79 protein-coding genes and 2 pseudogenes are annotated in these 82,123 nt (G+C 64.7%); 47 read left to right on the plus strand and 34 right to left on the minus strand.

The features are described 5' to 3' along the window. Positions 1-159 precede the first annotated feature (159 nt). The 3 genes from purL (at position 160) to FAS41_RS19190 (ending at position 4,898) form a co-directional block, all read left to right on the plus strand. The gene (gene purL, locus FAS41_RS19180) at positions 160-4,056 is read left to right on the plus strand and encodes a phosphoribosylformylglycinamidine synthase (protein WP_138525033.1); all 3,897 of its coding nucleotides are present in this window, start codon (positions 160-162) and stop codon (positions 4,054-4,056) included. A gap of 80 nt (positions 4,057-4,136) precedes the next feature. Next, positions 4,137-4,397, plus strand: a complete 261-nt coding sequence (locus FAS41_RS19185; RefSeq protein ID WP_138525036.1) for a CDGSH iron-sulfur domain-containing protein — start codon at positions 4,137-4,139, stop codon at positions 4,395-4,397. A 183-nt stretch (positions 4,398-4,580) separates the two neighbouring features. After that, entirely contained in the window at positions 4,581-4,898 is a 318-nt protein-coding gene (locus FAS41_RS19190) for a YqfO family protein (protein WP_017522254.1), read from the plus strand. A 49-nt stretch (positions 4,899-4,947) separates the two neighbouring features. Here the strand turns inward: FAS41_RS19190 and FAS41_RS19195 are convergent, their stop codons facing one another. Together FAS41_RS19195 and FAS41_RS19200 are read right to left on the minus strand one after the other, a co-directional pair. Further along, positions 4,948-5,448 (minus strand): L,D-transpeptidase family protein, encoded by a 501-nt coding sequence (locus tag FAS41_RS19195; RefSeq protein WP_138525038.1) that lies wholly within the window; start codon positions 5,446-5,448, stop codon positions 4,948-4,950. Positions 5,449-5,501: 53 nt separating this feature from the next. Next, positions 5,502-6,053 (minus strand): NUDIX hydrolase, encoded by a 552-nt coding sequence (locus FAS41_RS19200; protein WP_138525041.1) that lies wholly within the window; start codon positions 6,051-6,053, stop codon positions 5,502-5,504. 135 nt (positions 6,054-6,188) lie between these two features. Here FAS41_RS19200 and FAS41_RS19205 point away from each other — a divergent pair, with 135 nt between their 5' ends. The 5 genes from FAS41_RS19205 to FAS41_RS19225 are packed head-to-tail and all read left to right on the plus strand — an operon-like array spanning position 6,189 to position 9,516. Beyond that, positions 6,189-6,785, plus strand: a complete 597-nt coding sequence (locus FAS41_RS19205; protein ID WP_017522246.1) for a CoA pyrophosphatase — start codon at positions 6,189-6,191, stop codon at positions 6,783-6,785. A 41-nt stretch (positions 6,786-6,826) separates the two neighbouring features. Then, positions 6,827-7,354 (plus strand): gamma carbonic anhydrase family protein, encoded by a 528-nt coding sequence (locus tag FAS41_RS19210; protein ID WP_138525043.1) that lies wholly within the window; start codon positions 6,827-6,829, stop codon positions 7,352-7,354. Continuing rightward, on the plus strand, positions 7,351-7,539 hold the full coding sequence (locus FAS41_RS19215) for a DUF1289 domain-containing protein (protein WP_138525045.1): 189 nt from the start codon (positions 7,351-7,353) through the stop codon (positions 7,537-7,539). The genes FAS41_RS19210 and FAS41_RS19215 overlap by 4 nt, the downstream gene beginning before the upstream one ends. Positions 7,540-7,576: 37 nt before the next feature. After that, positions 7,577-8,758 (plus strand): formate-dependent phosphoribosylglycinamide formyltransferase, encoded by a 1,182-nt coding sequence (gene purT, locus FAS41_RS19220; protein WP_138525047.1) that lies wholly within the window; start codon positions 7,577-7,579, stop codon positions 8,756-8,758. Beyond that, positions 8,755-9,516 (plus strand): SGNH/GDSL hydrolase family protein, encoded by a 762-nt coding sequence (locus tag FAS41_RS19225; RefSeq protein WP_171049517.1) that lies wholly within the window; start codon positions 8,755-8,757, stop codon positions 9,514-9,516. The genes purT and FAS41_RS19225 overlap by 4 nt, the downstream gene beginning before the upstream one ends. Positions 9,517-9,582: 66 nt before the next feature. Here the strand turns inward: FAS41_RS19225 and FAS41_RS19230 are convergent, their stop codons facing one another. The 3 genes from FAS41_RS19230 to FAS41_RS19240 all read right to left on the minus strand — a co-directional run bounded on the left by FAS41_RS19230 (position 9,583) and on the right by FAS41_RS19240 (position 13,320). Further along, entirely contained in the window at positions 9,583-10,896 is a 1,314-nt protein-coding gene (locus tag FAS41_RS19230; protein ID WP_138525049.1) for an MFS transporter, read from the minus strand. A 285-nt stretch (positions 10,897-11,181) separates the two neighbouring features. Beyond that, positions 11,182-12,477 carry an HlyC/CorC family transporter gene (locus FAS41_RS19235; protein WP_138525051.1) on the minus strand — a complete coding sequence of 432 codons (1,296 nt, stop codon included), beginning with the start codon at positions 12,475-12,477 and terminating at the stop codon, positions 11,182-11,184. Positions 12,478-12,519: 42 nt separating this feature from the next. Then, a complete protein-coding gene (locus tag FAS41_RS19240) occupies positions 12,520-13,320 on the minus strand; it encodes a cytochrome C assembly family protein (protein ID WP_138525053.1) in 801 nt (266 codons plus the stop codon). 220 nt (positions 13,321-13,540) lie between these two features. On the opposite strand from FAS41_RS19240, the gene ffh reads away from it, so the two are divergent. From ffh to FAS41_RS19270, 6 genes are all read left to right on the plus strand, one after another. Then, positions 13,541-14,914 carry a signal recognition particle protein gene (ffh, locus tag FAS41_RS19245; protein ID WP_138525055.1) on the plus strand — a complete coding sequence of 458 codons (1,374 nt, stop codon included), beginning with the start codon at positions 13,541-13,543 and terminating at the stop codon, positions 14,912-14,914. 144 nt (positions 14,915-15,058) lie between these two features. Further along, on the plus strand, positions 15,059-15,307 hold the full coding sequence (gene rpsP / locus FAS41_RS19250) for a 30S ribosomal protein S16 (protein ID WP_081515913.1): 249 nt from the start codon (positions 15,059-15,061) through the stop codon (positions 15,305-15,307). A 5-nt stretch (positions 15,308-15,312) separates the two neighbouring features. Next, positions 15,313-15,849: a ribosome maturation factor RimM gene (gene rimM, locus FAS41_RS19255; protein WP_045210464.1), complete on the plus strand. Its 537-nt coding sequence runs from the start codon at positions 15,313-15,315 to the stop codon at positions 15,847-15,849. 3 nt (positions 15,850-15,852) lie between these two features. After that, entirely contained in the window at positions 15,853-16,596 is a 744-nt protein-coding gene (gene trmD / locus FAS41_RS19260; RefSeq protein WP_024766884.1) for a tRNA (guanosine(37)-N1)-methyltransferase TrmD, read from the plus strand. A gap of 43 nt (positions 16,597-16,639) precedes the next feature. Further along, positions 16,640-16,990, plus strand: a complete 351-nt coding sequence (gene rplS / locus FAS41_RS19265; protein ID WP_017522234.1) for a 50S ribosomal protein L19 — start codon at positions 16,640-16,642, stop codon at positions 16,988-16,990. Positions 16,991-17,150: 160 nt separating this feature from the next. Continuing rightward, complete coding sequence (locus FAS41_RS19270) at positions 17,151-17,564, plus strand: acyl-CoA thioesterase (protein WP_026079396.1); 414 nt, start codon at positions 17,151-17,153, stop codon at positions 17,562-17,564. 66 nt (positions 17,565-17,630) lie between these two features. On the opposite strand, the gene FAS41_RS19275 is transcribed toward FAS41_RS19270, so the two are convergent. Continuing rightward, positions 17,631-18,308: a cyclic di-GMP-binding domain-containing protein, MshE-related gene (locus FAS41_RS19275; RefSeq protein ID WP_045210461.1), complete on the minus strand. Its 678-nt coding sequence runs from the start codon at positions 18,306-18,308 to the stop codon at positions 17,631-17,633. A 98-nt stretch (positions 18,309-18,406) separates the two neighbouring features. Next, the gene (locus tag FAS41_RS19280; RefSeq protein WP_138525057.1) at positions 18,407-20,251 is read right to left on the minus strand and encodes a cation:proton antiporter; all 1,845 of its coding nucleotides are present in this window, start codon (positions 20,249-20,251) and stop codon (positions 18,407-18,409) included. 88 nt (positions 20,252-20,339) lie between these two features. Here FAS41_RS19280 and xerD point away from each other — a divergent pair, with 88 nt between their 5' ends. From xerD to FAS41_RS19305, 5 genes are all read left to right on the plus strand, one after another. Further along, on the plus strand, positions 20,340-21,236 hold the full coding sequence (xerD, locus tag FAS41_RS19285) for a site-specific tyrosine recombinase XerD (RefSeq protein ID WP_138525059.1): 897 nt from the start codon (positions 20,340-20,342) through the stop codon (positions 21,234-21,236). Positions 21,237-21,485: 249 nt separating this feature from the next. Next, positions 21,486-22,214: a thioredoxin fold domain-containing protein gene (locus FAS41_RS19290; RefSeq protein WP_138525061.1), complete on the plus strand. Its 729-nt coding sequence runs from the start codon at positions 21,486-21,488 to the stop codon at positions 22,212-22,214. 174 nt (positions 22,215-22,388) lie between these two features. Next, a complete protein-coding gene (locus FAS41_RS19295; RefSeq protein ID WP_138525062.1) occupies positions 22,389-23,693 on the plus strand; it encodes a homoserine dehydrogenase in 1,305 nt (434 codons plus the stop codon). Between the two features lie 51 nt (positions 23,694-23,744). Further along, a complete protein-coding gene (gene thrC, locus FAS41_RS19300; protein WP_138525064.1) occupies positions 23,745-25,154 on the plus strand; it encodes a threonine synthase in 1,410 nt (469 codons plus the stop codon). 169 nt (positions 25,155-25,323) lie between these two features. After that, complete coding sequence (locus FAS41_RS19305) at positions 25,324-25,605, plus strand: DUF3509 domain-containing protein (RefSeq protein ID WP_017522226.1); 282 nt, start codon at positions 25,324-25,326, stop codon at positions 25,603-25,605. Positions 25,606-25,658: 53 nt separating this feature from the next. Here the strand turns inward: FAS41_RS19305 and FAS41_RS19310 are convergent, their stop codons facing one another. The 6 genes from FAS41_RS19310 to FAS41_RS19335 form a co-directional block, all read right to left on the minus strand. Further along, positions 25,659-25,991, minus strand: coding sequence for a sigma-70 family RNA polymerase sigma factor (locus FAS41_RS19310; protein ID WP_138525065.1), 333 nt, complete (start codon positions 25,989-25,991; stop codon positions 25,659-25,661). Positions 25,992-26,245: 254 nt separating this feature from the next. Continuing rightward, positions 26,246-26,947 (minus strand): ABC transporter ATP-binding protein, encoded by a 702-nt coding sequence (locus tag FAS41_RS19315; protein WP_024766892.1) that lies wholly within the window; start codon positions 26,945-26,947, stop codon positions 26,246-26,248. A gap of 3 nt (positions 26,948-26,950) precedes the next feature. After that, positions 26,951-27,718, minus strand: a complete 768-nt coding sequence (livG, locus tag FAS41_RS19320) for a high-affinity branched-chain amino acid ABC transporter ATP-binding protein LivG (protein ID WP_045210453.1) — start codon at positions 27,716-27,718, stop codon at positions 26,951-26,953. Continuing rightward, on the minus strand, positions 27,715-28,971 hold the full coding sequence (locus tag FAS41_RS19325) for a high-affinity branched-chain amino acid ABC transporter permease LivM (protein WP_138525066.1): 1,257 nt from the start codon (positions 28,969-28,971) through the stop codon (positions 27,715-27,717). The genes livG and FAS41_RS19325 overlap by 4 nt, the downstream gene beginning before the upstream one ends. Next, positions 28,968-29,891: a high-affinity branched-chain amino acid ABC transporter permease LivH gene (gene livH, locus FAS41_RS19330; protein WP_138525067.1), complete on the minus strand. Its 924-nt coding sequence runs from the start codon at positions 29,889-29,891 to the stop codon at positions 28,968-28,970. The genes FAS41_RS19325 and livH overlap by 4 nt, the downstream gene beginning before the upstream one ends. A gap of 117 nt (positions 29,892-30,008) precedes the next feature. Then, positions 30,009-31,130: a branched-chain amino acid ABC transporter substrate-binding protein gene (locus FAS41_RS19335; protein WP_045210450.1), complete on the minus strand. Its 1,122-nt coding sequence runs from the start codon at positions 31,128-31,130 to the stop codon at positions 30,009-30,011. Positions 31,131-31,438: 308 nt separating this feature from the next. Here FAS41_RS19335 and FAS41_RS19340 point away from each other — a divergent pair, with 308 nt between their 5' ends. Both FAS41_RS19340 and FAS41_RS19345 read left to right on the plus strand, forming a co-directional pair. Beyond that, positions 31,439-31,756 carry a DUF2288 domain-containing protein gene (locus tag FAS41_RS19340; protein ID WP_081515892.1) on the plus strand — a complete coding sequence of 106 codons (318 nt, stop codon included), beginning with the start codon at positions 31,439-31,441 and terminating at the stop codon, positions 31,754-31,756. Between the two features lie 66 nt (positions 31,757-31,822). Then, complete coding sequence (locus tag FAS41_RS19345; protein WP_024766898.1) at positions 31,823-32,188, plus strand: DUF5064 family protein; 366 nt, start codon at positions 31,823-31,825, stop codon at positions 32,186-32,188. Positions 32,189-32,365: 177 nt separating this feature from the next. Here the strand turns inward: FAS41_RS19345 and phnE are convergent, their stop codons facing one another. Genes phnE through FAS41_RS19365 form a run of 4 tightly spaced genes read right to left on the minus strand, consistent with a single transcriptional unit; the run spans position 32,366 to position 35,629 of the window. Then, entirely contained in the window at positions 32,366-33,136 is a 771-nt protein-coding gene (phnE, locus tag FAS41_RS19350) for a phosphonate ABC transporter, permease protein PhnE (RefSeq protein WP_138525068.1), read from the minus strand. Further along, on the minus strand, positions 33,133-33,975 hold the full coding sequence (locus tag FAS41_RS19355; RefSeq protein WP_138525069.1) for a PhnE/PtxC family ABC transporter permease: 843 nt from the start codon (positions 33,973-33,975) through the stop codon (positions 33,133-33,135). The genes phnE and FAS41_RS19355 overlap by 4 nt, the downstream gene beginning before the upstream one ends. Then, positions 33,969-34,775, minus strand: coding sequence for a phosphonate ABC transporter ATP-binding protein (locus FAS41_RS19360; RefSeq protein ID WP_138525070.1), 807 nt, complete (start codon positions 34,773-34,775; stop codon positions 33,969-33,971). The genes FAS41_RS19355 and FAS41_RS19360 overlap by 7 nt, the downstream gene beginning before the upstream one ends. Then, positions 34,772-35,629: a putative selenate ABC transporter substrate-binding protein gene (locus tag FAS41_RS19365; RefSeq protein WP_054907404.1), complete on the minus strand. Its 858-nt coding sequence runs from the start codon at positions 35,627-35,629 to the stop codon at positions 34,772-34,774. Before FAS41_RS19365 ends, FAS41_RS19360 begins: the two co-directional genes overlap by 4 nt. A gap of 167 nt (positions 35,630-35,796) precedes the next feature. On the opposite strand from FAS41_RS19365, the gene FAS41_RS19370 reads away from it, so the two are divergent. After that, on the plus strand, positions 35,797-36,696 hold the full coding sequence (locus FAS41_RS19370; RefSeq protein ID WP_138525071.1) for an NAD(P)-dependent oxidoreductase: 900 nt from the start codon (positions 35,797-35,799) through the stop codon (positions 36,694-36,696). Then, on the plus strand, positions 36,693-37,484 hold the full coding sequence (locus tag FAS41_RS19375; RefSeq protein ID WP_138525072.1) for a hydroxypyruvate isomerase family protein: 792 nt from the start codon (positions 36,693-36,695) through the stop codon (positions 37,482-37,484). The genes FAS41_RS19370 and FAS41_RS19375 overlap by 4 nt, the downstream gene beginning before the upstream one ends. Positions 37,485-37,488: 4 nt before the next feature. Here FAS41_RS19375 and FAS41_RS19380 read toward each other — a convergent pair whose 3' ends face one another. Further along, on the minus strand, positions 37,489-39,651 hold the full coding sequence (locus FAS41_RS19380) for a putative bifunctional diguanylate cyclase/phosphodiesterase (protein WP_138525073.1): 2,163 nt from the start codon (positions 39,649-39,651) through the stop codon (positions 37,489-37,491). Positions 39,652-39,946: 295 nt separating this feature from the next. Here FAS41_RS19380 and FAS41_RS19385 point away from each other — a divergent pair, with 295 nt between their 5' ends. Further along, positions 39,947-41,605, plus strand: a complete 1,659-nt coding sequence (locus tag FAS41_RS19385; protein WP_138525074.1) for a phosphoethanolamine transferase — start codon at positions 39,947-39,949, stop codon at positions 41,603-41,605. A gap of 80 nt (positions 41,606-41,685) precedes the next feature. Here the strand turns inward: FAS41_RS19385 and FAS41_RS19390 are convergent, their stop codons facing one another. Together FAS41_RS19390 and rapA are read right to left on the minus strand one after the other, a co-directional pair. Next, entirely contained in the window at positions 41,686-42,138 is a 453-nt protein-coding gene (locus FAS41_RS19390; RefSeq protein WP_138525075.1) for a universal stress protein, read from the minus strand. Positions 42,139-42,353: 215 nt separating this feature from the next. Further along, positions 42,354-45,206 (minus strand): RNA polymerase-associated protein RapA, encoded by a 2,853-nt coding sequence (gene rapA, locus FAS41_RS19395; protein WP_171049518.1) that lies wholly within the window; start codon positions 45,204-45,206, stop codon positions 42,354-42,356. A 226-nt stretch (positions 45,207-45,432) separates the two neighbouring features. Between rapA and FAS41_RS19400 the strand changes: the two genes are divergently transcribed. From FAS41_RS19400 to FAS41_RS19420, 7 genes are all read left to right on the plus strand, one after another. After that, complete coding sequence (locus FAS41_RS19400) at positions 45,433-45,738, plus strand: aspartate-semialdehyde dehydrogenase (RefSeq protein WP_138525077.1); 306 nt, start codon at positions 45,433-45,435, stop codon at positions 45,736-45,738. A gap of 48 nt (positions 45,739-45,786) precedes the next feature. Beyond that, complete coding sequence (locus FAS41_RS19405; protein WP_138525078.1) at positions 45,787-46,386, plus strand: alpha-ketoglutarate-dependent dioxygenase AlkB family protein; 600 nt, start codon at positions 45,787-45,789, stop codon at positions 46,384-46,386. Continuing rightward, positions 46,383-46,544, plus strand: coding sequence for a hypothetical protein (locus FAS41_RS30875; protein ID WP_171049519.1), 162 nt, complete (start codon positions 46,383-46,385; stop codon positions 46,542-46,544). The genes FAS41_RS19405 and FAS41_RS30875 overlap by 4 nt, the downstream gene beginning before the upstream one ends. A 203-nt stretch (positions 46,545-46,747) precedes the next feature. Continuing rightward, positions 46,748-46,858: a cytochrome c oxidase subunit CcoM gene (gene ccoM, locus FAS41_RS31330; RefSeq protein WP_024764625.1), complete on the plus strand. Its 111-nt coding sequence runs from the start codon at positions 46,748-46,750 to the stop codon at positions 46,856-46,858. A gap of 182 nt (positions 46,859-47,040) precedes the next feature. Continuing rightward, positions 47,041-49,029 (plus strand): FUSC family protein, encoded by a 1,989-nt coding sequence (locus FAS41_RS19410; RefSeq protein ID WP_138525079.1) that lies wholly within the window; start codon positions 47,041-47,043, stop codon positions 49,027-49,029. Further along, positions 49,016-49,225: a DUF1656 domain-containing protein gene (locus FAS41_RS19415; protein WP_138525080.1), complete on the plus strand. Its 210-nt coding sequence runs from the start codon at positions 49,016-49,018 to the stop codon at positions 49,223-49,225. Before FAS41_RS19410 ends, FAS41_RS19415 begins: the two co-directional genes overlap by 14 nt. A gap of 13 nt (positions 49,226-49,238) precedes the next feature. Next, positions 49,239-50,096 (plus strand): efflux RND transporter periplasmic adaptor subunit, encoded by an 858-nt coding sequence (locus FAS41_RS19420; protein WP_138525081.1) that lies wholly within the window; start codon positions 49,239-49,241, stop codon positions 50,094-50,096. Here FAS41_RS19420 and FAS41_RS19425 read toward each other — a convergent pair. The 3 genes from FAS41_RS19425 to FAS41_RS19435 form a co-directional block, all read right to left on the minus strand. Continuing rightward, entirely contained in the window at positions 50,077-51,255 is a 1,179-nt protein-coding gene (locus FAS41_RS19425) for an MFS transporter (protein ID WP_138525082.1), read from the minus strand. The genes FAS41_RS19420 and FAS41_RS19425 overlap by 20 nt on opposite strands. 142 nt (positions 51,256-51,397) lie before the next feature. Then, a complete protein-coding gene (locus FAS41_RS19430; RefSeq protein ID WP_138525083.1) occupies positions 51,398-51,868 on the minus strand; it encodes a MaoC family dehydratase in 471 nt (156 codons plus the stop codon). Next, positions 51,865-52,818 carry an alpha/beta hydrolase gene (locus tag FAS41_RS19435; protein WP_138525084.1) on the minus strand — a complete coding sequence of 318 codons (954 nt, stop codon included), beginning with the start codon at positions 52,816-52,818 and terminating at the stop codon, positions 51,865-51,867. The genes FAS41_RS19430 and FAS41_RS19435 overlap by 4 nt, the downstream gene beginning before the upstream one ends. A gap of 306 nt (positions 52,819-53,124) precedes the next feature. On the opposite strand from FAS41_RS19435, the gene fadD2 reads away from it, so the two are divergent. Further along, entirely contained in the window at positions 53,125-54,813 is a 1,689-nt protein-coding gene (gene fadD2 / locus FAS41_RS19440; protein ID WP_138525085.1) for a long-chain-fatty-acid--CoA ligase FadD2, read from the plus strand. A 79-nt stretch (positions 54,814-54,892) separates the two neighbouring features. Here the strand turns inward: fadD2 and FAS41_RS19445 are convergent, their stop codons facing one another. Continuing rightward, on the minus strand, positions 54,893-55,129 hold the full coding sequence (locus FAS41_RS19445) for an HP1242/YdcH family protein (protein ID WP_017522197.1): 237 nt from the start codon (positions 55,127-55,129) through the stop codon (positions 54,893-54,895). Positions 55,130-55,576: 447 nt separating this feature from the next. On the opposite strand from FAS41_RS19445, the gene fadD1 reads away from it, so the two are divergent. From fadD1 to FAS41_RS19470, 6 genes and pseudogenes are all read left to right on the plus strand, one after another. Next, positions 55,577-57,262 (plus strand): long-chain-fatty-acid--CoA ligase FadD1, encoded by a 1,686-nt coding sequence (gene fadD1 / locus FAS41_RS19450; RefSeq protein WP_138525086.1) that lies wholly within the window; start codon positions 55,577-55,579, stop codon positions 57,260-57,262. Between the two features lie 160 nt (positions 57,263-57,422). Continuing rightward, positions 57,423-58,175: pseudogene (locus FAS41_RS31475) on the plus strand (cache domain-containing protein); the annotation flags it as partial. Between the two features lie 258 nt (positions 58,176-58,433). Beyond that, a pseudogene (locus FAS41_RS31480) lies at positions 58,434-59,033 on the plus strand (methyl-accepting chemotaxis protein); the annotation flags it as partial. A gap of 164 nt (positions 59,034-59,197) precedes the next feature. Beyond that, positions 59,198-63,286 (plus strand): ATP-dependent RNA helicase HrpA, encoded by a 4,089-nt coding sequence (gene hrpA, locus FAS41_RS19460; protein WP_138525088.1) that lies wholly within the window; start codon positions 59,198-59,200, stop codon positions 63,284-63,286. 30 nt (positions 63,287-63,316) lie between these two features. Next, entirely contained in the window at positions 63,317-63,910 is a 594-nt protein-coding gene (pnuC, locus tag FAS41_RS19465) for a nicotinamide riboside transporter PnuC (RefSeq protein WP_138525089.1), read from the plus strand. Then, positions 63,910-64,935 (plus strand): AAA family ATPase, encoded by a 1,026-nt coding sequence (locus FAS41_RS19470; protein ID WP_138525090.1) that lies wholly within the window; start codon positions 63,910-63,912, stop codon positions 64,933-64,935. The genes pnuC and FAS41_RS19470 overlap by 1 nt, the downstream gene beginning before the upstream one ends. On the opposite strand, the gene FAS41_RS19475 is transcribed toward FAS41_RS19470, so the two are convergent. Continuing rightward, positions 64,932-65,636 carry a glutathione binding-like protein gene (locus FAS41_RS19475; RefSeq protein WP_138525091.1) on the minus strand — a complete coding sequence of 235 codons (705 nt, stop codon included), beginning with the start codon at positions 65,634-65,636 and terminating at the stop codon, positions 64,932-64,934. The genes FAS41_RS19470 and FAS41_RS19475 overlap by 4 nt on opposite strands. A gap of 134 nt (positions 65,637-65,770) precedes the next feature. Between FAS41_RS19475 and FAS41_RS19480 the strand changes: the two genes are divergently transcribed. Continuing rightward, on the plus strand, positions 65,771-66,208 hold the full coding sequence (locus FAS41_RS19480) for an HIT family protein (RefSeq protein ID WP_045210424.1): 438 nt from the start codon (positions 65,771-65,773) through the stop codon (positions 66,206-66,208). 19 nt (positions 66,209-66,227) lie between these two features. Here FAS41_RS19480 and FAS41_RS19485 read toward each other — a convergent pair whose 3' ends face one another. Continuing rightward, positions 66,228-66,647 (minus strand): 3-isopropylmalate dehydratase, encoded by a 420-nt coding sequence (locus FAS41_RS19485; RefSeq protein WP_138525092.1) that lies wholly within the window; start codon positions 66,645-66,647, stop codon positions 66,228-66,230. Between the two features lie 175 nt (positions 66,648-66,822). Here FAS41_RS19485 and FAS41_RS19490 point away from each other — a divergent pair, with 175 nt between their 5' ends. Next, positions 66,823-67,887, plus strand: a complete 1,065-nt coding sequence (locus FAS41_RS19490; RefSeq protein ID WP_138525093.1) for a GGDEF domain-containing protein — start codon at positions 66,823-66,825, stop codon at positions 67,885-67,887. Here FAS41_RS19490 and FAS41_RS19495 read toward each other — a convergent pair. Beyond that, a complete protein-coding gene (locus FAS41_RS19495; protein ID WP_138525094.1) occupies positions 67,869-68,912 on the minus strand; it encodes an acyltransferase family protein in 1,044 nt (347 codons plus the stop codon). The two genes, FAS41_RS19490 and FAS41_RS19495, sit on opposite strands and share 19 nt — an antisense overlap. Before the next feature lie 88 nt (positions 68,913-69,000). Beyond that, a complete protein-coding gene (locus FAS41_RS19500) occupies positions 69,001-70,185 on the minus strand; it encodes an MFS transporter (RefSeq protein ID WP_138525095.1) in 1,185 nt (394 codons plus the stop codon). 103 nt (positions 70,186-70,288) lie between these two features. Between FAS41_RS19500 and FAS41_RS19505 the strand changes: the two genes are divergently transcribed. Then, positions 70,289-71,191 carry a LysR family transcriptional regulator gene (locus tag FAS41_RS19505; protein WP_138525096.1) on the plus strand — a complete coding sequence of 301 codons (903 nt, stop codon included), beginning with the start codon at positions 70,289-70,291 and terminating at the stop codon, positions 71,189-71,191. Position 71,192: 1 nt separating this feature from the next. Here FAS41_RS19505 and FAS41_RS19510 read toward each other — a convergent pair whose 3' ends face one another. Next, a complete protein-coding gene (locus FAS41_RS19510; protein ID WP_138525097.1) occupies positions 71,193-71,705 on the minus strand; it encodes an ankyrin repeat domain-containing protein in 513 nt (170 codons plus the stop codon). A gap of 424 nt (positions 71,706-72,129) precedes the next feature. On the opposite strand from FAS41_RS19510, the gene FAS41_RS19515 reads away from it, so the two are divergent. Genes FAS41_RS19515 through FAS41_RS19525 form a run of 3 tightly spaced genes read left to right on the plus strand, consistent with a single transcriptional unit; the run spans position 72,130 to position 74,095 of the window. Next, positions 72,130-73,251, plus strand: coding sequence for a beta-ketoacyl-ACP synthase III (locus FAS41_RS19515; protein ID WP_138525098.1), 1,122 nt, complete (start codon positions 72,130-72,132; stop codon positions 73,249-73,251). Continuing rightward, complete coding sequence (locus FAS41_RS19520; protein WP_138525099.1) at positions 73,251-73,862, plus strand: RNA polymerase sigma factor; 612 nt, start codon at positions 73,251-73,253, stop codon at positions 73,860-73,862. Before FAS41_RS19515 ends, FAS41_RS19520 begins: the two co-directional genes overlap by 1 nt. After that, positions 73,856-74,095: an anti-sigma factor family protein gene (locus FAS41_RS19525; RefSeq protein ID WP_138525100.1), complete on the plus strand. Its 240-nt coding sequence runs from the start codon at positions 73,856-73,858 to the stop codon at positions 74,093-74,095. The genes FAS41_RS19520 and FAS41_RS19525 overlap by 7 nt, the downstream gene beginning before the upstream one ends. A gap of 215 nt (positions 74,096-74,310) precedes the next feature. On the opposite strand, the gene FAS41_RS19530 is transcribed toward FAS41_RS19525, so the two are convergent. Continuing rightward, positions 74,311-75,225: a DedA family protein/thiosulfate sulfurtransferase GlpE gene (locus tag FAS41_RS19530; RefSeq protein ID WP_138525101.1), complete on the minus strand. Its 915-nt coding sequence runs from the start codon at positions 75,223-75,225 to the stop codon at positions 74,311-74,313. A gap of 301 nt (positions 75,226-75,526) precedes the next feature. Between FAS41_RS19530 and FAS41_RS19535 the strand changes: the two genes are divergently transcribed. Next, complete coding sequence (locus FAS41_RS19535; RefSeq protein ID WP_138525102.1) at positions 75,527-76,843, plus strand: OprO/OprP family phosphate-selective porin; 1,317 nt, start codon at positions 75,527-75,529, stop codon at positions 76,841-76,843. Positions 76,844-76,947: 104 nt separating this feature from the next. On the opposite strand, the gene FAS41_RS19540 is transcribed toward FAS41_RS19535, so the two are convergent. Next, complete coding sequence (locus tag FAS41_RS19540; protein ID WP_138525103.1) at positions 76,948-77,412, minus strand: GNAT family N-acetyltransferase; 465 nt, start codon at positions 77,410-77,412, stop codon at positions 76,948-76,950. A gap of 145 nt (positions 77,413-77,557) precedes the next feature. Between FAS41_RS19540 and FAS41_RS19545 the strand changes: the two genes are divergently transcribed. Together FAS41_RS19545 and FAS41_RS19550 are read left to right on the plus strand one after the other, a co-directional pair. Beyond that, positions 77,558-78,697: an acyl-CoA dehydrogenase family protein gene (locus tag FAS41_RS19545; protein ID WP_138525104.1), complete on the plus strand. Its 1,140-nt coding sequence runs from the start codon at positions 77,558-77,560 to the stop codon at positions 78,695-78,697. A 42-nt stretch (positions 78,698-78,739) separates the two neighbouring features. Continuing rightward, complete coding sequence (locus FAS41_RS19550) at positions 78,740-79,921, plus strand: CaiB/BaiF CoA transferase family protein (RefSeq protein ID WP_138525105.1); 1,182 nt, start codon at positions 78,740-78,742, stop codon at positions 79,919-79,921. A gap of 6 nt (positions 79,922-79,927) precedes the next feature. Here FAS41_RS19550 and FAS41_RS19555 read toward each other — a convergent pair whose 3' ends face one another. From FAS41_RS19555 to FAS41_RS19565, 3 genes are all read right to left on the minus strand, one after another. Next, on the minus strand, positions 79,928-80,425 hold the full coding sequence (locus FAS41_RS19555) for a SprT family zinc-dependent metalloprotease (RefSeq protein ID WP_138525106.1): 498 nt from the start codon (positions 80,423-80,425) through the stop codon (positions 79,928-79,930). Positions 80,426-80,592: 167 nt separating this feature from the next. After that, a complete protein-coding gene (locus FAS41_RS19560; RefSeq protein WP_024764594.1) occupies positions 80,593-81,189 on the minus strand; it encodes a Yip1 family protein in 597 nt (198 codons plus the stop codon). Positions 81,190-81,349: 160 nt separating this feature from the next. After that, on the minus strand, positions 81,350-81,946 hold the full coding sequence (locus FAS41_RS19565) for a DNA-J related domain-containing protein (protein WP_138525107.1): 597 nt from the start codon (positions 81,944-81,946) through the stop codon (positions 81,350-81,352). Between the last annotated feature and the right edge of the window lie 177 nt (positions 81,947-82,123).

Raw genomic sequence — 82,123 nt, forward strand, 5'->3', positions numbered from 1 at the left:
GAAGGCCTTCGAAGATGAAAGGCAGTTTCCGCCGGAGGGACGGTAAGGAAGGTGCTTGAAAGCTGCCGCCGCGCAGCGCTTTACGGTAGAATGCACGGCCTCTGTGGGCCGGCCCGTCCGGCCCCACACACTTCCCCGTCTCCAGAGGCTGTTCCGACAATGCTGATCCTGCGCGGTGCTCCCGCCCTTTCCGCTTTCCGCCACGGCAAACTGCTCGACCTGCTGACCCAGCATGTACCCGCCGTCACTGGGCTGTATGCCGAGTTTGCGCACTTCGCCGAGGTCACCGGAGCCCTCAACGCCGAGGAAGAACAAGTCCTGGCGCGCCTGCTGAAATACGGTCCGAGCGTTCCCGTGCAGGAGCCCGCCGGCCGCCTGTTCCTGGTTCTGCCGCGCTTCGGCACCATCTCGCCCTGGTCGAGCAAGGCTTCTGACATCGCCCGCAACTGCGGCCTGGCAAAGATCGAGCGTCTCGAGCGCGGCATCGCCTACTACGTCACCGGCGAGCTGAGCGAGGCCGACGTGCAAGCCGTCGCCGCCCGTCTGCACGACCGCATGACCCAGCTGGTCCTGAACCAGCTCGAGGAAGCTTCGGCCCTGTTCAGCCACGCCCAGCCCAAGCCGCTGACCGTGGTCGACATCCTTGCCGGCGGTCGCGCCGCGCTGGAGAAGGCCAACCTCGAACTGGGCCTGGCCCTGGCCGAAGACGAGATCGACTACCTGGTGAAAAGCTTCGTCGAGATGGGGCGCAACCCGCACGACGTCGAGCTGATGATGTTCGCCCAGGCCAACTCCGAACACTGCCGCCACAAGATTTTCAACGCCAGTTGGGACATCGACGGCCAGGCTCAGGACAAGAGCCTGTTCGGCATGATCAAGAACACGTATGAAATGCACCGTGAAGGCGTGCTGTCCGCTTACAAGGACAACGCCGCGGTCATGAAGGGCTACGTCGCCGGTCGCTTCTACCCGAACGCCGAGACTCGCCAGTACGGCGCCAGCGAAGAGCCGGTGCACATCCTGATGAAGGTGGAGACCCACAACCACCCGACCGCTATCGCCCCCTTCCCCGGCGCCTCCACTGGCTCCGGTGGCGAGATCCGCGACGAAGGCGCAACCGGTCGTGGCGCCAAGCCCAAAGCCGGCCTGGTTGGCTTCACCGTCTCCAACCTGAACATCCCCGGTTTCGAGCAGCCCTGGGAAGTGCCCTACGGCAAGCCCGAGCGCATCGTTACCCCGCTGGACATCATGATCGAAGGCCCGCTGGGCGGCGCCGCGTTCAACAACGAATTCGGCCGTCCGAACCTGGCCGGCTACTTCCGTACCTTCGAGCAGGCCATCGCCACCCCGCGCGGTGAGGAAGTTCGTGGCTACCACAAGCCGATCATGATTGCCGGTGGCATGGGCAATATCCGCGAAGACCACGTGCAGAAGGGCGAGATCTCGGTCGGCGCCAAGCTGATCGTGCTCGGCGGCCCGGCCATGCTGATCGGCCTGGGCGGCGGCGCCGCTTCCTCCATGGCCACCGGCGCTTCCGCCGCTGACCTGGACTTCGCCTCGGTGCAGCGCGAGAACCCGGAAATGGAACGCCGTTGCCAGGAGGTCATCGACCGCTGCTGGCAGATGGGCGAGAACAACCCGATCAAGTTCATCCACGACGTGGGTGCGGGCGGCATCTCCAACGCCCTGCCGGAACTGATCAACGACGGCGGCCGTGGCGGCCGCTTCGAACTGCGCAACGTACCCAACGACGAGCCGGGCATGAGCCCGCTGGAAATCTGGTGCAACGAGTCGCAGGAACGCTACGTGATGTCGGTCGACGCCGCCGACTTCGAGACCTTCAAGGCCATCTGCGAGCGCGAGCGCTGCCCGTTCGCCGTGGTCGGCGAGGCCACCGAAGAGAAGCAGCTGACCGTCGCCGACAGTCACTTCGGCAACAAGCCGGTGGACATGCCGCTCGAGGTACTGCTCGGCAAGCCGCCGCGCATGCACCGTTCGGTCACCCGCGAGGCCGAGCTGGGCGATGACTTCGCCGCCGCCGGCCTGGACCTTGCCGAGTCCACCGAGCGCGTGCTGCGTCACCCGGCCGTGGCCAGCAAGAACTTCCTGATCACCATCGGTGACCGCACCATCACCGGCCTGGTTGCTCGCGACCAGCTGGTCGGCCCGTGGCAGGTTCCGGTGGCCGATTGCGCCGTCACCGCCACCAGCTTCGACGTCTACACCGGTGAAGCCATGGCCATGGGTGAGCGTACCCCGCTGGCCGTGATCGACGCCCCGGCTTCCGGCCGCATGGCGATCGGCGAGACCATCACCAACCTGGCCGCCGCGAGCATCGACAAGATCTCCGAGATCAAGCTCTCCGCCAACTGGATGGCTGCTGCCGGCCACCCGGGCGAGGACGCGCGCCTGTACGACACCGTCAAGGCTGTCGGCATGGAGCTGTGTCCGGCGCTGGGCATCACCATTCCGGTGGGCAAGGACTCCATGTCCATGAAGACCCGCTGGCAGGATGGCGACGCCGAGAAGAGCGTTACCTCGCCGATGTCGCTGATCATCTCCGGCTTCGCTCCGGTCAATGACGTGCGCAAGACCCTGACGCCGCAGCTGCGCCTGGACAAGGGCGAGACCGACCTGATCGTCATCGACCTCGGCCGTGGCAAGAACCGCATGGGCGGCTCCATCCTCGCCCAGGTCAACGGCCAGATCGGCCGCGCCGCTCCGGACGTTGACGATGCCGAAGACCTGAAAGCCTTCTTCGCCGTGATCCAGGGCCTGAACGCCGACGGCCACCTGCTGGCCTACCACGACCGTTCCGACGGCGGCCTGATGGCCACCGTGGTGGAAATGGCCTTCGCCGGTCATTGCGGTCTGGACCTGAATCTCGACGCGCTGGCCGACAGCCGTGACGAGCTAACTGCTGCCCTGTTCAACGAAGAGCTTGGCGCTGTGATTCAGGTTCGCTCCGCTGCTACCCCGGAAGTGCTGGCGCAGTTCAGCGCCGCCGGCCTGGAAGACTGCGTTGCGGTCATCGGCCAGCCGGTCAACGGCGCCGAGATCGACCTGGCCTTCAATGGCGAGCGTGTCTTCAGTGCTCAGCGCCGCAACCTGCAGCGCATCTGGAGCGAGACCAGCTACCGCATCCAGCGCATGCGCGATAATGCCGACTGCGCGGACCAGGAATTCGACGGCCTGCTGGAAGAAGACAACCCCGGCCTGTCGGTGAAACTGAGCTTCGACGTCAACGACAACATCGCCGCGCCCTACATCAAGAAGGGCGTGCGCCCGCAGATCGCCATCCTGCGCGAGCAGGGTGTGAACGGTCAGGTGGAAATGGCTGCGGCCTTCGACCGCGCCGGCTTCGCCGCCGTCGACGTGCATATGAGCGATATCCTCTCCGGCCGCATCAGCCTGGAGCAGTTCAAGGGCCTCGTGGCCTGCGGCGGCTTCTCCTACGGTGACGTGCTGGGCGCCGGCGAAGGCTGGGCCAAGTCGATCCTGTTCAACGCCCGTGCCCGCGACGGTTTCCAGGCCTTCTTTGAGCGCAAGGACAGCTTTGCCCTCGGCGTGTGCAACGGTTGCCAGATGATGTCCAACCTGCACGAGCTGATCCCCGGCACCGAATTCTGGCCGCACTTCGTGCGCAACCGCTCCGAGCAGTTCGAAGCGCGCGTGGCGATGGTCCAGGTGCAGGAGTCGCAGTCGATCTTCCTGCAGGGCATGGCCGGCTCGCGCCTGCCAATCGCCATCGCCCACGGCGAAGGCCATGCGGAGTTCGAGAGCGAGGAGGCTCTGCTGGAAGCTGATCTGTCCGGCACCGTGGCCCTGCGTTTCGTCGACAACCTGGGCAAGGTCACCGAGAGCTACCCGGCCAACCCGAACGGTTCGCCGCGCGGCATCACTGGCCTGACCAGCCGTGACGGCCGCGTGACCATCATGATGCCGCACCCGGAGCGCGTGTTCCGTGCCGTGCAGAACTCCTGGCGTCCGGACGAGTGGGAAGAGGACGGCGGCTGGATGCGCATGTTCCGCAACGCCCGCGTCTGGGTCGGCTGAGTCCGGTCTGATGCGATACGGGAAAGGGGAAAGCTTCGGCTTTCCCCTTTTTCTTTGTGCAGCCGCTGGAGGAGTGAGTCTTGGCTGACGAGGAGCCGCTTCCGGAAGTCCGGGCGGTGGAGGCGGGGCAGGTCCTGCGCCTGTGCTGCTGCGGGCAGTGCGCCAGCCTGCCGGATGCTGGGGCGGCCTGTACCGCCCCGTTGGAACTGAGCGTTGGGCGCGAGCGACATCTGTTGCTCTGCCGCTGCGGGCTGTCGGCGAGGCTGCCGTTCTGCGACGGCTCCCACGCACCTGCGGTGCCAGGCCTGAAAGAGCGCTGGCGACGCTTCACCGGCCGCTGAGCTCGAAGTACGTCACAGATTTTGTACAAAGTGCCTCACAAGCGAACAAGCCCGGAACCGGACGGTCGAACTTCCACGACGACCTGCAAGTCACAAGAGGCAAAGTGCCACTATTTGTGGCAGCATTTGTCACCCGTGGCGCTCTTTGTCACGGCTGTGTCCCTGTTTCGATCGGAGTCTCCGATGTACAAACTGTGTTTCTACGTTCCGGAAAGCCATCTGGAACCGGTCAAGAAAGCGGTGTTCGCCGCCGGTGCAGGACGCATCGGTGCCTATGACAGTTGCTGCTGGCAGGCGCTCGGACAGGGACAGTTCCGCCCTCTGCAGGGCAGCAATCCGTTCATCGGCCAGGCCGGCAGTGTCGAGCAGGTCGCCGAGTGGAAGGTGGAGATGGTGGTGGCCGACGAGTTGATCCATGACTCGGTCAAGGCCCTCAAGCAGGCCCACCCCTACGAGACGCCGGCCTTCGAGGTCTGGCGGCTGTCGGACATGGTGTTCTGAGCAGATGTGAAAAAGGCGCCCCCGAGGCGCCTTTTTTCTTTCCGCTCGCTCAGGGGCGGATTTCGATCAGCGTGCCGTCCTTGACCAGGCTCCAGACCTCGCGCATGTCGGCGTTGGTCATGGCGATGCAGCCATTCGTCCAATCCAGGGTCGAGAAGTACCACTCGGGGTACTCGTCATCCATCGGCGTGCCGTGGATCATGATCATGCCGCCGGGCGACAGGCTCTTTTCCCGCGCCTTGGCGACATCGCGGGCGTTGGGGTAGGAGATGTGAATGGAAAGATTGTACTTGTCGCTGGTCTTGCGCCAGTCGACCCAGTAGAAGCCTTCCGGCGTGCGGTTGTCGCCCTCGGCCAGCTTCGGGCCCTGCGGGCGTTTACCCAGGGACACTCGGTAGCTCTTGAGAACCTTGCCGTTGCTCATGAGGCTCAGCTTGCGCTCGGACTTGAGCACGAGAATCTTGTCGATACGACCGTCGAGCGTGGGCATCGCGTTGGCATGCGAGAACGCTGCGAAGGTCAGACAAAGTACGGCAATCAACCAGCGCATCGAGTGGTGTTCCCCGGTAGTTCCTAAAGCCTTAGAGGCGGTATATGAGCTTATTAGTTCTTTTTCTGTGCAAGCATTGGGAGAATCCCTTCGTTTCGTATCGGGAAGTTCTGAACGATCCGATCCGACAGGAAATATTCTAAGGTACGGCCCACGGTGGGGAAAGCCAGCTCGCCCCACGGAATGTCGGATTCTTCGAAGAGTTGTACTTCCAGGCTTTCCTCTCCGGCTGAAAAGTCCAGATCGGCCAGTTGGGCGCGGAAGAAGATATAAACCTGGCTGATATGCGGTAGATCAAAGACCGTATAAAGCTGCAGGCCCTGGACACGGGCATTGGCCTCTTCGAGGGTCTCGCGGGCCGCTGCCTGCTCCAGGGTTTCGCCGTTTTCCATGAACCCCGCTGGCAGGGTCCAGAACCCCTGGCGCGGCTGAATGGCGCGGCGGCAAAGAAGAATGCGCCCCTCCCAGACCGGCAGGCAGCCGGCGACGATGCGCGGGTTCTGGTAATGCACGGTCTGGCACTGGTCGCAGACGAAGCGCGGGCGGTTGTCGCCGCTGGGGATGCGCAGGCTCACGCTGGCGCCGCACTGGCTGCAGAATTTCATGCCGCTTCCTTGTTATTGAATGGCGCAATCTTGCGCGTTGCACAGTGCGCCCAGCAAGGGGCGGGGGTTGGGCAGGGGCGTCTTTCATGCCATGATCCTTCAATTAGAAGAATCGGCCCCCGCAGGATGTTCGGCATGCTGGACCAGCTGCGCCAACGCATACAGACGCACACGCCAAGCGACCTTGAAACGGACCACAGCTTCCCGGAAGCGGCGGTCCTGCTCCCCATCACTCCCCAGGAAGAGCTCGTGCTCACCCTGCGCGCGACCGGGCTTTCGACCCATAGCGGCGAAGTCGCCTTCCCCGGTGGGCGCCGCGACCCGGAGGATGTGGACCTGATCCATACCGCCCTGCGCGAGGCCCAGGAGGAGATCGCCCTGCCACCGGGGCTGGTGGAGGTCGTCGGGCCGCTGAGCACCCTGGTCTCGCGGCACGGTATCCTGGTCAAGCCATTCGTCGGCTTTGTCCCCGATTTCGTGGAATACCGCCCCAACGACGGCGAGATCGACGCCGTGTTCAAGGTACCGCTGGAGTTCTTCCGCGGCGACCCGCGGGAAACCACCCACCGCATCGATTATTTCGGCCGCAGCTGGTACGTCCCGAGCTACCTGTTCGAGGGCTACAAGATCTGGGGCCTGTCCGCGATCATGCTGGTCGAGTTGCTGAACCTGCTATACGACGCCCGCATCGACCTGCACCAGCCGCCGTCGAAGTTCATCAAGCTGAGCTGAGACCCGATAATAAAGAGCGGCCCCCGCCTGAGGAGAAACCCATGAAGTACCGCCTGGGCTCGTCCCGAGTCGAAACCCATCCGGAAAGCTGGATCGCCCCCAACGCCACGGTGGTCGGCAAGGTGCGCCTCGACGCCGGCGCCAGCGTGTGGTTCAACGCCGTGCTGCGCGGCGACAACGAGCTGATCCACATCGGCGAGCACAGCAACGTGCAGGACGGCACCGTCATGCATACCGACATGGGCTTCCCGCTGACCCTGGGCAAGGGCGTCACCATCGGCCATAACGCCATGCTGCATGGCTGCCAGGTGGGCGACTACAGCCTCGTCGGCATCAATGCGGTCATCCTCAACGGCGCGAAGATCGGCAAGTACTGCATCATCGGCGCCAACGCGCTGATCCCCGAAGGTAAGGAAATCCCCGACGGTTCCCTGGTCATGGGCTCCCCCGGCAAGGTAGTGCGCGAGCTGACCGAGCCGCAGAAGAAGATGCTCGAAGCCAGCGCCGCCCACTATGTGCATAACGCCCAGCGTTATGCCCGCGACCTGGCCGAGCAGGAAGAAGAATGAGTCAGGAACGCCCCGTGGCCTCGCCCTGCGTGTACGTCTGCACGCTGGACGATGCCGACATCTGCCTGGGTTGCCAGCGCAGCGCTGCCGAAATCACCCGTTGGGGCCTCATGGACAACGCCGAGCGCCGTGACGTGCTCGCCCGTTGCGAAGAGCGTGCCCGCGAACAGGGTGTGCTGATCTAGCGCGCCATCGATTTTTCTTTTCCCGAGGTTTCCCGCAATGCCCCGTATTGGAACTCCCCTGTCGCCGAGCGCGACCCGTGTACTGCTCTGTGGCTCCGGCGAGCTGGGCAAGGAAGTGGCGATCGAACTGCAGCGCCTGGGTTGTGAAGTCATCGCCGTCGACCGCTATGCGAACGCACCGGCCATGCAGGTCGCGCACCGCAGCCACGTGATCAGCATGCTCGACGGTGTCGCCCTGCGCGCGGTGATCGAGCAGGAGAAGCCGCACTACATCGTGCCGGAGATCGAGGCCATCGCCACCGCGACCCTGGTCGAACTGGAGAACGAAGGCTACACCGTCATCCCCACAGCCCGTGCCGCTCAGCTGACCATGAACCGCGAGGGCATCCGCCGCCTGGCCGCCGAAGAGCTGGGCCTGCCGACCTCGCCCTATCACTTCGCCGACACCTACGAGGACTATGCCGCTGGCGTCGCCGCCGTGGGCTATCCGTGCGTGGTGAAGCCGATCATGAGTTCCTCGGGCAAGGGCCAGAGCGTGCTCAAGTCCGACGCCGATCTGAAGACCGCCTGGGACTATGCCCAGGAAGGTGGTCGTGCCGGCAAGGGCCGGGTCATCGTCGAAGGCTTCATCGATTTCGACTACGAGATCACTCTGCTGACCGTGCGCCACATTGGCGGCACCACCTTCTGTGCACCCATCGGCCACCGCCAGGTGAAAGGCGACTATCACGAGTCCTGGCAGCCCCAGGCGATGAGCCCGAAGGCGCTGGCGGAATCCGAACGCGTGGCCAAGGCGGTCACCGAAGCGCTGGGCGGCCGCGGCCTGTTCGGCGTGGAGCTGTTCGTGAAGGGCGACGAAGTGTGGTTCAGCGAAGTGTCGCCGCGCCCGCACGACACCGGCCTGGTCACCCTGATTTCCCAGGACCTCTCCGAATTCGCCCTGCACGCCCGCGCCATCCTCGGCCTGCCGATCCCGGTGATTCGCCAGCTGGGCGATTCCGCTTCGGCGGTGATCCTGGTGGAAGGCAAGTCGCAGCAGGTTTCCTTCGGCAACCTCGGTGCCGCCCTGAGCGAGCCGGACACCGCGCTGCGCCTGTTCGGCAAGCCGGAAGTGGACGGCCAGCGCCGCATGGGCGTCGCCCTCGCGCGCGACGAGTCGATCGACGCCGCCCGTGCCAAGGCCACCCGTTCGGCCCAGGCGGTCAAAGTCGAGCTGTGAGCCGCTGGGCGGGGCTGATGTGGTGGGCGGCGGCGTTGCCGCTGCTGCCGCTGGCCCTGCCCATGGCCGTGCGCACCCGGCGCACGGCCTTGCGCCTGGCGCCCGCTGCGGGCGTGTGCGAAGGCATCGCAGGGGGCGAGCTTGCCGGCGAACCCTTTCGGTTGTTACTGCTGGGTGAATCCACCGTTGCCGGTGTTGGCGCGTCCTGCCTGGACTTCGCGTTGGCCGGTCGGCTGGCTTCGGCGCTCTCTGGTCGTCTCCAGCGCCCCGTCGCCTGGCGGGCGGTGGGGGAGAATGGCATTACCGCAGGCGAAGCCTGCGAACGCCTGCTGCCGCGGGTAGCCGGACAGGATTACCACCTCGTGGCGCTGGTCTTCGGCGTCAACGACACCACGCATTTCAGCTCCAGCCAGCGCTGGCTGGGGGCTCTCGCTCAACTGATCGGGCATTTCCGTCGCCGTGGTACGCGGGTGGTTTGCACGGCGGTACCGCCATTGCAACACTTCACGGCCTTGCCCTGGTTATTGCGCCAGTTGCTGGGCTGGCGCGCGACGCTGCTGGATCGCCAGCTCAGTGTTCTGGCGCTGGCGCAGGGAGCGGGTTATTGCGGGGTGAGCCTGGAGATGCAGCCGCAGTTCCTCGCCATCGACGGCTATCACCCATCGGCGCTGGGCTATCAGGTGTGGGGCGAGCACCTGGCGCAGTGGCTTGAGCCCGATGGTAGGAGCGAGCTTGCTCGCGAACCTGCCGCACACTGAGACAGACGGTGCAGTGCGTTCGCGAGCAAGGGCTAGGCGCCCCTCTCGGTCCTGCAGGGGGCGCATTTATCGGATGGCGTTCAGGTCATCATCACGCGTCTCACGCAGGCACAGCACGGCGAGCAGGCTCAGCGCCGCCGCAACCGACACGTAACCGCCCACCCAGCTCAACCCACCCATGCCCACCAGCTTCTGCGCGATGTACGGCGCCACCGAGGCGCCGAGGATGCCGCCCAGGTTGTAGGCCGCCGAAGCGCCGGTGTAGCGCACGTGGGTGGGGAAGAGTTCCGGCAGCAGTGCGCCCATGGGGGCGAAGGTCACGCCCATGAGGAACAGTTCCAGCGACAGGAACACTGCCACTTCCACCGACGAACCCTGGCTGAGCAGCGGCTCCATGGCGAAGCCGGAGGCGATGGCAGCGAGGGTTCCGACGATCAGCACCGGCCTGCGCCCGAAGCGGTCGCTCAGCCAGGCAGAGACCGGCGTGGCGGCGGCCATGAAGAGCACGGCAATGCACAGCAGGCCGAGGAAGTCCTCGCGGCTGTAGCCCAGGGTGCTGACGCCGTAACTCAGCGAGAACACCGTGGAGATATAGAAGAGGGCGTAGCACACCACCATCGCCAGGGCGCCCAGCAGGGTTGGCCGCCAGTGCTTGGCGAACAGCTCGGCAATCGGCAGGCTGGCGCGCTCGTGGCGCTCCATGGCCTTGGCGAACACCGGGGTTTCCACCAGTTTCAGGCGCACGTACAGGCCGACGATGACCAGCACGGCACTGAGCACGAACGGGATACGCCAGCCCCAGGCGCGGAACTGCTCTTCGCTGAGGAACATGGCCAGGCAGAGGAACAGGCCGTTGGCAGCGAGGAAGCCGATCGATGGGCCCATCTGCGGGAACATGCCGAACCAGGCGCGGCGGCCCTTAGGCGCGTTCTCCGTGGCCAGCAGCGCGGCGCCGCCCCATTCGCCACCCAGTCCAAGGCCCTGGCCGAAGCGCAGCACGCAGAGCAGGATCGGTGCCCAGGCGCCAATGCTGTCATAGCCCGGCAGCAGGCCGATCAGGGTAGTGGAGATACCCATCAGCAGCAGCGAGGCCACCAGGGTCGATTTGCGCCCGATGCGGTCGCCGAAGTGGCCGAACAGCGCCGAGCCCAGCGGGCGGGCAAGGAAGGCGATGCCGAAGGTGATGAAGGCGCTGAGCGCCTGGGCGGTGCCGGAGGTCTGCGGGAAGAACACCGGACCGATCACCAGCGCGGCGGCAGTAGCGTAGACGTAGAAGTCGTAGAACTCGATGGCGGTGCCGATGAAGCTGGCCACCGCGACGCGGGTGGTGGAGTTGGTCTGTTCGGCCGGTTGTGTGGCTTCGAGGGTAGCGCTGGTCATACGGGGGATATCCCTGGCAGTCAGGCGCGGCGACGACTCTGGCGGTCGTGTCCGGCGTTGCTTGAGGCATCGCCATGGCGCGAGTGCGAGCGCGGCCCGGGATCGGGGCAGGGGGGCGCGACTCGCGGTGGGTCAGGGCGAGGCCGGCTGCTTCGCAAGGCAACGACGCAGGGTCGAGGCTCGGCGGGGCGTGCGATTGACTGGCCGGCGCGGCGTCGAGGGTAACGACGGGCACAGGCGGGAGGCTGGGTAAGCCGTCCGGATTATAGGGGCGGGTGGGGCAGCTCAGGCAAGTTCGTCGGTGTAGGGTGCTTCCCTGGGCGGCGCGCCGGGCAGCCAGGCGCGCACGCTTTTCACCCGGTTTTCGCCGGACTGGAGGATTTCCAGGCGGTAGCGGCCGATCTTCAGGCACACCGCGCAATCGGGTATCTGCTCCAGCGCTTCGGTGACCAGGCCGTTGAGGGTCTTGGGACCATCGCTGGGCAGTTGCCAGCCCAGGGCGCGGTTGACGTCGCGCAGGTTGGCCGAGCCCTCGATGACGTAAGTGCCGTCGGCCTGGGGGTGGATGTCCGGGTTGCGCAGGGTGTTCTGGTTGCTGAACTCGCCGACGATCTCTTCGAGGATGTCTTCCAGGGTGATGATGCCGATCACTTCGCCGTATTCGTCGACGACGATGCCGATGCGGCGCTTCTGCTTCTGGAAGTTGATCAGCTGGGTCGACAGCGGCGTGCTCTCAGGCACGAAGTAGGGCTCCAGGCACGCGGCCTTGAGGCTTTCCTTGGTCAGCTGGTTGTGGGTCAGCAGACGGGCGATCTGGCGCATGTGCACCACGCCCTCGACCTGGTTGATGTCGTTGCGGAACACCGGCAGGCGGGTATGGGTGGTATTGCGCAGCTGGCCGATGATGGTTTCCAGTTCGTCGTCCAGGTCGATGCCCTGGACTTCGTTGCGCGGCACCATCAGGTCGTTCACCGTGATCTTTTCCAGGTCGAGGATGCTCAGCAGCATGTCCTGGCGGTTGTGGGTGAGCTTCTCGCTGGAGTCGGTGACCACGCTGCGCAGCTCGTCGTTACTCAACGGCTTGTTGCCGCGCTGGGTTGGGTCGAGGCCGCCCATGCGCAGCAGGAGGTTGCTGATGCCGGTCATCAGCCAGAGCAGCGGGCTGAACAGCTTCTGCATCCAGATCAGCGGCAGGCTGGCGGGGAAGGCCACGCGCTCGGGGCGCAGGGCAGCGTAGGTCTTGGGGGTGATTTCGCCGAAGATCAGCAGGATCAGCGTCAGCGCGATGGTCGCGATGGCCACGCCGGCTTCGCCCCACAGGCGCAGGGCCAGCAGGGTCGCCAGGGACGAGGCGATGACGTTGACGAAGTTGTTGCCGATCAGGATGGTGCCGAGCAAGCGGTCGGTGCGCAGCAGCAGCCAACTGGTACGCCGTGCGCCGCGGTTGCCCTTCTTGGACAGGTGGCGCAGGCGGTAGCGGTCGAGGCTGAGCATGCCGGTCTCGACGCTGGAGAAGAACGCCGAGCAGAGAATCAGGAAGACGAGCAGGCCGATCAGATAGCCGGGGTGGATCTCTTCCATGCGCGCATATCCTTCAGCGGCGCTCGGGCGCCGCCGTTAGCGTCAGATGTGCAGGATGAATTCCTTGACCAGCTTGCTGCCGAAGTAGGCCAGCATCAGCAGGCAGAAACCCGCAAGGGTCCAGCGGATCGCCTTGTGGCCACGCCAGCCGAGCTGGTGGCGGCCCCACAGCAGCACGCCGAACACCACCCAGGCGAAGCAGGAGAGGATGGTCTTGTGCGCCAGGTGCTGGGCGAACAGGTTGTCGACGAACAGCCAGCCGGAGATCAGCGACAGCGAAAGCAGCGACCAGCCGCCCCAGAGGAAACCGAACAGCAGGCTTTCCATGGTCTGCAGCGGCGGGAAGTTGCGGATCAGGCCCGACGGGTGCTTGTGCTTGAGCTGGTGATCCTGCACCAGCAGGAGCAGCGCCTGGACCACGGCGATGGTCAGCAGGCCGTAGGCCAGGATCGACAGCAGGATGTGCGCGAGGATACCCGGCTGCTCATTGATCGGCTCGATGGTGCCGTGGGGCATCAGCAGCGCCAGCAGGGTGGTCAGTGCGCCGAGCGGATAAAGGAAGAGCAGCAGGTTCTGCACCGGTATGCGCAGGCAGGCCAGCAGGGTCAGGCCGGTGACCGCGGCGGAGATCAGGCTGGCGGCGTTGAAGAAGTCCAGCGCCAGGCCCGCAGGCGTCAGCAGCTCCTGGCTCAGGCTGTAGGCCTGGCAGAGCAGGGCGACCAGGCCCGCCAGGAGGAGCAGCGGTTTGTGCGGCGGGGTGCGGCGGGCCAGGCTTGTGCCCTGGTAGGCAGTGGTGCCGATATAAAGGACGGCGGCGATCAGGCTGGGCAGCAGAGGTTGCATAAGTCCTTGGAACAGTCCTTCGACGGGGGACCCGAAAGGTGGTGAGTTTGGCACAGATCGCCCGCGCCTAGAAAGCGGCTGAGAACAGTTCGCTTCTGGCCTGCGAAGCGGTCCGTCACATCAGGATCATCGGCGGTGTTGGCGTTGGCCGCACTTCGTTATAATCGGCGGCTTGCTGACAAGCCAAACCCAGGCCCGACCGGGCTGATTAGGAACGCGCATGTTCGAAAACCTTACAGATCGCCTCTCGCAAACGCTGCGCCACGTCACCGGCAAGGCCAAGCTGACCGAGGACAACATCAAGGACACGCTCCGCGAAGTGCGGATGGCCCTGCTGGAAGCCGACGTGGCCCTGCCGGTGGTCAAGGACTTCGTCGCCAAGATCAAGGATCGCGCGGTCGGCACCGAGGTTTCCAAGAGCCTGACCCCGGGTCAGGCCTTCGTGAAGATCGTCCAGGCCGAACTGGTCGAGCTGATGGGCGCGGCCAACGAGGATCTCGATCTGAACGCCGCTCCGCCGGCGGTCATCCTGATGGCCGGCCTGCAGGGCGCGGGCAAGACCACCACCGCCGGCAAGCTGGCGCGCTTCCTTAAAGAGCGCAAGAAGAAGTCCGTGCTGCTGGTGTCCGCCGACGTCTATCGCCCGGCGGCGATCAAGCAGCTGGAAACCCTGGCCAACGACCTGGACGTGACCTTCTTCCCGTCCGATACCAGCCAGAAGCCGGTGGCCATCGCTGAAGCGGCGATTCGCGAAGCCAAGCTGAAGTTCATTGACGTGGTGATCGTCGACACCGCCGGCCGTCTGCACATCGACGCCGACATGATGGACGAGATCAAGCAGGTCCACGCGGCGATCAAGCCGGTGGAAACCCTGTTCGTGGTCGATGCCATGACCGGCCAGGATGCCGCCAATACGGCCAAGGCCTTCAATGATGCGCTGCCGCTGACCGGCGTGGTGCTGACCAAGGTCGACGGCGACGCTCGTGGCGGTGCCGCGCTGTCCGTGCGTGCCATCACCGGCAAGCCGATCAAGTTCCTCGGCATGGGCGAGAAGAGCGAAGCGCTCGATCCGTTCCACCCCGACCGTGTGGCTTCGCGCATCCTCGGCATGGGTGACGTGCTCAGCCTGATCGAGCAGGCCGAGCAGAACATGGACCGCGAGAAGGCCGAGAAGCTCGCGAAGAAGATCAAGAAGGGCAAGGGCTTCGACCTGGAAGACTTCCGCGATCAGCTGCAACAGATGAAGAACATGGGCGGCCTGGGCAGCCTCATGGACAAGCTGCCGATGCTTGGTGGCGTCAACCTGTCGCAGATGGGCAACGCGCAGAACGCGGCGGAGAAGCAGTTCAAGCAGATGGAGGCGATCATCAACTCCATGACCCCCGCCGAGCGCCGTGACCCGGAAGTGATCAGCGGCTCGCGCAAGCGCCGCATCGCCATGGGCTCGGGTACCCAGGTGCAGGACGTTGGTCGCCTCATCAAGCAGCACAAGCAGATGCAGAAGATGATGAAGAAGGTCACCGCCAAGGGCGGCATGGCCAAGATGATGCGCGGCATGGGGAGCATGTTCCCCGGCGGCATGCCCAAGATGTGAGGCCAGACGGCTCGCCGCCTGGCGGGCCGGACGCGCTGCGGCTTGCGGCGCGGGGCTTTAGCTCATAGAATATGCGGCCTTTCGGGCTATGTGCCCGAGGGCTGCATTTCTTTTTTGCAAGCAAACCATAGGAACAACGTACGCATGGTAACCATTCGTCTGGCTCGTGGCGGCTCCAAGAAGCGCCCGTTCTATCACCTGACCGTGACCAACAGCCGCAACGCTCGTGACGGCCGTTTCGTCGAGCGCGTCGGCTTCTTCAACCCCGTCGCCACTGGCGCTGAGCTCAAGTTCTCGGTCAACCAGGAGCGTCTGAACTACTGGCTGAGCCAAGGCGCTCAACCGTCTGAGCGTGTTGCTCAGCTGATCAAGGAAGCCGCCAAGGCTGCCTGAGATCGATGAACACGAATCCTGCTCCCGCCGAGGAGATGGTTGTTCTCGGCAAGATCGTATCGGTGCACGGTATTCGTGGTGAGGTGAAGGTGTATTCCTTTACCGATCCGTTGGACAACCTGCTGGACTATCGCCGCTGGACGCTCAAGCGTGGCAACGAGGTTCGACAGGCTGAACTGGTACAAGGTCGTGTGCAGGGCAATGTCCTGGTCGCGAAGCTGAAGGGACTGGATGATCGCGAGATCGCCCGCACCTTCGCTGAATTCGAAATCCTGGTCCCGCGCAGCGAGCTGCCGGTGCTTGACGATGGCGAGTTCTACTGGAGCCAGTTGGAAGGTCTCAAGGTGATCGACCAGAACGGGCAACTGTTCGGGATTCTCGACCACATGCTGGAGACCGGCGCCAACGATGTGATGGTAGTCAAGCCCTGCGCAGGCAGCCTGGACGACCGTGAACGCCTGCTCCCGTATACGGATCAGTGTGTGCAATCGGTAGACCTGGAAGCCGGCGAGATGCGGGTGGACTGGGACGCGGACTTCTAACCCATGTGGATTGGAGTCATTAGCATCTTTCCGGAGATGTTTCGCGCCATCAGTGACTATGGCATCACGAGTCGCGCGGTCAAGCAGGAGCTGATCCAGCTTCAGTGCTTCAACCCGCGAAGCAACACCGAGGACCGTCACCAGACGGTGGACGACCGGCCTTTCGGCGGTGGTCCCGGCATGGTGATGAAAATCAAGCCGCTCGAAGGCGCACTGGGCGATGCCCGGCAAGCTGCAGGCGGACCGGTGAAGGTGATCTACCTCTCACCGCAAGGTCGCAAGCTGACGCAGGCGGCCGTGAAAGAACTGGCGAATGAGGAACGTTTGATCCTGATCGCCGGGCGTTACGAAGGCATCGACGAGCGCTTCATTGAAGAGCATGTCGATGAGGAATGGTCAGTTGGCGATTATGTCCTGTCCGGGGGTGAGCTTCCGGCCATGGTGCTGATTGACGCGGTCACGCGGTTGTTGCCCGGTGCACTGGGCCACGTGGACTCCGCCGAGGAGGACTCCTTCACGGATGGCCTGCTCGACTGTCCGCACTACACCCGACCTGAGGTGTACGCAGACAAACGTGTTCCTGAGGTGCTGCTCAGCGGCAACCACGAACACATCCGGCGCTGGCGTTTGCAGCAGTCCTTAGGCAGGACCTGGGAACGACGTGCCGATCTTCTGGATTGCCGCTCGCTTTCTGGAGAAGAGAAAAAGCTGCTGGAGGAATACATCCGCCAGCGGAACGATAGTTAACGTATCGATGGCGAGCGCCGAGCGCTTGTCTTAGGAGCACGAAATGACCAACAAGATCATTCAGCAGATCGAAGCTGAACAGATGAGCAAAGAGATTCCGGCGTTCGCCCCCGGCGACACCGTAATCGTCCAGGTTAAAGTGAAGGAAGGCGACCGTCAGCGTCTGCAGGCCTTCGAAGGCGTTGTCATCGGCAAGCGTAACCGCGGCCTGAACAGTGCTTTCACCGTTCGCAAGATCTCCAACGGCGTAGGCGTAGAGCGTACCTTCCAGACCTACAGCCCGCTGGTTGACAGCATCAGCGTCAAGCGTCGCGGCGACGTGCGCAAGGCCAAGCTGTACTACCTCCGCGAACTGTCCGGCAAGGCAGCTCGTATCAAGGAAAAACTGGCCTAATCCGCCGGTTGTTCCCGAAAAAAGCAGCCCATGGGCTGCTTTTTTCTTGCCTGGCGTTTTTTGACCGTTGGTCCGGCGCCTTTATCTGCCCCGGCAGCGCATTAGAAGTACAACACCCGCAGCACCGGCAGCCACCCTCATTGCATCAGGTAGCAGTGGCATGAGCCCCAGAGAGCAGGAAATCCTCCGCCGCACGGAGCTTTCCGAAACCCGCGTGACCAAGGCGATCTTTCCGCCGACCACCAATCATCACAACACCCTGTTCGGCGGTACCGCGCTGGCCTGGATGGACGAAGTTTCGTTCATCGCCGCGACGCGATTCTGCCGTCTGCCGCTGGTGACCGTGTCCACCGACCGCATCGACTTCAAGCACCCGATTCCCGCGGGTTCCATCGTCGAGCTGATCGGCCGGGTGGTGAAGGTCGGCAACACCAGCCTCAAGGTCGAGGTGGAAGTGTTCGTCGAGAGCATGTCTGCCGACGGCCGAGAGAAGGCCATCCACGGGCTGTTCAGCTTCGTCGCCATCGATGACGAGAAGCGCCCTGTGCCGGTCCTGCCCGGCTTCGAGGCCTGAAACGCAAGAAGGCGCCCGTGGGCGCCTTCTTGCTTCATGCCTGTCTGCTTTCTGTAGGAGAACGCCTCAATGGCGCAGGCTGATCTTCAGCGACGCCTGGGACAGGTCGATGTTCTGCAGGCTGAGGCTGCCCATGCTCTGTGTCTTGGGCGCTCCGGCGACGCGAATGTTGTCGAAGCGTACCTCGCCGATGGAGCTGGGCAGGCGCACGTTGATCGAGCCATCCGGGTTCAGGGACGAGGAGGCGTGCGCGGTGTCGTACTGCACGTCATGCAGCGAGGTCTCGGCATCGAGGCTGTCGACCACCGGCATCACCAGTCGCGACAGTTGCTTGATGGCGCCAACGCCATCGCCGCTCTCGGCGCTGACCAGCAGGCTCTGCAGGGTGTCATCGAAACCCTGGGCGCTGACGTCGCTCATCTCGCGGTCGCTCAGCGGCTTCAAACCCTTTGGCGCTTCGTGGCGGGTGATGCTCGTCGGCGCCTGGCGCTGCACGTCGGCGCTGGCCAGTTGGAACGGGCTGAGCAGGGCGGCGACCAGTGTTGCCGCGAGGCGCAGGTTGTTCTGCTTCTTCAGCGCGCGGCCGAGTTGGCGCTCGCTGATCCAGCCCTGCTGGATCAGGGTTTCGCCCAGACGCAGTCCGTTGGTGAGCTGGAGCTGGATGGCCTTGTCCAGCTGGTGGGAAGTGATCAGGCCCTTGCTGACAAGGATCTGGCCGAGGCGGGAGTTCTGTTGACTAGGCATGGCGTGGGCTTCGTGGGGCGCAATGATGGCGTGATGCAATCATTGTCTTTCAGACACATTCTGTCACCAGTCTTAAGATAGGCAGACATGGCCGGTCGTCAGGTTGTTGCGGCCCGCGCCGTTTCGTTCGTACTCGCCGCGTTTGCCGGGGCTTCCTCGATGAGCGAAATCACCGTCCAGCCCGTGTCAGGCGCCAGTGGGCGTTCGGGGGTCGCGACACGCAGGCGGCCGTTCGGGTCCTTGGCGAACAGCAGTAGCGCTCGGCCTTCGTGCAGGGCCTGGTAGTCCTCCCAACCGAAGTTCTCGCTGAGCAGTGTCGAGCGGATCTCAGCGCCGCGTGCGATCAGCCCGGCCATCTGCGGATAGGTGATCGGCGACTGGCCCAGCGGGCGGCCGCGATGACGGTCGCTGACCCGATGCTTCTCGCTGCGGCGGCTGTCCTGGCTGCTGGGCAGGATGAAGCGCTGGCGGGGATTGAACTCGTGGCGGAAGCTCATGCACATCAGTGCGTTCAGTTCGGCGTTGGGCGACAGGGCCAGCAGGCGTCCCAGGCCGATCAGATCCAGGTGCGCCTCGGCGTGCTGTGAGGCCGGGTTGCCGAAGTAGGTGGGCAGATTGTCCATGCGCGCGGCGCGGGTGTTCTCCCAGCTCGAATCGGTGAGCAATACCTCCACTCCGGCGTTCTGCAGGCCGGTGCCGATGGCGCGGGCTACCGGGTTGGCGCCGATGATCAGGAAGCCGGTAGGTACCGGCTCGGCCACCTTCAGCAGGCGCGCCAGCGGCCGCGCCGTGGCGCTCTGCAGGATCACGGTGCCGATGATTACCAGGAAGGTCAGTGGCACGAGTACGCCGGCCTGGGCATGGCCGGCTTCCTGCAGGCGGATGGCGAAGATCGCCGAGACCGCCGCGGCAACGATGCCCCGTGGCGCGATCCAGCTCAGCAGCGCCCGTTCGCGCCAGTTGAGCGAGGAGCCGGCGGTGGCAATCGCGACGTTCAGTGGCCGCGCGACGAACTGGATCAGTGCCAATACCAGCAGGGCGATCGGCCCCAGGCCGAGCAGGGCCGGTAAGTCCAGGCGCGCGGCAAGCAGCACGAACAGGCCGGAAATCAGCAGGACGCTGAGGTTCTCCTTGAAGTGCAGGATGTGCCGCACATCGACGCCCTGCATATTGGCCATGCGCAGGCCCATCACCGTGACGGCGAGCAGGCCTGACTCGGACATCACGGTGTTGGATAGCACGAATACGCCGAGGACAACCGACAGGGAGGCCAGGTTGTGCAGGTAGTCCGGCAGCCAGTGGCGGCGCAGCGCGACCCCCAGCGCCTGGCCGCCGACCAGGCCGAAGAGGGTGCCGCAGCCGATTACGCTGATGAAGGTCAGCAGGCTGTCCGTCCAGCCCGAGCCTGCGTCGCTGGCGGCGATGAAGGTGTAGACCACCACGGCGAGGATGGCGCCGATGGGGTCGATGACGATGCCTTCCCAGCGCAGGATGTTGGCGATGGTGGCGTTGGGGCGTACCACGCGCAGCATCGGCACGATCACCGTGGGGCCGGTGACCAGGGTCAGGGTGCCGAACAGCAGCGCCATTTCCCAGGTGAAGTCCAGCAGGTAGTGGGTCGCCAGGGCGATCACACCCCAGGTGACCAGGGCGCCAATGGTCACCATGCGGCGTACCACGGTGCCGATTTCCTTCCACTCGTCCAGGTGCAGCGTCAGGCTGCCCTCGAACAGCACCAGTGCCACCGCCAGGGAGACCACGGGGAACAGCAGTGGGCCGAACAGGGCTTCGGGTGACAGTACGTGCAGGACCGGGCCGACCAGGATGCCGCTCAACAGCAGGAAGAGAATCGCCGGCAGACGCAGGCGCCAGGCCAGCCATTGGCTGAGGAGCGCGGCGAGGCCGATACCGGCGAAGGCGTAGTAGGTACTGTGTTCGTCCATGGACCGTCCGGAGGTTGTGCAGGAGTGGTGAGGGGATGGTGTCTATGAAAGACTACCGGCGACACATTGTCCTTTGCCATGGCTACAGATGACTCCGGTTCCGCATTTCCTGATCGATCGCTTTCTCGATGCCCTCTGGTTGGAAAAGGGGCTTTCCGACAATACGCGCAGTGCCTATGGCAGCGATCTCGCCCTGTTCAACGGCTGGCTGGACCCACGCGGCGTGGCGCTGGAGGCGGCAGGTCGCGATGTGATTCTCGACCACCTCGCCTGGCGCCTGGGCGAAGGCTACAAGGCCCGCTCCACGGCGCGATTCCTTTCCGGACTGCGGGGCTTCTACCGCTACTGTCTGCGCGAAGGCCTGATTGCCGAAGACCCGACCTTGCTGGTGGAGTTGCCGCAATTGGGCAAGCCGCTGCCCAAGTCGCTTTCCGAGTCGGATGTGGAAGCGCTGTTGGCGGCGCCAGAAACGGATGATCCGCTTGGCCTGCGTGACCGCACCATGCTGGAGGTGCTCTATGCCTGCGGGTTGCGCGTGAGCGAGCTGGTCGGCCTGACCCTGGAGCAGGTGAACCTGCGTCAGGGCGTGGTGCGCGTGCTCGGCAAGGGCAGCAAGGAGCGCCTGGTGCCGCTGGGCGAGGAGGCGATCCGCTGGATCGAGCGCTACGTGCACGAGGCGCGGGGCGACTTGCTGGCTGGCCGCCCCAGTGACGTACTGTTCCCCAGTCTGCGTGGCGAGCAGATGACCCGCCAGACCTTCTGGCACCGCATCAAGCTTCATGCGAAGGTCGCCGGCATCGGCAAGAGCCTGTCGCCGCACACTTTGCGCCACGCCTTCGCCACCCATCTGCTCAACCACGGCGCTGACCTGCGCGTGGTGCAGATGCTGCTTGGGCACAGCGATCTCTCTACCACGCAGATCTACACGCATATCGCCCGTGCCCGCCTGCAGGACCTGCATGCCCAGCACCACCCGCGTGGGTGAGCTTCGCTGCGCCGCTAGACATCCTTCGAATTGTGCGGCTTCACGCCAGTGTTCAGCGTGATCTTGTAGGAGCGAGCTTGCTCGCGAACCGGCTTGGGCGATGAGGCATCAAGCGCTTCGCGAGCAAGCTCGCTCCTACAGCAAAGCCACAGACGCAGGAAAATACCTGGAAGCTTCCGGCTACAGCCTTTGGCTCCGTCTTGCCGGCCCGGTGTGGTAGTCTTCGCCGACTGACATCAGGAGTTTTCCATGCGTTTGTCTCGACTTCTGGCTGGTATGGCCCTTGGCCTCGCCAGCACCTTCGCCCTGGCTGCCGAGCCGGACCAGGCGATCCGCACCACCCTGCAGTCCCTGCAGCCTGACCTGCCCATCGAGAACATCTCAAAGGGTCCCTTGGAAGGCATCTACCAGGTGCAGCTCAAGGGCGGTCGCATCCTCTACGCCAGCGCTGACGGCCAGTTCGTCGTGCAGGGCAACATCTATCAGGTAAAAGACGGCAAGCCGACCAACCTGACCGAGAAGGCCGAGAGCGCCGGCGTGGCCAAGACCATCAATGCCATTCCCGCCAAGGATATGGTGGTGTTCCCGGCCAAGGGCGAGACCAAGGCGCACATCACCGTCTTCACCGACACCACTTGCCCCTATTGCCAGAAAATGCACGCTGAAGTGCCGGAGCTGCAGAAGCGCGGCATCGAAGTGCGCTACCTGGCCTTCCCGCGCCAGGGCCCGAACTCGCCGGGCGACCAGCAGCTGCAGGCCGTGTGGTGCTCCAAGGACCGCCAGGCGGCGATGACCGACATGTTCCATGAGAAGGAAGTGAAGGCCGCCAAGTGCGAGAACCCGGTGGATGCGCAGTTCGCCCTGGGCCAGATGGTCGGTGTGCAAGGCACCCCGGCAGTGATCCTCGCCGACGGCACCATGCTGCCGGGCTACCAGCCAGCCGGCCAGATCGCCAAGCTGGCGCTGGAAGCCAAGTAAGCCGCGGCTTGCGCTCTGATTGACTAATGCGGAACCGCTTCGTAATGTTCGGTTCCTTTTGACTAGGGAACAGGCAGTCCGCCTGTTCTGACATGGTGCCTGCCCCCATGCCCGCTTCGTTGCGGGCATCGGCGTCTCAGGCGCCCCGATGCTGTAATCATGGGGAGTTTCAGCGTGAATCCGGTGAAAGTGGGAATCTGTGGGTTGGGGACCGTCGGTGGCGGTACCTTCAATGTACTCAAACGCAACGCCGAGGAGATTGCCCGCCGTGCCGGGCGTGGTATCGAGGTTGCGCAGATTGCCGCCCGTCGCCCCAATCCGAAGTGTGAAACCGGCAGTACCCCCATTACTGCCGACATCTTCGACGTGGCGAACAACCCGGAAATCGACGTGGTCATCGAACTGATCGGCGGCTACACCCTGGCCCACGAACTGGTGCTCAAGGCCATCGAAAACGGCAAGCACGTGGTCACCGCCAACAAGGCGCTGATCGCCGTGCACGGCAACGAGATCTTCGCCAAGGCCCGCGAGAAGGGCGTCATCGTCGCCTTCGAAGCCGCCGTGGCCGGTGGCATCCCGGTGATCAAGGCGATCCGCGAGGGCCTGGCTGCCAACCGCATCAACTGGCTGGCCGGCATCATCAACGGCACCGGCAACTTCATCCTCACTGAAATGCGTGAGAAGGGCCGTGCCTTCGCCGACGTGCTCAAGGAAGCCCAGGCGCTGGGTTATGCCGAGGCCGATCCGACCTTCGACGTTGAAGGCATCGACGCCGCGCACAAACTGACTATCCTGGCGTCCATTGCCTTTGGCATCCCGCTGCAGTTCGACAAGGCCTACACCGAAGGCATCACCCAGCTGACCACTGCGGACGTGAACTACGCCGAGGCGCTGGGCTACCGCATCAAGCACCTGGGCGTCGCCCGCCGTACCGACAAGGGTATCGAGCTGCGCGTCCACCCAACCCTGATCCCGGCCGACCGCCTGATCGCCAATGTGAACGGCGTGATGAACGCGGTCATGGTCAACGGCGATGCCGCCGGTTCCACGCTGTTCTACGGCGCTGGCGCTGGCATGGAGCCCACCGCTTCCTCGGTGGTCGCCGACCTGGTGGACGTGGTTCGCGCCACGACTGCCGATCCGGAGAACCGCGTGCCGCACCTGGCCTTCCAGCCGGACTCGCTCTCCGACCACCCGATCCTGCCGATCGACGCCTGCGAAAGCGCCTACTACCTGCGCATCCAGGCCAAGGACCACCCGGGCGTACTGGCCCAGGTGGCGACCATCCTCTCCGAGCGCGGCATCAACATCGAATCGATCATGCAGATGGAAGTCGAAGAGCATGACGGTCTGGTGCCGATGATTCTGGTTACCCACCGCGTGCTCGAGTCCCGCATCATCGAAGCCATCGCCGCGCTGGAAGCGCTGGATGACGTCGTCGGCAATGTCGTACGCATCCGCGTCGAACAACTGAACTGAATCGAACGCGGCGGCGCCTGCGCGCCGCCGCCAACCCGAAGGTTTCACACCATGCGTTACATCAGTACCCGCGGCCAGGCGCCCGCGCTGAACTTCGAAGACGTGTTGCTGGCTGGCCTGGCCAGTGACGGCGGCCTCTACGTGCCGGAAAACCTGCCGCGCTTCACCGTCGAGGAGATCGCCTCCTGGGCCGGCCTGCCTTACCACGAGCTGGCCTTCCGCGTGATGCGCCCGTTCGTCGCCGGCAGCATCTCCGACGCCGACTTCAAGAAGATCCTCGAGGAGACCTACGGTGTCTTCGCCCACAACGCCGTGGCGCCGCTGCGTCAGCTCAACGGCAATGAGTGGGTGCTGGAGCTGTTCCACGGCCCGACCCTGGCCTTCAAGGACTTCGCCCTGCAACTGCTCGGCCGCCTGCTCGACCACGTGCTGACCAAGCGCGGCGAGCGCGTGGTGATCATGGGCGCCACCTCCGGCGACACCGGTTCGGCCGCCATCGAAGGCTGCAAGGCCTGCGAGAACGTCGACATCTTCATCATGCACCCGCACAACCGTGTGTCCGAGGTGCAGCGCCGTCAGATGACCACCATCCTCGGCGAGAACATCCACAACATCGCCATCGAAGGCAACTTCGACGACTGCCAGGAGATGGTCAAGGCCAGCTTCGCTGACCAGGGCTTCCTGAAGGGTACTCGCCTGGTGGCGGTGAACTCGATCAACTGGGCGCGGATCATGGCCCAGATCGTCTACTACTTCCACGCCGCCCTGCAGCTCGGCGCACCGGCCCGTTCCGTGGCCTTCTCGGTGCCCACCGGCAACTTCGGCGACATCTTCGCCGGCTACCTGGCGCGCAACATGGGTCTGCCGGTCAGCCAACTGATCGTCGCAACCAACCGCAACGACATCCTGCACCGCTTCATGTCCGGCAATCGCTACGACAAGGACACCCTGCACGCATCGCTGTCGCCGTCCATGGACATCATGGTTTCGTCCAACTTCGAGCGCCTGCTGTTCGACCTGCATGGCCGCAACGGCAAGGCCGTCGCCGAGCTGATGGACAACTTCAAGGCCACCGGCAAGCTGGCTGTCGAGGATGACCGCTGGACCGAAGCCCGCCGCCTGTTCGATTCCCTGGCGGTGAGCGACGAGGAAACCTGCGAGACCATCGCTCAGGTCTTCGCCGAGTCGGGCGAGCTGCTGGACCCGCACACCGCCATCGGCGTGCGCGCCGCTCGCGAGTGCCGCCGCAGCCTGTCCGTGCCCATGGTCACCCTGGGTACTGCGCATCCGGTCAAGTTCCCGGAAGCCGTGGAGAAGGCGGGTATCGAGGCCGTTCCGGCACTGCCGGCGCACCTGACCGACCTGTTCCAGCGTGAAGAGCGTTGCACGGTGCTGCCCAACGAACTGGCCAAGGTCCAGGCCTTCGTCAGCGCCCACGGCAACCGCGGCAAACCGCTCTAAGGCGCGCTCAGCTGTCCGAACAAGCCCGCCTCTTGGCGGGCTTTTTCATGCCCGAGATTCAGGGGTGTGAAACATCGCGTCATGACCAACGGTACTGAAACCGGCGAACTTTATCGCCGATCGTGCGGTCTTTTCCCTGTGTTTTTCATTTCGCAACAAGGAGATACGCATGGACCGGCTGAGCGCCCTGCTGACCGAGACCTTCGCTCCCTACGCTCCCTCCCTGGGCCCGGCACGCCCCGACGGTGGCCGTATTCTGACCCTCACCAACGACGATGGAGATGTGGTGCTGCGGCGCGTCATCGAAGGCCAGCACCTGGCTGACCATGGGCAGAGCGAGGAGGCGGTGCAGACCATCCGCCGCGACCTGCTGATCTCCGAAGGCCGCATGGAGGACGATGTCGTTTCCCAGTTGCGCCAGCGTGCTCAGGTGCTGAGCTACGGCACCTGATCGACCTTGCAAGGAAAGCGCCGCCCAATGGGCGGCGTTTTCGTTTCCGGGCTCTACAACTTGCCCAGGTACTTCAGGCGCGAGCGGATGCCGCCGGTGGAGCGGCCGTGTTCGCGGGCAATGGCGGTGATGGACTCGCCGGCCACGAAGCGTTGCAACAGTGCCTGTTCCTCTTCCGGCTGCCAGGGTTTGCCCGCCTGTTGAGGCGGCGTACGAGGCTTGGGAGCGGGCGTTTCGAGGGCGCGGATGGCATGGAAGAGGGCGCGGATGACTTCCGGTGTCTGGCAGGGATCATCGACGGCCAGTGGCGCGTCGTGGCGTGGATCGATGCCTTGGGCGAGCTTGCGCAGCACGGTGAGGGAATCGGCGAAGTGATCGGCGTTCATGTTGGCTCTCCCTTTGGATGTCCGCCGATGCTTGGTGAGCGTTGTTGCGCTGTCTATCGGCTGAATCGGGAGAGGCGGAAGAAACGGCGGAGGAGGGCTGGCTGATTGTAGGAGCGAGCTTGCTCGCGAATGGATTTCCCTTCAGCGCCGCCGTTGGAGGTGGTTCGTGAGCAAGCTCGCTCCTACAAACGGCATGCTTGTCCGTGCCCAAGAAAAACGGCCCCGAAGGGCCGTTTCTCATCGCAGCGAAAGGATCAGCCGCCAAGGTATGCGTCGCGCACCTTGGGGTTCACCAGCAGGTTGGCGCCGGTGTCCTGCATGACGATGCGACCGTTCTCCAGTACATAGCCGCGGTCGGCGAGCTTGAGCGCCTGGTTGGCGTTCTGCTCGACGAGGAAGACGGTCACGCCTTCCTGCCGCAGTTGTTCGACGATGTCGAAGATCTGCTGGATGATGATCGGCGCCAGCCCCAGCGACGGCTCGTCGAGCAGCAGCAGCTTGGGCTTGCTCATCAGCGCCCGGCCGATGGCGAGCATCTGCTGTTCGCCGCCGGACATGGTGCCGCCGCGCTGGTTGAAGCGTTCCTTCAGGCGCGGGAAGAGCGCCAGGACCTTGTCCATCTGTTCCTGGTAGTCACCCTTGCTGGTGAAGAAGCCGCCCATGGCGAGGTTCTCCTCCACGGTCAGGCGGGCGAACACGCGGCGGCCTTCGGGCACGACGGCGATGCTCTTGCGCATGATCACGGAGGATTCCTTGCCGACCAGTTCTTCACCCATGTAGGTGATGCTGCCGGAGGAGGCGCGCGGCGAGCCGCACAGGGTCATCAGCAGGGTCGACTTGCCGGCGCCGTTGGCGCCGATCAGGGTGACGATTTCGCCCTGCTGCACTTCCATGCTGACGTCGTGCAACGCCTGGATCTTGCCGTAGAAGGTGGAAACCTTGTCGAACTTCAACATGACTCAGGACTCCCCCAGATAGGCTTTGATCACATCCGGGTTGCCGCGGATTTCCTCCGGGGTGCCATCCGCGAGGGGGGTACCCTGGTTGATCACGTAGATGTGGTCGGAAATGCTCATCACCAGCTTCATGTCGTGCTCGATGAGCAGGACGGTGACGCCGTGCTCGGAGCGCAGCATGGCGATCAGCGCCTTGAGGTCCTCGGTTTCCCGTGGGTTCAGGCCGGCCGCCGGCTCGTCCAGCATCAGCAGCTGCGGACGGGTCATCATGCAGCGGGCGATCTCCAGGCGGCGCTGCTGGCCGTAGGCGAGGGTGCCTGCCGGGCGGTTGGCGATGTCCTTGAGGTTGACGATTTCCAGCCAGTGCGAGGCGTAGTCCAGGGCCTCGGCTTCCGCGCGACGGAAGGACGGGGTCTTGAGCAGACCGGCGAGGAAGTTGGTGTTGATGTGCCGGTGTTGGGCCACCAGCAGGTTCTCCACCGCGGTCATCTCCTTGAACAGGCGCACGTTCTGGAAGGTCCGCACTACGCCCTTGTGGGCGATCTTGTGGCCCGGGAGGCCCTGGATGGGCTCGCCGCGCAGGAGGATCTCGCCGCCGGTGGGCGCGTAGAAGCCGGTCAGGCAGTTGAACACGGTGGTCTTGCCGGCGCCGTTCGGGCCGATCATCGAGATCACCTGTTTTTCCTGGACCTTCAGCGCCACGTTGTTGACGGCCAGCAACCCGCCGAAGCGCATGGTGAGGCCGGCTACTTCAAGAATCGGTCGGCTCATTTTCGCAACTCCAGGTGCGGGCGCTGCATGGGCAGGAGCCCCTGCGGACGCCAGATCATCATCAGCACCATGAGGGCGCCGAACATCAGCATGCGGTACTCGCTGAACTCACGCATCAGTTCGGGCAGCAGGATCATCACCACGGCCGCCAGGATGACGCCGAGCTGGGAACCCATGCCACCCAGCACCACGATGGCGAGGATGATGGCCGATTCGATGAAGGTGAACGACTCCGGCGTGACCAGGCCCTGGCGCGCGGCGAAGAAGCTGCCGGCGAACCCGGCGAAGCAGGCACCGAGGGTGAAGGCGGAGAGCTTGATCAGCGTCGGGTTAAGACCCAGCGCGCGGCAGGCGATCTCGTCTTCGCGCAGGGCTTCCCAGGCGCGGCCCAGGGGCATGCGCAGCAGACGGTTGATCACGAACAGCACCAGCAGGACCAGCAGTAGCGCAACCAGATAGAGGAAGACGACCTTGTAGTTCGAGTTGTAGGCGATGCCGAAGAACTCGTGGAAGGTCTGCATGCCCTCGGGGGCGCGGCGCTCGAAGGTCAGGCCGAACAAGGTCGGCTTGTCGATGTTGCTGATGCCGTTGGGGCCGCCGGTGAGCTCGGTCATGTTGCGCAGCAGGATGCGGATGATCTCGCCGAAGCCCAGGGTCACGATGGCGAGGTAGTCCCCGCGCAACCTCAACACCGGGAAGCCGAGGATGAAGCCGAAGAACGCGGCCATCAGGCCGGCGATCGGCAGGCACACCCAGAAGCCCAGGCCGTAGTAGTGCGACAGCAGCGCATAGCTGTAGGCGCCCACGGCGTAGAAGCCCACGTAGCCGAGGTCGAGCAGGCCAGCCAGGCCCACCACGATGTTCAGGCCCAGGCCCAGCAGCACGTAGATCAGGATCAGGGTGGCGATGTCCACCGCGCCGCGCGAGCCGAAGAACGGCCAGGCGAGGGCGACGACGATCAGGCCCATGATGATCTTGCGCTGCACGGAGGCATGGGTCAGGCGTTCGGCCAACTTGGTGTGCGGATGCGACAAGGCTTGCTTAACGCTGCCGCCGAAGGCGAAGCGGTCACGCACCAGTTGCCAGACGAACATCAGCACGGCGCAGGCGGCGATGGTCCACAGGCGCGCGGGGCTGACGTTCTCCAGTTGCAGGCCGATGCCGATCACGCTGAGCTTCACGCCCAGCACCGGATAGGCGACGGCCATCACCAGCAGGGCGCTGAAGAATGCGGTCTTGAGTTTCTGGCTCATACCTTTTCCACCTCCGGGCGACCGAGCAGGCCAGTGGGGCGGAAGAGCAGGACGAGTACCAGCAGGGTGAAGGCCACCACGTCCTTGTACTGGTCACCGAACACGTCGGCGCCGAAGGCTTCGGCAACACCCAGCACCAGCCCGCCGAGCATGGCGCCCGGAATGCTGCCGATGCCGCCCAGCACCGCGGCGGTGAACGCCTTGATGCCGGCGAGGAAGCCGATGTGCGGGTTGATCACGCCGTATTGCAGGCCCAGCAGCACCGCGGCCACGGCGGCCAGGGTGGCGCCGATGACGAAGGTCAGGGCGATGATGTTGTTGGTGTTGATGCCCAGCAGGTTGGCCATCTTCAGATCCTCCGCACAGGCGCGGCAGGCGCGGCCCAGGCGGGAGCGGGAAATGAACATGGACAGGCCGTACATGGTCAGCAGGGTGACGATGAAGATCAGCACCTGCATGTACGAGATAGTCACGCCGGTCATCTCGTCCGCGCCGATGATGAAGTTGCCCGGCAGCAGGTTGGGGATTGCCTTGTCCTTGGAATCCTGGGCCAGCAGGACCTCGTTCTGCAGGAAGATCGACATGCCGATCGCGGAGATCAGCGGAATCAGCCGGTTGCTTCCACGCAGGGGCCGATAGGCGATCCGTTCGATGCTGTAGCCGTAGGCGCTGGTGACGATGACCGCCGCGGCGAAGGTGCAGATGATAACGACAGGGAGACTAACGATCCCCATCATGGCCAGCCCCGTGATCACGATGAAGGCCACGTACGAGCCAATCATGTACACCTCGCCATGGGCGAAGTTGATCATGCCGATGATGCCGTAGACCATGGTGTAGCCGATGGCGATCAGGGCATAGGTGCTGCCGACGGTGAGGCCGTTGATCAGCTGTTGCAGGTAGTGATAGAGCTCAGGCATTACCTAACTCCTCGGGCGTCGCGTGAAGCGGCGCTTGTGGCGCGACGGACCCCCGGAATACTCGGATAAACAAAGCCCACTGCTGTGGGCAGTGGGCTTTGTGTGGCGGCGGGTGGCTTACTTGGCTTCGGTCTTGGTGCCGTCCTTGTGCCACTGGTAGACCACGAAGTTGAAGTTCTTCAGGTCGCCCTTCTCGTCGAAGGCCAGGTCACCGGTCGGGGTCGCGAAGGTGTTGGAGCGCAGCGCGGCGGCTACCTTGTCGGTGTCCTCGCTGCCGGCTTTCTTGATGCCTTCGGCGATAACCTGGACGGCGGCGTAGGCCGGGAACACGAACGGACCGCTCGGGTCTTCGTTCTTGGCCTTGAAGGCGTCAACCAGAGCCTGGTTCTTCGGATCCTGGTCGAAGGACTTCGGCAGGGTCACGTACAGGCCTTCGGAAGCCGGGCCGGCGATGGCGGAGATCTCTTTGTTACCCACGCCTTCCGGGCCCATGAAGCCGACTTTCAGGCCTTTCTCGGAAGCCTGGCGCAGGATCAGGCCCAGCTCCGGGTGGTAGCCGCCGTAGTAGACGAAGTCGACCTTGGCCTGCTTGAGCTTGGCGATCATCGCGGAGAAGTCCTTGTCGCCGGCGTTGATGCCTTCGAACAGGGCGACCTTGATGCCAGCGTCTTCCAGGGTTTTCTTCACGGCAGTGGCGATGCCTTCGCCGTACTGCTGCTTGTCGTGGATCACGGCCACGGTCTTGGGCTTGATGTGCTCGGCGATGAACTTGCCGGCGGTCGGGCCCTGCAGGCTGTCCAGACCGATGGTGCGGAAGATCAGCTTGTAGCCACGGGAGGTGATGTCCGGGCTGGTGGAAGCGGCGGTGATCATCATCACGCCTTCGTCTTCGTAGATGTCCGAAGCCGGTTGAGTGGAGCTGGAGCACAGGTGGCCAACGACGAACTTGACGCCATCGTTGACGATCTTGTTGGCAACGGCCACGGCTTGTTTCGGATCGCAAGCGTCGTCGTAGACCACGCCTTCGAGTTGCTTGCCGTCGACGCCGCCGGCCTTGTTGATCTGCTCAATGGCCATCTTCGCGCCAATGAACTGCATCTCCCCATACTGGGCGACTGCGCCGGTCACCGGGCCGGCCAGAGCAATCTTGATGGTGTCGGCGGCCATGGAGAAGCTGGCAACGCCGGCCAGGGCCATGGCGGTGAACAGCTGGGAAAGACGCTGAGTACCCTTTTTCATAATGCTCCACTCTTCTTGTGTTTTCGTTTTTGTAGTCCTGGTTGCCAGCGGCTCACCGGACCGGGATTGCCCCGGACAGACCCACCGGCAACTGTACCGGTACAGTGTAGAGTGCCGCCGGACCGCTTGAAAAGCGGGTGGCGGGCAGCCGATCGTGGGCATGTCGCAAGATTGAAACAAACGTACAGAAAAACGGCGCTGTATGACTTCTCCTTGTGGGTTTCCGTCACCAGCGAAAACGCCGTCCGAACCTTGCCTGGCGCGGTCCCGGCGCTATCATGGCGCCGTTCGTTTACCAGGTGAGATTCATGACTGAACAAGCTAGCACCCTCTATGCCAAGTTGCTTGGCGAAACCGCGAAGATTTCCTGGCAGGAGCTTGCGCCCTTCTTCGCCCGCGGCAACCTGCTTAAGGTCGCGGCTTGCGCCGATCTGGTGGAGGTCGCGATGGGCGTGGCCGAGGACGATCGGACGAAGGTCGCCGCCTGGCTGGCCAGTGGTGATCTGAGCAAGGTCGACGAGAAGTTGGCGCAGGATTTTCACGACCGTGACCCGGAGCTCTGGGCGGTGGTGATCGCACCCTGGGTGCTGGTTCAAGAAAGAGTTCGAAAAGAGTCCGTGCACTGACCCAGGGCGATTTCCAATTCGAAAAGGCCGGCTAGACTGTCTGGATTCCACTGAAGGAGATTCGCCATGTTCGAACCGGGCCATCTGCATCTCCAGTCTCTACCGGGGCTGGGGCAGCAGGAGATCGACGCTCACATCAACTATGAAGTTCGCAAGGATGTGGAAAAGGGCACCATTGTCCACTTCGTCATGAAAGGCGAGATCGACGGCAATGCCTTCACTGAAGAGTGGGACATGCCCAAGGAGCAGGCCTTCAACTTTGCCAGCGATGCCACCCGCATTGCGCAGAAGCATGGCCTGCACCCGCGGTTCGGCTCGATGGTGCGCAACCATAAAGAGTACGACGCGATGTTCGAGGACATCCGTCAGAAGCTCGGCACCCAGCCTGGCGACCCCATCGACCTGGACAAGGTGATCCACGGCGATTCGTAAGCGACGTATTCAATGAAAAGCCCGGCCATGTGCCGGGCTTTTTGTTGCGTTCTGTTTCCACTCGAACCCGTCGAGCTTTTTTGTAGGAGCGGACCTTGTCCGCGATGGATCCCGACTGTTGGACAGCGGTCATACCGGCTGCGCCGGAGATCGCGGAGAAGCTCCGCTCCTACCGGTTCAATGGCTCACCCAGCGCTGCCGTGCCCAGGCGCTCAGGCTATCGACGCAAAGCACCAGGAGCAGCATGGCGATGATCACCGTGGCCGCCTGGGCCTGCTGGAACAGGCTGAGGCTGAAATACAGCATCTGCCCCAGGCCGCCCGCGCCAACGAAGCCGAGCACGCTGGCCATGCGGATGTTGTTCTCCCAGCGATAGAGCATGTACGCCACCAGCTGCGGCCAGACTGCCGGAAGGGTGCCGTAGGCGAAGGCGGCGACGCGCCCGCCACCGGCCAGGCGTACGGCCTCTGCTGGGGCAGTAGGGGTGTTCTCCAGCGCTTCGGCGAACAGTCGGCCGAGCACGCCGCCGGTGTGCAACGCCAGTGCGAGCGTGCCGGCGTTCGGGCCGAGCCCGGCGGCCAGTACCATCAGCGCGCCCCATACCAGCTCCGGGACCGCGCGCAGGGCATTGAGCAGCAAGCGCGACAGGCTTTGTGCAATGCGTCCGAAGCGCCCGGCCGCCGGCAACGCCAGCAGCATCCCCAGCAGCGCCGCGAGCAGCGTGCCGATGGCGGACATGGCCAGGGTTTCGAGGGCGCCGCGCCCGACTGCCGTGAGGTGTGTTGCACTCAGGTCCGGCGAGAGAAAGTCGCGGCCGTAGTCGAGCATCTGGCCGAGGCCCCGGGCGTCGAACAGCCCGCCGGTGTCCATCTCCAGGTAGGCGAAGGATGCGCCGACGGCGAGCAGGATCAGCAGCAGCCAGCCCAGGCTGCGCAGCAGGCCGGTCATTCGAGTCTCCCGCGCAGGAAACGGCTGAGCAGGTCGGCGCCCAGCACCAGCGCCAGGAAGGTCAGCAGGATGCTCGCCACTTCACCGCCGGCGAACATGCGCAGTGACAGGTCGATCTGCTGGCCGAGGCCGCCGGCGCCGACGAAGCCCATCACCACCGAAGCGCGGATGGCACACTCCCAGCGGTAGACGGTGTAGGAGATCAGTTCCGCTGCCGCCGAGGGCAGCACGCCGTAGGCGAAGGCCTGCAGCCGCGAACCGCCGCCCAGCAGAAGGGCGCGGGTCGGGCGCGGGTCCACCGATTCGAAGATTTCCGCGTAGACCTTGCCGAGCATGCCGCCGTAGGTGATGGCGATAGCCAGCACGCCGGCAGTAGGGCCCAGGCCCACCGCACGGACGAACAGCAACGCCCAGACGATTTCCGGCACGCTGCGCAGCACGATCAGCAGGCCGCGCACCGGCCAGCGTAGCGCGCGCGCCCACCACGCCGGCAGGCCGCCACGGGGCAGGGCGGAGATTGACAGCGCGCGGGTTGCCAGCAGGGCGGCGGGGAAGGCGATCAGCCAGGCCAGGGCCATGCCGGCAGTGGCGATGGCCAGGGTTTCCAGGGTGGCGCGGGCGAGAAGGGCGAGGAATTCCTCGTCATGGGCTGGCGGCCAGAAGCCGCCGAGAAAGTTGACCATGGTCCGTGCGTTGTCGCCGCTGAACAGGCCGGCGATATCCAGCTCGGACAGGCGCAGGCCGGGCCACAGCAATAGGAGGGCGAACAGGGTCAGCAGCAGACGCGGCAACGCCGCCGGGTCGCGGGGCGGGCGCTTGGAGAGTGCTGGGTTCAGCATCGCGGAATCTGCACCACCACCGGTTTGCCCACCGGCGAGGACGCGTCCTGCTGGCCGAGCTGCTCGTTGGCGTAGAGGGCGCGCAAGTCCTCGGGAGTGACGTTCTCCGCCGCCTTGTCGAAGGCGATACGGCCGTCGCGCACGCCGACGATGCGCGGGAAATGCTCCAGCGCCAGGTCCACCGCGTGCAGGCTGGCTAGCAGCGTCACGCCACGGTTCTGCGCTTCACGGGTGAGCACGCCGAGGGTGTGGCCGGCGAGCACCGGGTCCATGGCCGAGACGGGTTCATCCGCCAGCAGCAGCTCGGCCTGCTGGTACAGCGCGCGGGCAATGCCGACGCGTTGCAGCTGGCCGCCGGAAAGCTGGTCGCAGCGCTCGAACAGCTTGTCGCCCAGGTCCAGACGCTGCAGTTCGCTGCGGGCGCCGGTGCTGTCGACGGGGTAGAGCAGGCTGGCCAGGCTTTTCCACAGCGGCCACTGGCCGAGACGGCCGGCGAGCACGGCGGTGACCACTCGCTGGCGCGGTGGCAGCGGTGGAGCCTGGTGCACCAGAGCAATGCGTGAACGCAGACGCTGTCGCGCGGAACTGCTTAGTGCCCAGGGCCGGGTGCCGAGCAGGTCGAAACTACCGGAAGCGGGTTTCAGTGCGGTGGCGAGGATGCGCAGCAGGGTGGTCTTGCCGGCACCCGACGGGCCGATGATCGCCACCCGTTCACCGGCATCGACGCTGAGGTCGATGCCGGCGAGCGAGCGCTGGCCGTTGGCGTGGATGTGCTCCATGCCGGTCAGTTTCAGGGTCACTTCAGCAGGCCGGCGGCGCGTGCCGATTCCTCGATGCCCTTGTAGTTGTCAGGCTGGGTCTCGATGAAGCGGCTTGCCGCCTGGAGGTCGAGAATTTCCTTGTCGCGCGGCTTGCTCGGGTCGAGGGCGAGGAAGGCCTTCTTGATCTTCTCGGCCAGGGCCGGATCGAGGTTGCCGCGCACGGTCCAGTTGTAGTCGTAGTAGGTCGGCGTAGTCGCGAAGACCTTCACCTTGTTGGTGTCGACCTTGCCGCTGTCCACCAGCTTCTGCCAGACAGAGGCATTCAGCACGCCAGCGTCGACCTTGCCGGCCTGAACCCAGGCGACGGTGGCGTCGTGGGCGCCGGAGTAGGCCACGCGGGAGAAGAACTGCTCGGGCACCACCCCGTCCTTCTGCATGAAGTAGCGCGGCATCAGGCTGCCGGAGGTGGACGATACCGAGCCAAAGGCGAAGGTCTTGCCCTTGAGGTCCTGGATCGATTTCACGTTCGGGTCGGCGGTGATGAATTTGCTGGTGAACTGCTGGTCCTGCTCGCGCTGCACCAGCGGGATGGCGTTGCCGGTCTTCAGGCGCGCCTGGACGAAGGTGAAGCCGCCCAGCCAGGCCATGTCGAGGCGATCCGAAGCCAGTGCCTCGACCACGCCGGCATAGTCGGATACCGGGATGAACTTCACCGGCATGCCCAGTTGCTCTTCCAGATAGGCGCCCAGTGGCTTGAACTTGCGCAGCAGTTCGGTGGGGGCTTCGTCGGGAATGGCAGAGACTTTCAGTTCTTTCGGGGTGTCTGCGTGGGCGAAAACAGCGGACAGGGACAGGGCAAAACCGGCGGCGAGCGCCAGGGTGCGTTTGAGCATGGGGAGAGTTCTCCGGGTCAATGGCGGAAAAAACTCCGGGAGTATAGTGGCGGCGCGCCTGTTTGGCTGCCGTCCCGCTATCGAAAGCAACGCCGGCCGGGCCAACGTTGCGCCTGCTAGAATGCCGCTCCCCGTGCCCGTCCTGCTGTCGAACTGGAGATCACCCCATGTCGTCCCCTTTGCCATCCCTCGCTTTTGCCGGTCTCGGATTGATGGGGGTACCCATGACGCGCCGCCTGCTCGCCGCCGGTTATCCGCTGGCCGTGTGGAACCGCTCCGCCGGCAAGCGTGACCTGCTGGCCGCCGAGGGCGCCACGGCTGTGGAAACGCCGGCGCAGCTTTGCGCCGACGCCGAGGTAGTTATGCTGTGCCTGGCCGATACCGCCGCCGTGCGCGAAGTGGTGTTCGGCGCTGGCGGCATCGTCGAAAGCGCCCGCGCCGGCCAGGTGCTGGTGGATTTCTCCAGTCTGGAGCCGGCCGCGACCCGCGAGATGGCCGCCGAACTGGAAGTGCGTACCGGCATGCGCTGGATCGATGCGCCGGTCTCCGGCGGCACGCCGGGCGCCGAAGCCGGCACCCTGGCGATCATGGCCGGCGGTCGCGTCGAGGACATCGAGCGTGTGCGGCCGATCCTCGCCCACCTCGGCCAGCGCCTGACGCGCATGGGCGATGTCGGTGCGGGGCAGGTGACCAAGGTGTGCAACCAGATGATCGTTGCCTGCAACGCGCTGGTGATCGCCGAGGTGGTGGCGCTGGCGGAGCAATCCGGCGTTGACGCCAGTCTGATAGCCCCGGCCCTGGCTGGTGGTTTCGCTGATTCCAAACCCCTGCAGATCCTGGCCCCGCAGATGGCCGAGAGCCGCTTCGAGCCGGTGAAGTGGCACGTACGCACGCTGCTCAAGGATCTGGACACCGCCGTGAAGCTTTCCCGCGAGGAGGGCTCGGCCACGCCCATGAGCGGCCTCGCCGCGCAACTGATGCGCCTGCATGGCAGCCAGGGCAATCTCGAACGCGACCCAGCTACGCTGGTCGAGCAATACCGTCTTTCGAAGGAACTCCCTGCATGAAACTCTGCGCCAACCTGTCCCTGCTGTTCACCGAAGTCCCACTGCTGCAGCGCATCGACGCCGCCGCCAAGGCCGGCTTCGAGGGCGTGGAAATCCAGTTCCCCTACGACGTCCCCGCGCAGGACCTGAAGGCTGCGCTGGACGAAGCCGGCCTGCCGCTAGTGCTGATCAACCTGCCGGCCGGTGACCTGATGCAGGGCGGTCCGGGCATAGCCGCTGTTCCGGAGCGTGCTGCCGAATTCGAGGCGGCACTGGCCAAGGCGCTGGACTATGCACGCATCGTCCAGCCGCAGCACATCAACGTGCTGGCTGGCCGACTGGTCGAGGGACTGGAGCGCGAGGTGGCGCTGCAGACCCTTGCCGAGCGCCTGCGCGCCACCTGCGATGCCTTTGCCGGTAGCGGCACCGATGTGCTGATGGAAGCCATCAACTGCCACGACATGAAGGACTTCCTGCTCAACACACCCGAGCACTTGCAGGACATGCTCGAGCGGGTGGCGCGGGAGAATCTGCGCGCGCAACTGGACCTCTACCACATGGCGCGCATGGGCCTGGAACTGGTCGATTGCATCTACGCGCTGATGGGCCAGATCGGCCACGTGCAGTTCGCCGACTATCCCGAACGCGGCGAGCCGGGTTCGGGCGAGATGGAGTTCGAGGTGCCGCTGCAGGTGCTCGACGACGTGGGCTACGAAGGCTGGCTGGGCGCCGAGTATCGCCCCACGGGTACCACCGCCGACTCCCTGCGTTGGCTGCCGCGCTGGCGCGCCGGCAAGTTCGACTTCTGATCCATCAGGCCTGGCTGCGAAGCAGCGCCGAGTCGCTGTCTTCGCGGTAAGCCTCGAGGAACTCCACCAGCGCGCTCAGGGGCAGGGGTCGGCTGAACAGGTAGCCCTGGGCCAGCTCGCAGTGGTTGTCGCGCAGGAACGCCAGTTGCTGCGCGTGCTCCACACCCTCGGCGATCACCTTCAGGTGCAGCTTCTGCGCCATCGCGATGATGGCCTGGGCGATCTCGCTGTCACGCCGTGATTGCGGCACGTCACGGATGAAGGAACGGTCCACCTTCAGCGCATCCAGTGGTAGCTGGCGCAGGTAGGACAGCGACGAATAGCCGGTGCCGAAGTCGTCGATGGACAGGCTTACGCCCAGGTCGCGCAGGCGATTGAGCAGCGGGATGGCCTGGCTGATGTTGGACATCACGGCGTTCTCGGTGACCTCCATCTCCAGGTAGCGTGCGGCGAGACCGGTGTCTGCGAGGGTCTGCTGCACTTCATCGACCAGCCCCTCGCGGCCCAGGTTGCTGGCGCAGCAGTTCACCGCCACCCGCAAGTCCTTGTAGCCCAGGTCGTGCAGGCGGCGCAGGTCCTCGCAGGCACGGCGCATCACCCAGGCGTCCAGTGCGCCGATCAGGCCGTTGGCCGTGGCCAGCCCGATGAATCGATCCGGTGCCAGCAGGCCGTGGGTCGGGTGCTTCCAGCGTACCAGGGCTTCGAGCTGCTCCACTTCGCCGTGATCGATGCGCAGGATTGGCTGGTAGTAGAGCACCAGCTCATCGTCCCACAGCGCCTTGCGCAGTTCCTCTTCCAGCTGCAGTTCCTGGGTTGCCTTGGTCTTCAGGTGCGGACTGAAGAAGTGCGTGGCGTTGCGGCCGTTACCCTTGGACTGGTAAAGGGCGAGGTCGGCGTGCTTGAGCAACTCCTCGGGCTGTTCGCTGTCGTTGGGATACAGGCTGATGCCGACGCTCATGGTCATCACCAGGCTGCGCCCGGCGATGCTGATCGGTTCTTTCATGCGCTGCATCAGGCGCTGGGCGAGGATGCGCGCCTCGTGGTCCTCGCCCAGGTCGGCGAGGATGCAGAACTCGTCGCCGCCAAAGCGCGCCAGCAGGTCGGTGTTGCGCAGCGCACTGCGGATTCGCTCGGAGACGATGCACAGCAATTCGTCGCCGGCGGCATGGCCGAGGGAATCGTTGACCCGCTTGAAGTGGTCCAGGTCCAGCAGGATCACCGCCATGCCCTGGCCCTTCTGCCGGTTGCGTTGCAGGCGGGCCGCGAACTCGTCGTTGAGGGCGTTGCGGTTGTGCAGGCCGGTGAGGCCGTCGAAGCGCGCCAGTTTCTGCAGTGAGGCGTTGGCACTGTCCAGCTGGTTGAGCAGGGCGTTGACCCGGCTCAGCTCGCTTACCTTGCTTTCCAGGCTGTCCTCGATCCAGGCCGCCCAGAGCCCGGCCAGTACCACGGCGAGGGCCAGCAGGCCGACCATCAGTCCGAGCTGAATGGCGTTGTTGCGCCCCAGGTCCGCCACCGGCGCTACCCAGCTGGGCAGCGTCAGGGTCAGTGCGGCCATGCCGGTGAAGTGCATGCTGGAGATGGCGCCGCCCAGCAGCAGGCTGGCGAGAATCTGGTAGATCCATTGGCGGCCCGCCGGCTGGCGATTGAGTACGGGCGCCAGGACCAGTGCGACGAAGGCCACCAGTACGGCCATCAGCACCGAGAGAGTGACCAGCAGCGGGTCGTAGTGCTGCATCGGCGGTGATTCGATAGCGGCCATGCCCGTGTAGTGCATGCCGGCGATGCTGGCGCCGATGCAGCAGGCGGCCAGCAGGTATTGCAGCGGGCTCAGCCCGGCGTGGGCGAGCAGGCGCATGGCGACCACGCAGATCGCGATGGCGATGAGCAGCGAAAGCAACGTCAGGCCGCCGGCGAAATGCAGCGGCACGGAGGCGTGGAAGGCCAGCATCGAAACGAAGTGCATCGACCAGATGCCGCTGCCCAGGCAGATGCCACCGACCCACTGCCAGCGGTGCGCATGTTGCGGCGCGCGGACCATCCGCGCAGCAATGCTCAGCGCGACGAAGCTGGCGACGCAGGCGATGAGGATGGCCAGCAGGACCAATCCGGGGGTGTGGGAACACTCCAGCAGCACAGCATCGGGTAAGGCGTCCTGGTGCCAGTCCATGGGCGGGATGCTCCGGATGTCGGGGGAGGAGAAGGCAGATTGATATCACTTTGCTTCAAGTCTAGGAAGCCAGGATGACGCTGCAAGGAGCGCGTTGAATTTTCGGCGCAATGCCGGAAGGTGCGCGACGTACGGTAGTGCCAGGTACCCAGTCGATCCCGGATCCGACCACTGGCCGAAAGCTTGTAGCCAACTTGACACTTTTTTGACTAACTGCCCGCTAGAGTTGCGCCGCCGGCCGGCAGGGTCGGCCATCCCATTTCCTATCCGACTATCGATGTAAGGAGTGCGCTCGATGTCCGAGGGCAAGCGCCGCCTCTTCCCCCAGGTCAGTTCCGCGCGGCTGGTCCTGCTGTTCTCGCTGGCACTGGTGCTGTTCTACAACTTCGCCACCTGGAGGGCGCTGAACAGCCTGGTACCCATGGAAGGCCTCTGGGGCGTGGCGTTCTTCGCTTCCTTCGGCCTCTTCCTCTGGGCTGCCTTCACCCTGTTGCTGACCCTGGTGTCCTTCCGCCCGCTGCTCAAGCCGGCGCTGACCCTGGTGGCGCTGGTATCCGCGGCAGCGGCGTACTTCATGAACTCCTACGGTGTCGTGATCGATACCGTGATGGTGCAGAACGTCGTCGAGACCAACCCCGGTGAAGCCACCGCGCTGTTCAGCGCACGTATGTTGGGCTACCTGCTGGTGCTCGGCGTGCTGCCGGCCGCGATCATCTGGCTGACGCCGGTACGCTATAGCCCGTTCTTCCGTGGCCTGCTGAGCAAGGTCCTGGTGATCTTTGGTTGCCTGGTGGTGGTTGCCGTCTGCGTGGGGGCGTTCTATTCCACCTACGCCCCGGTGTTCCGCCAGGAAGAGAAACTGACCCACTTCATCAACCCGACCAACTACATCTACGCGGTGAGCAAGTTCACCAAGCAGCGCCTGGGCATCAAGGAAAACCTGGTGGTGCAGCCCATCGGCGAGGACGCGGTGATGCCGCGCAAGGTGAGCGCCGATGGCCGCAAGTCGCTGATGATCTTCGTGGTCGGTGAAACCGCCCGCGCGGACCACTTCTCCCTCAACGGCTACGCCCGCGATACCAACCCGGAACTGAAGAAGCTCGACATCCTCAACTTCACCAACGTCAGCTCCTGCGGTACTTCGACGGCGGTGTCGGTGCCCTGCATGTTCTCCAGGTTTCCTCGCGAGGACTACAGCGACAAGAAGGGCAAGACCAACCAGGGTCTGCTGGACATCCTCCAGCGCGTCGGCGTTTCGGTGCTCTGGCTGGACAACAACAGCGACTGCAAGGGCACCTGCCTGCGCGTGCCCAACCGCGATATTCCGAAGGATCAGCCCGGCCCGTTCTGCGACGGCAAGAACTGCCTGGACGAAGCCCTGCTGCAGAATTTGCAGGCCTATATCGATGGCCTGAAAGACAACGCCATCATCGTCCTGCACGCCGATGGCAGCCACGGTCCGGAGTACTACGAGCGCTATCCCAAGTCGCTGGAGCGCTTCACCCCGGTGTGCCACACCAACCAGTTGGGCAGTTGCAGCAGCGAGGAGTTGGTGAACGTCTATGACAACACCATCCTCTACACCGACTTCTTCCTGTCCAAGGTGGTTGAGCTGCTCAAGCAGAACCAGGAGCGCTTCGACACCTCGATGGTCTATGTCTCGGACCACGGCGAGTCGCTGGGCGAGAATGGCGTCTACCTGCACGCCGCGCCCTATGCCATCGCCCCGAAGGCGCAGACCCACGTGCCCATGGTGATGTGGTTCGGCAGTGGCGCGCTGGGTGGCATGGGCGTGGACCGCGGTTGCCTGGAGAGGAAAGCCGATGGTGCCGAGCTGAGCCATGACAACCTGTTCCACTCGGTGCTCGGCCTGTATGGCGTGCACACCAGCCTGTACCAGTCGGACCTGGACATCTTCCACTCCTGCAAGCGCGACATGACCGCTGCGCAATGAGTGGAGAGCCGACCTGAACGGCGGCCATGAAAAAGGCCCTGCGGTTTGCACCGCAGGGCCTTTTGTCTATCCGGGGGCTGTTACTTCTCGCGAACCAGCAGCACCGGACGGTTGCTGACGCGCAGCAGGCCTTCGGCCACGCTGCCCAGCATCAGGCGGCGCACGCCACGGCGGCCGTGGGTGCCCATGACGATGATGTCGGCCTTGGAGGCCTCGGCCTCGATCTCGATGCGCTCGGCGATCTCTTCGCTGGCGCGTTCCTGGCAGACCCGCTCGAAGCTGGTTTTCACCGGGAACTCGGCGATCTTCTCCTTCGCCTTGCCGAGGATGTCATCGGCGGCCTTCAGCGCGGCTTCGCGCAGCGGCTCCGGGTTGTAGTACACCGCGTAGTCGGGCAGATGGCGCAGCGGGCTGTCGACGATGGTGATGACACGCAGCTCGCCGCCGCTCAGCTGGGCCAGCTTTGCCGCTTCGACCAGGGCACGGTCGGAAACCGGGCTGCCGTCCACCGCTACCAGAATGCGCTCGTACATGATGTGTTCCCTCAATGAGTGGCTTGGTAAGGAAACTCTATCCCCCCATGGGCGAGATTCCCTTGCGCAGCGTCAATGGTAGTCGGTGTGGCCGATCGTGCCGGGACTAGAGCGGCGTAACGGGGTGTTTCGAGGGTGGCGGGCGCACCGACCAGGCATGAAAAAAGCCGCCACCGGTTGCCCGGTGGCGGCTTCTGCATGATGCGCTGGCGGGCTCAGCCGGCGACCAGCACGCGGATCGCTTCCAGGCGCAGGGAGGCCTTGTCCAGCAGCGCCAGGCTGTCGTCACGCTGCTTGCGCAGGGCGTCCAGCTCGCTGTCGCGGACGCTGGGGTTGACGGCCTTGAGCGCGGTCAGGCGCGCCAGTTCCTCGTCGAGGGTTGCGGTCAGCTGCTGGCGGGCGGCTTCGACGCGTTCGGCATGGCGCGGGGTGATCTTGGTCTCGGCCTGGGCGAACTGCTTGGCCAGCACGTCACGTTGTGCCTGCACGAACTTGTTGGCGCTGGCGCGCGGTACGCTTTCCAACTGGTCGTTCAGGGTGTCGAAGGACACGCGCGAAGACAGGTCGTTGCCGTTGGCGTCCATCAGGCAGCGCAGCGCCACCGGCGGCAGGAAGCGGCCGAGCTGCAGCTTGCGCGGCGCCACGGCCTCGCTGACGAACAGCAGTTCCAGCAGCACCGTGCCGGGCTTGAGCGCCTTGTTCTTGATCAGCGCCACCGAGGTGTTGCCCAGCGAGCCGGACAGCACCAGGTCCATGCCGCCCTGCACCATGGGGTGTTCCCAGGTGAGGAACTGCATGTCTTCGCGGGCCAGGGCCTGGGCGCGGTCGTAGGTGACGGTCACGCCTTCGTCGTCGCCCAGCGGGAAGCTGGCGTCGAGCATCTTTTCGCTCGGGCGCAGGATCAGGGCGTTCTCGGAGTGGTCCTCGCTGTCGATGCCGTAGGTATCGAACAGACGCTCCATGTAGATCGGCAGGGCGAACTGGTCGTCCTGTTCCTCGATCTCGGCCACCAGCGCCTCGCCTTCGCCAGCGCCGCCGGAGTTCAGCTCCAGCAGTCGATCGCGGCCGTTGTGCATCTCGGCTTCCAGCGCTTCACGGGCGGCGGTGCCTTCGGCCAGCAGGGCCTCGAAGGCGTCGTCGTCGCCGCCGTCCAGCAGCTCCACCAGACGCGGGCCGAAGCGGTGCTGCAGGGCGTTGCCGGTAGGGCAGGTGTTGAGGAAGGCGTTCAGGGCCTGGTGATACCACTGGAACAGGCGCTCCTGCGGGCTGTTTTCCAGGTGCGGCACGTGGATCTGGATAGTGTGCTTCTGGCCGATCCGGTCGAGACGGCCGATGCGCTGTTCCAGCTGGTCCGGGTGGGCCGGCAGGTCGAACAGCACCAGGTGGTGGGCGAACTGGAAGTTGCGGCCTTCGCTGCCGATTTCCGAGCAGATCAGCACCTGGGCGCCGAACTCTTCATCGGCGAAGTAGGCGGCGGCGCGGTCGCGCTCAAGAATGCTCATGCCTTCGTGGAACACGGTGGCCGGGATACCGGACTTCAGGCGCAGGGCATCGCCCAGGTCCATCGCGGTCTCGGCGTGGGCGCAGATGACCAGCACCTTGTACTGCTTGAGCATCTTCAGAGTGTCGATCAGCCACTCGACGCGTGGGTCGAAGCGCCACCAGCGGTTGTTCTCGTCGCCGTCGTCGGACTGCGCCTGGAAGCTGACTTCCGGGTAGAGGTCCGGGTGCTCGCCCAGCGGCAGCTCCATGTACTCGATCGGATTGGTCAGCACGTAGGGGTGCAGCTGGCGTTCCGGGAAGCCCTGCACGGCGGCACGGGTGTTGCGGAACAGCACGCGGCCGGTGCCGTGGCGGTCGAGCAGCTCCCGTACCAGGCGGGCGCGGGCTTCTTCATTGCCGGCTTCGACGCTGGCCAGCAGTTCGTCGCCCTCGCTGCCGAGGAAGCCATGGATGGCCTGGCGCGCGGCGGGGGAGAGGCTGCCCTGGTCGACCAGTTCCTGCACCGCCTCGGCAACCGGGCGGTACTGGGTACTTTCGGTGCGGAAGGCTTCCAGGTCGTGGAAACGGTCCGGGTCGAGCAGACGCAGACGGGCGAAGTGGCTGTCCAGGCCGAGCTGTTCCGGGGTTGCAGTGAGCAGCAGGACGCCGGGGATGACCTGGGACAGTTGCTCCACCAACTGGTATTCGGGGCTGGCCTGTTCCGGGTGCCACACGAGGTGGTGGGCTTCGTCGACCACCAGCATGTCCCACTCGGCGGCGAACAGCGCGTCCTGGGCTTTTTCGTCCTCGCGCAGCCACTCCAGCGCCACCAGGGCCAGCTGGGTGTCTTCGAAGGGGTTGCTGGCATCGCTCTCGACGAAGCGCTCGCGGTCGAACAGGGCGACTTCCAGGTTGAAGCGTCGGCGCATTTCCACCAGCCACTGGTGCTGCAGGTTCTCCGGTACCAGGATCAGCACCCGGCTGGCGCGGCCGGAGAGCAGCTGGCGGTGGATCACCAGGCCCGCTTCGATGGTCTTGCCCAGGCCCACTTCGTCGGCCAGCAGGACGCGCGGCGCCATGCGGTCGGCGACTTCGCGGGCGATGTGCAGCTGGTGCGCGATGGGTTGCGCGCGGGCGCCGCCCAGGCCCCAGAGCGAGGACTGCAGCAGGCGGGTGCGGTGTTCCAGGGTGTGGTAGCGCAGGCCGAACCAGGACATCGGGTCGATCTGCCCGGCAAACAGGCGGTCGCTGGCCAGGCGGAACTGGATGAAGTTCGACAGCTGGGTTTCCGGAACGGTGTGCTGTTCGTTCTGCGCGGTGAGGCCGTGGTAGATCAGCAGGCCGTCGATCTCGTCCACTTCGCGGACGGTCATCTTCCAGCCTTCGAAGTGGGTGATCTGATCGCCCGGGGCGAAGCGCACACGGGTCAGCGGCGCATTGCGCTCGGCGTACTGGCGGGTATCACCGGTAGCCGGATAGAGCACCGTGAGCATGCGGCCGTCCAGAGCGAGGATGGTCCCCAGCCCAAGTTCCGCTTCACTGTCACTGATCCAGCGTTGACCGGGTTGATACTGCGCCATGGACACCTCCCAAAAAAAGCCGGCTATGGTACCGGAACGCGCAGCTTTCAGCGATGGCCGTCGGCGCCTCCGGTCGCCCGAATCATCGGCAAGACCTGTTTGAGGCGTGCACTCATCGCGAATCGTGGAAAGTGTAGCGAGGCGCACTCAAGTCTGTGGTGCTCCGGCCGATAGCCTGACCAGAGGACTTGTCAGCGCACTTCTCCACAGGGCCTGCGCCCAGGAATAATCGATGCTGCCGCCCATTCCCCATAGTCTGGCACCCGTCACTGCACAGCAGGACGTGCCCAAGCCGCGACCGGATGTCACCCCGGTGACTCCGCCTGCACCCAGCGCAGGCAATGCCGGCGTGGAGCTGGAGCGCCGTCCGGACGAAGAGGCATTGCGCGAGGAGTACCAGCGCCGGCGCAAGCGTCGCCAACTGGCCGACGGCACGCCCGAGGGCGAGGCGCTGGAGGAACTGGAGGAAGTCGAGGAACTGGGCGAGGACGTGCAGGCTGCCCCGCGCAAGGGGCTGTGGATCGATGTCGAGGTCTGACCTGGCAGGGGAGTAGACTGGCCCCATCGCTGAGTACCCGAGCTTTCCATGCTGTTCGACGACGCCCCGATCCTTCTCCCCGATGCCGAGCTGCGCCTGATCCCCGACTGGTGCCCGCCGCAGCGCGCGGCCCACTGGCTGGAACAACTGCTCGCCGAGACGCCTTGGGAACGACCGCAGGTGCATCTGCATGGCCGCGACTACCCCGTGCCGCGCCTGGTCAACTGGTATGGCGATCCCGAAGCTTTCTATACCTACTCCGGCCTGACCCATGCGCCGCTGCCCTGGACGCCGCTGCTGGCCGAAATCCGCTCGGCGGTGGAGCAAGCAGCCGGCCAGCGCTTCAACGGCGTGCTGCTCAACTACTACCGCGACGGCCAGGACTCCATGGGCTGGCACAGCGACGACGAGCCCGAGCTCGGGCGCAACCCGTTGGTGGCCTCGCTGAACCTGGGCGGTACGCGGCGCTTCGATCTGCGGCGCAAGGGGCGAAACACAATCGAACACTCCATCGATCTGTCCGGCGGATCGCTGCTGGTCATGTCCGGCGCGACACAGCATTATTGGCAGCATCAGGTTGCCAAGACGCGCCGTCCGGTTGCTCCGCGCCTGAATCTGACTTTCCGCCTGGTGCATGCCCTGCCATGAGCAACGAAGACAAGCTGATCGACTTCACCGCCGAGCGCGACAAGCGCATCCACGACGTGCACGAAAAGCGCCTGCAGGACGTGCGCAAGGCCTTCGAGCAGGCGCTGCCGCTGGGCAAGCCGCGCAAGAAGGGCAAGAGCAAGCCCAAGAAACGCTGATTTTCCCTCTCCAAGGGCCGCCAGGCCCCGCTCTGCGCGGCTTCCCGCCGCACCCGATCCCCTCCGGAACTTGACCTGCGTCAGTGCTCCGGCCCTCCCCGGAAAGCGCCTTGTCGACCATTGATCCAGGTCAATTGGTCCTGCCTGGCCGCCGGTAATCTGCACACATCCCCAGACGATGTAGGCAACAGGAGGCCAGCATCATGTTCATCGACGAAGTGGTTCTCGCAGGCATCCTTACCGTCGGATTGATGGTTGTTTTCTTCGGTGGGGTCGGAATTTTCATCTGGAAGGACAGCCACAAGAAGAGCTGATCCTTACAGATATACAGAGCACGCAAGGCACTTCGGGCGACTTAGGTCGCCCGTTTTTTTTGCCTCTACGAAAGTCGGGATGACACATTGTTAGCTTGCTAATAATATGATGGGTAACGATTCCGTCATCCGCTTTGCCGACTATCTTTAAGCGATAGACCCGGACCCTTTCGAGAGACCGCGTGCGACCTACGCTACAGGCATTCCTTGCGCCGGATACGCTGGCGCTGAAATTCGCGATCAAGACCCTCCTGGCCGGCGGCCTGGCGCTCTGGTGCGCCTTCCGTTTCGACCTGGAGCAGCCGCAGTGGGCGCTGATGACGGTGTTCATCGTGTCCCAGCCGCTGTCGGGCATGGTGGTGGCCAAGGGCCTTTTCCGCCTGATCGGTACCTTGTTCGGTACGGCCATGTCGGTGGTGTTCATAGCGCTGTTCGCTCAGACGCCCTGGCTGTTCCTGCTGGCCATCTCGCTCTGGCTGGGCCTTTGCACCGCGGCATCGACCAGCCTGCGCAACCACGTGTCCTATGCGTTCGTGCTGTCGGGATACACCGTGGCGATCATCGGGCTGCCGGCGATCACGCACCCACTGGACGTCTTCGACCAGGCTGTCGCGCGCAGTACGGAAATCTGCCTGGGCATCCTCTGTGCTTCCGCCGTCAGCGCGATTCTCTGGCCGCGCCGGGTCGAGGCCAACCTGGGCAAGCAGGCGCACGCCACCTGGCTCACCGGCATGCAGGCTGCGCGCAGTGAGATCGATGCCGATGCGCGGCAGATCAAGGGCCTGCTGCAGGCGCTGGGCAAGATCGTCGAAGTCGATGTGCAACGTGATCACGCCTGGTTCGAGGGCTATCGGGGGCGGATGCGCTCGCGCGCGCTGCGGATTCTCTCCCGCGACCTGCTCAGCCTGCTGCGCACTGCGCGCGGTGTGGCCCGCCAGCGCAGCGTGCTGGATGCCGAGGACCGCGCGCGCCTGCAACCCTGGTTCGAGGAGCTGCGCGCCACCCTGGAGGACCCGCAGGTGGACGCCATGCGCTCGCTGCAGGAGCGTTTGCAGGCGGCGGGCCTGGATGAAAGCTACTCCAACGACCTGCGCTATTGCCTGACCCGCTGCGCCCTGCTGCTGCTCAAGGCGCTGAATTCGGAAAAGACCATGCGTGCCGTGGCGGACGGGCGCGTGGATGATGTCGCCACCGGCACCCTGTCCTGGCACCGCGATTGGCTCATGGCGCTGTTCTACGGCCTGCGCAGCGCGTTGGCGCTGCTGGGCATGTCGGCGTTCTGGATGGCCACCGCCTGGCCGGCGGCTACCGGCGGCATGCTGCTGGCAGCGGTGATCTGCAGTCTGTTCGCCAACCGCGATAACGCCGTCACCATTGGCCTGGGTTTCCTGCGTGGCATCCTCTACGCGATCCCGGCGGCGGCTGTCGTGAGCCAATGGCTGCTGCCGCAGTGGAACGGCTTCCCGCTGCTCTGCCTGGCGCTGGGCGTGCCGCTGTTCTTCGCCCTGTTGGGCATGGCCACGCCTGCGCTGGCGGGGACGGCGACATCCTTCTCGATCCACTTCATTACCCTGGTGGCGCCGAGCAACGTGATGAAGTACGACCTCGCCAACCTGCTCAATTCGGCCCAGGGCATCGTCATCGGCGTGGGCTTCGCCGTGCTGGTGTTCCGCCTGCTCACCTTGCCGGCGGACTGGCTCAACCTCCGCCTGATCCAGGCCACCTGCGAGGACCTCGGGCGCCTGACCCGGCGGCCCCTGGCGGAAGCCGAGAGCTGGTTCGGCGGACGTATGGCCGACCGCCTGATTCGCCTGGCACGGCATTACACCCTGCTGCCCAGGGAAGAGCAGAAGCGCTGGCAGGACGGCCTGCTGGCGCTGGACCTGGGCAATGAACTGATCCATCTGCGCTCCTGCCTCAGCGGAGCGCAGGGACAACTGCGCAAGCGTCGCGACCAGTTCCTCGGCTCTCTGGCCGGAGTACTGGAGAAGGGGCCGGCGCAGGGCCGCGAGCAACGCCTGGAAAGCCTCTGCCCGCCGCTGGAGGAGGCTCTCGCCCACGACTTGCAGGGCGATAACGAACCCAACCGTCTGGCCCGTGCCGCGTTGGCGCAGTTGCGCCACACCTGGCGGCAGTGGTGCCGTCTGGAGGACTCCCATGGGGCTGCATGAGTTCGGCTGGGGCGGCGTCTACATCAGCCCGCTGTTCATCTATGCGCTGCTGGCCCTGGGGCTGACCGCGCTGTTGCGCCTGCTGTTGCAGGCCACGCCGCTCGGCCGCCAGATCTGGCACGAAGCCCTGTTCGACTGTGCTCTGTTCGTGCTGATCCTGTGCGGGATCACCTGGGCGCTGAGCGGAACACCTTGAGAGGAGAAGCTGTATGCGCGGAACCCTTCGCGTAGTCATCACCATCGCCCTGGTCATCGCCGCCATCCTGGCCGGCACCTGGCTGTGGCGCTACTACATGCTGTCGCCCTGGACCCGCGATGCACGTGTGCGTGCCGATGTGGTGGTGATTGCCCCGGACGTGTCCGGCTGGGTCACCGACCTCGCCGTACAGGACAACCAGCAGGTCAAGGCCGGCGACCTGATCATGCGCATCGATCACGAGCGCTACGCGGCGAATCTGGAGCAGGCCAAGGCGTTGGCCGAGACCCGGCACCAGCAGTACCTGTTGCGCGTGAGCGAGGCTTCGCGGCGTAGCAAGCTGGGCATCGCGGCGATCAGCGCTGAGGACAAGGAGACCGCGCAGATCAACGCATCCATCGCCAAGAGCGAGTACGACGAAGCCCAGGCCCAGGTGCGCCTGGCGCAACTGAACCTGACCCGCAGCGAGATGCGCGCGCCGCGCGACGGGCAGATCACCAATCTGCGGCTGGCCCAGGGCAACTACGTGCAGGCGGGCCAGGCGATGATGGCGCTGGTGGACCAGAAGTCCTTCTACGTCACCGCCTATTTCGAGGAAACCAAGCTGCCCGGCATCCGTGTCGGTCAGCCGGCCCAGGTGGTGCTGATGAGTGGTGACATTGCCATCGACGGCACCGTGGAGAGCATCAGCAGTGGCATCACCGACCGCAACGCGATCCCTGACAGTCAGTTGCTGGCCAACGTCGAACCGACCTTCAACTGGGTGCGCCTGGCCCAGCGCATCCCGGTACGCATCCATCTCGACAAGGTGCCCGAGGGCGTGCACCTGAGCGCCGGCATGACCGCCAGCGTTACCGTGAAGGAGCGCTGATTCCCGCCGCCTGCGGTTCGCGTCCGAACCAGCAGGACAGTGCCGCGCACAGCACCGACGCCGCTACCAGGCTGATACCGACCCAGGGCGTCCAGGCGATGCCCGCCAGGCTGATCACCGCGCCGCCCAGCGCCGCGCCGAGGGCCACGCCCAGGTGCATCGCCGAAGTGTTCAGCGCCACCCCGGCGCTACCGCTGGCCGGGTCGCTGGCCAGCAGATAGCTCTGCACCGCTGGCGAGATCATCCAGCTGATGGTGCTCCAGATCATCAGGGCGCCGAGCAGCAGCCAGGGGTGGCCGAGGCTCAGCGGGATTGCCAGCATCGCCACTGCGAACAGCACCGGCACCACCAGCAGCGCGCGGCGGTGACCGAGGTGATCGCTCAGCCAGCCGCCCAGGTATCCGCCACCGATGGCCGCCAAGCCGATCAGCAGCAGCGTCAGGGCGATGCCCCGGCTATCGGTGATCCCGGCGACCTGCTGGAACCACGGCGTGATGTAGGCGAACAGCGTGAAGTGCCCGCCCAGCAGGAGGATCGATACCAGTTGCGCGAGGTTCAGTACCGGGCTGCGCAGCTGGCGCCTGTACGCCTCGCTGCTGGCGGGACTGTCCAGCGTGCGGCGAGGCAGGGCGATCCGCAGCAGGGCGGCCAGCGGCAGCGAGTAGAGGGCAATGGCGGCGAAGATCCAGCGCCAGCCGAACCAGTCGTTGACCAGCACGCCGGCGGGTACGCCGAACACCAGCGAGCCGCTGATGCCCATGAAGATCAGACCGATGGCGCGCCCGCGCTGGGCCGCCGGCGCCAGCTCCACTGCCAGCAGGCTGGCCTGCATGATCAGCAGCCCGCAGCAGGCGGCCATGCCAATGCGCATCAGCAGCAGGGAAACGTAGCCGGGGCTCAGCGCGGCACCCGCGTTGAACGCGGCGAATACCAGCAGCGTGATGACCAGCAGCCGGCGACAGTCGGCGCCACGGGTAAGCCAGCCGAGCAGAGGCGCGGCGATGGCGAAACTCAGGGAGAACAGGCTGGTGAGTTGCCCGGCGAGGCTCAGGGAAACGTGCAGGTCGTTGGCAAGGGACGGCAGGATGCCGGTGAGGATGGCCTCGGCGAGGCCCGCGGCGAAGGTGCAGAGGGATAGCAACAGCAGTCGAAGGTCCATGGCGGCTCCGATTCCCGGTGAGGGGTTTCGGGCACGAAGCCTTCGGTTATCCCGGATGGATATGAAGTAACGGGGGCAGGGTAGTCGAGCGGGAAACTGTATACAAGTTTCCGGGGCCGCTGGTACGGCCCCGGAACGTGTGTCAGCCGATGGTGATCGGCGGCAGGGCGGGCAGTTCGATGTCGAGTTTCTCAGTCGGTGCCATGACTTCGGCCTCGCCTTTGACCACGGCCTTGCCGTCCTGATTGAGCACCACGGTGCCGATACGTACGCGGTTCTTCGGCAGCTTCTCCAGCACTTCCAGTTCCACGGTCAGTTGGTCACCGAGCTTCACCGGGCGAGTGAAGCTCAGGTTCTGGCCGAGGTAGATGGTGCCAGGGCCGGGCAGGGTGGTGGCGATCGCCGCGCTGATCAGCGCGCCGGTGAGCATGCCGTGGGCGATGCGCTCCTTGAACTGGGTGGTGGCGGCGTAATCGGCGTCCAGGTGCACCGGGTTGCGGTCGCCGGAGACTTCGGCGAACAGCTGGATGTCGCGCTCGGTGACGCTGCGCTGGAAGTTGGCCTTCTGGCCGACTTCGAGTTCTTCGTAGGGGACGTTTTGCACGGAAGTCATAGGGGCTCCTCGGTTTTCTCGACTTGCGGGACGGGGCAGTGTGCCGCCAGCCAGTCGATCAGGTTGCGGGTGACCTCGTCGCGGTTGCTCTCGTTGAACAACTCATGGCGAGCGTCGGGATAAATCTTCAGTTGGACGTCACGAACCCCGGCCCGGGTCATCGCCTGGGCGAGATCGCGTAGACGCTTGCCCTGGCTGACCGGGTCGCGCTCACCGCCGATGACCATCACCGGCAGGTCGGCGCGGATGCTCGACAGGTGTCCAGCCGGGGTGATGTCGGCCAGGCCGCCGAGCAGGTCGATCCACAGCTGGTTGCTGCAGCGGAAGCCGCAAAGCGGATCGGCGACGTACTTGTCGACCTCGACCGGGTCGCGGCTGAGCCAGTCGAAGGCAGTGCGGTTGGGTTTGAAGGCCTTGTTGAACGAGCCGAAGGACAGGAAGTCGATCAGCGCGCTGCGCCCCAGCGGGCCCTGGCGCCAACGCTCGAAGCGGGCGATGAGGCGGGCGCTCTTGTACAACGCCACGGGCTGGTAGTTGGAGCCTGACAGCACCGCCGCCTTTACGCTGGCGCTGTGCTGCATCAGGTAGGCGCTGCCGATGTAGCTGCCCATGCTGTGGCCGAGCAGGATGATCGGCAGGTCGGGGTGCTCCTCGCGCACATGCTGGTTCAGCGTATGCAGGTCGCCGATCACCTTGCCCCAGCCGCCGCGGTCGGCGTAGTGGCCCAGTTCGCCGTTCTCGGCGGTGCGCCCGTGGCCGCGCTGGTCGATGGCGTAGAGGTGGTAGCCCGCGGCGTTCAGCGCCAGGCCCAGGCGCTCATAGCGGCCAGCGTGTTCGGCCATGCCGTGGGACAGCATCAGGGCACCGCGGGACGGGCCTTCCGGCGCCCAGTGGCGGGTGTAGAGCGGTGTCTCGTCGCTGGCGGGGAGCCAGTAGGCGGCGTAGGGCATGGGGTCCATCCTGCTTCTTGTTCGTCGATTCTTATTGGAATGGGGCCATGGAGCGGGCCAGACGGGGCGATTCTGCCACGCCGGGACATCTTCTGTATGGATTGCTCGCTGCGTACGTCTGGCGCGCTGTATGACCCGTCCTAGGCGGCCGCCGGCTCTATCCCGCGCGATGCCGGGATGGTGGCGCAAGATTCACGCAGTCTATGACGCTACCTGGAGTCTTTGCGATGACCAAAGGAACTGCTAGCTTCCGTCGAATGACCGCAATGACGGTTCGGTTTCGCTCAGGTATGAGGACAAGAATAAATGCAACCTGATTTCTGGAACGACAAACGCCCGGCCGGCGTGCCCAGCGACATTGACCTGACCGCCTACAAGTCGGTAGTGGAAGTCTTCGAGCGCTCCTGCAAGAAGTTCGCCGACCGTCCTGCCTTCAGCAACATGGGCGTGACCCTGACCTACGCCGAGCTGGACCGCTTGTCCGCCGCCTTCGGCGCCTACCTGCAGAAAAACACCGACTTGAAGCCCGGCGACCGCATTGCCGTGCAGATGCCGAACATCCTGCAATACCCCATCGCCGTGTTCGGCGCCCTGCGCGCCGGCCTCATCGTGGTCAACACCAACCCGCTCTACACCGCCCGCGAGATGCGCCACCAGTTCAAGGATTCCGGTGCACGCGCGCTGGTCTACGTGAACCTGTTCGGCAAGCTGGTGCAGGAAGTGCTGCCCGATACCGGCATCGAATACCTGATCGAGGCGCAGATGGGTGACCTGCAGCCCGCGCTCAAGGGTCTGCTGGTCAACACCGTGGTCAAGCACGTGAAGAAGATGGTGCCGGAGTACAACCTGCCCCAGGCCGTCTCCTTCAAGGCCGCCCTGAGCCAGGGCCGTGGCCATGGTCTGCAGCCGGTCAAGGTCGGCCTGGAAGACATCGCGGTGCTGCAGTACACCGGCGGCACCACCGGCGTCGCCAAGGGCGCCATGCTGACCCATGGCAACCTGGTCGCCAACATGCAGCAGGTGCACGCCTGTCTGCAGCAGCATGGCCCGGACGGCAAGCCGCTGATGCAGGTGGGCAACGAGGTGATGATCGCGCCGCTGCCGCTGTACCACATCTATGCCTTCACCGCGAACTGCATGTGCATGATGGTCAACGGCAACCACAACGTGCTGATCAGCAACCCGCGCGACATTCCCGGCTTCATCAAGGAACTGAAGAAGTGGCGCTTCTCCGCGCTGCTGGGCCTCAACACCCTGTTCGTCGCGCTGATGGACCGTCCGGAATTCAAGGAACTGGACTTCTCCAACCTGAAGGTCACCAACTCCGGCGGCACCGCGCTGGTCACCGCCACCGCCGAGCGCTGGAAGGCCATGACCGGCTGCACCGTGGTGGAAGGCTATGGCCTGACCGAAACGTCCCCGGTGGTCAGCACCAACCCCTACGGTGATGCGGCGCGTCTGGGCACTGTCGGCCTGCCGGTGCCGGGCACCGCGCTGAAAGTCATCGACGACGACGGCAACGACGTTGGCCTGGGCGAGCGTGGCGAGCTGTGCGTGAAGGGCCCGCAGGTCATGAAAGGCTACTGGCAGCGTCCGGACGCCACCGCCGAGGTGCTGGACGCCGAAGGTTGGCTGCGCACCGGCGATATCGCGGTGATCGACCCGGACGGCTTCACCCGCATCGTCGACCGCAAGAAGGACCTGATCATCGTCTCCGGCTTCAACGTCTACCCCAACGAGATCGAGGACGTGGTCATGGCCCACCCGAAAGTCGCCAACTGCGCGGCCGTCGGTGTGCCGGACGAGAAGTCCGGCGAGGCGGTGAAGCTGTTCGTGGTGGCCCGCGAGGGCGGCGTGACCGTCGAGGAGCTCAAGGCCTACTGCAAGGAAAACTTCACCGGCTACAAGGTGCCCAAGCACATCGTGCTCAAGGACGCCCTGCCGATGACCCCGGTGGGCAAGATCCTGCGCCGGGAGCTGCGCGAAACCGCCTGAGGCCAGCGTGAATGAAAAAGGGGGCTGATCCTGGATCAGCCCCCTTTTTTATGGGTGGCGGGTTGTCGGGCAGGGCCGGTCAACCACCACAGCCGCCACAGCAGCCTTCCTTCTTGCGCAGGATTTCGTAGAGATCGTCCTTGAGCTGCAGCTTCTGCTTCTTCAGCGCCTCGATGGTGTCGTGCGAGGCAGGGGTGATGCCGGCTTCCATGTTCTTGATCTCCTGGTCGAGATCGTTGTGGCTATGGAAGAGCTTGGCGAAATGCGGGTCTTCGGCCTTCAGACGGGTAATCTTTTCGCGGTATTCGGGAAACATGAGGGTTCTCCAGGAGAGTGCAGGAGCACTTTGCGAGATCCCGCCCCGGAGAGTGTTGAGGTAGATCATTGAAGGCGCCGCGAGGAGAGGGACGGAAATCGCCGGATCGAACTCTGACGATCTACCCCGTCACGGGGACTGGCCTGACGATCATTTCCCGTTCTTTTTGCCGGTTTCATTTCTCTGAAATCCACTTTGTCGGACAATCCAACAAGGCTGCGAGCCTTCTGGGACGGGCTTTTCCGACGAGTGGAGGGTTGGTGACCGGAAAGCCTGTCTCTGGTCATTTTTCTTACTGACAAGGCTGTGTTTGGTGCTGGTCGCTGTTTCTCAAAGCTGATAATCTCGGCCCGCTTTTCGCTCCCCGAGCCTGGGGAAAGCGACATAAACACAACAAAGAACCGCGAACGCGGTAAAAGATGAGCTGTTGCTTAGGAGTGGGCTTCCATGACCGACAATTTCTGGAAGGACAAATACCCAGTGGGGATCGCTGCCGAGATCAACGCTGACCAGTACCCGAACATCCTCGCGGTACTCAAAGAATCCTGCCAACGTTTTGCAGACAAGCCTGCCTTCAGCAACCTGGGCAAGACCCTGACCTACGGCGAGATGTACAAGCTCTCCGGGGACTTCGCCGCCTACCTGCAACAGAACACCGATCTCAAGCCCGGCGACCGCATCGCCGTGCAACTGCCCAACGTGCTCCAGTACCCGGTCGTGGTCTTCGGCGCCATGCGCGCTGGCCTGGTCGTGGTCAACACCAACCCGCTGTACACCGCGCGGGAAATGGAGCACCAGTTCAACGACTCCGGCGCCAAGGCGCTGGTGTGCCTGGCGAACATGGCGCACCTGGCCGAGGAAGTGCTGCCCAAGACCGGCATCCGCAACGTCATCGTCACCGAAGTGGGTGACATGCTGCCGCCGCTCAAGCGCTTCATCGTCAACTTCGTGGTCCGCAACATCAAGAAGATGGTGCCGGCCTACAACATCCCCACTGCGCAGAAGCTCACCGATGTCCTGGCCAAAGGCCGTGGCAAGGCGGTGAAGGAAGTCTCGCCGCACAACGACGACGTCGCCGTGCTGCAGTACACCGGTGGCACCACCGGCGTGGCGAAGGGCGCGATGCTGACCCACCGCAACCTGGTCGCCAACATGCTGCAGTGCAAGGCACTGATGGGCGCCAACCTCAACGAAGGTTGCGAAATCCTCATCACTCCGCTGCCGCTGTACCACATCTACGCCTTCACCTTCCATTGCATGGCGATGATGCTCACCGGCAACCACAACATCCTGGTGACCAACCCGCGCGACCTGGCCAGCATGGTCAAGGAACTGTCGCAGTGGAAGTTCACTGGCTTCGTCGGCCTGAACACCCTGTTCGTCGGCCTTTGCAACAACGAAGGCTTCCGCAAGCTGGACTTCTCCGCGCTGAAGCTGACCCTCTCCGGCGGCATGGCCCTGCAACAGGCCGCTGCCGAGCGCTGGAAGGACGTCACCGGCTGCGCCATCTGCGAAGGCTACGGCATGACCGAGACCAGCCCGGTGGTGTCGGTGAACCCGTTCCAGAACATCCAGATCGGCACCATCGGCATTCCGGTTCCGTCGACCCAGTGCAAGGTCATCAGCGATGACGGCCAGGACCTGCCGCTGGGCGAGCGTGGCGAGCTGTGCGTCAAAGGCCCGCAGGTGATGAAGGGCTACTGGCAGCGTCAGGAAGCCACCGACGAGATCCTCGACAAGGATGGCTGGCTGCGTACCGGCGACATCGCGATCATCCAGGAAGACGGCTACATGCGTATCGTCGACCGCAAGAAGGACATGATCCTGGTGTCGGGCTTCAACGTGTACCCCAACGAGCTGGAAGACGTGCTCGCCACCCTGCCGGGCGTGCTGCAGTGCGCTGCCATCGGCATCCCGGACGAGAAGTCCGGCGAGGCGATCAAGGTCTTCGTGGTGTCCAAGCCGGGCGTAACGCTGACCAAGGAGCAAGTCATGCAGCACATGCACGACAACCTCACTGGCTACAAGCGTCCCAAATCCGTGGAGTTCCGCGACAGCCTGCCGACCACCAACGTCGGCAAGATCCTGCGCCGCGAATTGCGCGACGAAGAGCTCAAGAAAATCAGAGCCTGAGCCGATAGATAAGAAACCCGCCGCAAGGCGGGTTTTTTAATGCGCGCAAGGATGCGGCGCCCCCTCCCTGCCTGAGGTATCCGCCTTGAACACTGTCCTTCGTCTGCGCGCCAAGGTCCTGCTCCTGGCCATCGTCCCGATCCTGATCCTGACCGTCCTGTTGTGCGCTATCGCCACCGTCGCGCTGAGCCAGCTGTCCACGCAGCAGGAGGCGCAGATCCGCGAGAACCTCACCCAGGACCGCGAAGCCCAGCTGAAGAACTTCGTCGACGTGGCACTGGCTGCCGTCGGCCCGGTCTACCAGGCCGCCACCCAGGGCGATGCCCAGGCGCGCGAGCAGGGTATCGCGATCCTCAAACGCCTCGAGTACGGCAAGGGCGGCTACTTCTGGGGCTACGACACCCGTTCCGTGCGTGTCTTCCAGGGCACCAGCGACGAGCGCCTGGGCGAGGACTTCAGCACCTATCGCGATCCCAATGGCATCTATGCCATCCGCGAGCTGGTGGCGGCGGGCCAGAGCGGCCAGCACTACGTGCGCTACAGCTTCACCCTGCCCGGTGGCAACGCCATCGTGCCGAAGATCGGCTATGCCCACTTCCTGCCCAAGTGGAACCTGGTGTTCGGCACCTCGCTGAACCTCGACGACGTCGAGCGAGAAGTGAAGGAAGCCGGAGCGGCCTTCGACGCCAAGATCGACAATCTGCTGCTGCTCATGGGCGGCGCGGCGCTGGCGCTGCTGGTCGTGATCGGCCTGCTTGCCGGGCTGTTCAGCCGCACCATCGTCCAGCCCATCGTGCAGGTGCGCGACAACCTCGACGACATGGCCGCCGGCGACGGCAACCTGACCCACCGCCTGAACCTCGGCCGCCACGACGAACTGGGCGAACTGGCCGGCTCCTTCAATCGCTTCGTCGAGAAGATCCACGTGCTGGTACAGCAGGTGGCCGGCACCACGAACCAGTTGTCCGGGCTGGTGGGCGACGTCGCCCAGCAGGCGCAGCGCTCCGAGCGTGCAATGGATGGGCAGCGCCACGAGACCGACCAGGTCGCCACCGCCATCAACGAGATGACCGCCGCTGCCCAGGAAGTCGCGCGCAGCGCGCAACAGGCCGCCGATGCCGCGCAACAGACCGACCGCGAAGGCCAGGCGGCCAAGCGCGAGGTGGACCTGTGCGTCTCGCAGATCAATGATCTGGTGGGTGAGGTACGCAGCAGCAGCGACTCCCTCGACACGTTGCGGCAGGACGTGCAAGGCATCGTCGGCGTGCTGGAAGTGATCCGTTCCATCGCCGAACAGACCAACCTGCTGGCGCTCAACGCCGCCATTGAAGCGGCCCGTGCCGGTGAGGCCGGACGTGGCTTTGCCGTGGTCGCCGACGAAGTCCGTGCCCTGGCCAGCCGCACGCAGCAGAGCACCGGGGAAATCCAGCAGATGATCGACCGCCTGCGCGGCACCACGGAAGGTTCGGTGAGCGCCATGCAGCGCGCCAGCGACATGGCCGAGCGTACCCGCGGCCAGGCCAACCAGGCCGGTCAGTCGCTGGACGCCATCGCCCAGCTGATCGGCACCATCAATTCGATGAACGCGCAGATCGCCAGCGCCGCCGAGGAGCAGACCGCCGTGGCCGAAGAGATCAACCGCAGCGTGCACCAGATCGCCGGTGGCGTGGACAGCGTGGCCGACGACGCGGCCAAGGGCGCGCGCACCGCGACCGAACTGAATGGCCTGGGAGAGCGCCTGCGCCAGCTGGTCGGCCAGTTCCGCATCTGATCCGGCGGGGCGCGATGCCTCGCCATTGCGGGCCGCGACGCATTCAACGTGGCGGCCCGTGCCGGTCCTCTGCGACAATCCACGGATTGTCGCCATGACACCCCATTTCCGGGACCGGCCTCGCCTGCGTTGCGCCGCTCCCCGCGTATACGCCAGCGAAGCCGATGACCACAGACAGCACGCCCACTCCCGAACAGCTCCTGCAGCGCATGGATCACGCACTGATCCGCGACCGCCATCGCCTGCGCCGGCAGCTCCACGAGCTGCGCAAGCAGCCCGACGACGCCAAGCTCGCCCAGTGGGCAGAGCGCTTCCAGGCCTCCTGCGCCAAGGTCGAGGCGCGCCGCGCGAGCATCCCGAAGATCCGCTACGACGACAGCCTGCCGATCGCTGCCAAGCGCGACGAGATCAAGGCCGCGCTGGAAAAGAGCCAGGTGGTGGTGATCGCCGGCGAGACCGGTTCGGGCAAGACCACCCAGCTGCCGAAGATCTGCCTGGAGCTGGGGCGCGGCACCCACGGCCTGATCGGCCATACCCAGCCGCGCCGGCTGGCTGCGCGCAGTGTGGCCACCCGAGTCGCCGAAGAGATCGGTACGCCGCTGGGTTCACTGGTCGGCTACCAGGTGCGGTTCGAGGACCAGAGCGACGAAAGCACGCTGATCAAGCTGATGACCGACGGCATCCTGCTGGCCGAAACCCAGCACGACCGCTACCTGGAACGCTACGACACGATCATCGTCGACGAAGCCCACGAACGCAGCCTGAACATCGACTTCCTGCTCGGCTTCCTCAAGACGCTGCTGCCGCGCCGGCCCGACCTCAAACTGATCATCACCTCGGCGACCATCGACCTGGAGCGTTTCTCCAAGCACTTCGGCGATGCGCCCATCGTTGAAGTTTCCGGCCGCACCTACCCGGTGGACACCTGGTACCGCCCGCTGGCGGCGGAAGTGGACGAGGACGGCGAGGCGCTGTTCGACGACCTCTCCGTGGACCAGGGCATCCTCCGTGCGCTGGACGAGATCGCCGCGCACGAACGCGAGATCGGCAAGCGCCCCGGCGACGTGCTGGTATTCCTCCCCGGCGAGCGCGAAATCCGTGATGCCGCCGACATGCTGCGCAAGGCCAACCTGCGCCACACCGAAGTGTTGCCGCTGTATGCGCGCCTGACGCCGGCCGAGCAGCAGAAGATCTTCGCGCCCATGCCGGGGCGCAAGATCGTGCTCGCTACCAACGTCGCCGAGACCTCGCTGACGGTGCCGGGCATCCGCTACGTGATCGACAGCGGTACAGCACGCATCAGCCGCTACAGCTACCGCGCCAAGGTCCAGCGGCTGCCCATCGAAGCCGTCTCGCAAGCCAGCGCCAACCAGCGCAAGGGCCGTTGCGGCCGGGTCGAGCCGGGCATCTGCGTGCGCCTGTACAGCGAGGAAGATTTCAACGGCCGCCCGGCCTTCACCGATCCAGAAATCCTGCGCACCAACCTTGCGGCGGTGATCCTGCAGATGCTCCATCTGCGCCTGGGTGACATCGAGGCCTTCCCCTTCATCGAGCCGCCGGATGGCAAGGCGATCAACGACGGCTTCACCCTGCTGCAGGAACTCTCGGCAGTGAACCGCGAGGGCCAGCTGACACCGCTGGGTCGCCAGCTCGCGCGCCTGCCCATCGACCCGCGCCTGGGCCGCATGCTGCTGGAGGCGGCGCAACTGGGCAGCCTGCCGGAAGTGCTCACCGTGGCCAGCGCGCTGTCGGTGCAGGACCCGCGCGAGCGGCCGATGGATCGCCAGCAGGCTGCCGACCAGGCCCATGCGCAGTGGAAGGACCCGGACTCGGACTTCGCCGCGCTGATCAACCTCTGGCGCGGCTTCGAGGAACAGCGCCAGGCGCTGGGCTCCAACCCGCTGCGCAACTGGTGTCGGAAGAACTTCCTGAATTACCTGCGCCTGCGCGAGTGGCGTGATGCGCACCGCCAGCTGACGCTGATCTGCAAGGAATTGCAGTTGCCCTTCGGCAAGCCGGAGGGCGGCTCTCGTAGGAGCGAGGGGGACGCCACCGCTATTGCTCGCGAACAGCCCAACGCGGCGAAATCCCAGGACAACAAAGGTCGCGAAGCCGCCGTCGATAAAGGTGCGAAGCAGGTTCGCGAGCAAGCTCGCTCCTACAAAGGCGGCGAACCCGAGACCAAGGCCCGCGATATCGACTACGCCGCCGTGCACAAGGCGATCCTCTCCGGCCTGCTCAGCCAGATCGGGCAGAAAGCGGAGGAGGGCGATTACCTCGGCGCGCGCCAGCGGCGTTTCTGGATTCACCCCTCCAGCGTGATCGGCCGCAAGAAGCCACAATGGATCATGGCCGCCGAACTGGTGGAGACCACCAAGCTGTTCGCCCGCATGGTCGCGAAGATCGAGCCGGACTGGCTGGAACCGCTGGCCGGGCACCTGGTGAAGAAGAACTACCTGGAGCCGCACTGGGAAAAACGCCGCGGCCAGGTGGTGGCCTACGAGCAGGTCACGCTGTACGGCCTGATCATCATCGGCCGCCGCGCCGTGCATTACGGCCCGATCGATGCAGCGGTGTCCCGCGAGATGTTCATCCGCGAGGCGCTGGTGCGCGGCGAGATCAACAGCCGCGCCAAGTGCCTGTCGGCCAATCGCCAGTTGCTGGAAAAGCTCGATGAGCTGGAAGCCAAGGCACGCCGGCGCGACATCCTCGCCGACGAGGAAACCCTGTTCGCCTACTACGACGAACGCCTGCCGGCGGACATCTACCAGTCCGCCAGCTTCGAGAAGTGGTACGAGCGCGAGCACAAGCAGCAGCCGGACCTGCTGATCATGCGCGAGGAAGACGTCCTCGCCCGCGACGCCAGCGAAGTCACTGCCGGTCTCTATCCGGATCGCCTGCGCCTGGGTGAGCTGCAATTGCCGCTCACCTATCACTTCGAGCCGGGTCATGTGCGTGACGGCGTGACCGTGCGCGTACCGGCGCCGCTACTGCCGCAGTTGCCCGCCGAACGCCTGGAATGGCTGGTGCCGGGCCTGCTGGAGGCCAAGTGCATCGAGCTGGTGCGCAGCCTGCCCAAGGCGATCCGCAAGAACTTCGTGCCGGTGCCGGACTTCGTCCGCGCCGCGCTGGGCAAGATGGTCTTCGCCGAGGGTTCGCTGTCCGAGTCCCTCGGCCGCGAGTTGCAGCGTATGACCGGCAGCCGTGTGCCGGAGGAGGCCTGGACGGAAGCCGAGACCCAGGTGGAAAACCACCTGCGGATGAACATCGAGGTGGTCGACGCCCGGGGCAAGTTCCTCGGCGAAGGCCGTGACCTGGCCGAACTCACCGCGCGCTTCGCCGAGGCCAGCCAGGCCGCGCTGGCGATCCCGCAGGCGGACAAGCCGCAAAAACCGGTGGAGGCCAAGGGCTTTGGCGAGGTGGCGGAGAAGGTCCAGCAGAAGGTCGCCGGGCTGTCGATGACGGTCTACCCGGCGCTGGTGGAAGAGGCCGGCGTGGTCAAGGAAAACCGCTTCCCGACCCAGGCCGAGGCCGATTACCAGCACCGCCGCGCCCTGCAACGCCTGTTGCTGCAACAGCTGGCCGAGCCGGCCAAGTTCCTGCGCAGCAAGCTGCCGGGGCAGACCGACATGGGCCTGCTCTACCGTGAGCTGGGCCGTGTCGAATCGCTGGTGGAGGACATCCTGCTGGCCAGCCTGGACAGCGCCATTCTCGACGGTGAAAGCAGCCTGCCGCGCGATGGCGCCGGGCTTGCGTCGCTGGCCGAGAGGAAGCGCGGTGCCTGGACCGAGCACGCCGAACGCATCGCTCGCCTGACTCTGGAAATCCTCAAGCTCTGGCACGGCCTGCAGAAGCGCTTCAAGGGCAAGGTCGACCTGGCCATGACGGTGCCGCTCAACGACGTGAAGGGGCAACTGGCCAAGCTGGTCTACCCCGGTTTCGTGCGCGACACACCGCTGGAATGGCTGAAGGAATACCCGCGCTACCTGAAGGCGGTCGAGCAGCGCCTGGACAAGGTCGCCGGGCAGGTCCAGCGCGATCGCGTGTGGAGCGGCGAGATGGCCGGCTACTGGGAACAGTACTCGGCGCGCCTGGCCAAGCACGCCCAGGAAGGCAAGCGCGACCCGGAACTGGTGATGTACCGCTGGATGCTGGAGGAGTACCGCGTCTCGCTGTTCGCCCAGCAACTGGGGACGAAGCTGCCGGTGTCGGACAAGCGCCTGTCCAAGCAATGGAGCCAGGTCGAGGCCTGATGCCCGCCGCCCTGGCACAAGGATGAAGCCATGCCGTCGAATCTCGAGATAGCCGCCAACCTGATCAACCTGCTGGCGGTGCTGCTGGCGGCGCGCAACAGCGTCCACACCTGGACGCTGGGTGTGGTCGGTTGCCTGCTGTTCGGCTGGATGTTCTACACCGTGCAGTTGTACGCCGATGTAGTGCTGCAAGGCTTCTTCATCGTTACCAGCCTGATGGGCTGTTGGGCCTGGCTGCGTGGCGCTGCCGGCTCGGCACTGCCGATCAGCCGTACCGCCCCGCGCGACCTGCTGGCGATGGCGCTGCTGGCGTTCGTGGTGGCCTCCGCATACGCGTGGCTGCTGCACCATTTCACCGATGCCTACGCGCCGTGGGTCGACTCGCTGGTGCTGGCCTTCAGCGTGCTGGCGCAGCTCCTGCTCATGCGCCGGCGCCTGGAGAACTGGTTCATCTGGCTGCTGGTGAACAGCCTCGCGGTGCCCCTGTACGCCTCCCGAGGCCTGTACCTGACCGCGGCGCTCTACCTGCTGTTCTGGTTCAACGCCTGGTATGGCCTGTACTGCTGGCGCATTGAACTGCGCGCGCAAGGCCGTAGCTTGGCTGTGGCGGGAGTGCCGGCCTGATGGTCGAGGCCGGGTTGATCGTCGGCAAGTTCTCGCCCTTGCACCTGGGGCATGAGCACCTGATCCGCCGGGCGCAGCAGCACTGCCAGCGACTCTACCTGCTGTGCTATTCCCTGCCGGAAATGCCCGGCTGCCCGGCGGTGCTACGGCAAAAGTGGCTGCAGGATCGCTTCCCGCAGTTGCCCTACTGGGTTGTCACGCCCCGGCAGGTGGCGGCCTGGCGATCGGCGGGCAAGGCGTTGCCCGACTTGCCGGCGAACGACGCGGCGGAAGTCCTGCACCGGCAGTTCGTCGCCGACTTCTGCCGCGAGGTGATCGGTGAGACCGTGCAGGCGGTGTTCACCAGCGAGGACTACGGCGATGGCTTCGCGGCCCACCTGACCACCTGCTTTGGCCATCCGGTGCGGCATGTCAGCGTGGACCGCCTGCGCGTCACGGTGCCGGTCTCGGGCACGGCGCTACGAGGCGATGTGCATACGCTGCGCGGCTTCCTCGCGCCGACGGTCTACGCGGACTTCGTCGATCGCGTGGTTTTCCTCGGTGGCGAGTCCACCGGCAAGTCGAGTCTCTGCCAACGGTTGGCGCAGGTGACGGGGACTGGATTCGTGGCTGAGTACGGCCGTGAACTGTGGGAAGAAAAGGGCGGGGCACTGGTCTACGACGACCTGCTGCACATCGCCCAAACGCAGGTGGCGCGGGAAGCGGAGGCGTGCGCGAAAGCAGCGCGCTACCTGTTCTGCGATACCTCGCCGCTGACCACGCTGCTCTACTGCCAGTCGATGTTCGGCCGCGCCGAAGAAGCCTTGCAGCGGCTGGCCGAGCGCCCCTACGCACGAGTTTTCCTTTGCGCCGACGACTTCCCCTTCGTACAGGATGGCACGCGCCGCGAAGAGGATTTTCGCCGCTGGCAGCAGGCCTGGTACGTCACCGAGCTGCAACGGCGCGGGATCGAATACCAGGTGCTGTATGGGACGCTGGAGCAGCGCACGGAGCAGGTTCTCCGCGCGCTGGACTGGCAGCCTTAGTCGCGCTTGGGGATGTTCAACCCGCGCTGTACCGCCGGCCGCGCGAGGAAACGCTCGAGCACGCGCTTCACGTTCTGGAAGTTCTCGAAGCCCACCAGATCGCCCGCCTCATAGAAGCCGACCAGATTGCGAATCCACGGGAAGCTGGCGATGTCGGCGATGGTGTAGCGCTCGCCCATGATCCAGTCGCGGCCTTCCAGGTGGCGGTCGAGCACGGCCAGCAGGCGTCTGGACTCGTCCACGTAGCGCTGCAGCGGGCGCTTGTCCTCGTAGTCCTTGCCGGCGAATTTGTTGAAGAAGCCGATCTGCCCGAACATCGGGCCGATCCCGCCCATCTGGAACATCAGCCACTGCAGGGTTTCATAGCGGCCGCTGGCGCCGGGTGCGATCAGCGAATCAGTCTTGTCGGCGAGGTAGACCAGGATCGCGCCGGACTCGAACAGCGCCAGTGGCTTGCCGTCAGGGCCGTTGGGGTCGAGGATCGCCGGGATCTTGTTGTTCGGGTTCAGCGAGAGGAATTCCGGGGACAGCTGGTCGTTGCGCTCGAAGCTGACCAGGTGCGGCTCGTAGGGCAGGCCGAGCTCTTCCAGCATGATCGACACCTTCACGCCGTTGGGCGTGGGCAGCGAGTACAGCTGCAGGCGGTCAGGGTGTTCGGCGGGCCATTTGCGGGTGATGGGGAACGCGGAAAGGTCTGGCATGCATACTCCGGTCAGGTGAGCGGGACTTTGAGTCGGCCCTCAGGATAGTCCTCCGTGCGCCGATGGTCATGACCCGTGCGCGACAAACCGGTATGGTGCGGGCCCACACCCGGTCACTGGAAAAGGAACCCACCATGAGCCTGCAAGGCACTTACGATCCGCAGAACATCTTCGCCCAGATCATTCGTGGCGAGGCTCCCTGCTACAAGCTGTACGAGGACGACGACGTGCTCGCCTTCCTCGATCTGTTCCCGCAGTCCTACGGCCATGCCCTGGTCATCCCGAAGAACTCCCCGGCGCGCAACATCCTCGAAGTCGACCCCGATGCGCTGGCCAAGGTGATGCGTGTGGTGCAGCGCCTGACCGGCGTGATTGTCGACGAGCTCAATCCCGATGGCGTGCAGGTCGCCCAGTTCAATGGCGCGCCGGCCGGGCAGACGGTGTTCCACATCCACGTGCATATCGTCCCGCGCTATGCCGGCGAAGGCCTGGGCATCCACGCGGCGAACAAGGCTGATGCGGGGGAGCTGGAGAAGCTGCAGGCGCGCCTCGTTGCCCGCCTGAACGGCTGAGGCGCACCTAGGCCGGCGGTTACTCGACCGCCGGCTTGATGTCGAAACCGGTGCGGTTGTCGCTGACGATGCGGAAGGCGTTGTTGCCGCCGGGCTCCAGTGGCACCAGCAGTTCACGGCGCAACATGGCCTTGCTGCAAAGGCCGTCGCCGTCCTTGTCGCCGATGATGCCGACCACGTGCTTGCCCACCGGTACATGGAAGCTGGCCGACTCGCCCTTGCCGATGCGCGCGGCTATTTCATGGTCGATGGTGAGGGCGACGAAGCAGCCGCCGCCGATGTAGCCGACGTCACGGGTGACGTCGACCTTGACGCTGTCCTTGCCCGGTTGCTGGTAGGCCAGCAGGCGGTCGGCGGGCACAGGTTGGACTTCATCGCTCTGGTACGAAGCACAGCCGGAAAGCGTGAGCAGGGACAGGACGGCAAGGATCGAACGCATAGACTTCCTCCATGGACAATGCAGCCTAGGCTAGCCCATCCGGCCGGTTTCCGTCGGGTTGCCTCCGCGTTGTGGGAAATTGGAGTAGTCTTCAGCACATGTGAGTCGGGCTGGAGTGCCCGGCCGCCGCCATTGAGGCCGACCCGCCGGGCGGTCGAGCCAAGGAGCAGGGCCGATGCACCGCAACAGCGACCCCGACCACCTGTTCGAGTCCAGCGCCGGACCGACCGGCCTGGAGGAAGCCGACCACCGCCTGCTGATGCGGCTGATCTTCGGTTGCACCGGGGCGACCCTGGGGGTGTTCTCGATCCTGCAGTACTTTGCCGGCAATCTCTGGCTGGCTGGCGCCGAACTGGCTACCTGCGGGCTGTTGCTGTGGGCGGCGCACCGGCTCCAGCGCGTCCGCCGACTGGTGCCCTGGATCATCGCGTACCTGCTGCCGACCTTCTGTTTCATCCTCTACATCATCGTCATGCCCAACGCTTCGGCGTCGGCTTTCGTCTGGGTCTATCTGATGCCGGTGATGGCCTATCTGCTGCTGGGCAAGTGGCGCGGCTTCCTGCTCGCCGTGCCGTTCATGCTGATCGCCACGCTCATGTACCTGCACGCCAACCGGGTGCGACTGGATGCGCCGGGGTTGATCGACATCGGTAACGGCATTTTCTGCGGCGTGCTGGTGATCGCTTTCATGCATGTCTATGAAGAACGCCGCGCCGCCGCCTACAAGCAGCTGCGGCACCTGGCGCTGACCGATGCGCTGACCGGTGTAGCCAGCCGCGAGAGCTTCCAGCGCACGTTACGTCGTTGCATCCAGGAGGCCGCACGCTACGAAACGCGGCTGGTGCTGGTGGTGCTGGACGTCGACCACTTCAAGAACATCAATGACCAGTGGGGGCACGATGCTGGTGACAAGGCGCTGCAGCATTTGTGCAATCGCCTGCGCCACCGCCTGCGTGCCACCGACCTGATCGGCCGGCTTGGTGGCGAGGAGTTCGGTCTGCTGCTGCCCTTCACCGACCGCTTCGACGCCAAGCCGCTGGTGGAATCCCTGCGCCGCGACATCGATGAGGCGCCGCTGATGTATCACGGGGAGCGCATCGAGATTTCCGCGACCTTCGGCCTCGCCGAGTGGCCGGGCGACGGCCTGGATGCCGACGAACTCTACCGCTGCACCGACCGCCGCCTGTATCGCGGGAAGGCCGAGGGCCGAAACCGCCTGGTCTACAGCGACACCGCCTGAGCACGTTTCGCCGCCGGCGGCCCGGCGATGCGCGCATAGGCCGCGCGGACCTGGCGAGCCATCTTCCGCTCCACCCATTCGTAGCTCAGCCAGGACAGCAGCAGGATCGCCGGTACGCTGAGGCCCAGGGTCTGGTAGGGCGTCAGGCCCAGTCGTTCGTGCAGCCAGTAAGCGGCCAGCCAGAGCACGATGACATGCAGCAGGTACACCGAATAGGACCAATCGCCCAGCGCATGCAGCACCTTGTTGCGCTCGAACATCGGCTCCAGCGCTACGCACGCGGCGAGCAGCGCAGCGGCGGGCAGGCCCCAGGTCAGCAGGCGCCAGGGATGGTCGGCGGGGAACAGCGCGATGGTCGTTACTGCGACGGCGACCGTCAGCAGGGCCAGCGGCTTCGGCAGGTTCAGCCAGCCACGCCGGTACAGTGCGGCGAGCCCCAGTCCCAGCAGGAATTCGAAGATGATCGGGTTGCGGTAGAAATGGCTGATCCACGGCTCGCGCGCCAGCACCTGCGCCACCAGCAGCACCAGGGCAGTCACCAGCCAGGGGCGCCAGCGCTCGGCGACCAGGAAGGAGAGGGCGAACAGCCCGTAGAAGAGCATCTCGAAGTTCAGCGTCCAGCCCACCGGCAGTACCGGGTACAGACCGAAGCCGCCGGGGTTTTCGCTGGGGATGAACAGCAGGGACAGCAGCAGCGACTTGCCGCCGACGCCGTAGATCGGCATCACGTCGGCGAAGGCGTAGAGGATCAGCGCGGTAATCGCGGTGTACAGCCAGTATGCGGGGGCTACGCGGGCCAGGCGCTGGACCAGGAAGGTCAGCGGCGACATCGGTCGGCCAGCGCTGGAGAGGTGGATCACGAAGCCGCTGAGGACGAAGAAGATATCCACCCCAACCTGGCCGCGGGTGGAGAGCAGTTTGCCGCCGAGGCTGTCGGCGCGGAAGTCGAAGAACACCTGCATGAAGTGATGGAACACCACCAGCCAGGCGGCCAGTGCCCGTAAAGCCTGAAGCGAAACCAGCATGGGTGGGCGCGTCCTCCGTCTGTGGATAAAAGAAAGGGGCGCGACCGTTGCGCGCCCCTTTCCTCGACAGTCAGGATTCGCCGATCGTTCAGCGGGCCTGCTGGACGGTTGCTGCCGGCAGTGCCGGTTCACGCTCCAGGCGCAGGCACAGCAGCGCCGTGGCGATGGCTGCGACCGGCAGCAGCGCGCCGACCCACGGCAGTGCAGCGAGGCCTGGGCCGTGGTCGATGGTCATGCCGCCGAGCCAAGCGCCCAGCGCATTGCCCAGGTTGAATGCGGCGATGTTGAAGCTGGCCGCGACGCTCTGGCCGGCACCGTGGGCCTTTTCCAGCACCCACATCTGCAGCGGTGGCACGGTGGCGAAACCGGCGGCGCCGAGCAGGGCGATGAAGATGACCACGGCCACCTGGTTCTGCAGCGAGAAAGTCATCAGGCCCATGACCACCGCCAGCGCCACCAGGCTACCGAGCAGGGCAGGCACCAGCTTGCGGTCGGCCAGCTTGCCGCCCAGCAGGTTGCCCAGCACCAGGCCGCCGCCGAACACCAGCAGCACCGGCGACACGGCGCTTTCGGAGAAGCCGGCGAGGCGGGTCAGCAGCGGCGAGACATAGCTGAACACGGTGAACACGCCGCCGAAGCCGAGCACGGTGGTCAGCAGGCCGAGCAGCACGGCCGGGCGCTTCAGCACGCGAAAGTCCTCGCGCAGGTTGCCGGCGGCCGGCGGTGCGCCGTTGCGCGGCAGGTAGATCGCCAGGATTGCCAGGGCGAGCACGCCGATGCCGGTGACTACCCAGAAGGCCGCACGCCAGCCATAGAGTTGGCCGAGCCAGGTGCCCAGCGGTACGCCAAGGATGGTGGCGACGGTGAGGCCGGTGAACATCAGGGCGATGGCCGAGGCGCGGCGCTCAGCCGGCACCAGGCTGGTGGCGACCACCGAGCCGACACCGAAGAAGGTGCCATGGGCGAAGGAGGTCAGCACCCGTGCCGCCATCAGCGTGGCGTAGTCCGGCGCCAGGGCGCAGGCCAGGTTGCCGAGGGTGAAGATCACCATCAGGCCGAGCAGGGTGCGGCGTTGCGGCCAGCGCGCGGTGAGGGCAGTGAGCAGTGGTGCGCCGAGTACCACGCCCAGCGCGTAGCCGGAGATCAGCAGCCCGGCGGCAGAGATCGAGACGCCGAAGTCATGGCCGACTTCCAGCAACAATCCCATGATCACGAATTCGGTAACGCCGATGCCAAAGGCACCGGCGGTCAAGGCATACAAGGCAATGGGCACGGTGGCTCTCCCAGGTGGTTCGAAGAATGATGGCCACCTTATCGCCGTGCGGATTGCTGATATAGACTGCCTTTGAGCAAATCACCTGTGAATTGAATTCAACATGGCCCGTCCTGACGTCAACCGCTTCGGCGAAATGGAAGTCTTCATCCGCGTGGTGGAAACCGGCGGCTTCACTGCCGCCGCGCTGCAGTGCGGGATGACACCTTCGGCGGTGAGCAAGCTGGTGGCGCGGCTGGAGGATCGTCTCGGTGCGCGGCTGTTCAATCGCTCCACCCGGCGCCAGCAGCTCACCGCCGAGGGGGCGGCGTTCTATGAACGCAGCCTGCGAATCCTCGCCGATCTGGACGAAGCCGAACGCGAGGCCTCGGCCAGTGCCGAGCCGCAGGGCAGGGTGCGGATCAGCTGCAATCTGCCGGTGGGTCGGCAGTTCCTGATTCCGGCGCTGCCGCTGTTCTTCGAGCGCTATCCGGGCGTCAACCTCGACCTGCAGTTGACCGATGAAGTGGTGGACCTGTTTGAAGTGCGCGCCGACGTCGCCGTGCGCAGCGGGCCGCTGCGGGATTCGCGGCTGGTGGCGCGTTCGCTGGGAGAGTCCGGACACAAGATAGTCGCCGCGCCCGAGTACCTGGCGTGGCACGGTACGCCGCAGCATCCGCGTGAGCTGGGCGAATACAATTGCGTGGGCTTCAGCTACCGGCGCGTCGAGCCGGACTGGCCCTTTCTCGGCAAGCCGGCGGATGCCCCCGAGCCCAGCGGCAACCTGCTGGCCAGCGACGGTGACAGCGTGCGGCATCTGGCGCTGGCCGGGTTGGGGCTGGCGCGACTGGCGGAGTTCCAGGTGCGCAAGGATATTGCAGCCGGGCGGCTGGTGGAGGTGCTGGCGGACTTCAATCCCGGCGACCGCAAACCGATGCACGCGCTCTATCTGGGCAAGCCGGGCCACCTGCCGGCGCGAGTTCGCGCGGTGCTCGACTTCCTCGCCGAGCACGTGCGCATCGACTGACTCAGGCGGCTTCGAGCAGTGCCAGGGTGTCGGTCGCGCCCATCATCTTCGCCGCGGCCAACGCCGTCAGGCCGCTGGCGTCGCGGGCCTCGGAGTCGGCGCCGTGTTCCAGCAGGCAGAGGACGATCTCCGGGCGATTGAACATCGCCGCCATCATCAAGGCGGTCTTGCCGTCGGGAGAGGCGCCTTCCACCTGGGCGCCACGGCTGAGCAACAGGCGCACCATTTCCAGGTCGCCCTTGAAGGCGGCGCCGGCCAGCGGCGTCTGCCCGGCATTGTTGCGCAGGTCCGGATCGGCGCCGTGATCCAGCAGCACGCCGACGGTGTCGTGGTGGCCGTAATAGCTCGCCAGCATCAGCAGGCTGTCGCCCTTGTGGTTGCGCAGGTTGGCCGGCAGACCCTGCTGGAGCAGTTCCGTCAGGCGCGGGGTATCGCCCTGACGGGCGAGGTCGATCACCTGGTTGGCAAATTCCAGGGTCTGTTCATCCATTTCCGGGCGGTTCGCGGCACTCATCCTGAAGTCTCCTTGGCAAAGTCGAGAATGCACTGAAGGATAAGGACTGGCGCGCCTGGGCGCGCCAACACTGTGCCTATGGTGGTGGTGAAAAATTTCAATCCGTTGCTTCAGGGCAGGTCTGGCGTGATTCGCGTCCGTAAACTTGCGCAAATGCCGCCTTCGCACGGCGGCTTTTCGGCGAAAATTGCAGCATAATCAGTGATCAGCGGTTGCACCCTGGGTGAAACCGCGAACCGCCGGGCGGGCAAAGATGCCCACCGTCGGTGGGAGTGGCACACTGCCCGGTTGCAGGGATCGCCATCCCGAAGCCTTCGCGCCAGGACGCGGAGCGACGAATATCCAGTGCCGGCCAATGGGCGGGTACCTTGATGCCTAACCTTGCCGCCCGGCCCGGCGGCGCAGATTGAGAAGAGGATTGACCGTGCATAAAGTCGTGATCAGCGGAACCGGCCTGTATACCCCGCCGTTCAGCATCTCCAACGATGAACTGGTGGAATCCTTCAACGCCTACGTCCGCAGCCACAACGACCAGCACGCCGACGCCATCGCCAAGGGCGAGGTGGAAGCGCTCTCCGAATCGAGCTCCGCGTTCATCGAAAAGGCTTCCGGCATCAAGAGCCGCTTCGTGGTGAACAAGGAAGGCATCCTCGATCCGCAGCGCATGGCGCCGCGTATTCCGGAGCGCTCCAACGAAGACTGGGGCATCCTCTGCGAGATGGCGACCGCCGCCGCGAAGCAGGCCCTGCAGCGCGCCGGCCGTACTCCCGAAGACATCGACGGGGTGATCGTCGCCTGCTCCAACCTGCAGCGCGCCTACCCGGCGGTGGCCATCGAGGTGCAGGCCGCCCTCGGCATCCAGGGCTTCGGCTACGACATGAACGTCGCCTGCTCCTCGGCCACCTTCGGCATCCAGGCCGCAGTGAACAGCGTGCAGCTGGGCCAGGCCCGCGCGATCCTGATGGTCAACCCGGAAATCTGTACCGGCCACCTGAACTTCCGTGACCGCGACAGCCACTTCATCTTCGGCGACGCGGCCACCGCCGTGGTCATCGAGCGTGCCGACCAGGCCACCAGCGAGCACCAGTTCGACGTGGTGAGCACCAAGCTGCTGACCCAGTTCTCCAACAACATCCGCAACAACTTCGGCTTCCTCAACCGCGCGGCGGAAGAGGGCATCGGCAGCCGCGACAAGCTGTTCGTGCAGGAAGGCCGCAAGGTGTTCAAGGACGTCTGCCCGATGGTGGCCGAGCTGATCGGCGAGCACCTGGCGCAGAATGACATCCCGGTCAGCGACGTGAAGCGCTACTGGCTTCACCAGGCCAACCTGAACATGAACCTGCTGATCACCCGCAAGCTGATCGGCCGCGATGCCGAACCGCACGAAGCGCCGGTGATCCTCGACACCTACGCCAACACCAGCTCGGCCGGCTCGGTCATTGCCTTCCACAAGTACCAGGACGACCTGCCCGCCGGCTCCATCGGCGTGCTGAGCTCCTTCGGCGCCGGCTACTCCATCGGCAGCGTGATCCTGCGCAAGCGCTGATCGTGCCCGCCGACGACAGCGAGCTGTTGTCGCGCCTGCTGGCCGGTGACCAGCAGGCCTTCCGCGCCCTGGTAGCCACCTACCAGGGCGCGATGCGCGCCGTGGCCATTGCCATCGTCGGCGCAGCCCATGCCGATGAGGTGGTGCAGGATGCCTGGCTCGCCGCCGTGCGCAACCTGGACGGCTTCCAGGGGCGCTCCAGCCTCAAGACCTGGCTGCTGACCATCACTGCCAATACCGCCAAGTCTCGCCTGCGCAAGGTCCGCCGCGACGTCTCGCTGGACGACCTGCCTGCACCCCACGGCAGCATCGATGATTCGCGCTTCGCTGCGGACGGCCACTGGAGCACCGCGCCGCTGGCCTGGCACGAGGATTCGCCCGAGGCCCTGCTGGCCGAGGATGAACTGCGCGAATGCCTGGAAAAGACCCTGCTCAGCCTTTCCGAATTGCAGCGCAGTGTGTTGCTGCTACGCGAGCGCCAAGGCCTTGAGTTGGAGGAGATCTGTAATCTGCTGGAGGTTTCGCTCTCCAATGTCAGGGTGCTGCTGCACCGTGCACGGCTGAAGGTATTCGCCACCGTGGAGCACTTCGAGGAGACCGGGGAATGCTGACCTGCAAGGAACTGGTGGCGCGCTCCAGCGACCTGCTGGACGAACAGCTGGGCTGGCGCGAGAAGCTGGCGTTGCGTCGGCACCTGCTGCTCTGTCGGAACTGCCGGCGCTATCTGCGGCAGATGCGTCTGACCCAGGCAACCCTGCGCTTGCTGCCGGAGTCGCCGAGTCCCGATTCGGAACGCCTGGCCGACCATCTCGCCGAGTTGCGTCGGGACAGTGCGCGCCGCTGAAAACGACAGAATTAAGCGGTCAGCGCAGGATGAGCATGTCGTAGGATGGGTGGAGCGCAGCGATACCCATGCTGACTGTGCTTCGGATTGATGGGTATCGCTACGCTCCACGCCATCCTACTCAAGCACTTACCGGATACGCCCGAGTGATGTCGATCCTTCAGGGGCGGGCCATACCGCGATCGCCTCTGCAGCACACTCTTGCAGCAAAATCCTCAGCTCAGACTTTGAGCCCGCCATGCATCCAGCCCGCCCGACAGCGCCCAGGTGCGCGGGTGTCCGAAGGCCTGCAACCGCTCCGCCAGCATCGCCGCGGAAAGCTCATGGGGGCAGGCGCAGTAGATCACCACGTCCTTGTCCTCCAGGCTGTCGCCGAGCTCATCCAGCTGTCCGTCCAGGCTGAAGGCGATGGAACCGGGAATCGCCTCGTCATCGAACTGCGCACGCACATCGAGAATCAGCGGCGGCTCTCCAGCATCCAGGCGTGCTCGCAACTCGTCGACGCTGATGCGCGGAATCCGAGAAGTGCGCTTGAGCAGGCTGAAGCGCTGCCAGAGCTTCCAGGCGATGAACAGCGCGAAGGCGCCGAGCAACGCCGCGACGCCGACGCTGGCGTACTCGGTGAGCAAGTCGAGGATGCGGTCCACCGCGCTGCTGAAGATGCTCCCGAGCATCAGTGCAGAACCGGCCCAGAGCGCTGCTCCGGCGCAGTCGTAGGCGAGGAAGCGCGGCAGCGGCGTACGCGTCATGCCGGCCATGGTGGTGGTCAGCGCGCTGGCGCCGGGGAGGAAGCGCGAGATCAGCAGGGCGCGCGGGCCGATACGTAGGTAAAGGCTCTGGCTCTGTCGAATGCAGCTGTCTGGCGACAGCGAGACCTTGCACACGCTGCGCAGCATGAAACCGCCGTAGCGCCGTCCGGCACAGAACCAGAGCAGGTCGGCGATCAGGCAGGCGCACACAGCCACCGCCAGTGCCTGGCCCAGCGGCACGCCGCTACCTTGCAGCGCCAGGGCACCGGCGACGATCAGCGCAGGGTAAGCCGGAATCGGCAGGCCCAACTGTTCCAGCAGGACGTTGAAGAACAGCAGGGTGAGGCCGTGCTGCTGGATCAGGGGTTGCAGTTCGTGCATGGGAAAGCCTGAACGGGAAAGGAATTCCAGGAGTAGGCGACAGCATACCGGCAAAGCGGACTACAGAAAGTGCCCGTGAGCCTAGTGGGACGTGGCTTAGGACCTTTATGCCATAAGGAAATCAAAAGTTCCTCTGTAATAAAAGTTTTATCTACGAGCAACTGATCTGAAATAACCCCTCGCCAAGATTCCCAGCAACACAAACGGGGGCCGCCAGAACGGCCTGTGCGGGTCCTTGGGGGGCGCGCAGCAGCCAGGCACTCGGCGTGTTCAACGCAAATACCATTAAGGGGAATCTTCGATGATCCGTAAGCACTTCGCCGGTTACGCCGCCACTGCCCTGGCACTGGCCGTTTCCGCCCAGGCTTTCGCAGGCACAGTCACCACCGATGGCGCCGATATTGTGATCAAGACCAAAGGCGGTCTTGAAGTCGGCACCACCGACAAGGAATTCAGCTTCAAGCTCGGTGGCCGTCTGCAAGCGGATTACAGCCGCTTCGATGGTTTCTACACCAAGAACGGCAATAACGGTGACGGCGCCTACTTCCGCCGCGCCTACCTGGAGCTGGGCGGCACTGTCTACAAAGACTGGAAATACCAGATCAACTACGACATGTCCCACAACTCCGGTAACGCTGACAACGGTTACTTCGACGAGGCTTCCTTCAGCTACACCGGATTCAGCCCGGTAACCCTGAAGTTCGGCCGCTTCGACCCGGACTTCGGCCTGGAAAAAGCCACCAGCTCCAAGTGGGTCACCGCCACCGAGCGTACCAGCGCCTACGAACTGGCTGACTGGATCAACACCCACCAGGACGGCATGGGTGCCCAGGTTGGCGGCGTCGTCGCCAACATGGCCTACCTGGATGCTGGCGTATACGCCAAGGACGCCGACGACACCGACGGCGACAGCGTCAAGCAGTTCAACTTCCGTGGTGTGTTCGCTCCGCTGAACACTGACGGCAACGTCCTGCACGTTGGTGTGGACTACGCCTACCGCGACCTGGACGACGTAGCCTTCGACTCCCGCATCCGTCCGCGTCTGGGCATGCGTGGTATCGCCACCAACGGCGGTAACGACGCTGGCGACAACGGCAACCGCGCCACCTTCGGCGGCGCTACCCTGAGCCCAGCCGGTTCCTACAAGGACGACTCCACCTGGGGGGCTGAATTCGCCTACGCCTTTGGCCCGTTCTCCGCTCAGGCCGAATACCTGAAGCGCAAACTGAAGGCCGATGCCGACGCTTACGAAGACATCAAGGCTGACGGCTACTACGGCCAACTGGCCTACACCATCACCGGTGAATCCCGCGTGTACAAGCTCGATGGCGCCAAGTTCGACACCATCAAGCCGGCCAACAAGGAAATCGGTGCCTGGGAAGTCTTCTACCGTTACGACCACATCAAGGTCGATGACCCGAACGTGGTCGTGGCTACCGCCACTCGCGACGTGGGCGACACCAAGGCCAGCACCAACACCATCGGTGTGAACTGGTACGCCAACGAAGCCGTGAAGGTCTCCCTGGACTACGTTCACGTCAGCACCGACGGCATCCGCAACGCTAACGGCGATGATGACGGCAACGGTGTCGTGACCCGTCTGCAGTACGTGTTCTAAGAACTACAGCTCTACCGTTTGACTCCTTTGTGTGAACCCCCGCCTCGGCGGGGGTTTTTTTATACACGTTTGCAAAGGAGCGGACGTTCTTTGTAGGGTCCAGGTCAGCGAAAGTTGGGGCCCGCGGGCCGTCGCTGGAATTCGAACTCGAGCAGTTCGTCGAACGGGTTGCCCATTTCCAGCCGTGTCCAGCCCAGCTTGATGAGGAAGGCGAGCGCCGCCGGGTTGTCCGGCCTCACACTGGCCCGCCATAAGGGGCTGCTTTGTAGTTCAGGTCGATTCATCACCAGCGCCATTACCTTGCGTCCTACGCCTGTGCCTCGCATCTCCGGGCGCACGGCAAGGTCGGTGACGAAGTAATAAGGATGCGTCGGGTTGGGCAGGCAAACCCCCACCACCGCGACCAGCAGGTCGCCACGCAGAATGCTGTATTGAGCCTTCTCCGCATCGTTCAGCACCTGTTCCAGCCAGTAGCGATCCATCGGGCCCAGTTGCGCGTAGAGCATCGGATCGTCGAACCAGCTTTCGTATGGCGGGATGTCCTCCGCCTGGAAAGGGCGAATCTGCATGCGGGCGCTCTCCGGTGCAGCTTTGGGAAGTTTCACACTCGCATCTGCTGGGCGATTGCGTCAATCGACCCTGAGCGCTCGCGTCATTGAGGCCGCGTGCGGCCAGCACCTACCCTGCGGGCACTCAACCCACCGGGAGTCGACCATGCTGCGCAATCACTTCGAGACCGAGCACAACCTGTTCCGCGATGCGTTCCGATCCTTCCTCGACAAGGAAGTGGTGCCCCACCAGGAGGAATGGGAGGACGCCGGCGTAGTGGACCGCAGTGTCTGGCGCAAGGCGGGGGAGATGGGCTTCCTGCTGCCCTGGGCGGAAGAGGAGTACGGCGGAACCGGTCTGAAGGATTTTCGCTACGAACAGATCATGTGTGAGGAATTGGCCGCCATCAACGAGCCGGGCTTCATGATCCCGCTGCACTCGGCGCTGTGCGGCCCCTACATTGCCGAATACGGCAACGCCGAGCAGAAGGCTCGCTGGCTGCCGGGCATCATCCGAGGCGAAAGCATCCTGGCGGTGGCGATGACCGAGCCGTCCGCGGGCTCCGACCTCGCCGGCATGCGTACCACAGCGGTGGACAAGGGCGACCACTTCGTCCTCAACGGCTCCAAGGTATTCATCTCCAACGGGCTGCTGGCGGACCTGGTGATAGTCGCGGCCAAGACCGATCCGAATAACAAGCACGCCATGGGCCTGTTCGTGGTCGAGCGCGGCATGGAAGGCTTCGAGCGCGGACGCAACCTGAAGAAGCTGGGCATGAAGAGCCAGGACACCGCCGAGTTGTTCTTCAACAACGTGAAAGTGCCGAAGGAAAACCTGCTGGGCGATGCCAAGGGGGGCTTCTTCTACCTGATGAACATGCTGGCCCAGGAACGCCTGACCAACGCCTGCGGCGCGGTGGCTGGTGCAGAGGCGGCGCTGAACGCCACCGTCGATTACGTGAAGGAGCGCAAGGCCTTCGACCGTCCGGTGGCGCACTTCCAGAACACCCGTTTCAAACTCGCCGAGATGCGTACGCAGATCGACGTAGCGCAGGTCTTCACCGACCGCTGCGTGATGGACCACAACCAGAAGAAACTTACCCCCGAAGTGGCTGCCGAGGCCAAGCTGTTCACCACCGAACTGCTTTGCAAGGTGGTTGATGAAGGCGTGCAACTGCATGGCGGCTGGGGTTACATGTGGGAGTATCCGATCTGCAAGATGTACGCGAACGCGCGCATCCAGCGCATCTTCGCCGGCACCTCGGAGATCATGAAAGAGATCATCAGCCGCGGCATGAAGCTCTGAGGCGCGGCGCCCACGCATCGATTGAGCGAAACAGGAGTGCCCATGAACGGCCCGCTCGCCTCCCTGAAAGTCCTCGATTTCTCCACCCTGCTGCCGGGGCCGTTCGCCTCGCTGTTGCTGGCCGACATGGGCGCTCAGGTACTGCGGGTGGAATCGCCCACGCGCATGGACCTGGTGCGCGTGTTACCGCCGCACGTGGATGGCACCTCAGCCAGCCACGCCTACCTCAATCGCAACAAGCGCTGCATCGCGCTGGACCTGAAGCAGGCCGAGGCAGTGGAGGTGGTGAAGCAACTGGTGCAGGAGTACGACATCGTGCTGGAGCAGTTCCGCCCCGGTGTGATGGACAAGCTGGGCGTGGGCTACGAGGCGCTCAGGGCGATCAACCCGAAGCTGATCTACGTGTCGATTACCGGCTACGGCCAGACCGGCCCGTTCCGTGACCGCGCCGGGCACGACATCAACTACCTGGCGCTGGCCGGTGTGGCCAGCTACACCGGCCGCCGCGAGAGCGGCCCGTTGCCTCTGGGCGTGCAACTGGCGGACATCGGTGGCGGTTCGCTGCACGGTGTGATGGGCCTGCTGGCGGCGGTCATCCACCGGCAGCAGACGGGGGAGGGGCAACAGGTCGATGTGAGCATGACCGACTGCGCCTTCAGCCTGCACGGCATGGCCGGCGCGGGCTATCTCGCGGCGGGCGTGGAGCCGGAGATGGAAAGCCTCGCGCTCAACGGCGGCAGCTTCTACGACTACTACCGTACTCGCGATGGTCGCTGGTTCTCGGTGGGCAGCCTGGAGCCGCAGTTCATGCAGCAATTCTGCGCCGCCATCGGTCGTCCGGAGCTGGCCGCGCGTGGACTGTCACCCAAGCCGGAAGAGCAGCAGGCGCTCAAGCGCGAGATTGCCATCGAGTTCGAAAAGCACGATTTCCACGAGTGGCAGGAACGTTTCGCCGCGTTGGACGCTTGCGTCGAGCCAATGCTCTCCATGGCTGAAGCGGTGGAGCATCCGCAATTGCGCGAGCGCGGCGTAGTCACTCAGGTGCCTACCAGGCAGGGCGGCACGCAGCGGCAGGCGGCCTGCCCGATTCGCTTCTCCGCGGGTGTGCCGGAGCCGCGCCACATCGGCGCCGCACTGGGCGCACACACGGCTGAGGTGATGGCGGAGCTGGGCTATTCGGCCGAACAGGTCGAGGCGTTGAAATCGGCGAAGGTCATCGCCTGATTCGCATCATTCGCGGCGGGTTTCGCCGGTGAAAATCAGCGTCGCACGGCAGCGCCGGCAGTAGTAGCGGCGGCCCTGTGCGACCAGGTTGTGGCGCTGGGCGGAAAAGGGGAATTCATTGCCTTCGCCGCAGTGGCAGCGATACAGGTAGCGGGTAGAGCGGCGGCGCTTGATCTCGTAGGTGTGGCAGCGATCGGGCGGCAGGCCGTAGATGCCGCGCATGATCAGCTGCCACTCTTCGCCGTGCGGGCGAATACGCGGGCCGAACATCTGGTGGGCGATCAGGTGCGCCACCTCATGGGCCACGGTCTGCTGCAGGAAGTGTTCGTGGTTTTCCCGGTACAGCTGCGGGTTGAAGCGCAGCAGGTTTTCATCCAGGTGGGCGACGCCGGCCTTCTGGCCGCGTAGCCGGAAGCTCACTTCCGGGCGGGGAAAGCGCCGCTGGAAGAAGGCTTCGGCCTGCTGGTAGCAGGCTTCGACGCGAGCGTTGAGCTGTTCAGGCATACAGTGGTTCTCCGACGGGGGCAGATTATGCCGCAGTCGGAGCGCGGGTGGAGGATTTCTCGCGGCCGCTCGTCCGGGGTGCAGGTTCAGGCAAGCCGGGCGAGTTTCAGGCAAGCACGTAAAAAAACCGGGCCGCTGGGGCCCGGTTTTACGTTCACGTTGTGCTATCAGGTGTATTCCGGGCCGACGCCGCTGCCCCAGAGGATGACCGACAGGGCCATCATCGCTACCAACACCACCAGTCCGACCGCCAGCACTGAGCTGGAGAACAGGAAGCCTTCATCCTTGGGAATGTTCATGAAGGTCGGGATGCCGACGTAGAGCAGGTAGACGGTGTAGCAGATCGCGGCGGTGCCGATGATCATGCCCAGCCACAGGTGTGGGTAGAGCGCCGCCAGACCGCCAATGAACAGCGGGGTCGCGGTATACGCAGCGAAGACGATGCATTGGGTCAGCGATGGCGACGCGTCGTAGGTGCGGGCCATCCAGTGGATAAAGGCGCCCATCACGGCGACGCCGGCGAGCATGGCGATGTAGGTCATGATGGTCAGCTGGATCGCGCTGGCGGCGGTCAGCTTGACCGGTCCCGCATTGCCCAATACCCAGCCGACCTGCGTGGTGCCGATGTAGGCGGAAATGACCGGGATGGCAGCGAGGATCAGGACGTGGGTGAGGTACATGTGGCTGATGGATTCTTCCTCGCCACGGATGTCCTGCCATTCCTGATCGGGATGGGTGAAGAGCCCCCACACATGATGGATCATGTCAGCATTCTCCTCTTCTTATAGAAGGCCGCCCCCCAGCCAGGCGCCTGATTCGCGTAGCCAGCGACATCCGGTGCCCGGCCGACCTATGCGACCTTAAGTCGCAGTATAGGAATGGCCGCAATCCACGTCGTCCGTAGGGTTAGAGCAAATGGAAGTTTCACGGGCGGCTGTAATAGCGCTCCAGAATTTCCATCGCCTTGTTGATCGACTGCAGGCGCGTCGTGCTGCCGCCCCGATCGGGGTGGTGCTGGCTGACCAGTTGGCGGTAGCGCAGCTTGATCAGCGCGTAGTCCACCGGACCGTCCTCCAGCTCGAAAAGAGCCAGGGCTGCGGCCTTTTCCTCGTTGCCCTGCATGCGCGTCCAGAAGCTTTCCAGCAGCTTCTCCACGTCGTGTTCGGTCGTTTCCTTCAGATGTATCTCATCGAGGTAGTAGGCGCGCAGCTCGTCCTGTTCACCAATTGCCTGCACGCCACTTATATAAGGGGAGAGACGGATCTGCAGTGGGCCGATCTCCAGGTGCGCGGATTTCCCCTCCCAAAGCCGGTCGCGCAGGCGGTACAGCGCGTTGAATACGAGGAAATGGGTGCGGAACAGCACCAGCTTGTCCGTTAGCGGCAGGTTCGGCACGTGAGTGGAATGCCGGGCCTTGAGTTGCTGGATAAGCTGGAATTCGGAGATTCCTTCAGGCGCTTCCTGTAGCAACTGCAGGAGCTGGTCCGTCAGGTCGAGGGAAGGTTCGAGGTCGGGCATCATGCTGTCAGATTAGCAGTAGCCCGATAGAGGGGCTGGGGTATGCGTCGCTTTGCGCGTAAAAGAACGTGTGGTATTTGAGCTGGGTAAACCCTTTGGACTGCCTTGGACAGCGATGGCTAGAGCGCCCATGCCGCAAGGCATTCAGCTGATTGGCTGTGGATAGCGCTGGAGAGGAAT

The organism is Pseudomonas nicosulfuronedens (genome assembly GCF_005877905.1).
Taxonomy (GTDB): domain Bacteria; phylum Pseudomonadota; class Gammaproteobacteria; order Pseudomonadales; family Pseudomonadaceae; genus Pseudomonas; species Pseudomonas nicosulfuronedens.

Excerpts from the sequence above, each read along its gene's own strand:
- FAS41_RS19540 (WP_138525103.1), bottom strand. The coding sequence starts at position 77,412 with ATGCAGATTCGCCCTTTCCAGGCGGAGGACATCCCGCCATACGAAAGC.
- FAS41_RS19205 (WP_017522246.1), top strand. The coding sequence starts at position 6,189 with ATGCTGGACCAGCTGCGCCAACGCATACAGACGCACACGCCAAGCGAC.
- FAS41_RS30875 (WP_171049519.1), top strand. The coding sequence starts at position 46,383 with ATGAGCAACGAAGACAAGCTGATCGACTTCACCGCCGAGCGCGACAAG.
- FAS41_RS19315 (WP_024766892.1), bottom strand. The coding sequence starts at position 26,947 with ATGTTGAAGTTCGACAAGGTTTCCACCTTCTACGGCAAGATCCAGGCG.
- FAS41_RS19305 (WP_017522226.1), top strand. The coding sequence starts at position 25,324 with ATGGACCGGCTGAGCGCCCTGCTGACCGAGACCTTCGCTCCCTACGCT.
- FAS41_RS19345 (WP_024766898.1), top strand. The coding sequence starts at position 31,823 with ATGTTCGAACCGGGCCATCTGCATCTCCAGTCTCTACCGGGGCTGGGG.
- FAS41_RS19535 (WP_138525102.1), top strand. The coding sequence starts at position 75,527 with ATGATCCGTAAGCACTTCGCCGGTTACGCCGCCACTGCCCTGGCACTG.
- FAS41_RS19240 (WP_138525053.1), bottom strand. The coding sequence starts at position 13,320 with ATGCAACCTCTGCTGCCCAGCCTGATCGCCGCCGTCCTTTATATCGGC.
- ffh (WP_138525055.1), top strand. The coding sequence starts at position 13,541 with ATGTTCGAAAACCTTACAGATCGCCTCTCGCAAACGCTGCGCCACGTC.
- FAS41_RS19390 (WP_138525075.1), bottom strand. The coding sequence starts at position 42,138 with ATGTACGAGCGCATTCTGGTAGCGGTGGACGGCAGCCCGGTTTCCGAC.
- FAS41_RS19325 (WP_138525066.1), bottom strand. The coding sequence starts at position 28,971 with ATGAGCCAGAAACTCAAGACCGCATTCTTCAGCGCCCTGCTGGTGATG.
- FAS41_RS19365 (WP_054907404.1), bottom strand. The coding sequence starts at position 35,629 with ATGCTCAAACGCACCCTGGCGCTCGCCGCCGGTTTTGCCCTGTCCCTG.
- FAS41_RS19505 (WP_138525096.1), top strand. The coding sequence starts at position 70,289 with ATGGCCCGTCCTGACGTCAACCGCTTCGGCGAAATGGAAGTCTTCATC.
- FAS41_RS19335 (WP_045210450.1), bottom strand. The coding sequence starts at position 31,130 with ATGAAAAAGGGTACTCAGCGTCTTTCCCAGCTGTTCACCGCCATGGCC.
- hrpA (WP_138525088.1), top strand. The coding sequence starts at position 59,198 with ATGACCACAGACAGCACGCCCACTCCCGAACAGCTCCTGCAGCGCATG.
- fadD1 (WP_138525086.1), top strand. The coding sequence starts at position 55,577 with ATGACCGACAATTTCTGGAAGGACAAATACCCAGTGGGGATCGCTGCC.
- FAS41_RS19470 (WP_138525090.1), top strand. The coding sequence starts at position 63,910 with ATGGTCGAGGCCGGGTTGATCGTCGGCAAGTTCTCGCCCTTGCACCTG.
- livG (WP_045210453.1), bottom strand. The coding sequence starts at position 27,718 with ATGAGCCGACCGATTCTTGAAGTAGCCGGCCTCACCATGCGCTTCGGC.
- FAS41_RS19215 (WP_138525045.1), top strand. The coding sequence starts at position 7,351 with ATGAGTCAGGAACGCCCCGTGGCCTCGCCCTGCGTGTACGTCTGCACG.
- purT (WP_138525047.1), top strand. The coding sequence starts at position 7,577 with ATGCCCCGTATTGGAACTCCCCTGTCGCCGAGCGCGACCCGTGTACTG.
- rplS (WP_017522234.1), top strand. The coding sequence starts at position 16,640 with ATGACCAACAAGATCATTCAGCAGATCGAAGCTGAACAGATGAGCAAA.
- FAS41_RS19385 (WP_138525074.1), top strand. The coding sequence starts at position 39,947 with ATGTCCGAGGGCAAGCGCCGCCTCTTCCCCCAGGTCAGTTCCGCGCGG.
- FAS41_RS19400 (WP_138525077.1), top strand. The coding sequence starts at position 45,433 with ATGCTGCCGCCCATTCCCCATAGTCTGGCACCCGTCACTGCACAGCAG.
- FAS41_RS19495 (WP_138525094.1), bottom strand. The coding sequence starts at position 68,912 with ATGCTGGTTTCGCTTCAGGCTTTACGGGCACTGGCCGCCTGGCTGGTG.
- FAS41_RS19435 (WP_138525084.1), bottom strand. The coding sequence starts at position 52,818 with ATGCCCTACGCCGCCTACTGGCTCCCCGCCAGCGACGAGACACCGCTC.
- FAS41_RS19530 (WP_138525101.1), bottom strand. The coding sequence starts at position 75,225 with ATGCACGAACTGCAACCCCTGATCCAGCAGCACGGCCTCACCCTGCTG.
- FAS41_RS19525 (WP_138525100.1), top strand. The coding sequence starts at position 73,856 with ATGCTGACCTGCAAGGAACTGGTGGCGCGCTCCAGCGACCTGCTGGAC.
- thrC (WP_138525064.1), top strand. The coding sequence starts at position 23,745 with ATGCGTTACATCAGTACCCGCGGCCAGGCGCCCGCGCTGAACTTCGAA.
- rimM (WP_045210464.1), top strand. The coding sequence starts at position 15,313 with ATGAACACGAATCCTGCTCCCGCCGAGGAGATGGTTGTTCTCGGCAAG.
- FAS41_RS19475 (WP_138525091.1), bottom strand. The coding sequence starts at position 65,636 with ATGCCAGACCTTTCCGCGTTCCCCATCACCCGCAAATGGCCCGCCGAA.
- FAS41_RS19550 (WP_138525105.1), top strand. The coding sequence starts at position 78,740 with ATGAACGGCCCGCTCGCCTCCCTGAAAGTCCTCGATTTCTCCACCCTG.
- FAS41_RS19490 (WP_138525093.1), top strand. The coding sequence starts at position 66,823 with ATGCACCGCAACAGCGACCCCGACCACCTGTTCGAGTCCAGCGCCGGA.
- FAS41_RS19510 (WP_138525097.1), bottom strand. The coding sequence starts at position 71,705 with ATGAGTGCCGCGAACCGCCCGGAAATGGATGAACAGACCCTGGAATTT.
- ccoM (WP_024764625.1), top strand. The coding sequence starts at position 46,748 with ATGTTCATCGACGAAGTGGTTCTCGCAGGCATCCTTACCGTCGGATTG.
- pnuC (WP_138525089.1), top strand. The coding sequence starts at position 63,317 with ATGCCGTCGAATCTCGAGATAGCCGCCAACCTGATCAACCTGCTGGCG.
- FAS41_RS19405 (WP_138525078.1), top strand. The coding sequence starts at position 45,787 with ATGCTGTTCGACGACGCCCCGATCCTTCTCCCCGATGCCGAGCTGCGC.
- FAS41_RS19380 (WP_138525073.1), bottom strand. The coding sequence starts at position 39,651 with ATGGACTGGCACCAGGACGCCTTACCCGATGCTGTGCTGCTGGAGTGT.
- FAS41_RS19425 (WP_138525082.1), bottom strand. The coding sequence starts at position 51,255 with ATGGACCTTCGACTGCTGTTGCTATCCCTCTGCACCTTCGCCGCGGGC.
- FAS41_RS19445 (WP_017522197.1), bottom strand. The coding sequence starts at position 55,129 with ATGTTTCCCGAATACCGCGAAAAGATTACCCGTCTGAAGGCCGAAGAC.
- FAS41_RS19415 (WP_138525080.1), top strand. The coding sequence starts at position 49,016 with ATGGGGCTGCATGAGTTCGGCTGGGGCGGCGTCTACATCAGCCCGCTG.
- FAS41_RS19310 (WP_138525065.1), bottom strand. The coding sequence starts at position 25,991 with ATGAACGCCGATCACTTCGCCGATTCCCTCACCGTGCTGCGCAAGCTC.
- FAS41_RS19290 (WP_138525061.1), top strand. The coding sequence starts at position 21,486 with ATGCGTTTGTCTCGACTTCTGGCTGGTATGGCCCTTGGCCTCGCCAGC.
- purL (WP_138525033.1), top strand. The coding sequence starts at position 160 with ATGCTGATCCTGCGCGGTGCTCCCGCCCTTTCCGCTTTCCGCCACGGC.
- FAS41_RS19560 (WP_024764594.1), bottom strand. The coding sequence starts at position 81,189 with ATGATCCATCATGTGTGGGGGCTCTTCACCCATCCCGATCAGGAATGG.
- FAS41_RS19275 (WP_045210461.1), bottom strand. The coding sequence starts at position 18,308 with ATGCCTAGTCAACAGAACTCCCGCCTCGGCCAGATCCTTGTCAGCAAG.
- FAS41_RS19430 (WP_138525083.1), bottom strand. The coding sequence starts at position 51,868 with ATGACTTCCGTGCAAAACGTCCCCTACGAAGAACTCGAAGTCGGCCAG.
- FAS41_RS19270 (WP_026079396.1), top strand. The coding sequence starts at position 17,151 with ATGAGCCCCAGAGAGCAGGAAATCCTCCGCCGCACGGAGCTTTCCGAA.
- FAS41_RS19375 (WP_138525072.1), top strand. The coding sequence starts at position 36,693 with ATGAAACTCTGCGCCAACCTGTCCCTGCTGTTCACCGAAGTCCCACTG.
- FAS41_RS19230 (WP_138525049.1), bottom strand. The coding sequence starts at position 10,896 with ATGACCAGCGCTACCCTCGAAGCCACACAACCGGCCGAACAGACCAAC.
- fadD2 (WP_138525085.1), top strand. The coding sequence starts at position 53,125 with ATGCAACCTGATTTCTGGAACGACAAACGCCCGGCCGGCGTGCCCAGC.
- FAS41_RS19555 (WP_138525106.1), bottom strand. The coding sequence starts at position 80,425 with ATGCCTGAACAGCTCAACGCTCGCGTCGAAGCCTGCTACCAGCAGGCC.
- FAS41_RS19370 (WP_138525071.1), top strand. The coding sequence starts at position 35,797 with ATGTCGTCCCCTTTGCCATCCCTCGCTTTTGCCGGTCTCGGATTGATG.
- FAS41_RS19565 (WP_138525107.1), bottom strand. The coding sequence starts at position 81,946 with ATGATGCCCGACCTCGAACCTTCCCTCGACCTGACGGACCAGCTCCTG.
- FAS41_RS19480 (WP_045210424.1), top strand. The coding sequence starts at position 65,771 with ATGAGCCTGCAAGGCACTTACGATCCGCAGAACATCTTCGCCCAGATC.
- FAS41_RS19340 (WP_081515892.1), top strand. The coding sequence starts at position 31,439 with ATGACTGAACAAGCTAGCACCCTCTATGCCAAGTTGCTTGGCGAAACC.
- FAS41_RS19200 (WP_138525041.1), bottom strand. The coding sequence starts at position 6,053 with ATGAAATTCTGCAGCCAGTGCGGCGCCAGCGTGAGCCTGCGCATCCCC.
- FAS41_RS19545 (WP_138525104.1), top strand. The coding sequence starts at position 77,558 with ATGCTGCGCAATCACTTCGAGACCGAGCACAACCTGTTCCGCGATGCG.
- FAS41_RS19235 (WP_138525051.1), bottom strand. The coding sequence starts at position 12,477 with ATGGAAGAGATCCACCCCGGCTATCTGATCGGCCTGCTCGTCTTCCTG.
- FAS41_RS19485 (WP_138525092.1), bottom strand. The coding sequence starts at position 66,647 with ATGCGTTCGATCCTTGCCGTCCTGTCCCTGCTCACGCTTTCCGGCTGT.
- phnE (WP_138525068.1), bottom strand. The coding sequence starts at position 33,136 with ATGACCGGCCTGCTGCGCAGCCTGGGCTGGCTGCTGCTGATCCTGCTC.
- livH (WP_138525067.1), bottom strand. The coding sequence starts at position 29,891 with ATGCCTGAGCTCTATCACTACCTGCAACAGCTGATCAACGGCCTCACC.
- FAS41_RS19280 (WP_138525057.1), bottom strand. The coding sequence starts at position 20,251 with ATGGACGAACACAGTACCTACTACGCCTTCGCCGGTATCGGCCTCGCC.
- xerD (WP_138525059.1), top strand. The coding sequence starts at position 20,340 with ATGACTCCGGTTCCGCATTTCCTGATCGATCGCTTTCTCGATGCCCTC.
- FAS41_RS19190 (WP_017522254.1), top strand. The coding sequence starts at position 4,581 with ATGTACAAACTGTGTTTCTACGTTCCGGAAAGCCATCTGGAACCGGTC.
- rpsP (WP_081515913.1), top strand. The coding sequence starts at position 15,059 with ATGGTAACCATTCGTCTGGCTCGTGGCGGCTCCAAGAAGCGCCCGTTC.
- FAS41_RS19420 (WP_138525081.1), top strand. The coding sequence starts at position 49,239 with ATGCGCGGAACCCTTCGCGTAGTCATCACCATCGCCCTGGTCATCGCC.
- FAS41_RS19195 (WP_138525038.1), bottom strand. The coding sequence starts at position 5,448 with ATGCGCTGGTTGATTGCCGTACTTTGTCTGACCTTCGCAGCGTTCTCG.
- FAS41_RS19210 (WP_138525043.1), top strand. The coding sequence starts at position 6,827 with ATGAAGTACCGCCTGGGCTCGTCCCGAGTCGAAACCCATCCGGAAAGC.
- FAS41_RS19355 (WP_138525069.1), bottom strand. The coding sequence starts at position 33,975 with ATGCTGAACCCAGCACTCTCCAAGCGCCCGCCCCGCGACCCGGCGGCG.
- trmD (WP_024766884.1), top strand. The coding sequence starts at position 15,853 with ATGTGGATTGGAGTCATTAGCATCTTTCCGGAGATGTTTCGCGCCATC.